Source organism: Proteus sp. G2618 (assembly GCF_009915995.1).
Taxonomy (GTDB): domain Bacteria; phylum Pseudomonadota; class Gammaproteobacteria; order Enterobacterales; family Enterobacteriaceae; genus Proteus; species Proteus terrae.
Map to the genome: position 1 here is coordinate 1 of NZ_JAABNI010000021.1, position 115,343 is coordinate 115,343.

93 protein-coding genes, 1 pseudogene and 1 other annotated feature (1 of these 95 running past the window's edge) are annotated in these 115,343 nt (G+C 38.3%); of the genes and pseudogenes, 46 read left to right on the forward strand and 48 right to left on the reverse strand.

The annotated features are described in order from the left end of the window. From cdd to metG, 4 genes are all read right to left on the reverse strand, one after another. On the reverse strand, positions 1 to 729 hold a 729-nt coding region (gene cdd / locus GWJ01_RS10910), incomplete at its 3' end, for a cytidine deaminase (protein WP_161711084.1). A gap of 543 nt (positions 730 to 1,272) precedes the next feature. Next, on the reverse strand, positions 1,273 to 1,974 hold the full coding sequence (locus tag GWJ01_RS10915; RefSeq protein WP_171455281.1) for a CidB/LrgB family autolysis modulator: 702 nt from the start codon (positions 1,972 to 1,974) through the stop codon (positions 1,273 to 1,275). Next, positions 1,968 to 2,441, reverse strand: a complete 474-nt coding sequence (locus GWJ01_RS10920; protein ID WP_075672539.1) for a CidA/LrgA family protein — start codon at positions 2,439 to 2,441, stop codon at positions 1,968 to 1,970. The genes GWJ01_RS10915 and GWJ01_RS10920 overlap by 7 nt, the downstream gene beginning before the upstream one ends. Positions 2,442 to 2,575: 134 nt before the next feature. Further along, positions 2,576 to 4,603: a methionine--tRNA ligase gene (metG, locus tag GWJ01_RS10925; protein WP_075672538.1), complete on the reverse strand. Its 2,028-nt coding sequence runs from the start codon at positions 4,601 to 4,603 to the stop codon at positions 2,576 to 2,578. 204 nt (positions 4,604 to 4,807) lie between these two features. Here metG and apbC point away from each other — a divergent pair, with 204 nt between their 5' ends. From apbC to dcuC, 5 genes are all read left to right on the forward strand, one after another. Further along, on the forward strand, positions 4,808 to 5,920 hold the full coding sequence (gene apbC, locus GWJ01_RS10930) for an iron-sulfur cluster carrier protein ApbC (RefSeq protein WP_075672537.1): 1,113 nt from the start codon (positions 4,808 to 4,810) through the stop codon (positions 5,918 to 5,920). 220 nt (positions 5,921 to 6,140) lie between these two features. Beyond that, entirely contained in the window at positions 6,141 to 6,782 is a 642-nt protein-coding gene (udk, locus tag GWJ01_RS10935; protein ID WP_109393506.1) for a uridine kinase, read from the forward strand. 67 nt (positions 6,783 to 6,849) lie between these two features. Next, positions 6,850 to 7,431: a dCTP deaminase gene (gene dcd / locus GWJ01_RS10940; protein WP_075672535.1), complete on the forward strand. Its 582-nt coding sequence runs from the start codon at positions 6,850 to 6,852 to the stop codon at positions 7,429 to 7,431. 47 nt (positions 7,432 to 7,478) lie between these two features. Further along, positions 7,479 to 9,413: an outer membrane assembly protein AsmA gene (asmA, locus tag GWJ01_RS10945; RefSeq protein WP_161711085.1), complete on the forward strand. Its 1,935-nt coding sequence runs from the start codon at positions 7,479 to 7,481 to the stop codon at positions 9,411 to 9,413. 275 nt (positions 9,414 to 9,688) lie between these two features. Then, a complete protein-coding gene (dcuC, locus tag GWJ01_RS10950; RefSeq protein WP_069367549.1) occupies positions 9,689 to 11,050 on the forward strand; it encodes an anaerobic C4-dicarboxylate transporter DcuC in 1,362 nt (453 codons plus the stop codon). A 111-nt stretch (positions 11,051 to 11,161) separates the two neighbouring features. On the opposite strand, the gene GWJ01_RS10955 is transcribed toward dcuC, so the two are convergent. Next, entirely contained in the window at positions 11,162 to 11,461 is a 300-nt protein-coding gene (locus GWJ01_RS10955; protein WP_161711086.1) for a hypothetical protein, read from the reverse strand. A gap of 76 nt (positions 11,462 to 11,537) precedes the next feature. Further along, positions 11,538 to 13,118: a TerC family protein gene (locus tag GWJ01_RS10960; RefSeq protein WP_109393510.1), complete on the reverse strand. Its 1,581-nt coding sequence runs from the start codon at positions 13,116 to 13,118 to the stop codon at positions 11,538 to 11,540. 244 nt (positions 13,119 to 13,362) lie between these two features. Here GWJ01_RS10960 and gndA point away from each other — a divergent pair, with 244 nt between their 5' ends. Next, on the forward strand, positions 13,363 to 14,769 hold the full coding sequence (gndA, locus tag GWJ01_RS10965) for an NADP-dependent phosphogluconate dehydrogenase (RefSeq protein ID WP_109393511.1): 1,407 nt from the start codon (positions 13,363 to 13,365) through the stop codon (positions 14,767 to 14,769). 93 nt (positions 14,770 to 14,862) lie between these two features. On the opposite strand, the pseudogene GWJ01_RS18855 reads toward gndA, so the two are convergent. Together GWJ01_RS18855 and GWJ01_RS10970 are read right to left on the reverse strand one after the other, a co-directional pair. Next, positions 14,863 to 14,958 (reverse strand): annotated as a pseudogene (locus GWJ01_RS18855) (fimbrial protein); the annotation flags it as partial. A 29-nt stretch (positions 14,959 to 14,987) separates the two neighbouring features. Next, on the reverse strand, positions 14,988 to 15,356 hold the full coding sequence (locus tag GWJ01_RS10970; RefSeq protein WP_075672530.1) for a winged helix-turn-helix transcriptional regulator: 369 nt from the start codon (positions 15,354 to 15,356) through the stop codon (positions 14,988 to 14,990). A gap of 99 nt (positions 15,357 to 15,455) precedes the next feature. Here GWJ01_RS10970 and nfsB point away from each other — a divergent pair, with 99 nt between their 5' ends. After that, positions 15,456 to 16,109, forward strand: a complete 654-nt coding sequence (gene nfsB, locus GWJ01_RS10975; RefSeq protein WP_109393512.1) for an oxygen-insensitive NAD(P)H nitroreductase — start codon at positions 15,456 to 15,458, stop codon at positions 16,107 to 16,109. 565 nt (positions 16,110 to 16,674) lie between these two features. Here nfsB and GWJ01_RS10980 read toward each other — a convergent pair. Continuing rightward, positions 16,675 to 18,027, reverse strand: coding sequence for a dicarboxylate/amino acid:cation symporter (locus GWJ01_RS10980; RefSeq protein WP_196714939.1), 1,353 nt, complete (start codon positions 18,025 to 18,027; stop codon positions 16,675 to 16,677). 902 nt (positions 18,028 to 18,929) lie between these two features. Continuing rightward, positions 18,930 to 19,427 (reverse strand): YbaK/prolyl-tRNA synthetase associated domain-containing protein, encoded by a 498-nt coding sequence (locus GWJ01_RS10985; protein ID WP_109393514.1) that lies wholly within the window; start codon positions 19,425 to 19,427, stop codon positions 18,930 to 18,932. Positions 19,428 to 19,740: 313 nt separating this feature from the next. On the opposite strand from GWJ01_RS10985, the gene yiaY reads away from it, so the two are divergent. Then, entirely contained in the window at positions 19,741 to 20,892 is a 1,152-nt protein-coding gene (yiaY, locus tag GWJ01_RS10990; protein ID WP_109393515.1) for an L-threonine dehydrogenase, read from the forward strand. Positions 20,893 to 21,037: 145 nt separating this feature from the next. On the opposite strand, the gene hisIE is transcribed toward yiaY, so the two are convergent. The 8 genes from hisIE to hisG are packed head-to-tail and all read right to left on the reverse strand — an operon-like array spanning position 21,038 to position 28,167. Continuing rightward, on the reverse strand, positions 21,038 to 21,655 hold the full coding sequence (gene hisIE / locus GWJ01_RS10995; RefSeq protein WP_098943783.1) for a bifunctional phosphoribosyl-AMP cyclohydrolase/phosphoribosyl-ATP diphosphatase HisIE: 618 nt from the start codon (positions 21,653 to 21,655) through the stop codon (positions 21,038 to 21,040). Continuing rightward, a complete protein-coding gene (hisF, locus tag GWJ01_RS11000) occupies positions 21,655 to 22,428 on the reverse strand; it encodes an imidazole glycerol phosphate synthase subunit HisF (RefSeq protein WP_075672521.1) in 774 nt (257 codons plus the stop codon). The genes hisIE and hisF overlap by 1 nt, the downstream gene beginning before the upstream one ends. Next, a complete protein-coding gene (gene hisA, locus GWJ01_RS11005) occupies positions 22,410 to 23,147 on the reverse strand; it encodes a 1-(5-phosphoribosyl)-5-[(5-phosphoribosylamino)methylideneamino]imidazole-4-carboxamide isomerase (protein WP_161711087.1) in 738 nt (245 codons plus the stop codon). Before hisA ends, hisF begins: the two co-directional genes overlap by 19 nt. A 6-nt stretch (positions 23,148 to 23,153) precedes the next feature. Further along, entirely contained in the window at positions 23,154 to 23,744 is a 591-nt protein-coding gene (gene hisH / locus GWJ01_RS11010) for an imidazole glycerol phosphate synthase subunit HisH (RefSeq protein WP_109402603.1), read from the reverse strand. Further along, positions 23,744 to 24,811: a bifunctional histidinol-phosphatase/imidazoleglycerol-phosphate dehydratase HisB gene (hisB, locus tag GWJ01_RS11015; RefSeq protein ID WP_161711088.1), complete on the reverse strand. Its 1,068-nt coding sequence runs from the start codon at positions 24,809 to 24,811 to the stop codon at positions 23,744 to 23,746. The genes hisH and hisB overlap by 1 nt, the downstream gene beginning before the upstream one ends. Positions 24,812 to 24,860: 49 nt before the next feature. Then, positions 24,861 to 25,943 (reverse strand): histidinol-phosphate transaminase, encoded by a 1,083-nt coding sequence (gene hisC, locus GWJ01_RS11020; protein ID WP_109393520.1) that lies wholly within the window; start codon positions 25,941 to 25,943, stop codon positions 24,861 to 24,863. Next, the gene (gene hisD, locus GWJ01_RS11025) at positions 25,933 to 27,261 is read right to left on the reverse strand and encodes a histidinol dehydrogenase (protein ID WP_109402605.1); all 1,329 of its coding nucleotides are present in this window, start codon (positions 27,259 to 27,261) and stop codon (positions 25,933 to 25,935) included. The genes hisC and hisD overlap by 11 nt, the downstream gene beginning before the upstream one ends. Positions 27,262 to 27,267: 6 nt before the next feature. Continuing rightward, entirely contained in the window at positions 27,268 to 28,167 is a 900-nt protein-coding gene (hisG, locus tag GWJ01_RS11030) for an ATP phosphoribosyltransferase (protein WP_161711089.1), read from the reverse strand. Positions 28,168 to 28,211: 44 nt separating this feature from the next. Continuing rightward, positions 28,212 to 28,341 (reverse strand) — a sequence feature (His leader region). A 357-nt stretch (positions 28,342 to 28,698) separates the two neighbouring features. Between hisG and GWJ01_RS11035 the strand changes: the two genes are divergently transcribed. Beyond that, the gene (locus GWJ01_RS11035; RefSeq protein WP_109393523.1) at positions 28,699 to 29,520 is read left to right on the forward strand and encodes an SDR family oxidoreductase; all 822 of its coding nucleotides are present in this window, start codon (positions 28,699 to 28,701) and stop codon (positions 29,518 to 29,520) included. 1 nt (position 29,521) lies between these two features. Here the strand turns inward: GWJ01_RS11035 and GWJ01_RS11040 are convergent, their stop codons facing one another. Further along, on the reverse strand, positions 29,522 to 30,142 hold the full coding sequence (locus GWJ01_RS11040; protein ID WP_109393524.1) for a glutathione S-transferase family protein: 621 nt from the start codon (positions 30,140 to 30,142) through the stop codon (positions 29,522 to 29,524). 157 nt (positions 30,143 to 30,299) lie between these two features. Here GWJ01_RS11040 and GWJ01_RS11045 point away from each other — a divergent pair, with 157 nt between their 5' ends. Continuing rightward, positions 30,300 to 31,502: a serine hydrolase gene (locus tag GWJ01_RS11045; RefSeq protein WP_109393525.1), complete on the forward strand. Its 1,203-nt coding sequence runs from the start codon at positions 30,300 to 30,302 to the stop codon at positions 31,500 to 31,502. A gap of 150 nt (positions 31,503 to 31,652) precedes the next feature. On the opposite strand, the gene GWJ01_RS11050 is transcribed toward GWJ01_RS11045, so the two are convergent. From GWJ01_RS11050 to ybjG, 4 genes are all read right to left on the reverse strand, one after another. After that, positions 31,653 to 33,323 carry a formate--tetrahydrofolate ligase gene (locus tag GWJ01_RS11050; protein ID WP_109393526.1) on the reverse strand — a complete coding sequence of 557 codons (1,671 nt, stop codon included), beginning with the start codon at positions 33,321 to 33,323 and terminating at the stop codon, positions 31,653 to 31,655. A gap of 364 nt (positions 33,324 to 33,687) precedes the next feature. After that, positions 33,688 to 35,052, reverse strand: a complete 1,365-nt coding sequence (locus tag GWJ01_RS11055; RefSeq protein WP_109393527.1) for an L-serine ammonia-lyase — start codon at positions 35,050 to 35,052, stop codon at positions 33,688 to 33,690. A 126-nt stretch (positions 35,053 to 35,178) separates the two neighbouring features. After that, positions 35,179 to 36,495 carry an HAAAP family serine/threonine permease gene (locus GWJ01_RS11060; protein WP_109393528.1) on the reverse strand — a complete coding sequence of 439 codons (1,317 nt, stop codon included), beginning with the start codon at positions 36,493 to 36,495 and terminating at the stop codon, positions 35,179 to 35,181. 910 nt (positions 36,496 to 37,405) lie between these two features. Next, entirely contained in the window at positions 37,406 to 38,017 is a 612-nt protein-coding gene (gene ybjG, locus GWJ01_RS11065; protein ID WP_109393529.1) for an undecaprenyl-diphosphate phosphatase, read from the reverse strand. A 239-nt stretch (positions 38,018 to 38,256) separates the two neighbouring features. On the opposite strand from ybjG, the gene GWJ01_RS11070 reads away from it, so the two are divergent. After that, on the forward strand, positions 38,257 to 38,682 hold the full coding sequence (locus tag GWJ01_RS11070; protein ID WP_109393530.1) for a secondary thiamine-phosphate synthase enzyme YjbQ: 426 nt from the start codon (positions 38,257 to 38,259) through the stop codon (positions 38,680 to 38,682). A gap of 240 nt (positions 38,683 to 38,922) precedes the next feature. Here GWJ01_RS11070 and GWJ01_RS11075 read toward each other — a convergent pair whose 3' ends face one another. Next, positions 38,923 to 39,186, reverse strand: a complete 264-nt coding sequence (locus tag GWJ01_RS11075) for a GrxA family glutaredoxin (RefSeq protein ID WP_109393531.1) — start codon at positions 39,184 to 39,186, stop codon at positions 38,923 to 38,925. Between the two features lie 171 nt (positions 39,187 to 39,357). On the opposite strand from GWJ01_RS11075, the gene GWJ01_RS11080 reads away from it, so the two are divergent. From GWJ01_RS11080 to GWJ01_RS11095, 4 genes are all read left to right on the forward strand, one after another. Further along, positions 39,358 to 39,657, forward strand: a complete 300-nt coding sequence (locus GWJ01_RS11080; RefSeq protein WP_075672489.1) for a YbjC family protein — start codon at positions 39,358 to 39,360, stop codon at positions 39,655 to 39,657. A gap of 167 nt (positions 39,658 to 39,824) precedes the next feature. Next, a complete protein-coding gene (locus tag GWJ01_RS11085) occupies positions 39,825 to 40,343 on the forward strand; it encodes a YbjN domain-containing protein (RefSeq protein WP_109393533.1) in 519 nt (172 codons plus the stop codon). A 29-nt stretch (positions 40,344 to 40,372) separates the two neighbouring features. Beyond that, the gene (gene rlmC / locus GWJ01_RS11090) at positions 40,373 to 41,506 is read left to right on the forward strand and encodes a 23S rRNA (uracil(747)-C(5))-methyltransferase RlmC (protein WP_161711090.1); all 1,134 of its coding nucleotides are present in this window, start codon (positions 40,373 to 40,375) and stop codon (positions 41,504 to 41,506) included. Between the two features lie 105 nt (positions 41,507 to 41,611). Continuing rightward, positions 41,612 to 42,811, forward strand: a complete 1,200-nt coding sequence (locus GWJ01_RS11095; protein WP_161711091.1) for a multidrug effflux MFS transporter — start codon at positions 41,612 to 41,614, stop codon at positions 42,809 to 42,811. A gap of 93 nt (positions 42,812 to 42,904) precedes the next feature. On the opposite strand, the gene artM is transcribed toward GWJ01_RS11095, so the two are convergent. From artM to GWJ01_RS11125, 6 genes are all read right to left on the reverse strand, one after another. Beyond that, positions 42,905 to 43,573 carry an arginine ABC transporter permease ArtM gene (artM, locus tag GWJ01_RS11100; protein ID WP_161711092.1) on the reverse strand — a complete coding sequence of 223 codons (669 nt, stop codon included), beginning with the start codon at positions 43,571 to 43,573 and terminating at the stop codon, positions 42,905 to 42,907. Further along, a complete protein-coding gene (gene artQ / locus GWJ01_RS11105) occupies positions 43,573 to 44,277 on the reverse strand; it encodes an arginine ABC transporter permease ArtQ (RefSeq protein WP_075672479.1) in 705 nt (234 codons plus the stop codon). Before artQ ends, artM begins: the two co-directional genes overlap by 1 nt. A 17-nt stretch (positions 44,278 to 44,294) precedes the next feature. Then, positions 44,295 to 45,029, reverse strand: a complete 735-nt coding sequence (gene artJ / locus GWJ01_RS11110; protein ID WP_023581291.1) for an arginine ABC transporter substrate-binding protein — start codon at positions 45,027 to 45,029, stop codon at positions 44,295 to 44,297. 14 nt (positions 45,030 to 45,043) lie between these two features. Then, positions 45,044 to 45,772: an arginine ABC transporter ATP-binding protein ArtP gene (gene artP / locus GWJ01_RS11115; RefSeq protein WP_088493315.1), complete on the reverse strand. Its 729-nt coding sequence runs from the start codon at positions 45,770 to 45,772 to the stop codon at positions 45,044 to 45,046. 112 nt (positions 45,773 to 45,884) lie between these two features. Next, a complete protein-coding gene (locus GWJ01_RS11120; RefSeq protein ID WP_161711093.1) occupies positions 45,885 to 47,342 on the reverse strand; it encodes a DUF2867 domain-containing protein in 1,458 nt (485 codons plus the stop codon). A gap of 52 nt (positions 47,343 to 47,394) precedes the next feature. After that, complete coding sequence (locus GWJ01_RS11125; RefSeq protein ID WP_161711094.1) at positions 47,395 to 48,297, reverse strand: lysine exporter LysO family protein; 903 nt, start codon at positions 48,295 to 48,297, stop codon at positions 47,395 to 47,397. Positions 48,298 to 48,639: 342 nt separating this feature from the next. Here GWJ01_RS11125 and GWJ01_RS11130 point away from each other — a divergent pair, with 342 nt between their 5' ends. The 3 genes from GWJ01_RS11130 (at position 48,640) to macB (ending at position 53,501) form a co-directional block, all read left to right on the forward strand. Beyond that, entirely contained in the window at positions 48,640 to 50,316 is a 1,677-nt protein-coding gene (locus GWJ01_RS11130; RefSeq protein ID WP_109402609.1) for an ATP-dependent nuclease, read from the forward strand. A 129-nt stretch (positions 50,317 to 50,445) separates the two neighbouring features. Continuing rightward, complete coding sequence (gene macA, locus GWJ01_RS11135; protein WP_109402610.1) at positions 50,446 to 51,555, forward strand: macrolide transporter subunit MacA; 1,110 nt, start codon at positions 50,446 to 50,448, stop codon at positions 51,553 to 51,555. Continuing rightward, positions 51,555 to 53,501 (forward strand): macrolide ABC transporter ATP-binding protein/permease MacB, encoded by a 1,947-nt coding sequence (macB, locus tag GWJ01_RS11140; RefSeq protein WP_109402611.1) that lies wholly within the window; start codon positions 51,555 to 51,557, stop codon positions 53,499 to 53,501. The genes macA and macB overlap by 1 nt, the downstream gene beginning before the upstream one ends. Positions 53,502 to 53,640: 139 nt before the next feature. Here macB and cspD read toward each other — a convergent pair whose 3' ends face one another. After that, positions 53,641 to 53,850, reverse strand: coding sequence for a cold shock domain-containing protein CspD (gene cspD, locus GWJ01_RS11145; protein ID WP_023581298.1), 210 nt, complete (start codon positions 53,848 to 53,850; stop codon positions 53,641 to 53,643). 288 nt (positions 53,851 to 54,138) lie between these two features. Between cspD and clpS the strand changes: the two genes are divergently transcribed. Next, complete coding sequence (gene clpS / locus GWJ01_RS11150; protein WP_075672467.1) at positions 54,139 to 54,453, forward strand: ATP-dependent Clp protease adapter ClpS; 315 nt, start codon at positions 54,139 to 54,141, stop codon at positions 54,451 to 54,453. A 30-nt stretch (positions 54,454 to 54,483) separates the two neighbouring features. After that, positions 54,484 to 56,775, forward strand: a complete 2,292-nt coding sequence (clpA, locus tag GWJ01_RS11155; RefSeq protein WP_109393539.1) for an ATP-dependent Clp protease ATP-binding subunit ClpA — start codon at positions 54,484 to 54,486, stop codon at positions 56,773 to 56,775. A gap of 123 nt (positions 56,776 to 56,898) precedes the next feature. On the opposite strand, the gene infA is transcribed toward clpA, so the two are convergent. The 5 genes from infA to trxB form a co-directional block, all read right to left on the reverse strand. Then, the gene (gene infA, locus GWJ01_RS11160) at positions 56,899 to 57,117 is read right to left on the reverse strand and encodes a translation initiation factor IF-1 (RefSeq protein WP_004244560.1); all 219 of its coding nucleotides are present in this window, start codon (positions 57,115 to 57,117) and stop codon (positions 56,899 to 56,901) included. 339 nt (positions 57,118 to 57,456) lie between these two features. Further along, positions 57,457 to 58,149: a leucyl/phenylalanyl-tRNA--protein transferase gene (gene aat / locus GWJ01_RS11165; protein WP_161711095.1), complete on the reverse strand. Its 693-nt coding sequence runs from the start codon at positions 58,147 to 58,149 to the stop codon at positions 57,457 to 57,459. Between the two features lies 1 nt (position 58,150). Then, positions 58,151 to 59,902: a heme ABC transporter ATP-binding protein/permease CydC gene (gene cydC, locus GWJ01_RS11170; RefSeq protein ID WP_109393541.1), complete on the reverse strand. Its 1,752-nt coding sequence runs from the start codon at positions 59,900 to 59,902 to the stop codon at positions 58,151 to 58,153. Positions 59,903 to 59,904: 2 nt separating this feature from the next. Next, on the reverse strand, positions 59,905 to 61,674 hold the full coding sequence (gene cydD / locus GWJ01_RS11175; protein ID WP_161711096.1) for a heme ABC transporter permease/ATP-binding protein CydD: 1,770 nt from the start codon (positions 61,672 to 61,674) through the stop codon (positions 59,905 to 59,907). Between the two features lie 141 nt (positions 61,675 to 61,815). Next, entirely contained in the window at positions 61,816 to 62,775 is a 960-nt protein-coding gene (gene trxB, locus GWJ01_RS11180; RefSeq protein ID WP_023581304.1) for a thioredoxin-disulfide reductase, read from the reverse strand. Between the two features lie 543 nt (positions 62,776 to 63,318). Here trxB and lrp point away from each other — a divergent pair. The 5 genes from lrp (at position 63,319) to serS (ending at position 71,084) form a co-directional block, all read left to right on the forward strand. Next, positions 63,319 to 63,795, forward strand: coding sequence for a leucine-responsive transcriptional regulator Lrp (gene lrp / locus GWJ01_RS11185; protein WP_161706992.1), 477 nt, complete (start codon positions 63,319 to 63,321; stop codon positions 63,793 to 63,795). 243 nt (positions 63,796 to 64,038) lie between these two features. Further along, positions 64,039 to 67,596: a DNA translocase FtsK 4TM domain-containing protein gene (locus GWJ01_RS11190; RefSeq protein WP_442956558.1), complete on the forward strand. Its 3,558-nt coding sequence runs from the start codon at positions 64,039 to 64,041 to the stop codon at positions 67,594 to 67,596. A gap of 113 nt (positions 67,597 to 67,709) precedes the next feature. Beyond that, positions 67,710 to 68,318: an outer membrane lipoprotein chaperone LolA gene (gene lolA / locus GWJ01_RS11195; RefSeq protein ID WP_075672453.1), complete on the forward strand. Its 609-nt coding sequence runs from the start codon at positions 67,710 to 67,712 to the stop codon at positions 68,316 to 68,318. Positions 68,319 to 68,325: 7 nt separating this feature from the next. Beyond that, the gene (locus GWJ01_RS11200) at positions 68,326 to 69,675 is read left to right on the forward strand and encodes a replication-associated recombination protein A (RefSeq protein ID WP_109393706.1); all 1,350 of its coding nucleotides are present in this window, start codon (positions 68,326 to 68,328) and stop codon (positions 69,673 to 69,675) included. A gap of 119 nt (positions 69,676 to 69,794) precedes the next feature. Next, positions 69,795 to 71,084, forward strand: a complete 1,290-nt coding sequence (serS, locus tag GWJ01_RS11205; protein WP_109393544.1) for a serine--tRNA ligase — start codon at positions 69,795 to 69,797, stop codon at positions 71,082 to 71,084. Between the two features lie 112 nt (positions 71,085 to 71,196). On the opposite strand, the gene GWJ01_RS11210 is transcribed toward serS, so the two are convergent. After that, positions 71,197 to 71,529, reverse strand: a complete 333-nt coding sequence (locus GWJ01_RS11210) for a hypothetical protein (protein ID WP_161711098.1) — start codon at positions 71,527 to 71,529, stop codon at positions 71,197 to 71,199. A gap of 406 nt (positions 71,530 to 71,935) precedes the next feature. Here GWJ01_RS11210 and allD point away from each other — a divergent pair, with 406 nt between their 5' ends. Continuing rightward, positions 71,936 to 72,985 (forward strand): ureidoglycolate dehydrogenase, encoded by a 1,050-nt coding sequence (gene allD, locus GWJ01_RS11215; protein ID WP_109402618.1) that lies wholly within the window; start codon positions 71,936 to 71,938, stop codon positions 72,983 to 72,985. Positions 72,986 to 73,071: 86 nt separating this feature from the next. On the opposite strand, the gene GWJ01_RS11220 is transcribed toward allD, so the two are convergent. From GWJ01_RS11220 to ycaO, 5 genes are all read right to left on the reverse strand, one after another. Beyond that, the gene (locus GWJ01_RS11220; RefSeq protein WP_109402619.1) at positions 73,072 to 73,959 is read right to left on the reverse strand and encodes a BPSS1780 family membrane protein; all 888 of its coding nucleotides are present in this window, start codon (positions 73,957 to 73,959) and stop codon (positions 73,072 to 73,074) included. 340 nt (positions 73,960 to 74,299) lie between these two features. Continuing rightward, complete coding sequence (gene pflA, locus GWJ01_RS11225; RefSeq protein ID WP_036938126.1) at positions 74,300 to 75,040, reverse strand: pyruvate formate lyase 1-activating protein; 741 nt, start codon at positions 75,038 to 75,040, stop codon at positions 74,300 to 74,302. Between the two features lie 108 nt (positions 75,041 to 75,148). Next, positions 75,149 to 77,431: a formate C-acetyltransferase gene (gene pflB / locus GWJ01_RS11230; protein ID WP_109393548.1), complete on the reverse strand. Its 2,283-nt coding sequence runs from the start codon at positions 77,429 to 77,431 to the stop codon at positions 75,149 to 75,151. A gap of 54 nt (positions 77,432 to 77,485) precedes the next feature. Then, entirely contained in the window at positions 77,486 to 78,340 is an 855-nt protein-coding gene (gene focA / locus GWJ01_RS11235) for a formate transporter FocA (RefSeq protein ID WP_109393549.1), read from the reverse strand. Between the two features lie 672 nt (positions 78,341 to 79,012). After that, positions 79,013 to 80,770: a 30S ribosomal protein S12 methylthiotransferase accessory factor YcaO gene (ycaO, locus tag GWJ01_RS11240; protein WP_161711099.1), complete on the reverse strand. Its 1,758-nt coding sequence runs from the start codon at positions 80,768 to 80,770 to the stop codon at positions 79,013 to 79,015. A gap of 228 nt (positions 80,771 to 80,998) precedes the next feature. Here ycaO and ansB point away from each other — a divergent pair, with 228 nt between their 5' ends. Next, entirely contained in the window at positions 80,999 to 82,036 is a 1,038-nt protein-coding gene (ansB, locus tag GWJ01_RS11245; RefSeq protein ID WP_109393551.1) for an L-asparaginase 2, read from the forward strand. Between the two features lie 68 nt (positions 82,037 to 82,104). Here the strand turns inward: ansB and GWJ01_RS11250 are convergent, their stop codons facing one another. After that, entirely contained in the window at positions 82,105 to 83,535 is a 1,431-nt protein-coding gene (locus tag GWJ01_RS11250; protein WP_109402621.1) for an MFS transporter, read from the reverse strand. 136 nt (positions 83,536 to 83,671) lie between these two features. On the opposite strand from GWJ01_RS11250, the gene serC reads away from it, so the two are divergent. The 11 genes from serC to kdsB all read left to right on the forward strand — a co-directional run bounded on the left by serC (position 83,672) and on the right by kdsB (position 97,113). After that, positions 83,672 to 84,760: a 3-phosphoserine/phosphohydroxythreonine transaminase gene (gene serC, locus GWJ01_RS11255; protein ID WP_161711100.1), complete on the forward strand. Its 1,089-nt coding sequence runs from the start codon at positions 83,672 to 83,674 to the stop codon at positions 84,758 to 84,760. A 200-nt stretch (positions 84,761 to 84,960) separates the two neighbouring features. After that, positions 84,961 to 86,247 (forward strand): 3-phosphoshikimate 1-carboxyvinyltransferase, encoded by a 1,287-nt coding sequence (aroA, locus tag GWJ01_RS11260; RefSeq protein WP_109402622.1) that lies wholly within the window; start codon positions 84,961 to 84,963, stop codon positions 86,245 to 86,247. Between the two features lie 311 nt (positions 86,248 to 86,558). Next, complete coding sequence (cmk, locus tag GWJ01_RS11265) at positions 86,559 to 87,245, forward strand: (d)CMP kinase (protein ID WP_098943727.1); 687 nt, start codon at positions 86,559 to 86,561, stop codon at positions 87,243 to 87,245. Between the two features lie 173 nt (positions 87,246 to 87,418). After that, a complete protein-coding gene (gene rpsA, locus GWJ01_RS11270; RefSeq protein WP_006537421.1) occupies positions 87,419 to 89,092 on the forward strand; it encodes a 30S ribosomal protein S1 in 1,674 nt (557 codons plus the stop codon). 64 nt (positions 89,093 to 89,156) lie between these two features. Continuing rightward, complete coding sequence (ihfB, locus tag GWJ01_RS11275; protein WP_006537420.1) at positions 89,157 to 89,444, forward strand: integration host factor subunit beta; 288 nt, start codon at positions 89,157 to 89,159, stop codon at positions 89,442 to 89,444. Positions 89,445 to 90,009: 565 nt separating this feature from the next. After that, positions 90,010 to 92,253 (forward strand): DNA internalization-related competence protein ComEC/Rec2, encoded by a 2,244-nt coding sequence (locus GWJ01_RS11280; protein ID WP_237585714.1) that lies wholly within the window; start codon positions 90,010 to 90,012, stop codon positions 92,251 to 92,253. Positions 92,254 to 92,289: 36 nt separating this feature from the next. Further along, positions 92,290 to 94,035 carry a lipid A ABC transporter ATP-binding protein/permease MsbA gene (gene msbA, locus GWJ01_RS11285; RefSeq protein ID WP_109402624.1) on the forward strand — a complete coding sequence of 582 codons (1,746 nt, stop codon included), beginning with the start codon at positions 92,290 to 92,292 and terminating at the stop codon, positions 94,033 to 94,035. Continuing rightward, the gene (gene lpxK / locus GWJ01_RS11290; RefSeq protein ID WP_109402625.1) at positions 94,032 to 95,021 is read left to right on the forward strand and encodes a tetraacyldisaccharide 4'-kinase; all 990 of its coding nucleotides are present in this window, start codon (positions 94,032 to 94,034) and stop codon (positions 95,019 to 95,021) included. The genes msbA and lpxK overlap by 4 nt, the downstream gene beginning before the upstream one ends. Before the next feature lie 515 nt (positions 95,022 to 95,536). After that, on the forward strand, positions 95,537 to 95,752 hold the full coding sequence (locus GWJ01_RS11295; RefSeq protein WP_023581324.1) for a cold-shock protein: 216 nt from the start codon (positions 95,537 to 95,539) through the stop codon (positions 95,750 to 95,752). A 415-nt stretch (positions 95,753 to 96,167) separates the two neighbouring features. Continuing rightward, a complete protein-coding gene (locus tag GWJ01_RS11300) occupies positions 96,168 to 96,347 on the forward strand; it encodes a Trm112 family protein (protein WP_004244593.1) in 180 nt (59 codons plus the stop codon). Between the two features lie 4 nt (positions 96,348 to 96,351). Further along, positions 96,352 to 97,113 carry a 3-deoxy-manno-octulosonate cytidylyltransferase gene (gene kdsB, locus GWJ01_RS11305; protein WP_161711102.1) on the forward strand — a complete coding sequence of 254 codons (762 nt, stop codon included), beginning with the start codon at positions 96,352 to 96,354 and terminating at the stop codon, positions 97,111 to 97,113. A gap of 80 nt (positions 97,114 to 97,193) precedes the next feature. Here the strand turns inward: kdsB and elyC are convergent, their stop codons facing one another. Next, the gene (elyC, locus tag GWJ01_RS11310; protein WP_109393557.1) at positions 97,194 to 98,024 is read right to left on the reverse strand and encodes an envelope biogenesis factor ElyC; all 831 of its coding nucleotides are present in this window, start codon (positions 98,022 to 98,024) and stop codon (positions 97,194 to 97,196) included. 375 nt (positions 98,025 to 98,399) lie between these two features. Between elyC and cmoM the strand changes: the two genes are divergently transcribed. From cmoM to GWJ01_RS11350, 8 genes are all read left to right on the forward strand, one after another. Next, entirely contained in the window at positions 98,400 to 99,173 is a 774-nt protein-coding gene (gene cmoM, locus GWJ01_RS11315) for a tRNA uridine 5-oxyacetic acid(34) methyltransferase CmoM (protein ID WP_161711103.1), read from the forward strand. A 9-nt stretch (positions 99,174 to 99,182) separates the two neighbouring features. Next, on the forward strand, positions 99,183 to 100,505 hold the full coding sequence (gene mukF, locus GWJ01_RS11320; protein WP_161711104.1) for a chromosome partition protein MukF: 1,323 nt from the start codon (positions 99,183 to 99,185) through the stop codon (positions 100,503 to 100,505). After that, positions 100,486 to 101,217 carry a chromosome partition protein MukE gene (gene mukE / locus GWJ01_RS11325; RefSeq protein WP_023581330.1) on the forward strand — a complete coding sequence of 244 codons (732 nt, stop codon included), beginning with the start codon at positions 100,486 to 100,488 and terminating at the stop codon, positions 101,215 to 101,217. The genes mukF and mukE overlap by 20 nt, the downstream gene beginning before the upstream one ends. Continuing rightward, entirely contained in the window at positions 101,214 to 105,674 is a 4,461-nt protein-coding gene (mukB, locus tag GWJ01_RS11330; RefSeq protein ID WP_161711105.1) for a chromosome partition protein MukB, read from the forward strand. The genes mukE and mukB overlap by 4 nt, the downstream gene beginning before the upstream one ends. A gap of 225 nt (positions 105,675 to 105,899) precedes the next feature. Continuing rightward, complete coding sequence (aphA, locus tag GWJ01_RS11335; protein ID WP_023581332.1) at positions 105,900 to 106,613, forward strand: acid phosphatase AphA; 714 nt, start codon at positions 105,900 to 105,902, stop codon at positions 106,611 to 106,613. Positions 106,614 to 106,965: 352 nt separating this feature from the next. After that, positions 106,966 to 108,693: a L,D-transpeptidase gene (gene ldtD / locus GWJ01_RS11340; protein ID WP_109402629.1), complete on the forward strand. Its 1,728-nt coding sequence runs from the start codon at positions 106,966 to 106,968 to the stop codon at positions 108,691 to 108,693. 329 nt (positions 108,694 to 109,022) lie between these two features. Then, positions 109,023 to 109,571, forward strand: coding sequence for a YcbK family protein (locus GWJ01_RS11345; protein ID WP_099659762.1), 549 nt, complete (start codon positions 109,023 to 109,025; stop codon positions 109,569 to 109,571). A gap of 37 nt (positions 109,572 to 109,608) precedes the next feature. After that, positions 109,609 to 110,259, forward strand: a complete 651-nt coding sequence (locus tag GWJ01_RS11350; RefSeq protein ID WP_109402630.1) for an MBL fold metallo-hydrolase — start codon at positions 109,609 to 109,611, stop codon at positions 110,257 to 110,259. Positions 110,260 to 110,413: 154 nt separating this feature from the next. Here the strand turns inward: GWJ01_RS11350 and GWJ01_RS11355 are convergent, their stop codons facing one another. The 4 genes from GWJ01_RS11355 to pncB form a co-directional block, all read right to left on the reverse strand. Continuing rightward, on the reverse strand, positions 110,414 to 111,604 hold the full coding sequence (locus GWJ01_RS11355) for an amino acid aminotransferase (RefSeq protein WP_075673126.1): 1,191 nt from the start codon (positions 111,602 to 111,604) through the stop codon (positions 110,414 to 110,416). A 430-nt stretch (positions 111,605 to 112,034) separates the two neighbouring features. After that, positions 112,035 to 113,132: a porin gene (locus tag GWJ01_RS11360; protein WP_109402631.1), complete on the reverse strand. Its 1,098-nt coding sequence runs from the start codon at positions 113,130 to 113,132 to the stop codon at positions 112,035 to 112,037. A 340-nt stretch (positions 113,133 to 113,472) separates the two neighbouring features. Next, a complete protein-coding gene (asnS, locus tag GWJ01_RS11365; protein WP_109402632.1) occupies positions 113,473 to 114,873 on the reverse strand; it encodes an asparagine--tRNA ligase in 1,401 nt (466 codons plus the stop codon). Positions 114,874 to 115,130: 257 nt separating this feature from the next. Continuing rightward, on the reverse strand, positions 115,131 to 115,343 hold the 3' end of the coding sequence (pncB, locus tag GWJ01_RS11370; protein ID WP_109402633.1) for a nicotinate phosphoribosyltransferase. It continues 1,002 nt past the right edge of the window; 213 of the gene's 1,215 nt are visible here — the last part of the coding sequence; its start codon lies beyond the right edge, outside the window; the stop codon is at positions 115,131 to 115,133.

Genomic DNA, 115,343 nt, shown 5'->3' on the forward strand with positions numbered 1-115,343 from the left:
GGCTTGTAGTGGCGGTAAACTTGGGTTGAATGCGGCATTTTCTGCGTAACTACCTTGGAATATTTTGCCATTTTTCATTTGAACAGCAATACCACTGTGCGACTCACTATAAGGAGCATGGCTACGATTCGTGGCTTGTAGCGCTTGCTGTGCTAATTCACTAGGGTTATCAATTTTGTAACCGTGATTAACTTTGTCCATTAATAAAGAGGTGATATTGAGATCTTTCGGGCCAAAGCTATCAGGTAAATAATCACCTAATGTTGCCATTTTTCTTCCCGGTAACTGAATTTGAATATGGGTGCCACTGTTCAATTCGTTCATAAACTGGCGACAGTGACCACAAGGTGTATAGTTAACGGTAACGGAGATCAAGCGAGATTCACCTTGTAACCACGCATGAGTCACAGCACTTTGTTCTGCGTGAACAGTTTGTTGTAGTGGGGCACCTGCAAATTCCATGTTGGCACCAAAGTAGAGATTACCACTTTCACCACGAGCAATAGCACCAACATTAAAATGAGATATCGGTGTCACTGCACAAGCAGCCGCGACTGGTAAAAGTGCGAGGGCTAAGGCATCATCATTACATTGTAACTGTGTTTTTATGGCATTGACCTGCTCTGCTGTAAACATTGCAGGGAATTCATCCTGCTCAAGATAAGGAGCAAGTGCTTGTTGTAACTGAGGGGATAAATCTGACCAAACTGCCTGAAAACGAGTATGCATACATGAGTCTCCCATTAATCTTTCTGTATTATAAGATTCTAGGCATCTTTACTCATTCTTATATGTGATGAAAATCATATTTTCAATGAAACAATTGCAACAAATTCATTAATTGAGAGATGTATCTCAAATTTATAGCATTTTTCTCAAAAATAGTGAGATGAAAAATCTCCAAAGGGAATGAAATTTTAATTGAACACTTCTGTGATAACTCGCTAATCCAAATCTATTAATGCCGTACTTATAAAATAAACGTTTATTTCTTGTAAATAGCGAATGAATTAATGGAAAATCTCCAACACTTTATTTGCGGGTTACAGGAACCCCCCTTATGATTGGAGTGAGATTGCAAGTTGGTTTGCTTCTAAAGTCTTAGTTGATACTGAAATAGTGAAAAATGCACATTTTACATCAATGATTAATATGGCATTGAAACTTAGAAAAGGTGAACTAACCGAAGTATCTTTATTAATTTCTGAATAGGCATAAAAAAACCTTCGTCTTAATTAGGCGAAGGTTTTTGTTTTACCACTGGAAATGAGGTTAACTATAAAGATGCAAAATAATAGGGAAGATAAACGGAGCAAGTAAAGAGGTAATAATCCCGCATGTCATTAATGCCAATGAACTATAAGCACCTTCGATATAATCCACTTCTGCCGCTCTTGCTGTTCCTACTGCATGCGAAACGGTTCCCATCGCTAATCCCCGAGAGGCGTGAGTTGGAATTCGCAAGATCTTGAATAGAGTGTGACCAAAAATGGCACCTAAAATACCTACTGCAATAACACATGCAGCACTGATTGCAGGAATACCACCTATGGAGTCTGCAACTGCCATTGCGATAGGTGTTGTGACTGATTTAGGTAAGACTGATGCGGCAATTTCGGGAGTTGCTCCTGCCCATAAGGCAATCGCAGTACCACTGACCATGGCTGCAACACTACCAATAAAGCAAATACTTATTAGTGATTTCCATTGTGCGCGAATTTGGTGTAATTGCTGATAAAGCGGAATAGCTAAAGCAACAACGGCAGGTTGTAATAAATCATTTAAAATACGGCTACCTGCAAAATAGTGTTCGTAAGGAGTATGTGTAATTAATAAGATAGGAATAATAACCGCAATACCAATAAGTAAAGGGTTCAATATAGGTAATTTATAACGAGCAGCAAGTTTACGTGATAAATAAAAGATAATTATGGTTAAAGGAAGTGACCACCATATATTCGTTAACACTAACATTTTTTCTTCTCACTTAATGCTTTATCATCATCTTTTTCTTTTGTTTCAATAATATCTTCAACTAGATCTGGTTTTGAACCTACGATAATACGCTCACGATGAACATAATGTGAACAGTAAGCAACCAGTGCCATAACCCCAAACGTACTGACTATACAGGCTAAAACGATAGGGAAAAGTTGCTGGCTAAGTAAATCATAATAATTCATTACGGCTACCCCGATAGGGATAAAGAGCAATGACATATTTTTCAGCAGGATATTGGCGCCAGGTTTAACCCAACGCAAAGGAATAAGCTGGAAAGCAAGTAAACCAAAAAGGATCAGTAACCCAATAATACTACCTGGAACCGCGAAGGGTAGAAGAGCTGAAATAAGATTACCAGCAAAAAGACAAAGATAAAGTACCAAAAAAGATCGTAGATAATGCCAAAGTGTAATCTGCAATCGTGCCCGTTTAGATTTCATAAGTAAGTGTCCCAAATCAACTAACAGAATTATCATACACCGATTTTGAAAGTGTGCTATGGATCACAATAAAAAAAGAGCGGGGCTCTAATAGAACCCCGCCATATATTTATTTGGCAAATGAATCTTGGTTGTTATTTCACTTGTTGACCCGGTTTTGCACCAGAATCTGGACTGAGTAAGAAAATATCTTTATCGCCAGGGCCTGCTGCCATTACCATGCCTTCTGAAATACCAAAACGCATTTTACGAGGTGCTAAGTTTGCTACCATTACCGTTAAGCGACCTTCTAACACTTTAGGATCTGGGTATGCAGTACGAATACCTGAGAATACTTGGCGAGTTTCGCCACCTAAGTCCAAAATTAATTTCAGTAGTTTGTCTGAGCCTTCAACAAAGTCTGCTTGTTTAATTTCAGCGATACGCATATCGATTTTCGCAAAATCATCAAATTTGATGGTTTCTTGAATAGGTGCATCAGCCAATGGCCCCGTTACTTCTTTTACTGGAGCAATGGTACTTTTTGATGCTTCAACCATTGCGTTAGCTTTATCCATTTCAATACGGTTAAACAACGCTTTGAATTTAGTGATTTCTTGGCCTAACAGTGGTTGATCAAGTGCATCCCATGTTAATTGGGTTTGTAAAAAGGCTTCTGAACGTTCTGTCAGTGAAGGTAATACAGGTTTCAGATACGTCATCAATACACGGAATAAGTTAATTCCCATAGTACAGATTGCTTGTAACTGAGTATCTTGACCTTCTTGTTTTGCCACTACCCAAGGGGCTTTTTCATCGATATAACGGTTAGCTTCGTCAGCTAATGCCATAATTTCACGAATGGCTTTACCAAACTCACGATTTTCAAATGATTGTGCGATAGTTTCTTTCATATCAACAAAGTGTTGATAAAGTTTAGCATCATCTAAAGAATCAGCTAATTTGCCATCAAAACGCTTGCTGATAAAACCTGCTGTACGCGATGCAAGGTTCACTACTTTATTAACGATGTCACTGTTTACACGTTGAACAAAGTCTTCTAAGTTTAGGTCAATATCGTCAATGCGTGATGAAAGTTTTGCAGCATAGTAATAACGTAGGCAATCCGCATCAAAATGATCAAGATAAGCGCGAGCAGTAATAAAGGTGCCACGAGATTTTGACATCTTCGCACCATTTACTGTGACATAACCATGAACAAACAAGTTTGTTGGTTTGCGATATTCGCTACCTTCTAACATTGCAGGCCAGAATAAGCTGTGGAAATAGACGATATCTTTACCAATAAAGTGATAAAGGTCAGCTTTGCTGTCTTTATTCCAAAATTCATCAAAACTTAAATCACCACGTTTTTCACATAAGTTTAAGAATGAACTCATGTAGCCAATCGGTGCATCTAGCCATACATAGAAATATTTACCCGGTGCATCTGGAATTTCGAAACCGAAATAAGGCGCGTCACGAGTGATATCCCACTGTTGTAAACCACTGTCGAACCATTCTTGCATCTTATTCGCAACTTGTTCTTGCAGTGCACCAGAGCGTATCCACGCTTGTAACATGTTGCTAAATGCAGGTAAGTCGAAGAAATAGTGTTCTGTTTCGCGCATTACAGGCGTTGAACCTGATACGACAGAGCGTGGATTAATTAATTCTGTTGGGCTGTAAGTTGAGCCACAAACTTCACAGTTATCACCATATTGGTCTTGCGCTTTACATTTAGGGCAAGTGCCTTTTACAAAACGGTCAGGCAAGAACATGCCTTTTTCTTCATCATAAAGCTGAGAAATTGTTTTGCTTTTGATGTGACCATTCTTTTTCAGTGCAAGATAAATTTTAGTCGATAATTGGCGACTCTCTTCACTGTGTGTAGAGTGATAATTGTCATAACTGATATTGAAGCCTGCAAAATCCTGCTGATGCTCTTTGCTCATTTCTTCAATCATGGCTTCTGGAGTTATGCCCAATTGTTGAGCTTTCAGCATAATTGGGGTGCCGTGGGCATCGTCAGCGCAGATGAAATGAACTTCTTTGCCGCGCATTCGTTGATAACGGACCCAGATATCTGCCTGAATGTGCTCAAGGATATGACCGAGATGAATTGAACCGTTAGCATAAGGTAACGCGCAGGTTACCAATAATTTATTCGCGACGTGAGACATAGTAAGGATCTTACTTCCATAAAATTAATAAAAGGGACTTTGATGGTAACCGATCCATCATGATGTCGCTAGGGCAATAATCGAGTTTTTGCAAGAGAAATTTCAGTTGGCAAATTGAGGTAAGGCATTATCGTAGTCATCTACTATCTGATATGATAGATACACTCATATATTTAATAAATAATGAAAACGAGAGGAGCCGGGATGAGTGATAAATCCCCCGAGCAGACCACCCCTGAGATTCTGAACGAAAAAGTTTCAGGTGTCTTGTCTACTTTTGAACACCCGACATTGAAACGTAATCTGCTTTCTCTAAAAGCACTACATCAATGTGCGATGATTGACGATGTTCTTCATATCGAATTAGTGATGCCGTTTGTTTGGAAAAAACCTTTCCAAGTCCTAATCGAAGAAAAAACAGCTGAACTTCGCAACATCACTGGCGCAAAAGCCATTGAATGGAAACTCAAGCACAATATTTCAACCTTACGTCGCGCAAATGATCTGCCTGGTGTTAATGGTGTTCGTAATATTCTTGCAGTGAGCTCTGGTAAAGGTGGCGTAGGTAAATCAAGTACAGCAGTGAACCTTGCATTAGCACTTGCACAAGAAGGCGCTAAAGTAGGTATTCTTGATGCTGATATTTACGGCCCGTCTATTCCTAATATGTTGGGTACCACAATGGAGCGTCCAACGTCTCCTGATGGACAACATATGGCGCCGATTATGGCTTATGGTTTAGCGTCTAACTCTATCGGTTATTTAGTCACTGATGATAATGCGATGGTATGGCGTGGTCCTATGGCGAGTAAAGCATTAATGCAAATGCTCCAAGATACGCTGTGGCCTGACTTGGATTATCTGGTTATCGATATGCCACCGGGAACAGGTGATATTCAATTAACCTTATCTCAAAATATCCCAGTAACTGCTGCTGTTGTAGTAACAACACCACAAGATATTGCGCTGGTGGATGCGATGAAAGGGATTGTCATGTTTAAGAAAGTCAATGTGCCTGTATTAGGTATTATTGAAAACATGAGCGCACATATTTGTAGCAACTGTGGTCACCTTGAACCTATCTTTGGTACTGGTGGTGCGGCGAAATTGGCTGAGAAGTATCATTGCGAATTATTAGGTCAAGTTCCTCTTCATATCTCTTTACGTGAAGACTTAGACCGCGGACAACCAACAGTGATGCGTGATCCTGAAGGCGAGTTTGCTGATATTTATCGCGAAATCGCATCAACAGTTTCTGCTCAAATGTATTGGGATGGAGATGCAATCCCAACGGAAATTTCTTTCCGCGCAGTGTAATTGCTGTTCAATAATACATTGAATTATTTGCTGATTTAAATGGAGAGTCATTTGGCTTTCCATTTTTTACATGTGATTTCCGACTGTTTTTGATAAAAAACAAATAGATTTCTGGTTTTACGCTGGAACCAGAGTGATTTCAAAACTATAATCTGCGCTAGCGTAATATTTACATATTATTACGTTATCCCTCTTTTTATTTCAAACCAGGTTTTTGATTATGGCTGACACAGCACATCAGTGCACAATTGTAGGTATCGCTGGAGCTTCTGCTTCGGGTAAGAGTCTTATTGCAAGTACACTTTACCGCGAATTAAGAGCACAAGTAGGTGATCATAATATCGGTGTGATACCAGAAGATTGTTATTATCGTGACCAAAGTGATTTAACGATGGAAGAACGATATAAGGTCAATTATGACCACCCAAATTCGATGGATCACGCACTTTTATATCAGCATTTGTGTGAACTCAAAGCAGGAAAAAACATCGAACTCCCTCAATATGACTACGTTGCTCACACTCGCAAAGCAGAATCCATTTCTTTTCAACCCAAAAAAGTTATTATCATTGAAGGCATCTTGTTATTAACAGATAAACGCCTGCGTGAAGAGATGGATTTCTCTATCTTTGTTGATACGCCATTAGATATTTGCTTAATGCGTAGAATTAAACGTGATGTGAATGAACGTGGACGTAGCTTAGACTCAGTCATTGAACAATATAATAAAACCGTTCGTCCTATGTTCTTCCAGTTTATTGAACCTTCTAAACAATATGCCGATATTATTGTCCCTAGAGGGGGTAAAAACCGTGTTGCGATTGATATTCTGAAAGCAAAAATTGGTCAGTTCTGCGAATAATAGATTCATTTGTGGGCAGCTTTCATGCATGATGAAACTGCCTGTTTAATTTGAAGAAGGAAATAAAATGCGATTATGCGACCGTGATATTATTCAGTGGCTGGATGAAGGTAAATTAGTCATTGAACCCCGCCCGCCCATCGAGCGAATTAACGGCGCAACAGCAGATGTTTGCTTAGGAAATCAATTTCGTGTTTTCCAAGGTCATACTGCAGCTTATATTGATTTAAGTGGTCCTAAGGCAGAAGTAAATGCAGCGCTAGAGCGTGTGATGAGTGATGAAATTGTTTTACCTGAAGGTGAGGCATTCTTCTTACATCCTGGTGAATTAGCGTTAGCTGTGACACTTGAATCAGTCACATTACCTGATAATGTGGTGGGGTGGTTAGATGGACGCTCATCATTAGCTCGTTTAGGTTTAATGGTGCATGTTACCGCTCATCGTATTGATCCAGGCTGGCATGGACAAATCGTATTAGAGTTTTTCAATTCAGGTAAACTCCCTCTCGCATTAAGACCGGGTATGGTTATTGGTGCATTAAGCTTTGAGCCTATGTCTGGTTCTGCTGATAGACCTTATAATCGTCGTCAAGATGCAAAATATAAAAATCAACAAGGTGCAGTTGGTAGTCGGATTAGTGAAGATTAACTATCTTTATAATCATTATTATCATATTTCACTAAGCGGGTAATTGTATGAAAAGGTTTCTGACAACACTGGCTATTTTGCTTGTGGTTATTTTGGCAGGCTTAACAGCGTTAGTTTTACTCATTAACCCCAATGATTTCCGCGGATACCTTGTTGAAAGGGTCGAAAAACAAAGCGGTTATAAACTCACATTACAAGATGATATGCGTTGGCATGTATGGCCAAAGTTAAGCATTATTAGTGGTAAAATGTCATTGACAGCACCTGGTGCTGAAATGCCTTTAGTTACAGCCGATAATATGCGTCTTGATGTTGAGTTATTACCGCTACTTTCTCATCAACTTGAAGTAAAAGAAGTCATGCTTAAAGGTGCCGTTGTTCGCCAAACACCGGAAAGCAAAGCTATTCCTAAAATATCACCGCCTTCTACTCCTCGAGATATTTCTCACCCAGTAATCGAACCTAGAGCCAATAATTGGCAATTGAATATCGCCAAAGTAAAAATTTCAGACAGCTTAATTATTTGGCAAATGAAAGACGGTGAACAGCTTAATTTACGCGATATTAATTTATCGTTGAAAACAGACGAGAAAAAACAAGTTAGTCTTGAGATGAGCACGAAAGTGAATCGTGACCGTCGTGAGATCACCCTAAATGTTGCCGCTAATGCGGATATGAACAGTTATCCTTACCAAATTGCAGGTAATATCACACAGTTAGATTATGCTTTATCAGGAATAGGGATCCCTGAAAATGGCATAACAGGAAGTTTAACTTCAGATTTTACGATCCAAAATGAAGGTGTGAGAAAAATTTCACTTGATAACTTAAATCTCACTGCTAATGACAGCCAACTGCAAGGTAATATCAGTGCGGAATTTGCAGGTAAAACACGTTATCAAGTTGATTTAAAAGGTGAACAATTAAATTTAAATACGTTGTTACCAGAGTTAGCTGCGACTAAAACAACGGAAACCGCATTATTGTCCCCTAAAGATAATCAGACGCCATCATCGTTTTCATTATTTAATATTGCACATGCAGCGCCAGCACCAAATGCCACAATTATGGCAAAGCCGGTTATTACTTCAGTTACTATTGAAAATAAAGAATATGATTTAACGCATTGGGGCGATATTGAGTTTACGCTGAAATTAGCACTGAATAAGCTTCTTTATAAAGATTTAGAGATTAATAATTTTAAACTTGATGCTTTAAATAATCCTAAGTCGCTGAATATTCAAACCTTAACAGGACATGTCCTTCAAGGTGACTTCTCACTTCCAGCAGTTATCTCTACAAGCATTGTGCCAGCACATATCAGCATGGATGTCACAATGAACAATATTCCATTACAACCGCTATTGCGTGTGTTTAATCAACCTGAAAATTTCAGTGGATTAATTTCGGCAAAAGGGAATTTAGAAGGTGCGGGATATAACCGAAAAGCCTTTTATAATTATTGGCAAGGTACGCTCAATACATCTGTTAGCCAATTTAAAATGCAAGGATTAAATGTTCCGCAGGTTATTCAGCAATCAGTCGCTCAAGCGACAGATAAAGTAATTTATCCTGAAGATATCGAGAGTTACACACAAGCAGATAATGTGATTGCCCAATTTAAATTAACCCCAAAAGGACAATTGACGGTTAATTCTCTTGATGCTCAAGCTGATGCTTATCAAATTAAAGGGCAGGGTAAAGTTAACCTTCAACGTCATGATCTTGATGTAACACTATTGGTTAATATTAAAAAAGGGTGGGGTAAAGAAAATGAATTTATTCGCCAACTGGCTAAAGTTGATATTCCATTAAGGCTTTATGGGGATTGGAATGAGGTGCAATATGAGCTCAATGTCGAAAAATTATTGCGCGATCAATTACAGCAAAAAGCGAAACAAGCCATCGATAATTGGCTAAATAAGCAAGATGCTGAAAGCCCAGAAGTAAAAGCACTTAATCAGTTATTGAAGAAAATTTAATTTCACGACTTTTAACTTCATCACACTCCTAATAAAAGCACACTATTTTGATAATTGTGTGCTTTTTGCTTTATATCTATCATTTAATTTATATTTTGAATGAAAAGTAAGCATTCGTGCTATGTATATGTAAAAAAATAGTCGTTTTTTTTGATATATGTCATACACTGCAACGTTGCCTTTGGGCAGAGTGTGTCAATCGCACTAAACGCAAAAATGATGATAAAAATAAAAAACTTCATTTGATAAATGACTACTTTAGACAGGATAAATAAATGATTGAAATTCTTATCGGCGCCTTCGTTGCTGTAGGTGTTGGACGTTATATTGTAAAAGGCTATTCACCAACTGGTGTTTTAATGACGGGTGGTCTGTTATTACTGATCATCAGCGTTATTATGGGAAGGGCTGTTTTACCTGCAAGTGCAACTGCAACAGGCTACGGCTTAATCGATATTGTTGAGTATGTGAAAAATCTACTAATGAGCCGTGGTGGCGATTTAGGCATGATGATCATGATACTTTGTGGTTTTGCTTCTTATATGACACACATCGGTGCTAATGATGTTGTTGTTAAATTAGCATCACGCCCACTAAAAATGATTAACTCACCATATCTTCTGATGGTTGCGGCTTACATTGTTGCATGTTTGATGTCACTGGCTGTTTCATCAGCAACAGGTTTAGGGGTGTTGTTAATGGCAACTCTATTCCCTGTTATGGTGAATATGGGAATTAGTCGCGGTGCAGCTGCTGCAATTTGTGCGTCTCCAGCCTCTATTATTTTAGCGCCAACATCAGGTGATGTTATTTTAGCCGCTGAAGCGTCTCAAATGCCGTTGATTGATTTCGCATTTAAAACCACATTGCCTATCTCTATTGCTGCAATTATTGGTATGTGCATTGCGCACTTCTTCTGGCAACGTTACCTTGACCGCAAAGAGCACATTGAAACTGAAATGTTAGACGTGAATGAAATCAAAACTCACGCACCAAGTTTCTATGCGATTTTACCTTTTACGCCAATCATTGGTGTTCTCGTTTTTGATGGTAAATGGCTACCAGAGCTTCATATCGTTGCCATTATTATCATCTGTATGATTTTAGCGGCTATTATCGAATTTATTCGCAGCTTTAGTGCAAAACAAGTTTTTGAAGGTTTAGAAGTTGCTTACCGCGGTATGGCAGATGCATTTGCTCAAGTTGTTATGTTATTAGTCGCAGCAGGGGTATTTGCTCAAGGTTTAACAACGGTTGGCTTTATTAATGCATTAATTGAAGGTGCTCAGTCATTAGGTTCAGGTGCGATTGTGATGATGATTGCATTGGTATTAATTACCATGCTAGCAGCAATGACCACAGGCTCTGGTAACGCACCATTCTATGCATTTGTTGAATTAATTCCTCGTCTAGCAAGCAACATGGGTGTTAACCCAGCTTATTTAACGATTCCAATGTTACAAGCTTCAAACTTAGGCCGTACATTATCACCTGTTTCTGGTGTTGTGGTTGCGGTATCGGGTATGGCAAAAATTTCACCTTTCGAAGTGATGAAACGTGTTTCTGTACCTGTTTTAGTAGGTCTTGTTATTGTTATTGTTGCTACTGAAATTCTTGTACCAAGTACATTGGGTTAATTATTAACTTATGAAATTAATCTAAATTTATTGTTTTAAATTTTATTGGCGGGCTTTGTAATTGAACAAAGCCCGTTTTTTATTAGCTTAAGAAAAGCCGTATAAAAATAATTATTTAAACTGAATAAAGGCATTTGCGACTTTTTTAGGACCTTCATATATTTCAAATTTTTCTAATTCTTTTAATAAATGATGAGGGGCATATTCAACTAAAAACTGCATAGTGCCCTCACTTATCCAATGCTCAGACTCTTGTTTTGTGTGAGTGAGTTTAATGTTAAGACTCCAGCTATTTGGTTCATAAGGCAGTTGAGTCGTTGGATAATAAAAACCAGCTAAAGGCGGTGGTGATTGTCTTCCCCCTTCAGCAGAGGTTAACCAGACGATTTTAATCCAGACATTGGTATGCATATTATTTTCCAGTAGACACTATCTCCAGATAAAAAATATCCGCCTTAAAGGCGGATATTTTGCTATTTGACAGGGATTATGCTTCGTCAACGTTTTCTTCGTCTTCAGGTGTTGGTTCTACAATTCGAACTTTATTAATTCGATGGTTGTTCACTTCTAACGGCTCAAATTCAATGCCATCAATAAGGATCTTTTCACCAACAGTTGGAACACGTTGTAAATGTTCCATTAATAAGCCGGCTAAGGTTTCATACTCACGTTTTTCATCCAATTTGATTGGAATATAAAGCACTAAGTCTTCAAGTGGTGTAAAGCCGTTAACTGTCCATGAACCATCTTCATTTTGAACCAAGTCGTGACGTGAATCGTTTTCTTCAGAACTGACTGGTAAGTTACCCGCGATGGTCTCCATAACGTCAGTTAGTGTCACGATCCCTTCTACTGAACCAAATTCATCTACGACAAAAGCAAAGTGAGTATGCGCACTTCGGAATTGCTCTAACGCTTGCAGCAAGGATAAACCTTCAGGGAAAATCAGCGGTTGTGTGACCAGTAAACGTAAGTCTAGTGGTTCATTACGTAACTGTTGGTTTAACAGTTGGATCACATTAACAACCCCAACAGGTTCATCACTGTGTTGTTCATCCGTAATCACTAGGCGAGAGTGAGGATCCTTTTCCAATAATTGGCGGATATCATCTTGTGTTGAATTTAAGTCTACATATTCAACATCATGACGAGAAGTCATTATACTGTTCACATTACGTTGACTTAAACCAAGCACACGCACAATCATTTGACGTTCTTGGGGATCAAACACCTCTTCAGCATCAGAGACTAAATCAGATGTGTGATGATCTAATTCGGATGATTCAGGCTTACCATTAATAATACGTAACACCGCTTCTGCTGTTCGTTCACGTAAAGAACGAGAAGCTGATAAGAAACGACGACGGTTAAATTGTGCTAACTGATTAAAGACTTCTATCATGATAGAGAAGCCAATCGCTGCATATAGGTAACCTTTTGGAATGGCGTAACCAAAGCCTTCGGCAACTAATGCAAAACCAATCATCAGTAAGAAACTTAAACACAAAATAACAATGGTTGGGTGGTTATTGACGAAGTTTGTTAAAGGTTTACTTGCCAGGATCATCAAGAGCATTGCGATAGTAACAGCTGCAATCATAACGCCTAAATGATCAACCATACCCACAGCAGTTATTACTGAGTCAAGCGAGAATACTGCATCCAGCACGATAATTTGGGCAACAACAGACCAAAAGCTAGTTGTTTTACGTTGTTTTCCCTCATTATGGTCTTTACCTTCTAGCCGTTCATTAAGCTCCATGGTGGCCTTGAACAACAAGAATATCCCTCCGAGAAGCATAATTAAGTCTCTTGCACTGAAAGGATGATCAAACAGTGTAACAAGAGGTTTTGTCAGAGTGATAAGCCAAGAGAGACTAAATAACAACACGACACGCATAATTAAGGCACATAATAGCCCGGTTATACGCGCTTTATCTCTTAGTTTTGCTGGAAGTTTATCTGCCAGAATAGCAATAAAAACAAGGTTATCAATACCAAGTACGATTTCGAGAACAATTAGGGTGGAGAGTCCTACCCAAATCGTCGGATCCAAGATCCATTCCATACAGTTTGTTTTACCTTCTATAAAGACGGCATATGCCGACAAGGGAATAATGAGCAATTTGCAGGAATTTTTCAATAATTTATTATTAATATAAAGGCAATAATTTCATTTTACGTGAAAGAGTGCGATATCGATTGCATCAATAACTACCACCAATGATGAGAGTGCGTTACTATGTGATCAGGTTAACACATTGTCAGTACAGTGATACTGGCAGGTTTATTTTCAGACGGGAGTTATTTTCATGTCAAAACAGCAAATCGGCGTGGTTGGTATGGCAGTTATGGGACGTAACCTTGCGCTAAATATTGAAAGCCGTGGTTATTCTGTATCCATTTACAACCGCTCAAGCGATAAAACCAACGAAGTTATCGCTGAAAATCCAGGTAAAAAACTGGTTCCGAATTATTCTATTGAAGAGTTTGTTGATTCGTTAGAAAAACCGCGCCGTATTTTATTAATGGTAAAAGCGGGTGAAGCAACGGATAAAACAATTGCTGCATTGACACCGCATTTAGATAAAGGCGATATCCTTATTGATGGCGGAAATACTTTCTTTAAAGATACCATTCGTCGTAATCGTGAATTATCAGCACAAGGTTTTAACTTCATTGGTACAGGTGTTTCTGGTGGTGAAGAAGGCGCATTAAAAGGCCCTTCAATTATGCCTGGTGGACAAAAAGAAGCTTATGAATTAGTAGCTCCAATCCTTGAAAAAATTGCGGCGGTTGCTGAAGGCGAACCTTGTGTGACTTATATCGGTGCTGATGGCGCGGGTCACTATGTGAAAATGGTTCACAACGGTATCGAATATGGCGATATGCAACTGATTGCAGAAGCGTATTCAGTATTAAAACACTCTTTAGGTCTAACTAATGAAGAATTAGCAGAAACCTTTACCGAGTGGAATAAAGGTGAATTAAGTAGCTACCTGATTGAAATCACTGCTGATATCTTCCGTAAAAAAGATGAAGAGGGTAAATACCTTGTTGATGTTATTCTTGATGAAGCAGCAAACAAAGGTACAGGTAAATGGACAAGCCAAAGTTCTTTAGATTTAGGTGTGCCAGTTACACTTATCACTGAATCTGTCTTTGCGCGTTATATCTCTTCATTAAAAGATCAACGTGTTGCGGCATCTAAAGTATTATCAGGGCCAACACCTAAAGCATTTTCTGGTGATAAAAAAGCCTTTATTGAAAATGTTCGTCGTGCACTGTATTTAGGTAAAATCGTTTCTTATGCTCAAGGTTTCCAACAACTGAAAGCAGCATCAGACGAATATAACTGGGATTTAAACTACGGTGAAATCGCGAAGATTTTCCGTGCGGGTTGTATCATTCGTGCTCAATTCCTGCAAAAAATTACAGATGCTTATAACGAAGATGCAAGCATTGCAAATCTGCTGTTAGCACCATACTTCAAACAAATCGCTGATGATTACCAACAAGCTTTACGTGATGTTGTTTGTTATGGTGTACAAGCAGGTATTCCTACTCCAACATTCTCTGCAGCTATTTCTTACTACGATAGCTATCGTGCAGAAGTGTTACCAGCAAACTTAATCCAAGCTCAACGTGACTATTTTGGTGCGCATACTTATAAACGTACTGATAAAGATGGCGTATTCCATACTGAGTGGATGGAATAAATATATTTAATATTAGGTTATATAATTAAAATATAACAAAGAAAAGGTGCTCAAATTGAGTACCTTTTTTATTTAATGAAAATAAATATCCAATTATTTATATTGCAGGGTATAAACAACACTACTATTAACTTTACCAGCAGTTGTTGTGCTTGTTGCATAATATTGAATGGTATAAGGTAAGGTAGCTAAAAAGTGTCGACCTCAATCTTCACATATCATTTTCTATTGGCAGATCTTTCTAATAGAGGTATTGCTCTTTCTTCTCCCCAGCTTTGTAGTGCCGCTAAAACGTGAGAGAGTGATTCTCCATCTTCACTGAGTTTATATTCAACTTTGGGCGGAATCTCAGCATACACTTTGCGCTCAATAAGCCCATCAGATTCAAGTTCACGTAACTGTTTAGTCAGCATTCGAGGTGTTATTGAAATAAGTTTTCTTTTTAGTTCATTAAATCGCAGTATTTTTCCCTGTAAATGGTAAAGGATCATACCTTTTCCTTTACCTCCCATTAGCTCTAAAGACGCTTCAACAGGGCATCCATCATAGGTGTAGTCGTTATATCTATTCTTTTTTACAGTATCCATTTGTATCCTATATACATAAATTGTACGTACTTGCCAGATAGTAAATTATAATTAAAATGTACCCGATACAAGTGTCTTACTTTGGAATAGGTGTAATAAATGAATTTATTAAAGATATTGAAAACACGTTATGCGACAAAACATTTTGATAAAAACAAAGTGATCCCTGAGCAAGAATTAGAACAAATTAAAGCATTATTACAACTAAGCCCATCAAGTGTGAACACTCAACCATGGCATTTTATCATCGCGAAAACTGATGATGCTAAGCAGAAAATTGCTGGCTCAACAGAAGGGGGGTATGAGTTCAATAAAGAGAAAATATTAAGTGCTTCACATGTTGTGGTTATGTGTGCAAGAAATACGTTATCTGAAGAATATCTCTCTCATTTGCTTGAATTAGAAGATCAAGCAGGACGATATCCTGAAGCCGAATTTAAAGAGCAAAATAATCTCGCAAGATCATTTTTTGTTAATCTACATGAAAAACAACTTGGTGATTTATCTCATTGGATAGAGAAACAGGTTTATTTAAATATGGGATCACTATTACTAGGTGCCGCAATGTTAGGAATAGATGCTCTTCCAATGGAAGGCTTTGATTTATCAAAAATAGATTCAACATTTTCTTTAAATAATAAAGGTCTTCATGCTGTGACAATAGTTGCATTAGGTTATAGAGAAGAAGATGATTTCAACTACAATTTGCCAAAATCAAGATTGCCACAAAGTGAAATTATCACAGATATTTAGATTTTAAGTTTTTGATTTAAACCTCACTTTATTAAGTGAGGTTTTTTCATTATAGCTTTTATTTTAGTTAATGATTATCGTTGTTTAATAAGCTCAGTAATATCTATTTAGAATTATATTAATGAATCATTCTCCTTATCCTGTCATATTAGATGCATGTGTTTTATATCCATCATTATTACGAGGTTTATTAATACGTTTAGGGATAGCAGAACTCTATCAACCACAATAGACTGAAACTATTCATAATGAATGGCAACGTAATCTTTTAATAATAGACCTGACTTAACATCAAAACAAATAGAACATATTGCTACGCTAATGGATAAAGCAATACCAAGTGCAATGATAAATGGTTATGAAGAGCTTATTGATGGATTAGTTTTACCCAAAGAAAAAATATGAAAAAGCCAACAATGAATATACAGTAATATTTTGAATCTCTATTACGACAAAGTTTACCTATGACAGTCAAATCATTGGAAAAGTATACGGCGATTATTTAATAAAAAGAGAGTGCTTAAATACTCTCTTTTTATTTGTTTTTTATTGCGAAATATAAAAACTATTGTTCAGATGCTTTTATATAATGTGTTTTTTCATTTATTTTATCTGATGTAAAATCACTATCTAAGTGAGCCTCTTTGGATATATTCCCACTAAAAACATCATTCATTCTCTCTTTATCTAAGGCATTTTCCCAACGAGCAACAACAATACAGGCGCAAGCATTACCGACAAGATTGGTTAATGCACGACATTCTGACATAAAACGGTCGATACCAAGGATTAGCGCCATACCTGCAACGGGAACGCTAGGCACAACCGATAAGGTCGCCGCTAAAGTAATAAAACCAGCACCAGTCACACCTGCCGCGCCTTTTGAGCTAATCATGGCAACAAAGAGTAATGTAATTTGTTCAGTTAATGACAAATCCACGCCCGTTGCTTGCGCAATAAACAGGGCTGCCATAGTCATATAAATATTAGTACCATCTAAATTAAAGGAATAACCAGTAGGAATAACTAAGCCGACGACTGATTTTTTACAGCCAAGTTGCTCCATTTTACTCATTAATGTGGGTAATGCTGCTTCAGATGAAGAAGTACCTAATACAAGCCAGAGCTCATCTTTTATGTACTTAATTAAAGAGAGGATAGAAAAGCCATTATATTTAGCAACCGCACCCAAAACCACTAACACAAAAAGTAATGCTGTTAAATAAAAAGTAATTACCAACAACATTAAATTGCCAATGGAAGAAATACCATATTTGCCTATTGTAAAAGCCATTGCGCCAAAGGCACCAATTGGTGCTAATTTCATTAGCATACCAACCATCTTAAAGACGGGTTCACAAAGGTGCTGTAAGAATTTTAATACAGGTTCGCCTCGTGAGCCTATTGACGCCAACGCCAAACCAAAAACCACAGAAACAAACAGCACTTGTAAGATATTACCGTTTACTAGTGGGCTAACGATGGTATCAGGGATGATATTCATGAAAAAATCAATAAGAGAAGAGTTATGTGCCTGTGTGACATACATTTCTACTCGGCTACTATCTAATGATTCAGGTGAGATATTTAAACCATCACCAGGACGAATAACATTGGCAGTGATTAATCCAATGATGAGCGCAATCGTAGAAAATGTGAGAAAGTAAATCATCGATTTACCCGCTACTTTTCCAACGGCTTTCATATTGCTCATACCAGCAATGCCTGTCACTACGGTTAGAAAGATAACAGGTGCGATGATCATTTTTACTATTTTGATAAATCCATCACCCAAAGGTTTGAATGACTCACCAATATCAGGGTAAAAATGTCCTAATAGAATACCGAAAATGATAGCAATAATAACTTGGATATATAACACACGATAAAAGGGGAGCTTGCGGGATGAAGTCTGCATAAAAATTCCCTGTAACTGAAAGATATTGACTAAATAAAAAAGAAATTATGATGTAAATTATTATTTACATTTATTTTGTTGTGATAGGTAACTTAAAGGTATGCGTAAATCAGGTCAATAAAATAAAGTTGATTTTATCAAATATTGTGCTCTTCATCTAAAAAATTAGATTTAATTTCAATTTATCGTTATTTGTGAAATTTATTTTTCTTAAATCAATAGGTTAATGAAATTATGATTTGTTTTAATTCATTATATTTCTTTAAAATTATGTGTTTTTAGCTTTGTTTTTTGGTGAATAAAATGATTTAAATGTAAAAAAATATGGATAAGAAGAGGTCGGGAGAGGGGGGGGTACAATTACTTGTTTTTATTACATTTGTTGTTACGGGAAAAATGAACCACTGATAAACTCCTCAATATAAACAAACTCTAGCCAACAAACAAATAAGCATTCAGAAAGAACAATAATAAAGGTGAGTATCGAGGGAAATTCTGAAGTATCTCTCACTAAGATAAAAACGAAGTACCATAATCGCAGAAAACAGAATTTTTATTGTTAAAGCAAATGCAACAAAATAAATAGCGATATATAAAGAAAGTACTTCGATTTGAATAAGTGGTACAACAACAAGATAAAAAAGAACAATACTACTAACAATTATTATGATAGAACTCACGAACTAATATTTAAAAAAAGAAAAGTTTTAGAGAATATTGGTTTGTTATTAGCTCTTTTAATTTATTCAAAACCTTATTTCTCATCTATGAATTCGATAAATTATAGGAGTAAGCAGAGGAGAATCAATAAGAAAAAAACATAATAATAACTGCCATGATAACAATTACCCTTAGTTAAATTTATGGTCAGGGTAATTGTGAATAATAAATGAGCTCTTTTATTACTCGTTTTCTTCATCTCGGATAAAAGAGATTAATTCAGGTTGTGCAATACGTTTGTAATCTTGCGTATTAAGAATAATTGAGCGCTCTAATGTACCCGCATTAAAAGCAAGTTCATCAAAACGTTCAAAAAGTAGAGGGTCAGCCACAAGTTTTAATGAAGGGTGGAAACTAAAAGGAGGGATGGCACCAAATACGCATTGAGTAAGATCATCCACTTCTTTAGGGCTTGCTAGAGATGCCCTTGTTCCACCAATTTGGTGAGCAAGTTTTGATAGATCGGCTTGTTTATCGGCGGGTAATATTGCAAGAACATGTTGTTTAATACCGTTACCTTTTATATGGCAAACAAGTCCTTTTGCTCCCTGTCCTAATTGTGTTCCTCTGATTTTTGCAACTTCCTCAGAACGACCTGCGGTAGGGTGTTCCATTACACGATAAGTAGCGTGGTTGTTATCTAATAAAGTAGTAAGTTGCTCAAAAATAGTCAAAGACATCAATGACTCCTGATTTAATAAGTTATTTATTTAGGGTCATTATACGACTTTAAAAAAAATATTCTGCTGTGATGTTCACGGCTGGTTTTGATTATTTTGATAAGCTTTTCAAATTATTTTGTTACAAATGATAATATGTTAATAGTATTATCCTATTGAATTAATAGGGTAATTGGACTTCTTTATTTAATTACCTGTACTAACATGATAAACAAATTGATATTTATTCATTATTTTGATGATGATCAATTTAAGAACAAAAAGAATAGAACATATTAAAACGTAGATTTAATTACTAAAAAGGAAGTCAATAATGGCAGTTTCAACATTCTATATCCCTTCTGTAAATAAAATTGGTGCTGGTTGCCTTGCTGATGCTGTAAGTTCAATGAAAGACTTCGGTTTTCATAAAGCGTTGATCGTCACTGATAGCATTTTAAATCAACTGGGTGTTGTTGATAAAGTCAGTAAGTTACTGACAGAAGCTGGTATTTCTAGCGTAACTTATGACGGAACTGCACCAAACCCTACTGTTGAAAACGTAGAAGCGGGTTTAGCTCTGCTGAAAGAAAATCAATGTGATTGTGTAATTTCTTTAGGTGGTGGTTCTCCACATGACTGCGCAAAGGGCATTGCGTTAGTCGCTTCTAACGGTGGAAAAATTGCGGATTATGAAGGTGTTGACCGCTCTGAAAAACCTCAATTACCACTTATTTCTATTAATACCACAGCAGGTACAGCATCAGAAATGACACGTTTTTGTATCATCACAGATACTGCGCGTCATATCAAAATGGCTATCGTTGATAAAAACGTTACACCACTCTTATCTGTAAATGATTCAGAATTAATGATTGGTATGCCAAAAGGTTTAACCGCTGCAACAGGTATGGATGCATTAACTCATGCGGTTGAAGCGTATGTTTCAATTGCTGCAAACCCAATTACTGATGCGTGTGCATTAAAAGCAGTCACTATGATCAGCGAATCTTTACGTAAAGTTGTTGATAATGGCGGTGATGCACAAGCTCGTGAAAACATGGCTTACGCTCAGTTCTTAGCAGGTATGGCATTTAATAATGCTTCTTTAGGTTATGTGCATGCTATGGCTCACCAATTAGGTGGTTTCTATAACTTACCTCATGGTGTGTGTAATGCGGTTTTATTACCTCATGTTCAAGCTTATAACATTCAAGCAGCCGCAGGTCGTTTAAAAGATATCGCACAAGCAATGGGTGTTGATGTTTCTGCAATGAGCGATGAGCAAGGTGCTAAAGCGTGTATCGAAGAAATTCGCAAAATGGCTAAAGATGTCGGTATTCCTGCAGGCCTGAAAGAATTAGGCGTGAAAGAAGATGACTTCAAAACATTAGCTGAAAATGCGTTGAAAGATGCTTGTGCAATCACTAACCCAGTTCAGGGTTCTGAAAGTGATGTTATAGAGTTATTCCGCCAAGCAATGTAATGCTTAAGAAATAAATAATAACAGATACTTGTTATTTTATGTCTTACTGCGTAATAAAAGCACCTCCGAATTTCTCATGAGGTGCTTTTTTTTTATGTATCGCTTTTTCGTCTGGTAGCTCTAGAGGATGTTGATTAACTGGAAATTATTCGGCTTTTTTATGGCGCTCTTGCAGGCAACCTATTACATCAGAGAGTGATAGTGATTGATCTTGTAATAGCACCATTAAGTGATAGAGCAAATCTGAGGCTTCATTCTTTAGCTCTTCTCGGTCATTAACAGTGGCAGCTAACGCGGTTTCTACACCTTCTTCTCCCACTTTTTGGGCTATACGTTTTGTACCACTGGCATAAAGGCGGGCAGTATAAGAGCTATCTGGTGAGGCATTTTTGCGGTCACGTAATAAATTCTCAAGTTCATAGAGAAATCCCCATTGGCTTTGTGCTGGGGCAAAACAACTTTCAGTGCCGTTATGGCAAGTAGGGCCGATAGGATTAGCTAAAATAAGTAAAGTATCGTTATCACAGTCAGGATAAATATTGACTAACTTTAGGAAGTTGCCTGAGGTTTCACCTTTTGTCCATAAACGCTGTTTAGTACGTGAATAGAAGGTAACATTTCCACTTTCTAGGGTGACATTTAATGCTTCTTTATTCATATAACCTAGCATTAATACATCGCCTGAAATGGCATTTTGGATAACCACAGGCATGAGGTTATCGACTTTTTCCCAATCTAATTGCGCTAATGTTTCATTATTCATTATATTCTTACCTTAACGTCATTCTTTGCAAGATACTGTTTTAATTCGTTGATATTAATTATTTGTTTATGAAAAACAGAGGCTGCAAGAGCGCCATCAACATTGGCTAGTTTAAATGCATCAAGAAAGTGTGACATTTCGCCAGCTCCCCCTGATGCGATAATAGGAACATCTGCAACTTGGCGTACTAGAGCAAGTTGTTTTAGGTCATAACCTTGTCTCACGCCGTCTTGGTTCATCATATTTAAAACAATTTCACCCGCGCCTAGCTTCTGAACTTCACGTACCCAATCGAGGGTTTTCCAGTGCGTTTGTTGTGTTCGTTTTTCATCGCCAGTGAATTGATAAACTAAATATTCACCGGTTTTTTCATCAAACCAAGTGTCAATACCCACAACAACACACTGCACACCGTAGCGATCTGCTAAACGAGATATCAGTGAAGGATCGGAAAGTGCAGGGGAGTTAATTGAAATTTTATCTGCACCAAATGAGAGAATTTTCCCTGCATCTTCAACAGAGCGAATACCACCAGCAACACAAAAAGGAATATCAATCACTTCAGCGACACGCGATACCCAGCTTTTATCAACAACACGACCATCAGAAGATGCTGTAATATCATAAAATACCAGTTCATCCGCACCTTCTTTAGCATAGCGTTCAGCGAGAGGAACAATATCACCAATGATTTCATGATTACGAAATTGAACACCTTTAACAACTTGTCCATCTCGGACATCAAGACAAGGAATTATGCGTTTTGCCAACATGATATCGCCTCTTTTAATGTAAATTTACCTTCTAATAATGCTCTACCAACAATAATACCAGCAACACCTGATGCTGGAAGAGCTGCGATATCTTGTAAATCACCAATACCGCCCGATGCTTGGAATAAAATATCGGGAAAACGTTGGCTAATTTCTTTATACAGTTCGACATTAGAACCGGCTAATGTGCCATCACGAGAGATATCGGTACACAACACATGTTTTAATCCGACACTTTGATAAAGTTCGATGATCTCTTCAAGAGTATAGGGGGAGTTCTCTTGCCAGCCACTCACGGCTACCCATTTTTTACCTTGTTTATCAATACGAACATCGAGGGCTAACACAATGGCATCTGCACCATAATGCTTAAACCATGTTTTTACCATTTCAGGTTGGCTGACTGCGGTTGAGCCAATAACAACTCGACTTGCCCCAGCATCGAGTAGTGATTTCACATCATCTTCTGTGCGAATGCCACCACCCACTTGTACTGGAACAGTGACACAAGCAACAAGCTCTTTTAACAACGGAATTTGGCGAGCTGAAGGATCTTTTGCACCTGTTAAATCCACTAAGTGAAGTAATTTTGCGCCATCTTTCTCATATTGTTGGTAGCGAGTCAGTGGATTATCATCATAATCACGCTGTTTTGCATAATCACCCTGATGTAAACGAACTACTTTTCCATCAATTAAATCTAATGCTGGAATAATCATAACGGGTTACATCTCCAAAAAGTTCTTGATAAGTTGAGCACCAGCTTTTCCTGAACGCTCTGGGTGAAATTGCACTCCATAAAAATTATCTTTTTGAATTGCACTACTAAAACGCGAGCCGTATTCAGTTTCAGCAATCGTTGATTCATTGAGTGCTAAAGCGTAGCTATGAACAAAATAGAACCAAGCATCATCACCCAGATCACGAAAAAGAGGATGTCCTGGTTTTGCTAACACTTGGTTCCAACCCATATGAGGTAATGGTAATCCTGCCGTATCAAGCTTATCTATGGTGCCATCAACTAAACCTAATAAAGGAATACCTTTTCCTTCTTCACTTAGTGAGGCTAAAATTTGCATACCCAAACAGATCCCTAAAACAGGTTGAGTTAACGCTTTAATTAAAGGAATTAGCTCGCGTGCTTTGAGTTGTTCCATCGCGGCTTTAGCTGTTCCTACACCGGGTAAAAAGAGTTTATCCGCAGATAACACAATATTTTTTTCATAGGAAATAATTGGATCATAGCCAAGTCGCTTAACGGCGTAAGCGACAGAGGCTAAATTGGCACAACCCGTATCAAGAATAACCACTTTCATCACAGAACACCTTTTGAACTTGGTAATGTATTGCCTTCGACACGAATGGCTTGGCGTAATGTACGGCCAAAGACTTTAAATAAGCTTTCAGCTTTATGGTGATCGTTTTTGCCTTTCGATTTCAGGTGTAATGTGCATCCCATGGTGTAAGAGAGTGAACGGAAAAAGTGTTCAATCATCTCTGTACTTAAATCACCGACACGTTGATATTTAAATTCGGCTTTGTATTCAAGATGTGGACGACCAGAAATATCTAACGCACAACTTGCAAGACATTCATCCATTGGTAATGTAAAACCGAAACGAGCAATACCTCGTTTATCACCTAATGCTTCACGTAATGCTTCACCCAAAGCAAGGCCAGTGTCTTCCACCGTATGGTGATCATCAATAACTAAGTCACCTTTAACGTTGATGTTCATACGAAAGCCACCGTGTGTGGCAATTTGATCAAGCATGTGATCAAAGAAACCGACACCAGTGCTGATCTGGCTATCACCTTCACGATCAAGCCAAACATCGATCGCAATTTGTGTTTCTTTAGTTTTTCGCTCAACTTTGGCATAGCGATCTTTTTTCGTTAGCTGCTCTGTGATAACAGCCCAATTGAGCTCATTGGCATTATAAAGCAGGCCTTTGATACCTATATTTTCAGCTAACTGAATATCAGTTTGTCTATCGCCAATGACATAGCTATTATTTTTATCTAGTGCGCCATCAACTAAATACTGGGTGACAAGCCCTGTTTCTGGTTTGCGACAAGGGCAGTTGTCTTCAGGTTTATGAGGACAAATTAAAACATCATCAAATGAGATCCCTTGAGATGAAAAAATTTGCATCATTAAATTATGAGGCGGATCGAAATCTGCTTGAGGAAAACTTTCTGTGCCTAATCCGTCCTGATTTGTGACCATAATGAGTTTATAACCCGCTTTTTGCAGAGCAGTAAGTGCGGGGATCACGCCATTTTCAAAGGCGAGTTTATCAAGTCTATCAACTTGGTAATCTGTTGGTGGCTCAGTGATTAAAGTACCATCACGGTCAATAAAAAGAATTTTTTGGCTCATGGTTGAGATCCCTCAGTTGCGATTTTTTGTTGTTATCGTTTTTAATGTTTTATACGTTTGCAGTTTGAATATCTTTTATGGCATTAATCACGCTATCACATTCTTCTGCGGTACCGATAGAAATACGCAAACAGCCATTAAGCCCATATTGACGCTGTTGATCGCGTAAAATAATCCCTCGTTCCCATAAAGTACGGAAAACTAGAGTCGCATCAGTGAATTTCACTAAAATATAGTTGGTTTCACTGTTATAAACCTGTTCAACATTAGGCAGTTTTTTTAACGAATCAGATAAAATAGCTCTGTTGCGTGAAATTTCTGCCACTCGTTTTTTCATTATCTCAATACCTGCATCTGTAAGCGCTTGCGCAGCAATATCTGCAACAGGTGTTGAAAGTGGGTATGGTGCGATCACTTTTAGTAATAATTCAATGACAGGTGGGTTGGCAAGCGTAAAACCACAACGAAGCCCTGCTAAAGCAAAAGCTTTCGATAAGGTTCGCAAAATAACTAAATTCGGATAATCTTCAAGCCATGAAACAATTGATGCTTGTGGGCAAAATTCAATATAGGCTTCATCTACTGCAACAATGGCTTTGTCTTTAGCCAACGCTAATACATCACGAATAAGCGAAGGATCAACAAGATTTCCTGTCGGGTTGTTAGGGCTGCACAGATAGATAAGTTTTACATTATCAAGCTGTGATGCGATGGCTTTGACATCTGGACTCCAATTAGCAAGTGTAGGGACAACACGCTGTTCTATACCGAAGGTTTCAGCACTAACGCTATACATTCCATATGTCGGTGGGCAATAAAGCACGGCGTCTTTACCCGGTTCACAAAACGCACGAATAAGGAGCTCAATCGCCTCATCTGCGCCACGGCTCACTAAGACTTGATTACTCTCTACACCTGCATATTTTGCGTAACGATTTATGACGTTAACAGGCTGACATTCAGGGTAACGGTTTAAGTTTTTTTCATTAAAAGTAAAGTCAGGTGCAAGAGGGTATTCATTTGCATTTAACCAAACAGAACCATTTCCTCCTAAGCGTCGAGCAGACTGATAAGGTGTTAATTCACGTACATTTTTTCTTGCAAGTGTATTGATATCAAATTCAGTTTTCATCACTCTTTTTCCCCTGAGCTAAAGCGTTAACACGAAGTGTGACAGCATTTTTGTGTGCGGTGAGTTGTTCTGCTTGCGCTAATATTTCAATTGTCTGTGCCAAATCAGATAATCCCTGTGCGGTTAGTTTCTGTACTGTCATGCGTTTCATAAAATCAGCTAAGCCCAAGCTTGAGTAGGTTGCTGTATAGCCATAAGTCGGCAGAACGTGATTAGTACCAGAAGCATAATCTCCTGCTGATTCAGGCGACCAAGCACCAAGGAAAACAGAGCCAGCACTGGTAATGCTATCAACACGAGCATCAGCATCATTGGTTTGAATAATTAAGTGTTCTGGGCCATAACTGTTACTGATTTCAATACACTGGTCGAGATCACAAGTAATAATGACACGGCTTTCTGCAAGTGCTTGTTTCGCTATTTCAGCACGGCTTAATAGTGCCAGTTGTGTTTCAGTTTCAGCTATAACGGCTTTGGCGAGTGTTTCATCCGGTGTTAATAATACAACCTGTGAATCAGGGCCATGTTCAGCTTGTGAAAGTAAGTCAGCAGCAATAAATGCAGGATTTGCGTCTGCATCAGCAATCACTAGCACTTCAGATGGCCCCGCTGGCATATCGATTGCTGCACCTTGTAGCGATTGACTTACTTGGCGCTTTGCTTCAGTTACATAAGCATTACCGGGGCCAAAAATTTTATCAACTTTAGGAATAGATTCCGTACCAAATGCCATGGCTGCAATCGCCTGCGCGCCACCGACTTGGAAGATTTCATCAATACCAATTTGTTGAGCAATATATAAAATTTCATCAGCAATAGGGGGCGGTGAGCAAAGAATAACTTTACGACAACCAGCAATACGGGCTGGAATACCTAACATCATTACCGTTGACAATAATGGCGCTGAACCTCCGGGAATATAAAGCCCTACTGCATCAATGGGCCTGCTGACTTGCTGACAAAATACACCGGGCTGCGTTTCCACGTTAATAGTGTTAGGAATTTGCGCCTCATGAAAGCGACGAATATTATTCATCGCTTGTGCTATTGCCTGTTTTATTTTGCTATCAAGTCTTGATGAGGCTTCATCGATTTGCGATTTTGACACCAAAACACTTTCCGGCGCTGCCTTATCGAATTTTTGGCTAAGTGTTTTAAGCGCTTTATCCCCATCATTGCGTACCTGTGAAATGATGCTAGCAACTTGTTCTGTAATTGAACCTGATGCAGAAATAGCAGGGCGAGTTAATAGCACTTGTTGCTGTTCTTTAGTGCATTTATTCCAGTAAGTTAATGTATTAAAACCCGTTTTCATCATTTCACCTTATTCCATCATTTTTTCAATTGGTAAAACAAGAATTGAACTTGCACCTAATGCTTTTAGCTTTTCCATTGTTTCCCAGAATAGGGTTTCGCTACTTACCATGTGCATTGCAACACGATTTTGGTCACCCGCCAGAGGTAAAATAGTCGGCCTTTCAGCTCCCGGAAGTAATGCAATCACATCATCAAGGCAATCACTTGGTGCGTGTAACATTATGTATTTTGATTCTCGAGCTTGAATAACACCTTGGATACGTGTCAGTAATCGGTCGATAAGTGCTTGTTTATCAGCTTCCATTTCACCATTGCGTTGGATTAAGCATGCTTTTGAGCGATAAATCACTTCAACTTCTTTTAATCCATTCGCTTCTAATGTTGCGCCAGTAGAAACTAAGTCGCAGATAGAGTCAGCAAGGCCTGCACGAGGCGCGACTTCAACAGAGCCATTTAATAAACACGATTTAAACTTGATGCCTTTTTGATCTAAATAACGTTTGAGCAGATTTGGATAGGAGGTTGCTATACGAGTATTATTTAAACATTCCGCACTTTGATAATCGAAATCGACAGGGGTTGCCAGAGATAAACGGCAGCCACCGAAATCAAGACGGCGTAGCGTCAGGTAACTTGGGTTTTCACCTTGAGAACGACGTTTTAATAATTCTTCTTCTAAAACGTTTTCACCGATGATCCCTAAATCAACAACACCATCCATTACCAATCCCGGAATATCGTCATCTCTAACACGTAAAATATCGATTGGCATATTTTCAGCGTAAGCAATCAGACGCTGTTGATTTAAGTTAATTTTGATGCCACAACGCGCTAAAAGAGCACGGGAATCATCGCTTAAACGTCCTGATTTTTGCATTGCGATTCTTAATCTTGCTTTATCTAACATAATATTACCCTATCATTGTCCGTATTTTTGTGATGAAAATTAGCTATAAAAAAACCCCGGAAGTTGCCTTCCGGGGTTTTAGTTGTTATCTGCATTCAGACCACCGGAAGCGTTTCTTAAACGTCTTCCAGCACTCATCGCCTGAAAGACTAGTCAGGGTGATGGTGATGATGGTGGCTTAGTTGAATGCTATACATAATTATTTTCCTAGCTAATAACACTATTTGTTATTTAATAATGCCCGTTACTGTTAATCTGTATTTAGTAACCTGCATTTAGAATTTGTCTGCCTTTCAACCTACATGATTTACAAAGCAGAAAGCAACCTATTTTTTAATAATAATTTAATTATTTTGTAACCTTTTGTTTTTAATGTAATTTTAATATTTCTCTTATTTACTTAATGGAACAAGTAGGCGAGTATATAGGGAGATGCTAAACGTTTACGAAATATAAGTAGTATTTATAAGTAATGGCGAAACGAAAATTTTATATCATACTTTGACTAAGCCATTTAAGTAGGGGAGCAAAATGAAACGAATAACCATCGTAGGATTAGGTTGGTTAGGTTTACCACTTGCCGTTGCGTTGCGTGATGCAGGCTATCAAGTTAAAGGGACTAAAACCACCGAAGATGGCGTAGAAGCAGCAAGAATGAGTGGCGTTGACTGCTGTTTAGTGAATTTAACACCCGCAATTGAATGTGATAGAGATGATTTTGATTACTTAATGGAAACGGACGTCCTGATTATCACGTTACCGCCAAGTGCAGCTGGTGGTGGTTATGATTATGTTGAAGCCATTCAAACGCTGGTGGATAGCGCAATGTCTCGCCATGTTACTAGAGTTATTTACATTAGCTCTACTTCTGTATATGGCAATCAAACAGGTAATATCACGGAAGAAATGGATATTCGACCAGAAACACAATCAGCCAAAATGTTAGCAGAAGTTGAGAATTGGCTACATCGTTTACCGTTGACCACAGTTGATATTCTTCGATTAGCTGGATTAGTCGGGCCGGGGCGTCATGCAGGACGTTTTTTATCAGGTAAAAAACAGGTCAAAGGCGCTCATCAATGCGTTAATTTAGTCCACTTGGATGATGTAATTTTTGCTGTTGAACAACTTCTTGCGCAGAATGAAGGTGGCCATTTATATAATTTATGCGCCCCAATTCACCCTAAAAAGAAAGATTTTTACTCAAGAGCATCAAATCAACTCGAACTTATTCCGCCAGAATTTGTTGAGGAAGAGAAACCTTTAATACGAGAGATTGATGGTCAGGAGATTTGTCGAGATCTTGGATTTCATTACCATTATCCAGATCCCGACAAAATGCCAATGAATTAACTTAATTTACTGGCAGTAGCACGATATCACGGAAAATAGGTCTTTCACTTAATTGTGCAAACCAACGCTCAATGTGAGGGAAGTGTGGTCTATCTTTGCAAACTTCTAACCATGGATAGACCAATGGTGCGATCGCCATATCAGCAAGAGAGAATGAATCTCCTGCAAAGTGAGTGGTTTTTGCAAGTTGGTCGTCAGCAATTTTAATTAATTTATTAAGCTTCTCTTTCAATGCGTTAACAATCTCAGGGTTTTGTTGCTCTTTAGGTGTACGAACAATCATGATCATCATTTGTTGAATGGGAGAAAATAGGCTGCCATTTGACCAATCCATCCATTTTTCTACATTTGCTCGTTGTTTAGGATCAATGGGATAGAGTGTGTTATTTTCATATTTTGCACATAAATAACGAATAATGGTGTTAGACTCCCATAAAGCAAAGTCATCATCTTGTAAGGTTGGAATTGAAGCGTTGGGATTCATAGCTAAATAATTTGCTTCATTGAGTCCACCAAAAGGGCCCCCAACATCGATTTGTTCGTAAGGAACATTTAGTTCCTTTAAACACCAAAGAACTTTTTTAACGTTAGATGAGTTTTTTCTACCCCAGACTTTTAACATAAAGGTCTCCTAAACCACGATAAGTAATAAAATTTCCCTCTATAGGGCGCTAAATATGAATATAAGATAAATCTCTGTATATCAATGTTGGCGTCTTATTCCAGAAAGCCATATAGTAGGAAAGCTTTAACAAATTGATATAAAAGGGTGATCGGTAATGAAAAAAAATATTCCATCTGTTCTGGGTAAGGTTACTGCGGGAATGGGTTTACTGCTAATTATTTCTAGTCCTTCATTTGCGGTAAATAATCCAGTGCCTCCTCAAATAGAGGCAAAATCTTATGTATTAATGGATTACAACAGCGGAAAAATTCTGGCATCAGAAAAACCTGATGAGCGTTTAGATCCTGCCAGTCTTACAAAAATTATGAGTAGCTATGTTGTTGGACAAGCTATCAAAGAAGGCCGTATGTCACCTGACGATACGGTGATTGTAGGGCGCAATGCATGGGCAACAGGAAATCCGGTATTAAAGGGATCGTCATTGATGTTCTTAAAACCGGGTGATCAGGTCAAAGTAATTGATTTAAACCGAGGCATGGTTATTCAATCAGGCAATGATGCCAGCATTGCTTTAGCAGAACATGTTGCAGGTAGTCAGGAAACCTTTGTTGATTTAATGAATTCCTACGCTAACAATCTCGGTTTAAAAAACACACACTTTAAAACCGTTCATGGGTTAGATTCTGAGGGACAATATACTACTGCGCAGGATATGGCATTACTCACGGTAGCCATGATCCGCGATGTACCTTCAGAGTATGAAATTCATAAAGAAAAAGAATTTACATTCAACAATATTCGTCAGCCAAATCGTAACCGTTTATTGTGGAATAAGAATATGAATGTCGATGGCGTGAAAACAGGTCACACCAATGGAGCAGGATACAATCTTGTTTCTTCGGCAACGGAAGGTGACATGCGCTTAATTGCTGTTGTTTTAGGAACACCATCAGATAAAGTGCGTTTTGCTGAAAGTGAAAAATTATTAGGTTGGGGCTTCCGTTTTTTTGAAACGGTAACACCAGTAAAGGCAGATACACCACTGACAACGCAAAAAGTATGGTACGGCAATAAAGGCGAAGTGGCGTTAGGGGTTGCTAATGATGCCTCAATTACTATTCCTAAAGGTGAATTGAAAAACCTGAAAGCCTCTTTTACTTTAACCAATCCTGTATTAGAAGCGCCGTTAACTCAAAATCAGGTTGTTGGTACAGTTAACTTTTTATTAAATGATGAAGTGATTGAACAGCGCCCATTGGTTGTAAAAGAAGCGGTTGAAGAAGGTGGGATCTTTAGTCGTATCTGGGATTTTGTAGTTAAAACAGTATCCGGTTGGTTTAATGCTATTTTTGGCTAATTCCCAATAATGGTTCTATCAAAGCGTTACTGAGTTTTTCACCCAAAAAGAAAGACTAGTTGTTATTTTTATAGAAAAAATCCGTAATTATTTAATGATTACGGATTTTTTTATATTCAATAAAGTCAGGGAATATCTCTAGTTTAGAACTTAAATAAGCCCATCGATTTTACCTTGATTATCAACATTCACAGTAATAGCTGCAGGAGTTTTCGGTAATCCTGGCATTGTTGTGATAGAACCTGTTAAAGCGACAACAAAACCAGCACCAGCAGAAACATATACTTCACGAACGTTGATTGTAAAATCAGTTGGGCGACCCAATAAGGTGGGGTTATCTGAAAGTGAATATTGAGTTTTTGCCATACAAACAGGAAAATGAGAAAAGCCCATACTTTCTATCTTTTCCAACATTTTGCTAGCATGTTGGCTATAGGTCACACTATTTGCCCCATAAATTTCTTTGGCAACGATATCGATTTTTTGGCTAAGTGAGATATCATTAGGATAAATTAATTGAAATTGGCTCTGTTCATTTTCAAGTGTATCAATCACTTGCTTAGCTAATTCAATACCACCTTCGCCTCCTTTTTCCCACACTTTGGTAATTGCAAATCGGCAACCTCTATCTTGGCAAAATTGTTCGATAAACTGGTGCTCTGCAATACTATCAGTGACATAAGCGTTAAGAGAGACAATCACCGGTAAGCCATATTTTTTAAGGTTTTCAATGTGCTTTTCAAGATTCACAATCCCTTTTTCAAGGGCAATTAGATCTTCATTATTCCATTCGCCTTTACCTAAACCACCGTTATATTTTAGCGCTTTAGTGGTTACAACAATGACGGCACAATCAGGGCGTAATCCACTGATCCTACATTTTATATCAAAGAATTTTTCAGCACCTAAGTCGGCACCAAAACCGGCTTCTGTTACGGTAATATCTGCAAGTTGAAGTGCCAATTTTGTTGCTCTTACGCTATTGCATCCATGAGCAATATTAGCGAAAGGGCCTCCATGAATAATGGCTGGCGTATTTTCAAGTGTTTGTACTAAATTAGGATTAATTGCATCTTTTAATAAACTTGCCATTGCTCCAACAGCTTGCAGATCGTTTGCTGTAACAGGATCACCATTATAAGAATAGGCAACAATGATGCGAGAAAGTCTCTGTTTTAAATCATCAATATCCATCGCCAAACATAGGATAGACATAATTTCAGAAGCAACAGTAATAACAAAATTATCTTCTCTTGTTATACCGTCTTTTTCGCCACCTAATCCCACAACAATATTACGTAAAGCGCGATCGTTCATATCCATACAACGTTTAAACACGATTTTTTTAGGATCGATATTTAAAGGGTTGCCTTGATAAATTGAATTATCAAGCATGGCTGCAAGTAAGTTATTGGCAGAGGTTATAGCATGAAAATCGCCAGTAAAATGAAGATTGAGATCTTCCATTGGAACAACTTGCGAATAACCACCTCCCGTTGCACCACCTTTAATACCAAAGCAAGGACCTAAAGAGGGTTCACGAAGTGCAATAATGGCATTCTTTCCAAGATGATTAAGTGCTTGCCCTAATCCAACAGTGACCGTTGTTTTACCTTCACCAGCAGGTGTTGGGTTAATGGCTGTAACTAAAACTAACTTTCCGGGCTTTTTTGTTGTAACTTTTGACCAAATACTGTGGCTAAATTTGGCTTTGTGTTTGCCATAAAACTCGATATCGTCTTGATCAATATTTAAATTTTTAGCAATGTCCTGAATAGGTAAGAGGTGTGCTTCTTGGGAGATTTGAATATCTGATTTCATTTTAGTTCTCTTTTTATCCCGCTTATTAATGTCTCTAGTGATCTTTACTTATCAACTTTAGACAATAATCTAAATATGGCCAATAGATTGATTAATCTGTAGTTATTTACTTTAGATAGCGCGTTCATCGTCATGCCATTTAAATAATTTTTGTTGTTAGCTCCTACTTTTTCTTTAAATTATCACTATTGAGTGATGCTTTGCTTTTTTGAAAAAACATAGTTTAACTAAGGATGACAATTTAATCTCATACAAAAAAGATGATATTAATAAAGAAGGGTATTGAGATTGATATTAATAAACAAAAAAGGCGCTGATATCAGCGCCTTATCTATCATAAATATCTGTATTGAGACTCTCAGGTTTAGTCACAAGAAATTTTAATAGCTAATCCGCCTTGAGAGGTTTCACGATATTTAGCGTTAATGTCTTTACCTGTTTCGTACATTGTTTCAATGACTTTATCTAAACAAATACGAGGATCACTGACACGACGTAAAGCCATACGAGATGAGTTTACGGCTTGTACGGCTGCGATAGCATTACGTTCAATACAAGGAACTTGTACTTGTCCTGCCACTGGGTCGCAGGTAAGTCCTAAGTTATGCTCCATCGCAATTTCTGCCGCAATACAAACTTGTTCTGGGCTACCGCCTAAAAGTTCAGTTAATGCGCCTGCAGCCATTGAGCAAGCAACACCGACTTCGCCTTGACAACCCACTTCCGCACCTGAGATAGATGCATTCATTTTGTAAAGTGAACCAATAACACCAGCAACTAAGAAAAAGCGGGTGTAAGAGTTTTCATTCACAGGGCGAATAAATTTATCATAGTAAGATAAGACTGCTGGAATAATGCCACAAGCACCGTTTGTTGGTGCTGTTACAACACGTCCACCAGCTGCATTTTCTTCATTCACAGCAAGGGCAAACATGTTAATCCAATCAACAACTGTCATTGGATCGGTTGTGGTTTTATCTTCGGTTACTAACATACGGCGTAATGCAGAAGCACGACGAGGTACGCGTAAAGGCCCCGGTAATAAGCCTTCAGTATTTACACCGCGCTCAATACCTGACTTCATTACTTCCCAAACAGCCGCGAAATGAGCCGAAATCTCTTCTTTACTACGTAATGCTAATTCGTTTTGCATCACTAATGCAGATAAAGAAAGCCCTGTTTCTTTGCAATGGCGACGTAAATCAGCCGCATATTGATAAGGATAAGGAACTTGAACCACATTTTCTTCAGGTTGACCAAAATGCTCTTCATCAACAATAAAACCGCCACCAATTGAATAGTAGGTTTTCTTCAATAAAACCTGTTCACCGTTATAAGCGGTAATGGTCATGCCATTTTCATGGAGGGGTAGATTGGTTTTATGAAAATTCATACCGCCTTCAACCGGAAAATCGACTTCTTTTATGCCATTTGCCAGCATTAAGCGACCGGTTGTTTCTACTTGTTTGATAAACGGGGCGATAGAATCAATATCGACAGTATCAGGTAAATTTCCTGCGAGTCCCATAATAATAGCAATATCAGTTGCGTGACCTTTACCTGTTAAAGATAAAGAGCCATAAACATCAACGATAACGCGGGAAACAGAAGTGAGGAGATTTTTTTCAGCAAGTAAATCAACGAATTCCTTACCTGCTTTCATTGGACCTACAGTGTGAGAGCTTGAAGGACCGATACCAATTTTAAAAATATCAAAGACGCTAACCATAATATTCGCCTCCCTAATTAATTTAAAGGCGCAACTGTGTGATTATTAGAGTGTTAAGTGTCAGTTTTGAAACCTAAAGCTGTAATGGCTACTTCCGATTAAGGAAGTAGCCATTAGATGTCTTATTTAGCTCATGAAAGAGTTAACTAAGCTATAGAAAACAGCTGAGATTGCGATAAGACCCATAATTACAACAAATACGTTGCTGATGTGGCCTTCATATTTCTTCATCGCTGGTACTTTACGGATTGCATACATTGGCATCAGGAACAGTAACATTGCGATAATTGGGCCACCTAAGGTTTCAATCATACCTAAAATGCTTGGGTTTAATGTTGCAACAATCCAAGTTGTAATCAGCATAAACAGTGCAGTGATTTTGTTTAAACGATCTTTCTCGATTGTTTTACCTTTTTCACGCAGTGATTTGATGATTAAACCGTTGAAGCCTTCACGAGCACCTAAGTAGTGACCTAAGAAAGATTTAGTAATCGCAACGAAAGCAATAAATGGAGCGATATATGCAATAACTGGCGCTTCAAAATGGTTAGCAAGGTAAGACAGGATACTGATATTTTGTGCTTTTGCTTCTGCTAAGTTTTCTGGTGTTAAGCTAAATACACAGCTAAACACGAAGAACATTACAGTGATAACCATCATGATGTGCGCATAAGCTAAAATGCGTGAACATTTTTTCTCAGCGTTTTCGCCGTATTCTTCACGTTTCGCCACAGCAAACGCAGAAATGATTGGAGAGTGGTTAAAAGAGAACACCATTACAGGGATAGCTAACCATAAGGTTACTAATAGACCTTGACCCATACCTGATGTTGTTGCGTGATCAAAAGAGAGAGTCTCAAGAATCGCACCATTCCACTCAGGGATCAGATACAGTGCTAAGACCATTAGAACTGCAACAAATGGGAATACTAATACGCTCATTGCTTTAACGATAGCTTGTTCACCAAAGCGAATAATCGACATGATACCAACAATAAGTACCAGTGATAAAATTGCGCGAGGTGGTGCAGCCATGTGCATTTGGTTCACAATAAAGCTTTCTACTGTATTGGTGATAGCAACACTATAAACCAATAGAATAGGATAAATTGCGAAGAAATAGAGCAGAGTGATTAATTTACCTGCTGTTTTACCAAAGTGTTCTTCAACAACTTCAGTGATATCTTCACCTGGGTTTTTACCTGATAATACAAAGCGGCACATACCACGGTGTGCAAAGAAGGTCATTGGGAATGCAAGTACTAACATAATCAACAGAGGAATTAAACCCCCAATCCCTGCGTTGATAGGTAAAAATAGAACGCCAGCACCGATAGCCGTACCGTATAAACCTAACATCCATACTGTATCTGACTTACGCCATGCTTTGTAATCACCTTGGGTGTTACCCGACGCGATAGAACCAACTTTGGTTGTATCCATAATACTCTCCGAAATAACGCGGTAAAAAAATAATGAATAAAAAATAAGGGCGCGATTGTATTTCTTTTTAGAAACAATCACGGCATAAATTTAATTATGAATAAATGAGTGCATTGAGTACCTGGTGTTATCTCAATATCTTCAATTACCACAGATAAAAATCTTTAAATTTCAAAAGAATTAAGCTCTTTCAAAATTTGAAAAAATATTCAATAAGTTTATATCCAGACTTAAGAGGTGCAGAATATAGTGTTTTTCAGGATAAACTACCGTGATCACCATCTCAAATGCTAAATATAACTGAAAAACCTGAAAATGTAACATTTTTTATATTTTGTGTTTTTAGAGGGGGTTTTAAAATATTTTGAAATAATTTTCCAATTTTAAAGTAAGTGTAAAATAAAGCTAAATAATTAAATATTCATATGTTAATGATTGTTTTTAGGTATTTTTATTATCTGGAAAATAAATGATTAAAATCAATTTGGTTATTTTTATTTACAATTAAAACATTATATTAACCTTGTATCCGATTGAAATAAAACAATAAATAATTTTCTTTAATTAATGTTTAAAAGTAGACAAAAGAATATAGAAACGATGTGATATGATTATTTATTAATGAATTTCTTTTATTTTATGAAATGAATATAGTTATATTTCGTTTATAAGTAGAATATTGTTTATAAATACGACAGTGAATTTGTTAATAAATGAGTTTGGTAGGTCGTTATATAACGAATATAAAAGTTTCATTTTGATTAAAATAACAACACATTTATTTTTTAGACAAATAATATAATAATAGAGAATATTTTTATTTATATATTAATATATTGAAGGGCAATGTTATTTAAGCTAAATATAAAAAAGACCACAATAAATGTGGTCTTTTTCGGTATTAGAAAGGTTAGGCCTTTGTCCAACCTTTACGAATAGGATAGGCAAAACAGAGTTGATAGAGCCTTTGTACCCATTTTTGGAGTATATCGCCACCTTTAGACCAGAAGATCTGGCAAAGGCCACAAGAAAGTAGAGCAACGATAAAAGCACCAATCATATCGATTGGCCAATGCACGCCAAGATAGATACGCGCCCAAGCAATCGCAAGTCCTAAGCCGAGCATAATATAGCCAATACGTTTGCTGTTATGCCAAAAGAGATAAGCTAAAGCAATGGTGAAAACAAACGTACCATGGTTACTTGGGAATGAAGGTGTTGCATCATGGTCGAGAAAGTTGTAACCAATATTAGCCGCAAAAGGGCGCTCATGAGGCGCAATTGCACCAATCATCCAAGAGATAGAAAGTGCAATACCTAAAGAGACGGCAGCTTTGCACACTAATGTTCTTTGCTGACTAAGATGTTTTTCATTACCCCATAACCAATAGAACACTAAAGATAACGGAAAAAGATAGACAAGGTACTTAGCAATAACTATCGCCGCACCGATTTCTAAAGGAGATGCCGTAGGTGTTGCATTCATCATTGAAAATACGGCTAAATTGAATTGTTCCAGCAAATTAGGCTCCATACATGTCGTACTGATAAGCGATGTTTATGATACATAATACGCAAGTTTTTAAGGGTAAATGAGGGAGTAATAGGGGTAAAGTGTTTTTTTCTTATTTAATTGTGCTTTTTTTAAAAGATTTGTCAGTTTTATATCAAACTGAGCTAAAGCATTCTTAAAAAGAGTATTGCGCTTATGTTATTGCTCTCACATCATTCTTTTTCTTATCTTCAACGAGGTATAACTTTATGTGGTTCCAGAAAAATATTGTCCTTAATTCAAGGCCAAGAGGATTTCACTTAATTACACAAGCATTGATTCAAGAATTACCAGAGCTAAGACAATACAAAATCGGAATTGCTCATTTTTTTATTCAACATACATCGGCTTCATTAACGATTAATGAAAATGCGGATCCAACAGTGCGAAGTGACTTTGAAAGCTTCTTTAATCAAAGCGTAAAAGAGGACGAAGATTACTATCTTCACACCTATGAAGGCAGTGATGATATGCCAGCGCATATTAAAAGTAGCTTACTTGGACAAAGTGTTACGGTTCCTATTAGTCAAGGTGAGTTGAATTTAGGAACTTGGCAGGGGATTTATCTTGGTGAACATCGAAATCACGGCGGTAGTCGTCGTATTATCGTAACCTTGCAAGGTGAGTGTTACTAAATTTCAGACAATAAAAAACCCGACAGTTATTTCACCAAAAGGGTTGAAACTATCGGGCTCCTCAATATTTGGGGACATCAAAGAAAAGCAGTGGCACTAATTCAGACTCCGGGTTAGAAAGAAAGTTCGCTAACTAATGAAAAAAAATAGAATTTTTTTTAGAAAGAGAGAAAAGATGAGAGATAAAAAAGAGAAAGCGCTAAAACATATTGATAAATAAACTGTTTTAGCGCTTTTGAATTAGTTGTGGATGCCTAAATTTTCTTTAACATAAGCTTCAAAATCTGTGCAACCACCAATGTGTTTTTCATCAATAAAAATTTGTGGCACAGTTTCAACTTCTTTTCCGACAGTTTTAGATAAATCAGCTTTTGTAATTCCTTCAGCATGAATATCTACATAGCGGAAATCGAAATCATCAAGTTGTTCAGATAGTTTTTCAGCCAGTTGTTTAGCACGTACACAATATGGGCAACCTGGACGACCAAAAATAACAACAAACATACGACACTCCTTATTGAAGAAATAAAATTCAGGCATAATAGTTTCTATTGGTTGTTACTATGCCCTTTTATTAGGCTAAACAAAAACAGTTATTGCCTTTTAGTGTGATAAATTATACCAATTTGCCGAATAATGAGATAGGACTGCGATACAGCATTTAGCGGAGAAACAATGGAAAAGCCTTCAAATCGAGATATGAAATCACTGTCAGATATGCCAAAACCCATTATCATCATTGAGATAATCGGTATTATTTTATTAGTGGTTGCTTATCTTTATATCAACCAATATATGACTTCTCCGCAGTGGTTAGGAACGTATACAGGACAATTAACGTTAGTTGTTTTGGGCGTTATCTGCATGATCCCGCCTGCTATCCATATTGTATGGCGTGCTATTTATCGATTAACTTTTTTAGGGATTGATCATAAATCCACAAAGAGTAAGAAAAAAGAGAATAACGAAGAATAGTTAACTGTTTTTTCTCAAAAATGCATTAGAAACTAAGAAAATCCAATATGTAAATTGGCTTAATTTTCTTAGTTTTTCTATTTATTAGTGCCTTCAAGATAGAAAAAGTGGCAAAATAGCATCAATGCCAACAGGCACTCTTTTTTTTGCGCGTAAAGGTTATTTGAATGAACGCTGTTGTGACTACCGATCTGGATCAGCTAAAGTCTTGGCTTGATGAACTACAGATTGCTTACTATGAATGTGACTCTTGTCAGGCGTTACATTTACCACATCTTCAATATATCAGTGGTATTTTTGATGCCAAAATTGATATTCTTGAAGATGTACTTGTATTTACCGCTATCGCTGAGCTAAAGCCGTCAGCAATAGTGCCATTAATGGCAAATCTAAGCCAAATTAATGCAAGCTCTTTATTTATTAAAACATTTCTAGAAATTAGTGATGAGAACTTACCAAAATTAGTTTTTTGCCAATCATTTCCGGTTGCTGCAGGTATCTCACTGAATCAATTCGATCTGTTCTTACAAAAAGCAGAAGAGCAATCTGCTGAAGTCGTTAGCGAAATTTTTAATAACGGTTTCTTGTATGGTGAAAAACAAGAAAGTGAAAATGAAGAAGATGATGAAGACGAAGATGTTGAGATAAATAGCGCATCAACTGACTCCTCCTATACTGTACATTAATATTAATCTCCATAACGGTCACAAATCTTATGCAATGCGCACGATTTAGTGCGGGTGAATGTCATTCTTGTGAATGGCTTTCTCTTGCTTATCCTGAACAAATCAAGAAAAAACAGCACAACCTATTAGCATTACTGCCAGAAGATTATGCTTTTGATAAATTAGCGCCTATTGAAAGCCAACAAGCGCAGTTTCGTAATAAAGCAAAGATGGTCGTCAGCGGGAGTGTTGAAAGACCCGTTTTGGGCTTAAAAACTAAAGAAGGTGTCGCTGTCGATTTATGCGAATGTCCACTGTATCCAGTTTCTTTTGCACCCGTGTTTTCTATTTTGAAAACATTTATTGCAAAAGCAGGGCTAGTACCTTACGACATTGAACGCCGCCGTGGTGAACTCAAGTTTATTTTATTAACTGAGAGTCGAAGTAATAACACCATGATGTTGCGCTTTGTTTTGCGTTCAGAAAAAAAACTAGAACAACTTCGTAAAACACTTCCTTGGTTACAAGAGCAATTGCCTCAATTAGCGGTTATCTCTGTTAATATTCAACCTGTGCATATGGCTATTTTGGAAGGTGAACAAGAAATTATTCTGACAGAAAAAACATTCATGGATGAATCATTTAACCAAATTCCATTGCATATTCGGCCTAGAGGTTTTTTTCAAACTAATCCAGCGGTGGCTTCATCACTGTATGCCACAGCAGGTCTTTGGGTAAGAGAATTAAATATCACACATTTGTGGGATATGTTTTGTGGATCAGGGGGCTTTGGGTTGCATTGTGCAGATAAATCAACCCAATTAACAGGTATTGAAATTAGCCCTGAAGCTATTGAATGTGCACGTTTATCAGCTCAGGAGTTAGGGTTAGAGCATGTCGAGTTTCAAGCATTAGATTCAACCGGTTATGCGTTAGCTAAAGAGTCTGTTCCTGAATTAGTGCTTGTTAATCCACCAAGGAGAGGTATTGGTGAGGCATTGTGCGGTTATCTCAATAAAATGAAACCTCGCTTTATCCTTTATTCAAGTTGTAATGCTCAAACGATGGCAAAAGATATTCAGCAACTTTCTCACTATCGAATAGATAGAGTGCAGTTGTTTGATATGTTTCCTCATACTTCTCACTATGAAGTCCTTACGTTATTGGTATTACAAGACAGCTAAGATATTTATTACAAAATAGAGATTGAGTGTTAGTATAAATCAGTATTTAACGCTCGATGTATAACATCGGGCGTTTTCTTTTTTATTAGATGGGCATTCTATTTTATGCAGAATTTAAAAGCGTTGTTATTAGTGATGGTGTTATTGGGGCCTTTGGGGATCGATCTCTATTTACCGACAATACCTGCGATTGCTCAAGATTTAGGGAGTAGCGTATCTCTTATTCAATCTACTATTGCTTTATTTATTTTAGTCTTAGGTGTAGGGCAACTTATATCGGGGCCTTTGGTGGATAAGTTCGGTCGTAAACCAATCGCTATCGCTGGGATCCTTATCTATATTGTGGGTTCTATCATTGCAACGATTTCGACAGATTCAACGCTTTTTATTATTTCACGATTATTACAAGCTTCAGCGGTGTGCTGTACTTCCGTTGTGGCCTTTACCTGCGTTCGTGACTGTTTTAATGGTAATGAAGCCGCTCGCGTTTTCGGTTTTTTAAATGGCACGTTAAATATTATCCCTGCATTGGCGCCGCTATTAGGTGGATTATTGGCTGAATATTGGGGATGGCGTGCACCTTTCGGGTTCTTAATTTTCTATTCAGTGCTTGTATTAATCTTGATCACTCGTTTTTTACCAGAAACAAAACCTGAAAATACAGCTCAATCAAAACAAAAATTAGGTAAAACATACCTTGAGATTTTATGCAGTAAACGCTTTTTAACTTTTGCTTTAGTGAATGCAGGTACTATGGGAATGGCATTAACTTATGTGTCATTTGCCCCAATTGTATTAATGAATGATGCAAAATTATCAGCACTGATTTTTTCTATTGTTTTCGGTGTAAATGGTTTTTGGATAATGTTTGTCAGTTTTTATGCAAACCGGGTTATTCACCGTGTTGGTAGACCTATTTGTTTGATCTTAGGGGGCGGGTTAATGGGATTGGGCTGTGTGAGCTTGTTAGGTAGCTTGATATTTATTCCTGCTGAATTACAAAATAATTGGTTGATTTATATGCTGCCTGTGGCAAGTGCTTGCGCTGGTCTTGCTTTTATTATGGGGCCTGCGACAAGTTATGCTCTTGAGCCTTATTCACAAACAGCAGGTATTGCCTCTGCATTAGTGGGCTTTATTCAAATGGCAGGAGGGGCTGCTTTTGGTTTAACAGCACTGGCTTCAGCAGTGCAACCTAAATTAGCGTTAGCAATTGTGATGTTATTGGGCAGTTTATTAGCATTGAATGCTTATCGAGTAAGCCACAAAGAAGCGCTAATAGAAAAACAGGCTACGCAAGAATAGAACATGTATTTGTTGTTTATTCAAACATAAAAAAACACCCCGGAGTAAAAACTGCTGGGGTGTTTTTACATTGACAGTTTGGCTTGCTCGTTTTTAATTACGATGCTCAAACTCTAAGGCTTTCTTCTCTATTAATCGCATTAAGAGTGTCAGTATTCCGTTGATACACAGATAAATAATACCTGTGGCAACAAAAACCATCACATCATAGCTTTGACCAAAGACTTGTCGGCTATAACCTGTTAATTCAAGTAAGGTGATAGTACTGGCAAGTGAGGTACTTTTGAATATCAAAACTACTTCGTTTGAATATGATGAAAGCGCACGCTTAAATGCGTAAGGTAATATCACTCTTGCTGTTTGTACTGGTGACATTCCTAACGCTTGGCAAGATTGCCATTGTCCAGAAGGAATAGCTCTTACAGCACCATAAAAAAGCAAGGTTGAATAAGCTGCACTATTTAATGCTAATGTGACCATCGCACAGAACCACGGCGTTGATAATAACTCCCACATCGTTGGAAAGTTTTTCAACACAGGAAATTGCCCTGGGCCATAATAGATTAAGAAGAACTGCACCAATAAAGGCGTACCCGTAAATAAGGTAATATAGGCTTTGACTATTTGGCTAATGACAGGTGTTTTGAGTGCCAAAACAAAAGTCATTAAAACTGAAAGTGTAAATGCAACCAATAGAGCCACGGCTGTTAAAGACAGGCTTGTTGGTAATCCAGGTAAAATATCAACAATATAATCCCACATTATGAGGCACTCCGTTCAAATCGAGTCGTTCTCATTTCTAGCCATTTCAGGATATATTGACTGACCAAAGTAATTGCCAAATAAATCAATGCAACAATGCTATACCAAGTAAAAGGCTCTTGAGTACGGTTAGCGATACTTTGTGTTTGTAACATTAAATCATTAACACTGATTAATGAGACTAAAGCGGTATCTTTTAATAAAACTAACCACTGATTACCTAAACCTGGTAAAGCGTGACGCCACATTTGAGGCATGATAAAGCGGAAGAAAATAGTAATACGGCCCATACCTAATGCTTGGCCGGCTTCCCATTGTCCTGTTGGTACTGCTTTTAATGCACCACGTAAAGTTTGCGATGCATAAGAAGCATAAAGAAGTGAAAGGGCGATAACACCGCAATAGAAAGGTAATGATTCAGTATCACCAAAATCAACTTGTAAGGTGAAAGCACCGAGATCAATTCCATCCATTAGCATCATGACACCTTGTAGGGTGCCATAATAGACAAAAAGAACCACCAGCATTTCTGGTAGTCCTCTAATTAGTGTTACCCAACATGTTCCTAAGAAAGCAAAGGCTTTCCATCTCGCGGATTCCCAAGCTGTAAAGAGCATGGCTAGAATTAATCCGAGGATAAGAGCAGAAATAGCAAGTGAGACCGTTGTGACGGCCGCACCTGCTAGAGTTGTTATTTCATTCATTTATTAAGCTATTATTGTTATTCAAACCATTTTTTATAAATGACATCATAGGTGCCATCAGCTTTTACTTCAGCTAATGCTTTGTTTAATTTATCTTGTAAATCAGCATTACCTTTTCTTACTGCGATCGCAAGGCCTGTACCAAAGTAGTTAGGATCTGCAACTTTGTCGCCTACAATACCTAATTCAGGATTTTTTTTCAGCCATTCATTAACAACCGCAGTGTCACCAAAGATAGCTTCGATACGACCATTTTTAAGATCTAATACCGCATTTTGATAACTGTCATAAGGAACAGTTTTCATCTCTTTGTGTTGTTCATTGATGAATTTCTGATGGGTTGTCCCATTTTGAACACCAATTTGTTTGCCTTTTAGGCTCGCTACATCAGAGATTTTACCGGTTACTGTGATAAATACTGCTGAGTTATCATAGTAAGAATCGGTGAAATCAACTTGTTTTTGACGCTCTGGCGTAATATCAATACCCGCCATTAACGCTTCAAAGCGACGGAATTTCAGACTAGGAATTAAACTATCAAATGACTGATTGGTAAAGGTACAATCAGCATTAATTTTTGCACACATTGCATTTGCTAAATCAACATCAAATCCCACAATTTGATTATTCGCATCAATCATTTCAAATGGAGGATATGTTGCTTCAGTTGCAAAACGAATTGTCTCTTTCTCAGCCGCAGTTGCAGAAAGTGTAATACTGGTCAGAAGTGCTGCAAATAATATTTTTTTCATTGTCTGATCCTGATTTAGTGTGACAAGTAATTAGCAAAAGCTTCCGTTTGTGGAGCAGTGAAATGATAGTTATCACCTTGCTCTATAATACGGCCGTTTTCCATATATACAACTTTGCTCGCGGCTTTGCGTGCAATTTCAACTTCATGGGTCACAATGACTTGTGTAATACCCGTTTCAGATAGCTCTTTAATAATATCAACAACTTGAGCTGTAATTTCAGGATCTAATGCTGCCGTAGGTTCATCAAATAAGAGAACTTGAGGCTCCATCATTAATGCTCTTGCAATAGCAACACGTTGTTGTTGTCCTCCAGATAAATGCAGAGGAAAACGTCCTGCGTAATCACTCAAACGTAAACGCTCAAGCAATTTCATCGCTTTTTCTTTGGCTTGCGGTTTTGATAAACCTAATACACGGCAAGGTGCTTCAATTAAATTATCAAGAACCGTTAAATGTGGCCATAAATTGTATTGTTGAAATACCATGCCCACATTTTGGCGTAATGAACGAATTGCCTTTGCGTTAGGCTGTTGGCTAAAGTCAAAATGTAGACCCGCAATTTCTAATTCGCCTGAACGTGGCATTTCTAATAAATTAAGAACTCTCATTAGTGAGCTCTTACCTGCACCACTTGGTCCTAATAGAACCATTGTTTCACCAGCAGAGCATTCCAGATTAATATCATAGAGTGCTTGGTGCGAACCGTAGAAACAATTTATGTTTTTTAATTGAATACTCATGCGTTTTTTCTGAATAGTCATTAACTGGTTCAAATAATAAAACGGTAAGAATAATTATGCAACTAAAACTGCATAATAAAGTGGTTTTTTTACGTAAAAATGGGTAATTCGGCTATTTTTTTTCACTGTCAGGTGAATTTTTATCCAGTTTGTAAGCGTTAGTACTTATTGTTTTAGCCATACCTTTGAAAATAAATAAGTGCGCAGGCATCATGGCAAACCAATAAAGCAATCCACTAAATCCTGCTGGGTGCCACCAAGCGCGAACATCTATTGAGCGAAGATTACCACTGTCGTGGATCGTGAAAGAGAGTCTACCTAAACCGGGAGCTTTCATTCCAAATAATAGTGTGAGCTGTTTTTCAGGCTCTAGTTTGATTACTCGCCAACCATCAATCATATCGCCAAGTTCTAACGTTTCTCTAGAAGGGCGTCCGTAAGTGACTTTATTTCCAGCCATATCGTCCATAATGGCGCGAGTTTTCCATAGCGCATTACCATAAAAATATCCTTGTTCTCCACCGATTTGTTGCACTGTATGCCAAAGAGATGCCGCGCTTGCGGGTGTAGATACTGTACAACCTGCATTTTTGGGGTAATAACCATAACCGGGTTTCCAGCGACTACGAACAGCCGGAGAGTAACCCCAGTCTTGGTTGTCTAAAGCGGCTTCTTCATCTGCGAGTGTTTCTTTTACTGCCTCATCAAATTTAATGAGAGTTTGAGGAATAAGTTTACGTAATGGCTCATCGTTGGCAGGGAGGTCGTATTTAAGCCCTTGAATAAGCTCTTTAGCAATAGAGGTTGGTACAGAGGTTATCATACTGATAAAGCCCGCAGAAATAAGACTACCCGGCATAGGTAACGGGATCAGCACTCGCTTTTTACCTGAGATTTTAATAAAGCGTTCAAAAAGAGTTTGATAGCTAATGTATTCAGGACCACCAGCATCAAAAATACGATGTTGATGAGTGGGATGATGAATAATTTCAGTTAAATAGTGAATTAAATTTTTGAGAGCAATAGGGGAGGATTTAGAACGAACCCAACGTGGTGGTGTAAGAATGGGAAGGTTATAAACCATATCACGCATAATCTCAAAGGCAGCAGAGCCGGGCCCTACAATCATTGAGGTACGGATCTCAGTCACAGGAACAGTGCTGGTTCTTAACACTTCACCCGTAAGTTTTCGGGCAATAAGATGAGGTGAATATTGTTGATCTTCATGCTGTAAGGCACTTAAAAAGATAATTTGTTTAACGTCAGTACCTTCTAACGCTTCTACAACGTTAATTGCCGCTTTACGCTCTTGTTCAACTAAATTACGTGCATCACCCATGCTATGAACAAGGTAATAAACGATATCAGTATCATGCATTACTTTGTTTAAGGTTTCTGGATCATGCAAATCGACAAAGATACAGCGTGTATTTTCCCAACCTTGAGACATCATCCAGTCAACTCTACGGGCACCTGCGGTGACCTGATGACCTTGTTTTATCAGAGCTGGAATAAGATTTTGACCAATATGTCCACTTGCACCAAGTACTAATACACGCTGTTGATTCATTGTTAATCCATAGTAAAAAGAGAACGTTATCGTTCTATTGTTACTGATTTTTCTATGAAGTAAAGAACGCCATCAAGATTGGTGTGATTAAACTTAAAACGAATCCATGCACAATAGCGGCAGGAACGATGGATACACCACCACTTCTTTGTAAAACAGGCAAGGTAAAGTCCATAGATGTTGAACCACAAATCCCTAATGCTGTATTTCTATAACGATTAACAATAATAGGAATAAGCATAATTGCTGCTAACTCACGCATTAAGTCATTGAAAAATGCAGTACTACCAATAACGGGGCCAAATGCATCGGTAAGCACAATACCTGATAATGAATACCAACCATAACCGGATGCAATGGCTAATCCCATTTTCATCGGTAATCCTAGTAAGTAAGCCGCTAAAGCTCCTCCAGCCAGTGCGCTAACCCCCATAACGACGGCAACAGTTGTTCCACGACGGTTGATAAGAATTTGCTTTGGGCTCATTCCGCTATTGCGTAATTGTAAACCGACCAACCAAAGTAAGAAGATAAGCGCGCCTTGGCTGGCATGAGAGGCATAATGAAAAATTGACCAGCCTGTTAAACCGACAAAGAAACCTACAACAACGACACCGCATAACTGTAGTGATTCAAGTACCATTTTTATGCGAGAAGGAGGCTTGGACTGTTTATGGGCAGGGACATGCCAAGGATCTTTTTTATCCAGTAGCCATAAAAATAGTAAATTGGCGCCAAAGGTACATAAAAAGAAAACACTGGCATAAGAAAGAATTGAGACTAAGTTTTCACCGATATTATCTAGCATGGCTAAACTTACGCCCATTAGAAATAGGATAACGTAAACCATCGTGCTAAGCAGGCGGTTTGCCAAATGAAGTAATGGGCGATTGTTTAACTTAATCAAATACCCTACAAAAAGCGGAAGTAGGATAATCAATAACCCTGATAGCATTTCTATTCCTTACTGAGTGTGCTCAAATTATAAAATAAACTAATAACGTGATTAAGATTATAACATTTACTTATGATGTTGTGGATACAGAAATTAAGATAAGTCTAAAATATTTATTAAAGGTAACGAGCCTACCACGTTTAGGTGTAAGAGGCTTTAATTGATTGAAAAGCGAACAAAATGGGTATATATCGAATAGTTGAGTAAATTTTATTACGGCTATCTTGAACTGTGATTTAATGAAAATAGCCATTAAGTGAAATTATTAGCTGATTAAGCAGAAAATGAAGATAGGAAGAATAAAATAAAACCATAGCTTAGTCGTAACTAACGAGGGAATTTATGTATTTAGAAAGAGTGGAAATAGTTGGATTCCGTGGACTTAATCGTCTTTCATTACCTCTTGATATGAATACAGTCTTAGTGGGTGAAAATGCGTGGGGTAAAAGCTCATTACTTGATGCGTTAACACTCAGTTTGGGTATTGAAACCTATCAATATGCATTTACACCTGATGATTTCCATCGTTTGCCGAATGAGCCGGAAGAAAATGGTAAAAAAAGCCTACAAATTATTTTAACGTTTACCGAATCTCGCCCCGGACGTCATCGATCTTACCGTTTCCATAAAATAGCGCCTGTGTGGGTCGAAAATGGAGATGATCTTAAACATATCTATTACCGGATAAGTGCTGAATTAGATGAGCAGAAGAATGTAAAAACATTTCGCTATTTCCTTGATAAAGAAGGAAAGCAAATTCGCTTACCTAATGGACAAACTCAAGAAATTATTGCAGAGATTGTTAGGCTTTATCCTGTGCTTCGCTTACAAGATGCGCGTTTTGTTCGTGATCTTACCTCTGATGTTATCGATTCTCATAATAATCCTCATCGAGAAGCGTTTAATAATAAAATGAGCGAGTTAACCAAAGCGTTAGTCAAAAATCCTGATGAGTTATCAGATGATGATTTACGTGAAGGTCTTGATGCAATGCAACAACTGTTAGGGCACTATTTTGCAGATCACGGTTCGTTACTGTTTAAATCTCGCTCTCGTCATCGAAAAGTCAATGAGCCTCATGTTCGTGGCTGGCATGCTTTAGAAAATATTAATAAAGTGTTGGCAAAACCCAATCAGAGAAGTATTCGATTAATTATCTTGGGAATGTTTTCTTCTATCTTGCAGTCTCGTGGTAGTGTCGCACTTGATCCTTATGCAAGACCTATCGTGATTGTTGAAAACCCAGAAACGCGTTTGCATCCTATTATGCTTTCGGTGGCTTGGGGATTACTCAATCTTTTCTCATTACAACGGATCACAACCACAAACTCAGGTGAGTTGCTGTCACTCGCTCCATTAGAGAGCGTTTGCCGTTTAGTACGTGATACCGATAAAGTCGCTGCTTACCGCGTAGGGGATCAGCAACTGCATTCTGATGAGGAGCGACGTATTTCTTTTCATATTCGTTATAACCGACCGTCTGCGTTATTTGCGCGTTGTTGGTTATTGGTTGAAGGTGAAACAGAGATTTGGTTAATGAACGAATTGGCAAGGCAATGTAATTATTTCTTTGAAGCGGAAGGAATAAAAGTCATTGAGTTTGCTCAATGTGGACTTAAGCCATTATTAAAGTACGCAACCTATATGGGCATAGAATGGCATACCTTAGTGGATGGTGATGAAGCAGGTAAGAAATATGCCGCTACCGTTAAGGATTTTGCGTTAAAAAGCAATGACACAGAACGTGATAGATTAACGAAGCTTCCTGCATTAGATATGGAACACTTTTTATATAAAGAAGGCTTTCGTAATGTATATCATGATGTTGCAGGTGTACCAGATAATGAAAAATGGCCAACTCGACGCGTGATCATTAAAGCTATTCAACGTTCATCCAAGCCTGATCTAGCACTAACGGTGGCTAACAATGCAGCTCAACGTGGAGTAGAGTCCATCCCTTCCATACTAAAAAGTATGTTTTCTCGTGTGGCATGGCTTGCAAGAGGTAAGGCGAATTAATTCGCAACACTTGTATAAGCAAGATAAATTCACGAGACCTACATTTATTTTATTTAGCTATGAGAATAAAGCCTCATAGCTAATGCTTTATATGATTTATTGCATCTTTATGTTTAAGAAGGAAATTTTATGGCTTTTTTATCTTTAAAAAAGCGAGGGAGAATGCTCACCCTTATTTTAGTTGTTGTCGTAATTGCTACGTATTTTGTTTGGCCAAAAGAGAAGGCTCCAATATATCAAACACAGCAGATCACAAGAGGTGATCTGTCGAAAGAAGTCACCGCAACGGGTAAGCTTGATGCTGTGCGTAAAGTTGATGTGGGTGCGCAGGTCAGTGGCCAGTTACAATCGTTACTTGTCAAAGAGGGGGATGTGGTTAAAAAAGGGGATTTGCTCGCCATTATCGATCCGAAAAAAGCACAAAATGACGTGACTGAATCTCAAGAAACAAATAATGAGCTTAAAGCCAATCTTCAACAAGCACAGGCAGAATTGCGTTTAGCTCAATTAACTTATCAACGCCAATTAAAGCTTATTGGTACTCATGCGATTGCACAAGATGAACTTGATCGTACTAAAACGGATGTTGAAGTAAAAAAAGCACGCATCATTACTTATCAAGCACAAATTAAAAAGAACCAAGCTACACTAGATACGGCGAGAACCAACCTGCAATATACACGGATAACCGCGCCTATGGATGGGGTTGTCACTTTTATTAAAACCCTTGAAGGCCAGACGGTAATTGCAGCGCAAGAAGCACCGACTATTTTAACATTAGCTGACTTAGACACGATGCTGGTAAAAGCAGAAGTATCAGAAGCTGATGTTATTTATTTAAAGCCTGAGCTTAGCGCTTCTTTTACGGTTTTAGGTGCGCCTGATAAAGCTTTCAGCGGTAAGTTGAAAGATATCCTACCTACACCCGAAAAAATTAATGACGCTATTTTTTACTATGCCCGTTTTGAAGTACCTAATGAACAGCATTTATTACGTTTACAAATGACAGCGCAAGTTAAAATTCTTATCGAAAATAAGAAAGATGTGCTTCTTGTTCCGCTTTCTGTATTAGGTGATGATGCAGGTATTAATGAATATTATGTTGATGTATTAGTTAATGGTCAGCCAGAAAAACGCACAGTGAAAATAGGCATGCGTACTGATGTTTATGCAGAAGTTCTCAGCGGATTAAAAGAAAATGATGAGGTTATTCTGGGTGAAACGTCAGGAGAAGCATGATGCCTGCATTATTAGAGCTCAATGAGGTTAGTCGTTTATATACCAATGGTGAAGAGGAAACCATTGTTCTCAATAAAGTCTCACTAACGATTAATGCAGGGGAAATGGTGGCGATTATTGGGGCTTCTGGCTCTGGTAAATCGACGTTGATGAATATTCTAGGCTGCTTAGATAAACCAAGTAGTGGTGAATATAAAGTTGCAGGTCAAAGTGTTGCGAAAATGGAAGGCGACCAACTTGCTGCATTACGCCGTGAGCATTTTGGTTTTATCTTCCAGCGCTACCATTTAATGACACATTTAACTGCAGAGCAGAATGTCGAAATTCCTGCGATTTACGCAGATAAAAATGCTACCCAAAGAAAAGAAAGGGCTCGCGAATTATTAACGCGCTTAGGATTAGGTGATCGCGTTGATTATCGTCCTAATCAACTTTCTGGTGGCCAGCAACAGCGTGTAAGTATTGCGAGAGCGTTGATGAATGGTGGCGAGGTCATTCTTGCTGATGAGCCAACAGGTGCATTGGATAGCCATTCTGGTAAAGAAGTTATGTCTATTCTTAAGCAACTCAATGAGCAAGGGCATACGGTGATTATCGTAACCCATGATCCTTTAATTGCGGCACAGGCTAAGCGCATTATAGAGATAAAAGATGGTAAAATTATTAATGATAATTGCCATCAAACAATGGCAAGTAAAGTTAAAAAAGAGACAACACCTGTTTTAACTTCTTCTTATTTGGAGCAAATATTTGGGCGTTTTACACAAGCATTAGATATGGCTTGGCGTGCAATGGTGGTGAACAAAGTACGCACTCTGCTAACGATGCTTGGCATTATTATTGGTATTGCTTCTGTCGTCACGATTATTGTGATCGGTGATGCAGCTAAAAGTATGGTGCTGGCAGATATAAAAGCGATTGGCTCTAATACTATTGATATCTATCCCGGGAAAGATTTTGGGAGTGATTCACCGGAAGATAGACAATCGTTAACACTGCAAGATGTCTTCGCTTTAAAGCAACAATCTTATGTACAAGCTGTTACACCACAAGTTCAATTTAGTACTCGGTTACGCCGTGGAAACCAAGATTCACCGGCATCTGTTGCGGGCGTTAGTGACGACTATTTCACTGTGTATGCCATGAAGTTTTCGCAAGGCCGCTCGTTTACACCTGATATGATCCAGCGACAAGCTCAAGTTGTTGTTATTGATGAAAATACGCGTCAGCGGTTCTTTCCTACCAAAAAAGAGGTTATTGGTGAACAAATCATTATTCGCAATATTCCCTCTACGATTGTTGGAGTCATTGCTGAGAAAAAATCGGCTTTTGGTAATGGTCAATCCCTCAAAGTATGGGTGCCTTACAGCACATTAAATAGCCGTATTTTAAATCGAAGCTATCTTGATAGTATTACAGTAAGAGCAACTGAAGGTTATGACGCCAGTGTTGCAGAACAACAAATTATTCGTTTATTAACGATTAGGCACGGTAAAAAAGATATTTTTACTTATAACCTTGATAGCTTTATTAAGGCAGCTGAAAGTACCACTCAAACAATGCAACTGTTTCTCACTTTAGTGGCCGTTATTTCATTAGTGGTAGGTGGGATTGGCGTAATGAATATTATGCTGGTTTCAGTAACAGAAAGAACGCGAGAAATTGGTATTAGAATGGCGGTTGGTGCTAGAGCGAGTGATGTGATGCAACAATTCCTTATAGAGTCTGTATTAGTTTGTTTAGTCGGCGGATTACTGGGAATTGGTCTTTCATTTGGTATCGCTATGGTGGCAAGTATTATGTTGCCTGATTGGCATTTTGTATTCCAGCCTATTGCATTAGTGAGTGCTTTTATCTGTTCAACGGCCATTGGGGTTATTTTTGGATTTTTACCGGCAAGAAGTGCGGCAAAAATGAATCCAATAGATGCCCTAGCGAGAGAATAATCCAAACTGTAAGATAAAAGCCCTTAAAATATAAAGGGCTTTTATTTGAATGAATTAGGCATTCTATTTAACTAAAAATACCCAACTATTGAGAGTAATTGGTATTTTTATCGGGTTTATCTATACTGTAAATTATCTTCTATTCAATAATAGGAATGATAAGGTCAGCGTGATCACCTTTAGGCCCTTTTATCGTACTATAATTGACTTTCTGCCCCGCCTTAAGTGTACGGTAACCTTCCATTCTGATTGTTGAATAGTGGGCAAAAATATCATCGCCACCTTTTGCTGGGGTAATAAAACCAAAGCCCTTAGCATTATTGAACCACTTTACTGTACCTGTCTCCATACTTAGCTTCTCTCATATACTTGTATTTATTTGTTTAACATCACTTTCAGTATATTTACTGAGCTGTTCATAAAACATACTCTATTTTATTGTTTCAATCGTCAAGAGGTGAAGGGGATAGAAAGTGTTTCGAGTAGGTGAAATTTTGATGTAGCTAACGCTTTGTAATTTTTTGAATGTAAAAAGAAGGAATAAAAAAGCGTTGATAGGCAGACTTTCCTGTGAGATGGTAAACTAAATGTCATAATTGAAAGTGACGTTTAACAAAACTATGAGTAATGCAAAACAATGGGTCAGTTTGATTTTTTAACAGAAACCACGTTAAGGGAAGATGTTCATCAGAAAAATGAGCCACCAGCAATGTATAAGGTGATCTTGAATAATGATGATTACACCCCCATGGATTTTGTTGTAGAAGTGCTTACGATGTATTTTTTCCTTAGCGAGGAAAAAGCAACGCAAATTATGTTGGACGTTCATCATAAAGGAAAAGGAGTTTGTGGGGTTTATAGTGCGGATATTGCCGAAACAAAAGTGGCTCAAGTTAATCTGTATGCGAGAGAAAACGAATACCCACTTTTGTGTACTCTTGAACAGGCATAATCCGGTTAGTCTTTTAAGGAGGAGGTGCTTATGCTTAATCACGAATTAGAGCTGAGTCTTAATGTTGCATTCGCGAAAGCCCGTGATAACAGACACGAATTTATGACTGTAGAGCACCTGTTGTTGGCGCTATTAAGTAATAAATCGGCACGCGAAGCATTGGAAGCTTGTAAAGTCGATCTGGCAGTCTTACGCGAAGAACTTGAAGTCTTTATTCGTAAAACAACCCCAATTTTGCCTGAAAATGTGGACAGAGAAACACAGCCAACGCTGAGTTTTCAGCGTGTATTACAGCGCGCTGTTTTTCACGTTCAATCATCAGGCAAAAATGAAGTCTCTGGCGCTAATGTGCTGGTGGCTATTTTTAGTGAACAAGAATCTCACGCAGCTTACTTATTACGTAAACATGACGTTAGCCGCCTTGATGTCGTTAACTTTATTTCTCATGGCATTTCGAAAGAAGATCAAAAAAACGAAGATCTTTCTGACATGAATGATATGAATGCGCAATCTCAACAAGAGATGCCACAAGGCGACGATCATATGGATAATTTTACCACTAACCTTAATCAGTTAGCGCGCCAAGGTAAAATTGATCCCCTAATTGGGCGTCAAGCTGAATTAGAAAGAACAATCCAAGTGTTATGCCGTCGTCGCAAAAATAATCCATTATTAGTGGGCGAATCAGGTGTCGGTAAAACAGCTATCGCAGAAGGGCTTGCATGGCGTATTGAGCAAGACGACGTTCCTGATGTGATGAAAGGCTACACTATTTATTCACTCGATATTGGTTCGCTCTTAGCGGGAACTAAATACCGCGGTGATTTCGAAAAACGTTTTAAAGCGTTACTGAAAACCCTAGAAAAAGATGAAAAAAGCATCTTATTTATTGATGAGATCCACACCATTATCGGCGCAGGAGCTGCATCAGGTGGGCAAGTTGATGCGGCAAACTTAATTAAACCATTGTTATCTGGTGGTCGAATTCGCGTTATAGGCTCTACGACTTATCAAGAATTTAGCAATATCTTTGAAAAAGACAGAGCGCTTGCGCGTCGCTTCCAAAAAATTGATGTAACTGAACCATCCCCAGATGAGACAGTCTTGATCATCAAAGGATTGCGCCAAAAATACGAAGCACACCATGATGTACGTTATACGAATAAAGCCATCCAGGCAGCGGTGGACTTATCGGTTAAATACATCACAGATAGACACCTACCTGATAAAGCTATTGATGTTATTGATGAAGCAGGTGCAAAAACACGTTTAGTTGCACCAAGTAAACGTAAAAAAACCATTAATGTCTCAGATATTGAATCAGTCGTAGCTAAAATTGCACGTATTCCTGAAAAAACAGTTTCTAGCAGTGATAAATCAATGCTAAAAAATCTCGATAACCAATTAAAAATGTTGGTATTCGGTCAGGATCAAGCGATCCACGCCTTGTCTGAATCGATTAAGATGAGTCGAGCAGGATTAAGCCAAGATAATAAACCAGTGGGTTCATTCTTATTTGCGGGCCCTACTGGGGTAGGTAAAACGGAAGTTACAGTACAGCTAGCGAAAGCGTTGAATGTGAAGTTGCTACGCTTTGATATGTCTGAATATATGGAAAGACATACGGTCAGCCGTCTAATTGGTGCTCCTCCTGGTTATGTTGGTTTTGATCAAGGTGGATTATTAACAGATGCTGTCATTAAAAATCCATATTCCGTAGTGTTACTTGATGAAATTGAGAAAGCACATCCGGATGTGTTCAATATCCTGTTACAGGTAATGGATAACGGTACATTAACGGATAACAACGGTCGTAAAGCAGATTTTCGTAATGTCATTTTAGTGATGACAACCAATGCGGGTGTGCGTGAAACGCAACGTAAATCAATTGGGTTTACAGAGCAAGATAACAGCACTGATGCGATGGTTGAAATCAAAAAAGCCTTCTCACCTGAATTCCGTAACCGTTTAGATAGTATTATTTGGTTTAATGCATTATCGCCAGAAATTATCTCTATGGTCGTGGATAAATTTATTGTCGAACTACAAGTGCAGTTAGATGATAAAGGGGTATCGCTAGAAGTAAGCCAAGAAGCACGCCAATGGTTGTGTGATAAAGGCTATGATAAAGCGATGGGCGCAAGACCAATGGCGCGTGTTATTCAAGAAAACTTGAAAAAACCATTAGCTAACGAGATTTTATTCGGTTCTCTTGTTAATGGTGGCTCGGTTTCTGTGACACTAGATAAACAGGCAGGCAAATTGAATTATGAGTTTGTTAGCCAAGAAAAACTGGCCAAGAATGAAGATGCCGTTATCTAAGGATAGCGGTTAATTTCACTAAGCTATAAAAGCATACACCACAGGTGAGCATCAATACATGCCTTGCCTGTGGTGTTTTTTTTCACCTGTTATATGACAATAACGGGAGAGAACAGATTGGGATCAACGGCTACGGAAGATGATACGGCCTTTGCTCAGGTCATATGGGGTCAGCTCAACGGTAACCTTGTCGCCTGTCAGGATACGAATATAGTTTTTACGCATTTTTCCTGAGATATGAGCGGTAACGACGTGTCCGTTTTCTAATTCTACGCGGAACATCGTGTTTGGCAGAGTATCCAGTACTGTGCCTTGCATTTCAATGTTGTCTTCTTTGGCCATCTAATCCTCTAAGTTTTAATAACCATATTTTTTAAACGGCAAGATAATGCCGAAAATATTGTCCTATGTAAAGGAATGTTATTGGATAGCAATGGTGTTCACCTTGCTACTGCACTTAACATCCTTACCGCAACTTGCGTTTTACTTTGCTAAAGTAAAAGTAATAACAGAAGTCGTAATTCTTTATTTTGTGGTATTTGTAGCAATAAAATAACAGCACCCTAACCACATAATGGGTGTGTAAGATAAAATTTTTGTATAAACCTTTTTGCATAAATAACAGAATGACACTCTTAATTCTGTCTTAAATAAGAAGGGCTTTACAAAAACAAGCAGTGATTATAATTCCAACGATTGCTGATACCAACACTTTTTATCAATAATCACTTTTTTCCAACGAGATAACTCAACTAAATAATGTTCACGTGAAATCTCAGAGGCGCCTAACGAGGCAGTATGAGAGTTTAGCACCTGACAATCAAATAGTTGACCCCCATAACGAAGAAAATGGTTATAAAAAGCAATAAAGGCACATTTAGAGGCGTTATCTCTACGGCTAAACATAGATTCGCCACAGAAAACAGCACCTATATTTACTCCATATAACCCTCCAACGAGTTCATCACCTTCCCAAACCTCAACAGAGTGAGCCTCACCTTGTTGATGGAGGGATTCATAACCTGCTTTTATATCAGGGCCTATCCATGTTCCTTCTTCACGTACAGAACACGCTTCAATCACCGAAGCAAAGGCATAATTAAGTGTAATTTTATAAGGCTGATGACGAATAAATTTACGTAAACTACGCCCAATATGCAAATCACCAGCGGGTAAAACGGCTCTTGGATCGGGAGACCACCATAATGGTTCTTCATTAGGGAAGTACCAAGGAAAAATACCCGATTGATACGCAACACGTAATCGCGAAAGGGAGATTTCTCCCCCTATCGCTAATAAGCCGTTGGGCTCTTTTAAAGCTAAATGAGGCTCTGGAAAATCCAAATCACAATCATCTAATTGAAACAACGGCATATTATGCCTCGTGAGCTGGTGTTAATAGAGCCTGTCTTTGATGAAATTTAGCATAATGCCCCTGTTGTTGTAACAACGAAGCATGAGTGCCTGTTTCAACGATTTTTCCGCCATCCATAACGCAGATTTTATCCATTTTATCTAAACCGTGAAGTCTGTGAGTGATCATTAATACAGCTTTACCTTGGCAATGCTGATGCAAGAGTGCGAGGATCTGCTGTTCTGTATCAGCATCAAGGCCTTCTGTTGGCTCATCAAGCAATACAAGAGGCGCATTGTGGAGTAGGGCTCTTGCAAGTCCTAAACGTCGCTGTTCGCCACCAGAGAGCTGTCTACCACCATCGCCCATCCATGCATTTAAGCCTTCATCATTTTCAAGTAATTGCCCAAGACCGACTTGCTGAAGAACATGTTTAAGCTCTTCATCTGTTGCCTGTTCTTTTGCCATCAATAAATTTTCTCTTAATGTATGGCTAAAGACATGAACGCGTTGAGGAACAACGGACATCATCGAGCGTAATGTTGCTTCATCATAATCAGCAATAGGTAAATTATTTAAGCTGATAGTGCCGTGAGTCGGATCAAAAGCGCGATTGATCAACTGCAATAGTGTCGATTTACCACAACCTGTTTTCCCTAATAGGGCAATGTGTTGACCTGCTTCAATCGTTAAATCTACGTGATTGATGACTTGCATTGGTTGCTTTGGATAAGTAAAGCAAATATTGTGCATTGTAAGTGTGGCGCTATTATTTTTTTCTCCCCCATTTTCAGGAAAAGTGACATCAGGTTTTTGCTCAATTAAATGAGAAATACGTGTTGCTGATGTCATCACTTGTCCTAAATGCTGGAAAGCAACAGTAACAGGGGCTAATGACTCAAATGCTGCCAATGCACAAAATGTAAATAAGGCAATTAACGCTTCAGGCATAAAGCTATTGTCTATACCGCCAGCTGCTAGCCACAAAATTAATGTCGCTGTTAGCCCTGATGCGAGGATCATCAATGATTGCGATAAACCGGTTAAGTTTGCCTGTTGTGCTTGTCTGCGTAGCCATTTAGCTTCAAGTTGCGCTAAATTTTGTCTAAAACGAGGTAATGCGCCAAAAACAGTTAGCTCAGCTTGTCCTTGCAACATGCTGGTTAACACTGTGCGATATTGACCACGTAAATCAGTAAGATCACGGCCAATAGGTTTACCTGCATAATAGAATACGAAAGGTAAAACAATCAGCAAGGTAAGCATAATGCCACCTAGCGTATTGGCTAAACGTGCATCAATTAAACCAAGGCCAAACATAATTGCCATAATGACAACAAAAGCGGCAATGATAGGGGAGATAACGCGAATATAGAGGTGATCTAGTGTTTCAACATCAGCAACTAAGCGGTTAAGTAACTCACCTTGACGAAAACGAGCTATTCCCCCCGGTGAAAGAGGGAGGATCTTTTTAAAGGTGAATACGCGCAAGTGTGATAATACGCGAAACGTGGCGTCATGACTGACAAGCCTTTCAAAATAACGACCCGCAGTACGAAAAATTGCCGCACCTCGAACACCCGCTGCAGGTAGCATATAGTTAAAGCTATAAATACCAGCAAAACCAGCAAGAGATGTACCCGCTAAAAACCAGCCTGATAGTGTTAAAAGACCAATACTCGCCAGTAAAGTCAGAATAGCAAGAATAATCCCCAGCAATAACATAAACCAGTGACGACGATAGAGTGCAAGAAAAGGAAGCAATACTCTCATGATTAAAGTTCCTCTTTACGATGAGCAAGAAGGCGAGCAAAAGTGCCATTCTGTTGGCTTAACGATGCATAAGTACCAGTTTCAATAATTTGGCCTTTTTCCATCACCCAAATTTGGTCATAACCTAAAGTTTCTTCAAGTAGATGAGTAATAAGCAAGGTCGTTTGATTTAATGAGGCATTATTAAGCGCATGCATCACACGTTGTTCACTATGAGAATCAAGGCTTGCTGCAGGTTCATCTAATAACAAAAATTGACAAGGTGACAATAAAGCACGAGCAACAGCAATACGCTGAGCTTGACCAACAGAAAGGCGTGCAGCACTATCGCCAATAATCGTATTTAAGCCGTCAGGTAATTCATTGATAAAATCGCTGACATAGGCTTTTTCCATGGCAAGATTGATTTGTTCATTGCTGGCATTAGGATTGCTTAAGCGAATATTATCCAACAAGGTTTGTTCTGGTAAATTAGGATTTTGACCAACCCAACTTAAACATTGACGCCAAGCTTCAGGAGAGAGCTGTGTTAATTCAATACCATTAACTTTTAATGAGCCACGATAAGGTAAAAAACCGAGTAGCGCATTTAACAACGAGCTTTTGCCTGCACCACTAAGACCCACAATCGCAATTCGCTGATTAGGATTAATGGTAAAGTTTAATGGGCCCGCCAGTTTGACACCTTGATGAGATAGAATTTCTAGCTCATGAGCTATTATCTCAATACTGTCTGTTGTATTGATACGCTCATTGCCTGTGAATTGTGGTTTTTCACCTTCAGCTTCTAAAAATTCAACCAAAGATTCAGCCGCACCAATCGCTTGTGCTTTTGCATGATAGTATGTTCCTAAATCACGCAATGGTTGGAAAAATTCAGGGGCTAAGATCAACGCCAAAAATCCTGAGAAAAGGGTAACACCAAAACCATAACTACCGAAATTAAGTTCACCTAAGTAAGAAAAACCAAAGTAAACCGCCACAACTGCGATAGAAACAGCGGTAAAGAATTCCAATACGCCTGATGAAAGGAATGCCATTCTTAGCACTTCCATTGTCCGTTTACGGAAATCTTCTGTTGCTTCAGTTATCTGTTTAACTTCTGCATTACCACGGTTAAATAACCGTAATGTATCTAATCCTCTTAATCTATCGAGGAAGTTACCACTTAAACGACTTAATGCGAGGAAGTTTCTACGGTTAGCATCTGCTGCTCCTAATCCAACTAATGCCATAAACAACGGGATCAGTGGGGCGGTGAAAAATAGGATCAAGCCAGCAGCCCAGTTAACAGGGAAGATGGTGATAAGGATAAGAATAGGCACAATAGTAGAAAGATACATTTGCGGAATATAACGCGCATAGTAATCTTGCATATCTTCTATTTGTTCTAGAATAATTGTTGCCCAACTTCCCGCAGGTTTACCTTTAACCCAAACAGGGCCTAGCTCTTCAAGTCTATCAAGAACAATTTTACGAATTTGTTGCCTGACCGCCATACCACAGCGATAACCTACACGCTCTCGTATTGCCATCACCACAGCTCGTAAGATAAAAATACCAATAAGGGTGAGAAAGGTAGGTATATGCGTATCACGACTTAGACTGTCCATGATAAATGCTTGAAGTAAAACAGCTAATAACCATGCTTGCGCAATAATTAATAAACCGCTTACAACACCTAGGATCATTGATAGCCGTAGCCATCTACGGGCTGGAGCACTTTGCTGTTTCAGCCATCGAACCAATTCACTTTGTTTAGTTTTATCCATAAGAAAAGATTCAAATCTGCAGGTGAGATACAAAGTATCAGAAAGGCCAAGGGTAAGTAGTTATACGCTTTGGCAACCAGGCTAGTATGTTACATGGTAAAGGGCGCTACTGAAATAGCGCCTTGAAAGGAAGTGATGATTTTAGTTGGATTTTAGTGCGTCTAAGTAACGTTCTGCATCTAAAGCAGCCATACAGCCTGTGCCAGCAGAGGTAATTGCTTGACGATAAATGTGATCCATTACGTCACCAGCTGCAAAAACACCCTCGATAGAGGTTTGTGTTGCATTACCTTGAGTACCTGATTGTACTTTGATGTAACCGTTGTCTAATTCTAATTGACCGTCAAAAATAGCGGTGTTAGGGCTATGTCCAATTGCAATAAAGACACCCATAACATCTAATTCTTCGGTTTTATCACTCTTAGTGTCTTTTAAGCGAACCTTCGTTACACCCATATCGTCGCCAAGAACTTCGTCTAAGGTACGATCAGTATGCAAAATAATATTGCCACTGTTTACTTTATCCATTAAACGGTTAATTAAGATCTTTTCAGAACGGAAAGAATCACGACGGTGGATCAGATGAACTTCTGATGCAATATTAGCTAAATAAAGAGCTTCTTCTACCGCTGTATTTCCGCCACCGACAACAGCGACTTTTTGGTTACGATAGAAAAATCCATCACAGGTTGCACAAGCAGAAACGCCTCGGCCTTTAAAAGATTCTTCTGAAGGTAAACCGATATAGCGTGCAGAAGCACCTGTTGCAATAATTAATGCGTCACAAGTGTATTCTTGTTCATCACCAAATAGGCGGAATGGACGGTTTTTCAGATCGACTTTATTAATATGGTCAGAGATAATCTCTGTATTAAATTTCTCAGCGTGCTGAAACATGCGGTCCATTAAGCCAGGACCTGTTAGCCCCTCAGGGTCTCCGGGCCAGTTTTCGACTTCTGTTGTTGTTGTCAGCTGACCGCCTTTTTCAACACCCGTAATCAGTACTGGTTCTAAGTTTGCTCTTGCAGCATAAACGGCGGCGGTATAACCCGCAGGGCCTGAACCTAAAATAATAAGTTTGCTATGTTTGATGGTGCTCATGTATACCTCATCTCTGATTAGGCGTGATGCGAATTGAGGGATTGTAGGAGAAATAAGACGTTAAAAAAAGCCAATGACGAGAAATAGACATAATATTTTAGCTATTTTAGCAATAGTTAATACTAATATAGTTTAATAATTATAGAGTTATATTGGGCTAACATCATCGAATTAACCTGAAACATTTTGCTTTACAATTGATGTTTATCTTGCGTATATAGAGAATAACATAGCGCCTTGTTCTGATTTTTACTCATTTGCTTTGACAATCCGCTGTACATTTGCGAAAACATAATTGTTAAAGATAATTATCCTCGGATGTTATACGCAATATTTTTAGACAGACAGGGTATAGGATAGTTACTTTACGATATTTGCTAATGAGTATTTGGATAAAATAGAACTTTTATCCGGCATTAAAAGAAAATAGATTGGTAGTTTGCTCTGACCGTTTGATACCGAAGTTTCGACAGTGATGCTGATGGTGTACAGGTATGGGTATAGGAAAATAAAGTAAGAGAAAAAGAGAAAGAGAGTATAGAGATGATTGATAATAAAAAACGTCCGGGTAAAGATCTTGATAGAATAGACCGGAATATTCTAAATGAGCTTCAAAAAGATGGTCGTATTTCAAACGTTGAGCTATCTAAACGTGTAGGTTTATCACCAACACCTTGTTTAGAGCGCCAAGGATTTATTTCTGGTTATACAGCACTGTTAAACCCACATTACTTAGATGCATCATTATTAGTATTTGTGGAAATCACACTAAACCGTGGGGCACCAGATGTTTTTGAACAATTCAATATGGCTGTTCAGAAACTTGAAGAAATCCAAGAATGTCATTTAGTTTCTGGTGATTTTGACTATCTGTTGAAAACTCGTGTACCTGATATGTCCGCTTACCGTAAATTACTAGGTGAAACACTGTTACGTCTTCCGGGTGTTAATGACACACGTACATACGTGGTTATGGAAGAAGTTAAACAAAGCAACCGCCTTGTAATTAAAACTCGCTAAGCCAACTTAATAGGTTGGTGCAAAGCAGGAAAAAGTTAGGTACACTCCTGTTTATGCATACAGTTTCAACGCTGGGACATCTCAGCGTTGTTCCGTTTTAATTCACCCTAAGTTAAACCTGGAGAGCCCTCTTTGAGCCAGGAATATACAGAAGATAAAAATATTCGTTTAACAAAGATAAGCAACCGTCGCCGTATTTGGGAGGCTATTCTCATCCTTATCGGTATTGGCGCTGTCTTTTTAATGGTTTCTTTATTTAGCTTTCATCCCTCTGATCCTAGCTGGTCACAAACCACTTGGAATGAGCCTATCCAGAATTTAGGCGGTAGTATCGGAGCATGGTTAGCTGATATTCTATTTTCTGCATTTGGTTTACTTGCCTATGCAATTCCTGTTGTCGTGGTTTTTGGGTGCTGGAATTCTCTGCGTTACCAACAAAACCGTGAATACACCGACTTCTTCTCTCTTGCACTTCGCACGATTGGTGCCTTAGCTCTGATCTTTACCTCTTGTGCATTAGCTGATCTTAATTTTGATGATATCTATAATTTCAGCTCTGGTGGTGTAATTGGAAGCTTGTTTAGCAAAGCTCTATTACCATGGTTTAATGTTTTAGGCGCTACTCTTGCCCTGTTATCTGTTTGGGCTATTGGTTTTACTCTGTTTACCGGTTGGTCTTGGTTAACAATCACAGAAAAAATTGGTGCCGTTATTTTGGGAAGTGTTGGTTTTATTACCAATAGAGGCCAAAATGAAGCTGATTACGCAGAAGAAGAGGAAGATGACACTCAAGACGTTGTTACAGAACTAGCTGAAAATTCAAATCAAAAAGAAAATCAGCAATCTGAATTAGCAACAGAAGAGAGTGATGATATTTTATTTTCTGCACCTTCAGCACTTGAACTAGCTCGTCAGCAAGAGATAGACACGTTGCAATCTAAAGCAGAACAAGAAGATGATTTGCCATCTTTCTCTGCAACAAATGATATAGCGGATGAACATGCACAAACATTGACACAACCAGCTCCTCTTGTGTCAGCCCCAGCTTCGCAACCAACTGATACGAAAGAACCAGAACATTATCGTTTTGATATTCCAGAAGCATTCTTGAAAAAAGAAGCTCAATCGGAAATCAATGCTCCTCAACGTCCTGCTTATTCCTCAATACCAGAAGAAAGTACACCTTCTGTAATGCCGTTTGTTGAAAATGAACCTATGGCACAGCCATCATCTGTATCAACAGATAGTTTTATGCCTGCTGGCAGAGGAGCTGAACCTACATTCTCGCTAGCGCCTGATACAGATTCTTTAACGCAAGCAGCTACGGTGGGAGCTGGTGTAGCGACTAGTGCTCTTGTTAGCCATGGTTCTCAAGTTAAACAAGGGTTAGGCCCTGAATTACCTCGCCCAAATCCAGTGCGGTTGCCTACACGTCGTGAGCTTTATGGCATTCATATTCCTTCACAACGCGAAGCTGAATTACGTCGTCGTGAAGAGGCTATTCAGTCTGAACCTGAAGATGACTTAGCTGATATTCAAGAACAAGCTAATTTCGAACAAGAGTTGCGCCAGCAATTCCTCGAACAGCAACGTGAACGTTATGGTGAAAACGATAGTACTGATCCTGAAGATATTATTGAGCCTCATCAGCCAAGTATTACAACACCAATATCTTCATTTAGTCATCAACAAGATGATTATCGTGATGAGCCAACAGTTACCGCGAATACATTCTCTTCTACAGAAGAAAATAACAACGATATTGATGAAGATGAGCAATATCAGCAACAGTTGGCAGCACAATTTAAGCAACAATTGCAGGATCGTTATGGCGATAATATTTCGTTAGATGATGACGAAGATGAGGTTTTACCTCAAATATCAACACCAGTGCCTTCATTACAAGCAACAACGGGTTATCAACCTCATATTCAACATTCGTTTGCCTCACAATCAGCGCAACCGACACAAACTATTGAGAAAAAAGTTGAATACCCAGCCAGCAATGCATTTTTACAAATTTCACCTCGAGATGAAGAAGAGGAAGAGTACAGCCCTAAAATTGAGCTAGAAAGAGAGCTCACTGCATTAGAGGCATTCTCACCAATTGATGATCTATTGGATGAAGATCCGATAGAGCCAGTATTTACACCAATTGTTTCTGAACCTGTTACACCACAAGCTGCACCTCAATCACGTATTGAACCACAGTCTAATATGGCGCAGCATTTTGCACAGCAACAGCAACAGCAACAGCAACAATCTTTAATTCATCCATTGTTGATGCGTAATGATAGGCCGTTGCAAAAGCCAACAACACCAATGCCTTCTCTGGATTTACTAACAACACCGCCAGTAGAAGATGAGCCTGTTGATATGTTTGAGCTTGAGCGTATTGGTAAACTTATTGAAGCGCGTCTTAATGATTATCGTGTTAAAGCCAAGGTTGTTGGTATTTCACCGGGGCCTGTTATCACTCGTTTTGAACTTGAACTTGCTCCGGGTGTAAAAGCTGCACGTATATCAAATTTATCGCGCGACTTAGCGCGTTCATTGTCTGCTATTGCGGTACGTATTGTTGAAGTTATTCCGGGGAAACCTTATGTAGGACTGGAATTACCTAACAAAAAACGTCAAACCGTATATATGCGTGAATTGTTAGATAGCGAGGCATTCAGAGATAGCCGTTCTCCATTAACCGTTGTTTTAGGTAAAGATATTGGCGGTCAGCCAGTTGTTGCCAATCTAGCTAAAATGCCTCACTTACTTGTTGCTGGTACAACGGGTTCAGGTAAATCTGTCGGTGTCAATGCGATGATCATCAGCATTCTCTATAAAGCGAAACCAGAAGATGTTCGCTTTATTATGATTGACCCTAAAATGCTTGAGCTTTCGGTTTATGAAGGTATTCCACATCTTTTAACTGAAGTTGTTACTGATATGAAAGATGCCGCAAGTGCTCTGCGTTGGAGTGTGGCTGAAATGGAACGTCGTTATAAACTAATGTCAGCATTAGGTGTGCGTAATCTTGCAGGTTATAACGAAAAAATTAAAGAAGCTGAAGCAATGGCACGTCCTATTCCTGATCCATTCTGGAAACCAAGCGACAGTATGGCAACAGAAATACCAACGTTAGAAAAAGAACCTTATATTGTTGTTGTCGTTGATGAATTTGCTGATTTGATGATGACAGCAGGTAAAAAAGTTGAAGAGTTGATTGCTCGCTTAGCGCAAAAAGCACGTGCTGCGGGTATTCACCTTGTGCTTGCGACACAAAGGCCTTCTGTTGATATTATTACAGGCTTAATTAAAGCTAATATTCCGAGCCGTATCGCATTTACTGTATCGAGTAAAATCGACTCTCGAACTATTTTAGACCAAGGTGGTGCAGAGTCATTACTAGGCATGGGTGATATGCTTTATGCACCGAATGGCTTTGTGCCTGAACGTGTTCATGGCGCTTTTGTTAGTGATGATGAAGTCCATGCCGTAGCAACTGACTGGAAAGCTCGAGGTCGTCCTCAATATATTGAAGCCATCACAAAATGTAGCGAAGAAGGTGAAGGCAATAGTGGTGGTGGATATGATGATGGTGAAGAGCTTGATCCGTTGTTTGACCAAGCCGTAGAATTTGTAGTTGAAAAACAACGTGTTTCTATTTCTGGTGTACAACGCCAATTTAGAATTGGTTATAACCGCGCGGCAAGAATTGTGGAACAGATGGAAATGCAAGGTATTGTAAGTGCGCCAAACCACAACAATACTCGTGATGTACTTTCGCCACCACCTTCAGATATGTAATATCTTGAAAACACAGTTATCAGCTAATGAGATAGCATGGTAATCTGCACAATATCATCAATAATTTATACGCCGACATTATGTCGGCGTTATCTCATGCCGAGGCTTGTAGAATGAAAAAAGTATTATTTGCAGTGTGTGCGATGACATTAATAAGTAGCCAAGCCGCTTGGGCTGATGCACGTCAGGATTTGCAACAACGATTAAATAAAGTAAATAGTTTTCAAGCAAACTTTAGTCAAACTGTGACCAGCAATGAAGGCTCGCTTATCCAAAAAGGGGAAGGTAGTTTAAAAGTACAACGCCCTGATTTGTTTAATTGGCAAATGACTGCACCTGATGAGAGTACGTTAATCTCCGATGGTAAAACATTGTGGTTTTATAACCCTTTTGTCGAGCAAGTCACTGCAACTTGGCTTGAAAGTGCTACAACCAATACGCCTTTTATGCTGATCGCCCGTAATGACAGCAAAGAATGGCAAAACTATGATGTAAAACAGTCTGGTGATCGTTTTGAGCTAACACCTAAAGTAGAAAATAACTTAAAACATTTTACGATAACTGTATTACCTAATGGACAAATTCAGCAATTCGCTGCCACAGAACAAGACGGTCAAGTCAGTAATTATCAATTGACTGCACAGACTGCTGCGCCAATCGATGCTTCCGCGTTTCGCTTTACACCTCCTGCGGGTGTGACTGTGGATGACCAACGTCAGTGAGGATATTTTGAGTAATTTATCACTCGATTTTTCACGCAATGAGTTTCAACCTTTAGCTGCAAGAATGCGACCTGAAACGTTGGAACAATATATCGGACAAACTCATTTACTTGCTGAAGGTAAACCATTACCTCGAGCGATTAAAGCGGGTCAATTGCATTCCATGATCTTATGGGGGCCTCCTGGCACGGGTAAAACAACCCTTGCTGAGATCATTGGTCGCTATGCGCAAGCCGATATAGAACGTTTATCTGCGGTGACATCGGGTATTAAAGAAATCAGAGAATCTATTGAAATCGCGCGTCAAAATCGCAATGCTGGGCGCAGAACGATCTTGTTTGTTGATGAGGTCCACCGTTTCAATAAGAGTCAACAAGATGCTTTTTTGCCTCATATTGAAGACGGTACGATCACTTTTATTGGTGCAACAACAGAAAATCCCTCTTTTGAATTAAATTCCGCGTTGCTATCCAGAGCAAGAGTTTATCTATTACGTTCATTAACCGAAGCTGATATTGAGCAAGTGCTACAACAAGCGCTAGACGATCCAGAACGAGGTTTAGGCGGGCGTAATATTATCTTACCAGATGATACGCGTAAAATGATTGCACAACTGGTTAATGGTGATGCACGTCGTTCATTAAATTTACTTGAAATGATGGCGGATATTGCTGAGGTTGATAATCAAGGAATACGAGTATTAACGTCGGCATTACTGACAGAAATCAGTGGTGAGCGTAGTGCTCGTTTTGATAATAAAGGTGATCGCTTTTACGATCTTATTTCTGCATTACATAAGTCAGTAAGGGGGTCTGCGCCTGATGCTGCTCTTTATTGGTATGCAAGGATCATAACAGCAGGTGGCGATCCGCTTTATGTGGCTCGTCGCTTATTGGCGATTGCGTCAGAAGATGTGGGGAATGCCGATCCTCGCGCCATGCAAGTGGCAATTGCTGCCTGGGATTGCTTTACTCGAGTGGGTCCCGCAGAAGGTGAGCGCGCTATTGCTCAAGCAATTGTATATTTGGCTTGTGCACCCAAAAGTAATGCCGTTTATACCGCATTTAAAGCAGCTATTGCCGATGCAAAAAGTAAGCCAGATTATGATGTACCTGAGCATTTACGTAATGCACCAACAAAATTAATGAAAGAAATGGGGCTTGGTGCTGAATATCGTTATGCTCATGATGAGCCTAATGGTTATGCTGCTGGAGAGGTCTATTTCCCTAAAGAAATGGCAAATACGCAGTACTATTACCCAGTAAAAAGAGGGTTAGAGATCAAGGTTGCAGAGAAATTAGACTGGCTATCTCAACAAGATCAAAATAGTGTTACAAAACGCTATCGCAAAATGTAAAGATGCGGTAAGGTTATTAAATTATCATTAATTTCTTAACTATGCCTTGTCTCAGATATCTTTTTTATAAGATAGGAGAGAAGGTTTTTTATTAATCTATCAATAAGCACAGGATAAGCATGCTCGATCCAAATCTACTGCGTAATGAGCTAGACGCGGTCGCCGAAAAACTGGCTCGCAGGGGGTTCACCCTCGATGTGGAAAAAATCCGTCAACAAGAAGAACGCCGTAAGGTGTTACAGGTTGAAACTGAATCCCTGCAAGCAGAACGTAATTCTCGATCGAAGTCCATTGGTGCGGCAAAAGCGCGTGGTGAAGATATTGAGCCACTTCGTCAAGAAGTTAACCTGTTAGGTGAAAAACTTGAAGCTGCAAAAGCCGAACTTGAAGTGCTTCAAGCGGAAATTCGTGATTACGTTTTAACTATTCCAAACATGCCAGACGATGCTGTTCCAAATGGCAAAGATGACAGCGAAAACGTTGAAGTTTCTCGTTGGGGCACACCAAAGACTTATGATTTTGAATTAAAAGATCATGTGACTTTAGGTGAACTAACAGATGGTTTAGATTTTGCTTCTGCGGTTAAAATCACCGGCTCACGTTTTGTTGTAATGAAAGGTCAAATTGCACGTCTACACCGTGCTATCGCACAATTTATGCTGAATCTGCATACAGAAGAGCATGGCTACCAAGAAATGTATGTTCCTTACTTGGTTAACCACGCAACTCTGTACGGTACAGGCCAGTTACCTAAATTTAGTGAAGACTTATTCCACACTAAACCGTTAGAAGAAGAAGCAGAAAGCCAATACGCGCTTATTCCAACAGCGGAAGTACCTGTGACAAATATGGTAAGAGATGTCATTCTCGAAGAAGACGATCTACCATTGCGAATGACTGCGCATACGCCTTGCTTCCGTTCAGAAGCGGGTTCTTATGGACGTGATACTCGCGGCCTTATTCGTATGCACCAATTTGATAAAGTTGAACTGGTTCAAATCGTTCATCCTGAAAAATCAATGGAAGCATTAGAAGAGCTAACGGGTCACGCTGAGAAAGTGCTGCAACTACTGAATCTACCATATCGTAAAGTTGTGCTTTGCACTGGTGATATCGGTTTTGGCGCTCGTAAAACATATGACTTAGAAGTATGGGTTCCTGCTCAAAATACTTACCGTGAAATTTCTTCATGCTCTAACTGCTGGGATTTCCAAGCACGTCGTATGCAAGCACGCTTCCGTTCTAAAGGTGACAAGAAAACTCAACTTGTTCATACCTTAAATGGCTCAGGCTTAGCAGTAGGTCGTACTTTAGTTGCAATTATGGAAAACTATCAAATGGCTGATGGCCGTATTGAAATTCCAGAAGTATTACGTCCATACATGAACGGTTTAGAATATATCGGTTAATTATTCTTTAATTAATTGAGTATTAATAATTTAACCCTCTGCTTAGGCAGGGGGTTTTTTTTATGATATAGAAAGAAATCAAAAATTATATTTTTATTTAATACACAACATTTCAATGAGGTTTAGATAAATAAGGTAGTAGAGAAAAAAATATTTCTATTTTTCTTTCATTTTCCATATTAACAAAATTGTCCATAGCAATTTCTATATAATCAATGGTTTTATTATGAATAGTAAATTTATACATTAAATGTCCACTCCAACTACGGTGAACATAGACACAGTTTTCTATACTATAAGAAAGCCATTTATCTTCCATGCATGAAGGCAACCAACCATTTAATATATTTTTTTCTGCTTCTTCTGTTAGAGAATAATTAATATAATGAATTAATGGTTTTTTTTCAAAATATTTTAAGTTTTTTAATATTTCTTTATTTATCATTTTATTTATTCCACAAATTTTAATTGTTTCACAGACTACTGAAATAGATTTAAATGATCAAAAGGAATGTATAAGAACTTAGACCTTTTAACATAAAAAGGGGAGGATAATATTGTAATTAAATAAAAAATGATAGCTGAGTTCTCGCCATTTACTCTTAATAAGAGACTTTCTAATCTTCTTAATGTTATCTAAATATAGTTATAAAATGTAGAAAGCAGATGATTATTAAAATATTCTTACTAAATAAAGTGGGATTAAATAAAAATATAATGCAATCCGTCATTGGTTAAACCGATCACGGCAGATCTTATTTATGCTGTTAAATTAGACCTATCGCCCGAATTTACCTCAGTTACTTTATGACGTTTCTATTTCATTAGAACCCTACAAAAGAGCTTATTCTATGATAGTTTCTAAACAGCAGTTACATCAATTAATAAAAAACAAATTACATCATGCAGGATTGAGTGAGTCTCATGCTGATACGGTGGCTGATGTCTTAGTCCATGCTGATGCCAAAGGCATTCATTCTCATGGTGCTGTACGTGTAGAGTATTATGCAGAACGGATCAGTAAAGGCGGTACAAATATAGCTCCTGATTTTACTTATACTGAAACAGGACCCTGTAGCGCCGTATTTGATGGTGATAATGGAGCTGGACATGTTGCAGCGAAAGACGCAATGGAACGTGCAATTAAAATGGCCCAGGAGAAGGGAGTTGCTGTTGTTGGTGTAAGGCGAATTGGTCATAGCGGCGCATTGTCTTACTTTGTTGAACAAGCATCACAAGCGGGTATGGTAGGTATTTCGTTGTGCCAATCTGATCCAATGGTTGTTCCTTTTGGTGGCTCAGAGGTGTATTACGGCACAAATCCTATCGCATTTTCTGCTCCAAGCGTAGGTGATAAACATATTACATTTGATATGGCGACAACAGTACAGGCGTGGGGCAAAGTGCTTGATGCTCGTTCACGTCATGTCGATATTCCTGATACTTGGGCGGTAGATGAAAGCGGAAAATCTACAACCGATCCCTTTGCAGTAAAAGGGCTATTGCCTATTGCAGGCCCTAAAGGCTATGGCTTAATGATGATGGTTGATGTGTTGTCTGGTATTTTACTTGGGCTTCCTTTTGGTAAACATGTCAGTTCGATGTATCACGATTTAACGCAAGGGCGAGAATTGGGCCAATTACATATTGTGATTAATCCCGCTTTCTTTACTGATGCCACTCTATTTAGAGAACATATCTCACAGGTTATGGGTGAATTAAATGCAATTAAACCTGCACCGAATGTAGATAAAGTTCTCTATCCTGGTGAGAATAGTCAAATAGAAGAGCAAAGAAGCGAGAAGGAAGGTATTGAAATTGTTAATGAAATTTATGATTATTTAATATCTGATGTACTGTATAACAAATCCTATAACAATAAAGACCCATTTGCGGGTTAATGATAATAGCTATTTATTCTAGACAATAAAAAGCAGTAGAATTTACACTCTACTGCTGTTTTATTTAAGTAAGTTAATGCTAAGAATTAACTTACTAATTTACCAATATTAGATTCAGCGGTTTTATTAAGAGAAATTGTTCCATTTCCACCAATTCCACCATTATTTCCTTGGCTACCTACATTATGGTGATAAAAAATATCACGATAAGAGCCATACATAGCTGTGTAAGAAAGAGGAATAGTGATTAATAATCCTAAACCAAATGGAATAACACTAATAGCGATAATAAAGAACAGTAAAATAAAGAAGAAGAACCCACCCGCTAAATTTATTTTTACTGCTGAAAGGCTTGCTTTAACCGCAGGGAGTGCCTTGTAACCATTAACCAATACAAGAGCAGGGACAAACCAATAAGCTGCGGTACTCAATGCGCCAAAAATAGCAATAATAACAAAAAATAATATAAATCCAGATGAGTTATCCATCAACATTTCAACAATAATCTCTTCAGGATAATCGCTATTGATAGCATAAAAAACATCCATCATGGCGGCACTGCTGACTATAAAAGCAAGAATAAAGCCCACAAGTAAAATGAGAAAACTAATACCGTAAGCCCCCATCAAACTAAGATAACGTTTGTTATAGAAACCAACAAATAAGGAATCAACATCAATACGTTGAGTTTCATACTGCTGATGAGCAATTGCCACGACACCTGCAGCCAATACAGTAGTAACAAAAGGTGAGATGATTGGGCCAATTAGCGGAATAAATCCAAGAATGGTTGATATAATAAGGCTAACAATAAAGTAGATAATAATAACACCTATCCACATCCAAAAACGTTCTTTTATTAAATCCCACCCTAGTCCTAACCAGCGAACACCACCTGAAGCACCTCGAGCTTGAGGAATAGGCGTGAATACCTCTTGTGGCTCTGTTTGCGATGAATTGTTGTCTTGTTCCATTTCCTGTACCTTAATCCCAATGTCTTTGTTTATAAATATAAGCCTTCTATAATATCTTTTAGTTTTGTTATTAATCAACTGTATTAAAGCTAATATAGGTTAAGGATAATCTTATAAAGACAATTTAAGTTTATTGATAATTGTATTTAATAATAAAAAATAGCGTAAAAATATTAGTTTCATAAAAAATATTATTTCTGAGATCGTCTTTTAAAGGTAAGGGAGTATAAGATGAGAAGAATGAAAAACGTACTTTTTAGTATCAATATAATGTTACTTTATAAACAAAAAAGCAGCGCTTAAAATCGCTGCTTCTTAAATTAATTTCAAATAGAAAAACTTAATACATGACCTTATGGCCGTAAGATTCAAGAATTGATTTTACATTTTCCATCGTCTCTTTTGACGGTGGATGAATACCATCTAGTTTGTATTCTTCTCCTAAAGCTACCCATTTATGTTTGCCGAGTTCGTGGTAAGGAAGAAGTTCTACTTTCTCGATATTTTTCATATCTTTAATAAACTCGCCTAAACGATGAGCAGAATCGTCGTCATCAGACCAACCGGGTACAACAACATAACGAACCCATGTTTTTTGGCCTCGTTTTGCTAAATAACGTGCGAATTCAAGTGTACGCTGGTTTGATACACCAACCAGTTTCTGATGGATCTCATCATTGACTTGTTTTAGATCGAGCATCACTAAGTCAGTGGCATCCATTAATTCATCAATCACAGGATCATAACGACGAACAAAGCCGTTAGTATCTAAACAAGTATGGATATTTTCTTTCTGGCAAGCACGGAACCAATCACGCACAAATTCTGCTTGTAAAATTGCTTCGCCACCAGAAGCAGTCACACCGCCACCAGAAGCATTCATAAAATGACGATAGGTAACCGCTTCTTTCATTAGTTCATCAACTGTGACGATCTGCCCACCATGAGTATCCCATGTATCACGGTTGTGACAATAGAGGCATCTCATTAGGCATCCTTGAAAGAAAACAATGAAACGTATTCCGGGACCGTCAACAGTACCGCAGGATTCAAATGAGTGGATACGACCAAGTACGGACATAACAGGGTTACTCCAAAACTGTCTAATAAAAAGGCCCCAAAGTAGGGGCCTTTATTCTAAGCGATTTTATCTACTTTCTCAGTAAATAAATGCATATAGTTATCTTTATTACATTGTTTGTGTAAATGTACGAGTGATAACGTCTTGCTGTTGCTCTTTAGTCAGTGAGTTAAAGCGAACGGCATAGCCAGAAACACGGATAGTTAACTGAGGGTATTTCTCAGGATCTTCCATTGCTTCTAACAGCATTTCACGGTTCATCACGTTGACGTTCAAGTGTTGACCACCTTCGATGCCTGCTTCGTGATGGAAGTAACCATCCATCAGACCAGCAAGGTTCGCTTTACGAACATCATCATCTTTACCTAATGCATTAGGTACGATTGAGAAGGTGTAAGAAATACCATCTTTTGCATAAGCAAATGGCAGTTTCGCAACAGAAGTCAGAGAAGCTACCGCACCTTTTTGGTCACGGCCGTGCATTGGGTTAGCACCTGGTCCGAATGGTGCGCCTGCACGACGACCGTCTGGAGTGTTACCTGTTTTCTTACCGTAAACAACGTTTGAAGTAATAGTTAGGATTGACTGTGTAGGTACCGCATTACGGTATGTACGCAGTTTCTGAATTTTCTTCATGAAACGTTCAACTAAGTCACAAGCGATGTCATCTACACGAGAATCGTTGTTACCGAATTGTGGGTATTCGCCGTCAATTTTGAAGTCAACCGCTAAGCCGTTTTCATCACGGATTGGAGAAACTTTTGCATATTTGATTGCAGACAGTGAGTCAGCAGCAACAGACAGACCTGCGATACCACATGCCATTGTACGATATACATCACGGTCATGAAGTGCCATCAGAGCTGCTTCATAGCTGTATTTATCGTGCATGTAGTGGATAACGTTCAGCGCAGTGACGTACTGAGTTGCTAACCAATCCATAAAGTGATCCATTTGGTTCATCACGGTATCGAAGTTTAATACTTCGTCCATGATTGGAGCATGTTTTGGACCTACTTGGATTTTCAGTTTTTCGTCAACACCACCATTGATGGTATACAGTAAGGTTTTCGCTAAGTTTGCACGAGCACCGAAGAACTGCATTTGTTTACCAACAACCATTGGGCTAACACAACATGCGATTGCATAGTCATCGCTGTCGAAGTCAGGACGCATTAAGTCATCATTTTCGTACTGGATTGAAGAAGTATCGATTGAGACTTTCGCGGCGTATTTTTTAAAGTTGATAGGCAGTTGTTCTGACCACAGGATGGTCATATTTGGTTCTGGTGATGGACCCATTGTGTACAGGGTATTTAAGAAACGGAAAGTATTCTTAGTTACCAGAGTACGGCCATCTAAACCCATACCTGCTAAAGATTCTGTTGCCCAGATTGGGTCACCAGAGAACAGCTCATCATATTCAGGAGTACGTAGGAAACGAACCATACGTAATTTCATGACTAAGTGGTCAATTAATTCCTGAGCTTGTTCTTCTGTCAGTAAACCTGCATCAATATCACGTTGGATGTAGATATCTAAGAAAGTAGATACACGACCAAATGACATTGCAGCACCGTTTTGAGATTTAACAGCGGCTAAGTAACCGAAGTAAGTCCATTGTACTGCTTCTTTAGCGTTTTGAGCTGGACGAGAAATATCGTAACCGTATTTCGCAGCCATTTCTTGGATTTGACCTAAAGCAGCGTGCTGCTCTGCGATTTCTTCACGCAGTTGGATAGTCATTTCCAGATCTTCGCCTTTTTCCATTCTTTCTTGTAAAGAGGTGAATTGGGCAAATTTATCTTTACGCAGGAACTCAATACCGTACAGTGCAACACGACGGTAGTCACCGATGATACGGCCACGACCATATGCATCTGGTAAACCTGTTAAAATACCAGATTTACGGCATTTTAAGATGTCTGGAGTATAAACATCGAAAACGCCTTGGTTGTGAGTTTTACGGTAATCAGTAAAGATTTTTTTCAGTTCTGGATCCAGCTCACGGTTGTAAGCATGGCAAGAACTTTCAACCATACGGATACCACCGAACGGGATGATCGCACGTTTCAGAGGTGCATCAGTCTGTAAACCTACGATTTGTTCTAAATCTTTAGTGATGTAACCCGCATCGTGAGATGTGATAGTTGAAGCAACAGAAGTATCAAAATCAACCGGCGCATGCGTGCGGTTTTCGATTTTGATGCCTTCCATAACTTGTTCCCAAAGTGTATCAGTTGCTTTAGTGGAACCTGCTAGGAAAGATTCGTCGCCTTCATATGGAGTGTAGTTTTTTTGAATAAAGTCACGAACGTTAACACCGTTCTGCCATTCACCTTCAGAAAAACCTTTCCATGCTTCAGCAAATTTTTCATTTAAATCAGACATGATACTTCTACCTTTTTACAATGGAACTTAAGAAATCAGTCATACCTGCACGGATTAATGTTTGTCACCGCGCAGATGCATTAACCAGTATACCAGACCGACTAGGACTGCTCCGCCAATAATGTTACCGATAGTGACAGGTAATAAATTATTAGAGAGAAAATTTGATACAGTTAAATTTGAAAATTGTTCGGATGATGCACCTACTTTAGTCCAGAATTCTGCTGGTGCAAAATTCTTAATAACAATACCTAAAGGAATAAGGAACATGTTAGCGATACTGTGCTCAAAACCACTAGCAACGAACATACCGATAGGTAAAATTAGTGCAAAAAGCTTATCAATCAGCGTACGTCCTGCATAGCTCATCCATACTGCAAGACAAACCATTAAATTAGCTAGAATACCTAAACAAACCGCTTCAATAAACGTGTGCTCTAATTTATGTTGCGCAGTTTGTAAAACATTTAGCCCCCAAAGCCCATTTGCTGCCATATGTTGACCAGCAAACCACATTAAGGCGACAAAAAAGAGTGCGCCAACAAAGTTACCAAGATAGACATTTATCCAGTTAGCAAACATTTTGCCCCAAGATATACGTCTGGTTGCTTTAGGTATAATAGTAAGAACAGTTGAGGTGAATAAGTCCGCGCCACAAACGACAACGAGCATTAACCCCAGAGAGAAGCAGATCCCACCGACTAATTTAGCCAGCCCAAAAGGAACAGATGCGGTACCTGTAGTAGCAGTAATATAAAAAACAAAAGCAATTGATATAAACATTCCCGCAGTAAATGCAGATAAGTAAGTCATTGGGATCTGTTTATTTGCTTTATAACAACATGCGTCATCGGCAACTTTTGCCATATCAGCAGGTGATAATAAATTAAAAGGGCTGTCAGCTTTCATACTAACACTCTCTTATATGTTGGAATAATTATAGCACGCAATAATAGTAGCAAAGGGGCTTACTTCTAAAATTGATATGGATCATGGTCGCTCATTAGAATCCCGTTTTTAGTGCGTAAAAACCCGCTATTTTAGCTATAACTATTTGATTAATAAAATAAAAAAATTTTTTAAAAATTATCAAAAAATTTTAGACTAGCTGGATAAATAAAGTAAAAAGTAAATATAAAGTATTATTTAAACCCCGTATGTTAAGAATTAAAAATCAAATTTAACGCCTTATTTACTTTTGTCATAAATATAAACATTACTTTATTTGTGGTTAATCTTTATTGATTACTCCAGACATATATCCATTATAAAAATAAGGTTTTTTAATTTTTGAGACCTGGTTAAACAAATAGCAATTTAAACTATAATTAAGTAATATTCTTAGTTTAAAAATTCAATATGTATTTATAGTGTCATATTAAATTCCTTGAATCGTCACTTTTGCCATATTTTGACAATTTTGTCAGATGGCAAATTTGTCATATTGACAAATCTGTCAATATTTTATTTTCAACAAAATAAAACACTCTACTTTTCAATAGAGTGTTTCAATTTAAATACACACTTATTATTCAGTTAAAATTAGTTATTATTTAATAAATAACCTTAAACAAAATAGGCTTATTTAGCCGATTGACGTTTTGCTTTCTGTAATTTCTCATAGGCTGCAAGTAACGACTGATGAACAGGTAAATTAGATAAATCAGGATCAATAGTTTGTAATCCGTAAAATGCTTGTTTACCTTGTAATGCGTTTAAGGCTGCTTGTAATGTTTTTTCGCCATACATACGAGAAAATGCGTGCATATATTGTGCTGGTTCACGTTCAGTCTCTTGTTGTAATAATAAGAGATTGTGTAAACAGCGATAATAGTTTTGACGCTCTGGCGTAAATAAAGAAGCATTAAAATCTTGAGTCCATTCAACCCAAACAAGCGCTTGATCCAGATCGCCACCTGCAAGCGCTAGCATTGATTTTAATTCGCCTACACGTAAATGGCTCCAACCATTATCTTTACCCGGAGCAATACCAATCATCTCTCTGATTCGTGTAAAGTCGTCTAAGCCATCTTCATCAAATTGACCAATAAGTGAAAGGTACTCTTCTTGAGTGCCTTGGCTTGTTGGTAGAGAAAGGATCGTGTCACGCCAATGTACACCCATAATATTATTGGCTAACTGTAAATCTTCAGCAGGATAAATATCTGATAAACCAGGTACTAAAATACGACAAGCGTAAACACCTAAGTGTGAGTAGTCCATGATATAGACTTCTGCATCACATTGTTGGCAAAGTGACATTAAGGTGTGGAACTCTTCTTCTGTCGTACCACTGAAGTTCCAATCAACAAATGTATAATCGGCATCTTTCTTAAAGAGATCCCAACTAATTAAACCACTTGAATCAATAAAGTGTGTTTCAAGATTAGTGTGATCACCGACTTCTTCATCATCAAAGCTTGGCGGATTAAAGACATCGAGATCTTTAAGACTACGGCCTTGTAATAGTTCAGTGACAGTACGCTCTAAAGCTACACCAAAATCAGGGTGAGCGCCAAAAGAGGCAAAGCATGTGCCATTTTGTGGATTGAATAACACGACACAAATAACAGGGAATTGTCCCCCTAAAGATGCGTCAAAGCTAAAGATTGGGAAACCTTCTTGCTCTAATGTTTCAATCGCTTCAATAACAGCAGGGTAGCGAGCTAAAACTTCTTTAGGAATTTCAGGTAAGCTAATTCTTTCAGTGATAATGCGATTTTTTACATAACGTTCAAAAACTTCAGATAATCCTTGAACACGCGCTTCATTCTTTGTATTTCCTGCTGACATACCATTAGATGCATATAAGTTAGCAATAATGTTTACAGGAATATAAACAGGTTTTTTATCAGACTGACGTATAAATGGTAGTGCGCAAATTCCGCGATCATGATTACTTGATTGTAAATCAACTAACTCACTACCGCATAACTCACCTTCAGGATCATAAAATTCACGTAAACGTGCATCTAATAGGCCCACAGGAACAGAATCATCTTCTGTTAGAGGGAACCACTTTTCACTTGGATAGTGAACAAATTCACCTTCTGCAATATCAGCACCTAGCCAGAAATCAGAGAAGAAATAATTGGTTGAGAGACGTTCAAAGTATTCGCCTAATGCGGAAGCTAATGCTGCTTTTTTACTGGCACCTTTACCGTTGGTGAAACATAAAGGGCAATCTTTATCGCGAATATGAACAGACCAAACGTTAGGAACAGGGTTTAACCAAGAAGCTTCTTCAATATTAAATCCTAAGTCGGTCAATTTTTGCTGAAAGCTAGCGATAGAATCTTCCAGTGCGGCATCTTTGCCAGGAATAAATGTTTGTGACATGGCAGGTTTCATCAATATTTTGCTGGTGATAGTTAGGGGCACATGATACTGAAATCCCCTGTAATGCACTAATAATTTCTCTCATTTACCCAAGGCTAACTATATTCATCACTCATAATTTATTTGATATATGAGGTTTTTTAATAAATTCGTTCGATTTATCACGGAATTAATAATTTTAAATCATCATAATTGGATTTATTTATAAACTCATAAGGGATCAGTTCGATGATGAAAAAAACATTGCTCGCCAGCCTGTTAGCTATAATCAGTGGTTCTGCTTTTGCCTTACCTAATGTCACCATTTTAGCAACAGGTGGCACAATTGCTGGTGGTGGCGATTCAGCAACAACATCAAGCTATACAGCAGGTAAATTAGGCATTGATACATTGATTAATGCAGTACCTGAGGCTAAAAAAGTCGCTAATTTAAAAGGCGAGCAAGTCGTGAATATCGGCTCTCAAGATATGAATGACCAAGTATGGCTTAAGCTGGCTAATAAAATTAATGCAGACTGCGATAAAACAGACGGCTTTGTGATCACTCATGGTACAGATACCATGGAAGAAACAGCCTATTTTCTTGATTTAACCACTGCATGTAAAAAACCTGTCGTTATGGTGGGTGCAATGCGTCCTGCAACCGCATTAGGTGCTGAAGGCCCTTTAAATCTATTTAATGCGGTTGTGATTGCGAGTGATAAAGCTTCTGAAAATCGTGGTGTGTTAGTAACCATGAATAATGCGGTTATCAGTGGTAAAGATGTTGTAAAAATGAATACGACTGAAGTTCAAGCATTCCAACCTGTTAACGCTGGTGCCCAAGGTTATGTGCATAATGGTAAGGTTCATTATTACACTGCCGCATTACCTCGTGCAGATAAACCCGCATTTGATGTCAGTAAACTGACTGAATTACCAAAAGTTGGTATTGTTTATAACTACTCAAATGCCTCTAATTTACCAGCAAAAGCCTTTATTGATAACGGCTATAAAGGTATTGTCAGCGCTGGTGTTGGTAATGGCAACTTATATACTGATATTTTTGATACTTTAGCTGATGGCGCTAAAAAAGGTGTAGTTGTTGTGCGTTCAAGCCGTGTACCAGTAGGCTTTACTACACAAAATGGTGAAGTTGATGATGCAAAATATAACTTTGTTGCATCAGAGCGCTTAAACCCACAAAAAGCGAGAGTATTGTTACAATTATCTTTAACACAAACGCAAGAGCCTGCGAAGATCCAAGAGAATTTCGAAAAGTATTAATTTAAAAGAGTTTGAATAATAACAAGGCCTCATTTATGAGGCCTTGTTATTTTTAAAGAGTGAAATGGCTAATTGGTTTTGGCTCGAGAGACAACAACTCTTGCGGTAAAAAAAGCAATTAATGGCGTTATTGCAAAAATAAGAAAGAGCCAATGTGCCGCATTTTGAGCGCCTATTATGCCACCTGGATCTGTTAACCCTGCCATATTAACCACCGTCCCTGAAATAGAGGCACCAACAGCCGTTGAAAACAATTGAATTGTGGTAATAGATGTTGCTGCTTTTTGAGCTTCTTGCCCTTGAGAGACATGCAATACACGAGTTAAATAATGAGGCCACGCCATACCAATACCAGCACCTGTAAAAAAGAGGGCTATACAAATAATGATAATTTGCCCATAAGGTATGGTTAGAACATTAGAGATAAATAAGCCAAGGATCACAATGGCTGAAAAGTTAATCATTGGACCAAAATGCATTAATCTCTGAGCAGTAGATTGTTTACTTGATGAAGACACAATGGCAGAGAAAGACCAACCTGCACCCACCAATGCTGCTAAATAACCCGAAAGCAAAGGGGTAATATGATGGATAATTTGCAAGAAGTAGGGCACGAAAACTTCTGTTTGTACACTTATCCCTAATAAAGCCATAGTGAGATATATTGGTGCTAATGGTGCAGAAAAAGAAAATGTCCCTTTAGGAAATAAACCATCATTTGATTTTTTATCAATATTGACTAACAGTAAAATAAAGATCACCGCAAATATAATAGATAAGATGTTATATAAAATAACGTTATAAAGACTACCAATAGAAATAGATAATACAGCGAGCATTAATAAAATAAGCTGTTGATAAGGTAGCGGCGCTTTGGCGACAATATTATCAGCATTATTCTCGGTAGGAAGAATAGTAAATAATAAAATAGCGTAAGGGATGCCTACAAATAAAATAGACCAAAATGCACCTCGCCAAACATTATATTCAGCAAATATTCCGCCTAGTGCGGGGCCTAATAGTGTCGATATTCCCCACATACTAGACATTAACGCCATAGCTCTGGACCAAAGTGGTTGAGGGAACATGACTCTGACTAAAGAGTAAGCAAGTGCCAGCAACATTCCTCCGCCAGCCCCTTGAATAAATCGCCCTAAAAGTAATATCTGCATTGAAGGTGCTGTTGCACAAATAACAGAGCCTGCTAAAAAGCAAATAGTGGCAAAAAGATAACTATTGCGAGGGGCTAATGCACTCAGTAATCGTGAAGTTAATGCAGAAGAGAGAATTGACGCCAGAATAAAAACGGTGGTGTTCCATGCATATAAATTAAGCCCACCGATATCACGTACAATTGAAGGTAGCGTTGTGATCGTAATATAGACATTAATTGCGTGTAATGCGACACCTCCTGCTAAAGCGAGCGATTTTAGACTATTTTTTCCATGAAGAAGCATTCCCCAGCTTGCTTCTTCTTTTTTATTTACACTCCCCGACATAAAACACTCCTAGCCATTATTTTTATGCTCTGCATATTATGCGTTAGTTCACAATAATCATTGCGCCAATTTAACGGGAATGATACAACCGATAAAGGTCATTTTGTAAAAACATATTCAGATAGGGTGAATTTGAATGAGTCAGGTATATAACTTTAGTGCAGGTCCGGCTATGTTACCGGCAGAAGTCCTTCGTCGTGCAGAACTAGAATTATGCAACTGGCATGAACTTGGGCGTTCGGTTATGGAAATTAGCCACCGCAGTAAAGAGTTTCTTGAAGTTGCTCATCAGGCAGAACAAGATCTTCGTGATCTTCTCAATGTGCCAGAAAACTACAAAATTCTTTTTTGCCACGGTGGTGCTCGAGGTCATTTTGCTGCTTTACCTCTCAATTTATTAGGCGATAAAGCAAGCGCTGATTATATTGATGGTGGTTATTGGGCTAAAAGTGCAGCCGAAGAAGCTGAAAAATATTGTTCGCCAAATATAATTAAAATTAAAACAGAAGTTGATGGCAAAATTGGTGTTAAGCCAATGAAAGAGTGGCAATTAAGCGCTGATGCAGCTTATGTGCATTATTGCCCAAATGAAACCATTGATGGTATTGCCATTCATGAAGAGCCAGATTTTGATGATAGCAAAATTGTTATTGCTGACTACTCATCTTCGATTTTATCTCAACCGATAGATGTTAGCCGTTTTGGTGTTATCTATGCGGGTGCACAAAAGAATATTGGTCCTGCGGGTTTAACGATTGTCATTATTCGTGAAGATCTATTAGGTAAAGCGCGCAAAGAAACACCTTCTGTGTTTGATTACACAGTGCTTGCTGAGAATGACTCCATGTTTAATACACCACCTACCTTTGCTTGGTATTTATCAGGCATGGTCTTTAAATGGCTGAAAGAGCAAGGTGGTTTGCAAGAGATGGCAAAACGCAACTATGAAAAAGCAACGCTTCTTTATAGTGCAATTGATAATAGTGATTTTTATATCAATCGTATTACCACAGAAAATCGTTCACTAATGAATGTGCCTTTCCAAATGTCTTCTCCTGAACTGGATTCCGTATTCTTAAAAGAGGCAGAAGCTCAAGGTTTGGTCGCATTAAAAGGTCACCGTGTATCAGGTGGTATGCGTGCTTCAATTTATAACGCAATGCCATTGGAAGGTGTTCAAGCATTAGTCGACTTTATGGCTGATTTTGAACGTCGTCATGCGTAATAAATAAAATCTAGAACTAGAATAAGAAAGCCTGCTTAAAATACAGGTTTTCTTATTATTCAATTTTTAAGATGTTAATAATTAAAATTGAGTTACTAAGTACAAAATAAATAAAAAGATAAGTACCTAAATAATTTTATATTTAATTAAATAGCATCCCCCCGCTTAATTTACTTGTTTATTGGAGTTTTTACCTGTTTATGGAATCGTTAACATTACAACCTATCGCTCATATCGAAGGTGTTATTAATTTACCAGGGTCAAAAAGTGTCTCTAACCGTGCGTTGTTATTAGCGGCTTTAGCTAAAGGTAAAACTCGTCTAACCAACTTATTAGATAGTGATGATATTCGCCATATGCTTAATGCATTAAAAGCCTTAGGGGTGCAATATCAATTATCAAATAACAATACGGTATGTGATATTGAAGGACTAGGCGGTGAATTTAAAACAAATTCGCCATTAGAGCTCTTCTTAGGTAATGCAGGTACAGCAATGCGCCCATTAGCGGCTGCATTAAATCTCGGTCAGCATGATATTATTCTTACTGGTGAACCTCGTATGAAAGAGCGTCCAATTGGGCATTTAGTTGACGCTTTACGCCAAGGTGGTGCAAAAATTGACTATCTTGAACAGACTGATTACCCACCAATTCGCTTACATGGTGGTTTTTTAGGTGGTAATGTTGAGGTTGATGGTAGTGTTTCTAGCCAGTTTTTGACTGCTTTATTAATGATGGCACCTTTGGCAGAGCAAGATACGATTATCACCATTAAAGGCGAATTAGTATCAAAACCTTACATTGATATTACCTTAGCATTAATTAATACCTTTGGTGGGAAAATCGAAAACCAAGACTACCAGCGCTTTGTTATAAAAGGTGGCCAACAATATCAATCACCAGAAAAGTACCTTGTAGAAGGTGATGCTTCATCTGCATCTTACTTTTTAGCAGCGGCTGCCATTAAAGGCGGTACTGTACGAGTTACAGGTATCGGTAAAAATAGCTTACAAGGGGATATTCATTTTGCTTCTGTGCTTGAAAAGATGGGCGCAAAAGTACGCTGGGGTGAGGACTATATTGAGTGTGAGCGTGGAACGTTAAAAGGCATTGATATGGATATGAATACTATCCCTGATGCTGCAATGACCATTGCTACCACGGCACTTTTTGCTGAAGGCGAAACGGCTATCCGCAATATTTATAACTGGCGTGTAAAAGAAACTGACCGATTAGCGGCAATGGCAACAGAGTTACAAAAAGTGGGTGCGATTGTTGAAGAAGGTCACGACTACCTAAAAGTAACACCACCAAAACAGTTAACCACTGCGGATATTGAAACTTATAACGATCATCGTATTGCGATGTGTTTTTCGCTGGTGGCACTTTCTGATACACCAATTACTATTCTTGACCCGGGATGTACCGCAAAAACCTTCCCTGATTATTTTGAGAAATTAGAAACACTTTCTCAACGTAATAATTAATGTAAAAATCATTAATTAAAATGAGTCAAAACTAAATCAGTTAAATCGGCAGTATTGAACCTTTTGGAGAACAATACTGCCGATTTTTTATTATAATTAGATTAATTTTTCTAAAAAAACACCACTTAGAAAAAATAATATTAAATAAGACTTTTTAGTGCTTATCTACTTGTTTCTTCCTATACATTGTATGCGTATAATGTCGCGCATATATTAATACTGTTTTTCTCTGTTTGAACACTATGCCTATTATATCAATGTAATAAGAGCAACAAACACAGAAATGCAGTGCCCACGAAAAGGAGAAACTCATGGCGGTTATCGTCCCTGTTATAACTGTTGATGGGCCTAGCGGAGCAGGTAAAGGAACATTATGCCAAGCATTAGCGAAAGCATTTGGCTGGCATTTACTCGATTCTGGCGCTATTTATCGTGTATTGGCATTAGCAGCTTTACATCATCATGTTGATATTACTTCCGAAGACGCTTTAGTACCTTTGGCGGCAAATTTGGATGTACGCTTTATTCCTAATGAGAATGGCTTAAGTGTCATTCTAGAAGGTGAAGATGTTTCAACTGAAATTCGAACAGAAACAGTTGGGAATACGGCATCACAAGCTGCAACTTTTCCTCGAGTAAGAGAAGCATTATTGCGTCGTCAGCGTGCATTTCGTACAGCGCCGGGCTTAATTGCCGATGGTCGAGATATGGGCACAATCGTTTTTCCTGATGCTCAAGTGAAAATATTTTTAGAAGCGAGTGCAGAAGAGCGCGCGCGTCGTCGCATGTTACAGTTGCAGGAAAAGGGCTTTAATGTTAACTTTGAGCGCCTTTTATCCGAGATAAAAGAACGCGATTACCGTGACCGGAATCGCGCTGTTGCGCCACTTGTTGCGGCGAAAGATGCATTAATTCTCGATTCTACAAGCTTGTCTATTGACGAAGTCATTGAAAAATCGTTGACTTATGCTAAAAAAAATCTGCAATTATCAGCGTAATTAATTTTTATTTCGTTTATACTAGGTAATTATCAAAATCGGGTTGACGTGTTAATGAAAACACAACAATGCCCGATGACCTTGTCACAAAGGATGTAACGAGGTATGTGAAACAACCCCATTCGGCCGGATGCTAAATGGACGTTAATTAAATTTACTTGAAGATCATTAACATGACAGAATCTTTTGCTCAACTCTTTGAAGAATCCCTAAAAACAATCGAAACTCGTCCTGGCGCTATCGTTCGCGGCGTTGTAGTTGCTATCGATAAAGACGTTGTTCTGGTTGATGCAGGTCTGAAATCAGAATCTGCTATTCCTGTAGAACAATTCAAAAACGCTCAAGGCGAATTAGAAATCCAAGTGGGCGACGAAATTGATGTTGCTCTGGACGCGGTTGAAGATGGCTTCGGTGAAACCGTTCTGTCTCGTGAGAAAGCTAAACGTCACGAAGCGTGGCTGATGCTGGAAAAAGCTTACGAAGAAAACGAAACTGTTGTTGGTATCATCAACGGTAAAGTTAAAGGTGGTTTCACTGTTGAACTGAACGGCATTCGTGCGTTCTTACCAGGTTCACTGGTAGACGTTCGCCCAGTTCGCGATACAACTCATCTGGAAAACAAAGAGCTTGAGTTCAAAGTCATCAAATTAGACCAAAAACGTAACAACGTTGTTGTGTCTCGTCGTGCGGTTATCGAATCTGAAAACAGCGCAGAACGCGATCAGTTATTAGAAAACCTGCAAGAAGGCATGGAAGTTAAAGGTATCGTTAAGAACCTTACTGACTACGGTGCATTCGTTGATCTGGGCGGTGTTGACGGCTTACTGCACATCACTGACATGGCTTGGAAACGTGTTAAACACCCAAGCGAAATTGTCAATGTTGGCGACGAAATCACTGTTAAAGTCCTGAAATTCGACCGTGAACGTACTCGCGTATCATTAGGTCTGAAACAACTGGGCGAAGATCCATGGGTAGCTATCGCTAAACGTTATCCAGAAGGTACTAAACTGACTGGTCGTGTAACTAACCTGACTGATTACGGTTGCTTCGTAGAAATCGAAGAAGGCGTTGAAGGTCTGGTACACGTTTCTGAAATGGATTGGACTAACAAAAACATTCACCCATCTAAAGTTGTTAACGTTGGTGATGTTGTTGAAGTTATGGTTCTTGACATCGATGAAGAACGTCGTCGTATTTCACTGGGTCTGAAACAGTGCAAATCTAACCCATGGCAGCAGTTTGCAGAAACTCACAACAAGAACGACCGTGTTGAAGGTAAAATCAAGTCTATCACTGACTTCGGTATCTTCATCGGTTTAGACGGCGGTATCGACGGTCTGGTTCATTTATCTGACATTTCTTGGAATGTTGCAGGTGAAGAAGCAGTTCGTGAATACAAAAAAGGCGACGAAATCGCTGCTGTAGTTCTGCAAGTTGATGCTGAACGTGAACGTATCTCACTGGGCGTTAAACAATTATCAGAAGATCCATTCAATAATTACCTGTCTGCTCACAAAAAAGGTGCTATTGTTTCTGGTAAAGTAACTGCTGTTGACGCTAAAGGCGCAACTGTAGAATTAGCTGACGGTGTTGAAGGTTACCTGCGTGCTTCAGAAGCTTCACGTGACCGCGTTGAAGATGCAACTCTGGTTCTGAATGTTGGCGAAGCTGTAGAAGCTAAATACACCGGCGTTGATCGTAAAAACCGCGTTATCAACTTATCTGTTCGTGCTAAGGACGAAGCAGATGAGAAAGACGCTATCGCTTCTGTAAACAACAAAGAAGAAGTTGGTTTTTCAAACAACGCTATGGCTGAAGCTTTCAAAGCAGCTAAAGGCGAATAATTTAAGTTATTAACGGAAGGCAACGTTAATCGTTGCCTATTTATCGGTAGTTTAGGGAGGTAATATGACCAAGTCTGAGTTAATCGAGAGACTTGCAGGCCTACAATCTCATCTTTCGGCTAAGACGGTTGAAGAAGCTGTAAAAGAAATGCTTGATCATATGGCTGATACTTTAGCTGATGGTGAGCGTATCGAAGTCCGCGGATTCGGCAGTTTTTCTCTACACTACCGTGCGCCGCGTACGGGTCGTAACCCGAAGACAGGTGATAAAGTAGATCTGGAAGGTAAATACGTTCCACACTTTAAGCCAGGTAAAGAGTTACGTGACCGTGTAAATATTTATACGGAATAATAACTCCTGTCGAAATGGCACGATGTTAGTTAACTTTCTCAAAAACGGTACTTAGGTGCCGTTTTTTATTAACTATTATTATCACTTTTAGTTTATTTTTCTGCTCCCTAATTTTTTTCTGCTCCCTAATTTTTTTCTATCTCCCATCTTGCACCTTCAATCCCAATCTTGGATTGAACGATTCGTTTTCTTGATTTTATCTCGCTAGCACCTTTCTTTTTTATTACTTTATTCTGCTTTCATTTTAATTTCTCTATTTAATTACCTGTATCACTTAGTTGTTTTATTTTTTACGAGCTTCTTCTCAAAATTTATTGTATGTAACAAGAGATCTTTTCCTTTTTATAAAGCATCACTAAAAAACGACCTAAAAGCCTATCTCTAATGAAATGGTAACATTATGATATTTAAAAAATAATTGCAGGCAAGGATGCTAGAAATGATTTTACTGAATCGAATGATAAAGTTTTTTGAGTTAAAGATGGTATCAATAAAACGAAGGTGCATTCATTCAGCCTATTTTCAAAGACTCTATTTCACGAAGTTAACTTTAGACAATATTGCTTTGGCAATAATATTAGGTTGCTTACCTTTATTAGTTCAACATACGCTTTTTAGTCAAACAATTTATTCTATTATTATTATTGTTGCACTATTTCTATTATTTATTCCTTTTTTCTTATTCCGTTTTTCAGCGATATTTCTAATTTTCTGGGTTTATTCAAATATGGTTGCGTCATCATTAATGACGAGAACAGAACAGTTTGCTGATAATATGGCAACATTTGAAACCAAGGTTATGGAGTATCGCCAATTAACAGATGGCAATATTATTATCAAAATACCCATTACGAAGAAGACGCTCTTTTCATCTTCTGTTTATGCAAACGTATATTGGCGAAGTCCGCCTAAAAACATAGCTGTAGGACAATATTGGAAGTTTAAAATTCAATTTAGAGCTGTACATAGTTATTTAAATGAAGGTGGGTTTGATAGCCAAAAATATGCCGTTTCTGTGAAGGAAACATTAACGGGTAAAGTGATGACAGCCAAGTTTATCCGAAATGATATATCACTACGTACTCAACTTATTCAGACAATCACAGCTCATTGGCAAACAGCAAAAAATAAAGGTGAAATTATTGCTTTAGTCTTAGGTGATAAGCGATATATTGAACCTGAGAAAAAAGATCTCTATATGAAAACAGGGGTTGCTCATTTAATTGTGATATCGGGTTTACATATAGGTTTAGCTGCCTTTTTTGGTTGGGGTATTGCAAGAGGTATTCAATTTTTTTTCCCTATCAGATGGATTAATCCAAGATTTCCATTAGTTATAGCTTGGTTATGTGGTGTTTTCTATGCTGCGTTATCAGGTTGGGGAATACCAGCAACAAGAGCTGTTATTGGATTAACTGTTTGGGTAATTTTACATTGGGGGAGCCGATTATTTTTGCCTTGGCAATGGGCACTTTGGAGTGCAGCACTTATTCTTATTGTTGAGCCTCTTTCTATACTTTCAGCTAGTTTTTGGCTTTCATTTTCTGCTGTGTTTGCCATTATCTTTTGGTATTGGATGTACCCATTAAAAGCTAAATATAACTATCAAAAACGGTGGTTTATTTTAAGGTTGGTACATTTACAATCTGGTTTATTAATTATTTTATTACCATTCCAATTATATTTATTTAATGGCGCTAATTTTTTTAGCTTTATTGTTAACTTATGGGCGGTTCCTATTGTTTCTTTTATTACCGTGCCATTAATAATGCTCGGGTTATTGACATTCTTTCTCTCATTTTTGCAACCAATAATTTGGCACTGGGTTGATCTTTCTATTAGCCTTGCTTTTTGGTGTGCTCCTTTATTTTTACCATATTGGCAAAATAGTGGTGCCATTCCTTTATTATTAGGATTTTTGGGAATTGGTACTATTTTAATCATAAAAATGTCATGGTGGCGTTATCATTTTATTTGCATTGTGGCTATTGGTACTATTTTATACTGTGAATTCATCGCCTCTTCACGTTATCAATGGCGAATATCTATGTTAGATGTTGGGCATGGCTTAGCAGTTATTCTTGAAAAAGAAGGGGAAGCGATTATTTATGACACGGGAATGCGCTGGAAAAATGGAGGTTCGATTGCAAAGAATGTCATCATTCCTTATTTAAGACATCATCGACTTACGCCAGTTGCATTGATCATTAGCCATGATCATCTTGATCATACAGGGGGAATGGAAGATTTAGTAAAAACTTATCCTAATTTAAGCATTCGTAGTAGTTTTGACGATCCTTCGCATTTACCTTGCTTAAGTGATAAATCATGGCAGTGGAAAGGGCTTCAATTTGATGCATTGTGGCCGCTGAATAAATTACTCTCCCCGAAAAATAATCAATCCTGTGTGATCAATATTAGTGATGGGAAATACAATATTCTGCTAACTGGAGATATAGAAAAAGAAGTTGAAGCTCAATTGGTAAGAGTAAAAAAAGATCAGCTAAAAGCAGATGTCTTACAAGTTCCTCATCATGGTAGTCAAACATCATCCACATTGATGTTTATTCAAGCAGTATCACCAAAAATTGCACTTGTTTCTGCTGCTCGTTATAGCCCTTGGCGTTTGCCTTCTGATAAAGTACATCATCGTTATAAAAAAGAAGCTATTAATTGGCTAACAACCTCTATTAGTGGGCAAGTTTCTATCGAGTTTAATCAAGATAATATTGATGTATTTACCTATAGGCGAGATATTTTGCCTCGTTGGTATCATCAGTGGTTTGGTGTTTTGACGTTTCCCGAGTAGAATGGCCGGCTAATTATTAAAAGTTTGGTAATATATATGAATGATATAGATCTATCAACGTGGCAAACATTCCGCCGCTTATGGCCAATGATTCGGCTTTTCAAAGCGGGTTTAATCACTGCTGCAATTGCATTAATCATCAATGCGGGTGTGGATGCATTTATGATTTCTTTATTAAAACCACTTCTTGATGAAGGTTTTGGTAAAGCCAGTAATGACGTATTAAAATGGATGCCTTTTGCCGTTATTGGTCTGATAGCTCTGCGTGGTATATCTAACTTTATTTCAAGTTACTGTCTTTCTTGGGTCTCTGGGAAAGTTGTAATGAATATGCGTCGTCGACTGTTTTCTCATATTATGGGAATGCCGGTGAGCTTTTTTGATCAGCAATCAACAGGGACTTTACTCTCTCGTATCACATATGATTCAGAACAGGTTGCCTCTTCATCATCAGGTGCATTAATTACCGTTGTACGTGAAGGTGCCTATATCATCGGACTATTTTGTTTGATGTTTTATTATAGCTGGCAATTATCCCTGATCCTTATCGTTATCGCACCTATTGTTGCTGTTGTTATTCGTATAGTATCGACTCGTTTTAGAACAATCAGTAAGCGTATCCAAAATAGCATGGGGCTAGTGACAACTAGCGCAGAACAAATGCTAAAAGGGCATAAAGAAGTTCTGATTTTTAATGGCCAAGAAGTTGAAAATAAACGCTTTAACCATGTAAGCAATCATATTCGCCGTCAAGGTATGCGTATGGTTGTCGCATCATCAATTTCAGATCCTATTATTCAGATAATCGCTTCTCTTGCATTAGCATTTGTCCTGTATGCAGCAAGTTTCCCTGAGATAATGGATACATTAACAGCAGGTACAATTACTGTTGTATTCTCCTCAATGGTTGCATTAATGCGTCCATTGAAATCACTGACTAATGTGAATGCTCAATTCCAGCGTGGTATGGCTGCTTGTCAGACGCTATTTACCATACTCGATATGGAGCAAGAAAAAGACACCGGTAAGCTTGAACTAAAAAAACCAACTGGTGATATTGAATTCCGTAATGTGACTTTCCAATATGTCACGAAAGATACGCCAGCACTGAAAAATATGTCATTTACTATCCCAGCAGGTAAAACTGTTGCATTAGTTGGACGCTCAGGCTCTGGTAAGTCTACGATCGCAAATCTGATCACGCGTTTTTATGACATTAATGAAGGCGAAATATTAATTAATGGTCATGATATTCGTGAATACACATTGAAATCTTTGCGTAATCAAGTCGCGTTGGTTTCTCAAAATGTGCATCTTTTTAATGAAACCGTAGCAAACAATATTGTCTATGCATGTGAAGATCAGTATACCCGTGAAGATATTGAAAAAGCGGCGAAGATGGCACATGCAATGGATTTTATCCAAAAAATGGATAAGGGCTTAGATACTGAAATTGGTGAAAATGGTGTATTGCTTTCAGGTGGACAACGTCAGCGTATTGCAATTGCAAGAGCGTTATTAAGAGATTCGCCAATCCTTATTCTTGATGAGGCTACATCAGCGCTAGATACAGAATCAGAGCGCGCTATCCAGTCAGCACTTGATGAATTACAGAAAAACAGAACCTCTTTAGTGATTGCTCACCGTTTATCAACTATTGAAAAAGCGGATGAAATATTAGTTATTGAAGATGGTGAAATTGTTGAACGTGGCGCACACCTTGATTTGATTGAGAAACAAGGCATTTATGCACAACTTCACAGGATGCAATTTGGCAAATGATTGAACGGATTTGGTCTGGTAAATCTTGGTTATATATCCTACTGCTTCCATTTTCATGGTTGTATGGCGCACTTACATTATTAAGGCGTTTTGCATATCAGAAAGGATGGCTAGCGTCATGGAAAGCCCCAATTCCTGTTGTGATTGTTGGCAATTTAACTGCAGGCGGGAATGGCAAAACACCTGTTGTGATATGGCTTGTTGAGCAATTAATACAGCAGGGGTTTAAACCTGGTGTTGTCTCTCGTGGTTACGGCGGAAAATCAGATCATTATCCATTGCTTTTGACATCCGATACGACACCTGCCATGGCAGGTGATGAACCTGTATTGATTTATCATCGAACTGGTGCTCCCGTTGCGGTTGCACCTAATCGACGAGATGCAGTAAAAGCGTTATTAGCTCAACATGAGCTTGATGTGATCATCACTGATGATGGTTTGCAGCATTACGCATTACAACGTGATTATGAAATTGTTGTCATTGATGGTCAGCGTCGATTCGGCAATGGTTGGTGGTTACCAGCAGGCCCTATGCGAGAGCGTTCAGGGCGCTTAGATTCTGTGGATGCAATTATCGTTAATGGTGGGATAAGTCAGAATAATGAGATTGGCATGACACTGGAAGGTGATACTGCAGTTAATCTTAAAACAGGAGAAAAAAAACCAGTTCAGCAAATTAAAAAGGCTGTTGCTATCGCTGGAATTGGTCATCCTCCTAGGTTTTTTAACTCGTTACATGAAAAAGGGATAGAGTTAATTACAACAAAAGCATTTAGTGATCATAGTGATTATAGTGTTCAAGAATTACAGGATTTAACACCTGACTTAGAACCCCTTATTATGACAGAAAAGGATGCTGTTAAATGTCAGCATTTTGCACAAGATAATTGGTGGTATTTACCCGTTAGCGCTGAATTAAATAGTCAATTTGTGCTAAAACAAGTCAGCAATTTAATTTACGGTTCGAAAAAAACTTGTATCTGATCTGAAACAATGATATTTATAGTGAAAATCAGGATAGCGTTACATAAAAGATTACCTACCTACAGTCGCATATCGCTTTTGTCGTAGTTCAATTTAATTCGCCACTACCCTATCTACTCAAAAGCCTTGTGTGGAGAGTTTGTGGATCTTGAATGTAGGGTTAATATTTTGTGCAGTGAATAGCATCAGCTTTTGTGCACAATGGATGATAAAAACCATTTTTGATGGTGACTAATTATCTCTATATTCGGTTATCTTTTTTATCAGTGCGCAATAAATGTCAGTATGCCATCTTTTTGTCATATTGATACTGTAAATATTTATTGAGCTTTATAATATTTATTAAGCTTAGCTATCACGGTTTTGAACATTTATATTGAATAATAAAATGCACTACTTAAATTAATGTGTTCAGAATTTAATTGGGGTTTTTATATAAGAAGACTTAATAAAAAGTAGGATGCATTTGTATAGGAAAATAAAACTATACAAAGAACAAAAGGAGTTTATCTATCATGACATTACAATTAAGAATGGGTCGCGTAAAATGGTTCGACAATAACAAAGGTTATGGTCTTATTGTTGCAAGAGATATTGAACAAGAAGTTTATGTCAATAAAAAAGCGATTGCCAATACAAAAAATAAAGCATTAACAGAAGGTCAAGACGTTGAGTTCTCTGTTATCAGAACAGCAGCAGGTTTAGAAGCCGCTGATGTTATCGGGTTTTAAATAAGGCTTAGCCTTGTTAAAGATGTAGATAAAACGATAGTTTAGCATTAAGATTAAATTATCGTTTATGCCTAATTTGAGGTAGGTAAGCCACAATAGTTTACCACCAAGCTGAATAAGTAATATAAAAGAGTCGTTTCGTTAATTAGAATGCAATAAAGATAATAAAAAGGTTAAATTATTATCAATAAAAGCTGAATGTAATTCTTTATTAATGATGTTGCAGACTCAACGATAAAAAGCCACATTAATGTGGCTTTTTTGTTGCTTATAGTAAAAGAGAAAATAATAAATTTATTAATTACTAAAATAATTTTCGAATTATCACTAAACGAGAGGTTTTGAGTATTAACGCTGATCATTCCTTATGATATCCTTTTGCCATATAAAATGATTAACCCTTGAGAGGGACAAAATGGATCACCGCTTACTCGAAATTATTGCTTGCCCAGTTTGCCACGGTAAACTTATCTTTGATAAAGAAAATTCAGAGCTTATCTGCAAAATTGATCATTTAGCTTATCCTGTTCGTGACAATATCCCCGTTCTTCTGGAGAATGAAGCAAGAGAATTATCACTAGAAGAGGAAAAGTAACTTCATGTTCACGGTCATTATCCCTGGTCGATATGCATCGACCCGTTTACCGGGTAAACCCCTCGCGGATATTCATGGCAAACCTATGATTGTTCGTGTCATGGAACAAGCTATGCGCTCTGGTGCAAACCGTGTCATTGTTGCAACTGATAATTTTGATGTTGTTGCAGCAGTTGAAAAAGCGGGTGGAGAAGCCTGTATGACTCGCGAAGATCATCATTCGGGTACAGAACGTTTAGCGGAAGTCATTGAAAAATACAAATTTGCGGATGATGAGATAATCGTTAACGTACAAGGTGATGAGCCTCTTATTCCCCCTGTGATTATTACTCAAGTAGCCGAAAATTTGGCGAGTTGTGGTGCAGGAATGGCAACATTAGCAGTGCCTATTGTTGACTCAAAAGAAGCTTTTAACCCTAATGCGGTGAAAGTTGTGATGGATGCAAAAGGTTTCGCACTTTATTTTTCTCGTGCAACCATTCCTTGGGAAAGAGATCGTTTTAATTTATCACATGATGAAATTGGTGAGCATTATCTTCGTCATATTGGGATTTATGCTTATCGTGCAGGCTTTATACGTCGATATATTACTTGGGAGCCAAGCCCATTAGAATCTATTGAAATGTTAGAGCAACTGCGTGTGCTATGGTATGGTGAAAAAATCCATGTTGCCAAAGCACTAGAAGTTCCTGGTGTGGGAGTAGATACTCAAGATGATCTTATTGCAGCCAGAGCTGCATATCGAGCACTTAACCAAGAGTTCTGATTTTTTAACAGTAACAAATAAATTTTAACGGCACTTAAATTAAGTGCCGTTTTTGCATCAGTTAGCAAAAATATTTCTAATTATTGGTTTTCTTCTTTATCAGATTGGTGACTTTCATTTTCAGGAATAGTTGCGGGTTGTCCGACAGGTTTTACTGATTGCCATACCGACCCTAAAAACTCATACCATGCACGTTCACTGTGTTGAAAATAAGTCGCAGAAGGAAAATATTTTTCCCAAGGATGTAATGGTGAAGAAATAGCCAGTTGGTTAGCTGGTGCAACGATAGGTTTCATGCCTCGGGCTAAAAAGAAACGCTCCGCACGTGCTAAATGATTGGCAGACGTTACAAGTAAAAATGGTTTTTTACCAATTAATTTATCAACTTCATAGGCTTCTTCTTCCGTATCTTTCGGTGTTGATAATGCGATAGTTCTCTCAGCAGGTACACCTAAAGATTGTGCTACCTGAGCCGCTACTTCTGCACTACTTATTTGATTAACACCAGCACCACCTGTAAAAATCATTATCGCATTAGGATTGCGATAATAAAGTCTTACACCTTCAGCAACACGAAATAAACTATTATTAAGAAGATTAGAACTGGGGGCCCAATCTGGGTTATAAGTAAATCCACCACCTAAAACAACAATGTAGTTCACATCTTGTTGCGAATTTTCTCGTAATTCATAACGAGCTTGATACTCTTTTTCACTCGGCATTAATAGTGTATCGGCAACAGGTTGTATGCCTAAAATAGTTAACAGAACAAGCACAACAGTGAGTAGGCTTTTTCCAGTTTTTTGCCAACGAGTAAACCAAAGTAGAGCTAATGCAAAAAAGGCGATTAATAAGAGCAAAGGCAAGGGCATCAGAAAGCCTGCAACATATTTTTTGAGCAAAAACAGCATAAATCATCCTAGATTGAGTGAAATACATGCAATTGATAGCGAAAGCTTAGTGAAAACTAGGGGAATTCCAAGACGTTGTGTCAAAATAGCTAACACAACAACGTTTCACTAAGTTTTCATCAATAGAAATAAAAAACCGTTTAATTATTTATAAAACGATAAACGTTTGAACGTTAATTTTTTCATTAATAAGCGTTATATTTATACTGCGCTTTGCGAATAATCTGATTCATGACTTATTTCTTGAGAGAAAACAGTCAGTATCATAGAACACTGGTAAAATTGCCGTCTTTATTTATGTACAGTGTCTCATATTTTTGAATTTATCAGAACGCAAAGAGTGCAAGTAGTAAGTTGTTATCATGAGGCGTTTTAATGTCAGATCGTAATTTTGACGATATTGCAGATAAATTCTCCCGCAATATCTATGGCACAACAAAGGGTAAAATACGTCAAGCGGTGATTTGGGAAGATTTACAACAATTATTGACTCTCTTACCTAGCCGAAGTTTGCGTATTTTAGATGCTGGTGGCGGTGAAGGTTATTTCTCTCGCCAGCTTGCTAAATTAGGACACCAAATTATCTTATGTGATTTATCACAAGAGATGCTTAATCGCGCACAAGAGGCTGCGATTGAAGAGGGTGTTGTCGAGAACATGACGTTTATTTGTTGTGCAGCTCAAGAGATTAAAGAGCATATAGATGAAGGGGTTGATTTAATTCTATTTCATGCAGTATTGGAATGGATCACGGATCAGAAAAACGCCGTAAATGTTCTTACCGATATGTTGTTACCTAATGGTATCTTATCGCTGATGTTTTACAATGCGAATGGCATTGTCATGAGAAATGCGATTTTAGGGAATTTTCATCTGGCAAATCCTGAGATCCCACGTAGAAGAAAAAAATCGCTATCACCTCAAAATCCATTGCAACCCGAAGATGTTTATCAATGGCTAGATGAGTTTTCAATGACAATATTAGGAAAAACGGGTGTCCGTGTTTTCCATGATTATTTGCAAAGTCGTCAGTTACAAAATAAAGATTTTCCATCGTTGCTTGCATTAGAGCAACGATATTGTCGGCAAGAGCCCTATATCAGTCTGGGGCGTTACATTCATGTCATGGCACAAAAGCGTGTAAATTAAGGATGTACTATGAGTGATTTTACCCAGACAGTTCCTGAGTTAGTGTCTTGGGCGAGAAAAAATGATTTCTCAATCTCACTGCCACCAGAAAGATTAGCTTTTTTGATGGCTGTCGCTGTATTAAACAGCGAGCGCCTTGATGGCGAAATCAGTGAAGGGGAGTTAATTGATGCCTTTCGAGAAGTATGTAAAGGCTTCGAACAACCCGCAGAATCAATACAAGTTCGCGCAAATAATGCCATTAATGACATGGTAAAGCAGCGACTTTTTAACCGTTTTACCAGTGAATTGGTAGAAGGTAATGCAATATACCGTTTAACCCCGTTGGGTATTGGAATTAGTGATTACTATATTCGCCAACGTGAATTTTCATCATTGCGCTTATCTATGCAACTTTCCATTGTGGCGGGTGAGTTGGATTCAGCTGCCAGTTCCGCTGAAGATGGTGGTGATGAATATCATTGGCATCGTAACGTTTTTGCGCCTTTAAAATATTCAGTGGCAGAAATTTTCGATAGCATTGATTTGTCTCAGCGGATCATGGATGAGCAGCAAAATACAGTAAAAGAAGATATTGCTGCGCTATTAAACCAAGACTGGCAAGCAGCCATTTCAAGCTGTGAACAATTGTTATCTGAAACCTCGGGTACATTAAGAGAGCTACAAGATACACTTGAAGCCGCTGGTGACAAACTTCAAGCCAATCTCTTACGTATTCAAGAAGCAAACATGAATTCTGGTCATGTTGAGCAAATTGATACATTAGTATTTGAACTTCAAAGTAAGTTAGACCGCATTATTAGTTGGGGTCAGCAATCTATTGATTTATGGATTGGATACGATAGGCATGTCCATAAATTTATTCGTACAGCGATTGATATGGATAAAAACCGTATTTTCTCTCGCCGTTTACGTCAATCCGTACAAAACTATTTCGACAGCCCATGGGCATTAACTTACGCTAATGCTGATCGGTTGTTTGATATGCGTGATGAAGAACTGGTTCTACGTGATGAAGAAGTCACGGGTGAGTTACCTGAAGAGCTTGAATATCAAATGTTCAGTGAAGTGAACGAACAAATAGCACTATGGGTAGAGCAAGAGCTGGCTTCTTACAAATTGGAACAACGAGCATTAGATCTCAGTTCAGTGTTAGTTGAATACCTTAATCGTTATCCGCAACAGAAACATTTCGATGTTGCACGTATTGTTATTGATCAAGCAGTACGATTAGGTGTGGCGAAAGCTGAGCTCGCAGGATTACCTGCAAAATGGTCAGAAATTAACGAATATGGAGCTAAGGTACAAGCGCATGTCATCGATACATACTGAACAATTTATGCCAGCAAAACTGGCGCAGGCATTAGCGAACTCACTTTTTCCTGAACTGGATAGCCAGTTACGTGCAGGTCGACATATCGGTATAGACTCTCTGGATAATCATGCTTTCTTGATGGATTTTCAAGATGAGTTATCAGACTTTTATGCGCGTTATAACGTCGAATTAATTCGAGCACCAGAAGGTTTCTTCTATTTGCGACCTCGTTCAACCACACTTATTCCACGCTCTGTTCTCTCTGAAATGGATATGTTGGTGGGGAAAATTCTTTGCTATCTCTATCTTAGCCCTGAACGATTAGCGAATCAGGGAATATTCACCGTTCAAGAGCTGTTCGATGAATTAAGAACATTAGCAGATGAAACCAAGCTTTTACGTTTAGTGAATCAGCGCTCAACAGGTTCTGATCTTGATTTGCAAAAATTACAAGAAAAAATGAGAACCTCACTAAATCGTTTACGTCGTTTAGGTATGATCTCATTCTTATTAAATGATATGCAGCGTTTTTCTATTACCGAATCTGTTTTCCGCTTTGGTGCCGATGTGCGTAGTGGCGATTCTCCACTTGAAGCTCAAATGCGAATGATCCGTGATGGTGAAGCAATGGCGCTTGAAGATAGCTCAGAAACTCTCAACGATGATGAAGAAAATGAAGATGAGCAATTACAATCCAGTGAAGATGATGCGGAGGGAGAAAATAAATGATTGAACGGGGAAAATTTCGCTCATTAACACTTATCAACTGGAATGGGTTTTTTGCTCGTACTTTTGATTTAGATGAGTTGGTGACTACGTTATCAGGTGGTAATGGTGCGGGTAAATCAACCACGATGGCTGCATTTATCACAGCCATGATCCCTGATCTTACTTTACTTCATTTCCGTAATACCACAGAAGCAGGATCGACAAGCGGATCACGTGATAAAGGGTTATACGGGAAACTGCGTCCTGGTGTGTGTTATGCCGTATTGGATGTGATTAACTCGCGTCACTTACGTGCTGTGGTCGGTGTTCGTTTACAACAAATTGCAGGGCGTGATAAGAAAGTTGATATCAAACCCTTTATGATCCAAGGGCTGCCAATGGCAGAAAATCCAACAGAAATTTTGACTCAAGCTGTTGCGGATCGCCAAGCCCGTGTTTTACCGCTGAATGAATTAAAAGAAAAAGTTGAAGCCATTGATGGGGTTGTTTTCAGACAATTTAACTCTATCACTGATTTCCATGCTGTGATGTTTGATTTAGGGGTTATTCCTAAACGTTTACGTTCAGCGAGTGATCGCGCCAAATTTTATCGTTTAATTGAAGCCTCATTGTATGGCGGTATTTCAAGTGCGATTACACGCTCTTTACGTGATTATTTACTACCTGAAAATAGCGGTGTAAGAAAAGCTTTCCAAGATATGGAAGGTGCATTGCGTGAAAACCGAATGACGCTTGAAGCTATTCGTGTCACTCAATCTGATCGAGACTTATTTAAGCACTTAATTACAGAAGCGACATCTTATGTTGCTGCTGACTATATGCGTCATGCTAATGAACGACGAATTCATTTAGATGAAGCTTTAACCGTGCGCCGTGAGTTATGGAGCCAGCGTAAATCCATTAATAGCGAAGCGTATCGTTTTGTTGAAATGGGTAAAGAGTTAGAAGAGCAACAAGCGTTATCTTCTGATCTTGAAGCGGATTATCAAGCGGCAAGTGACCGATTAAATTTAGTACAAAATGCAGTTCGCCAACAAGAGAAAATTGACCGCTATGTTGCTGATGTTGAAGAGATAACTTTCCGCTTAGAAGAACAAAGCGAAGTGGTTGAAGAAGCTACATCTAAGAAAGAAGAACTTGAAGCACGCGTAGAATCGGCAGAAGAAGAAGTCGATGAACTGAAAAATCAGTTAGCAGACTATCAGCAAGCATTAGACGTACAACAAACACGCGCTATTCAATATCGCCAAGCTGTGCAGGCTTTAGAGCGTGCTAAAGCACAATGTGATATTACGGATTTAGATGAAACTAATGCAGAGCAATGGGCTGAACGGATCCAATCAAAAATTCAAACCATTACGAATTCATTGCTTTCTATGGAGCAGAAACTCAATGTTTCTGAAGCAGCGAAAACACAATTCGATCAAGCCTATAAACTGGTAAGTTCAATTGTTGGTGAAGTTGAACGCCAAAATGCATGGGATGCTGCAAAAACGGCATTACGTGAGTGGTCTTCTCATCGACATCAAGCGGATAGGGTTCATCCTATTCGTATGCAATTAGCTGAATTAGAACAGCGTTTACATCAGCGAAACAATGCAGAACGCCAACTTGAAGAGTTTAACAAACATCATGGTAAATCGATGGAGCCTGATGATCTGTTAATTCTTCAAGATGAATTAGAAGCAAAAATTGAAGAGCTTAGTGATTACGTTAATGAATCAGGCGAACAGCGTATGCAAATGCGCCAAGAGTTAGATCAACTTAAACAACAAATTGAAAAGCTGAAAAAACGAGCACCTGCATGGCTTGCGGCACAAGATGCGTTAACACAATTATGTGAGCAGACTCGTCAATCTTTTGAAACGGGTCATCAAGTAACAGAATATATGCAACAGTTACTTGAAAAAGAGCGCGAAGCAACGGTATTACGTGATGAAACAGCAACCCGTAAACAACAAATTGAAGCGCAAATTGAACGTTTAAGTCAGCCAAGTGGCGCTGAAGATGGGCGATTAATTACGTTAGCTGAACGCTTTAATGGTGTTTTATTATCAGAAATTTATGATGATATTACGTTAGACGATGCGCCTTATTTCTCTGCATTATATGGGCCAGCACGCCATGCGATTGTTGTACAAGATCTATCTCAAGTTCAGGCACAATTAGAAACGTTAGATGATTGCCCAGAAGATCTCTATTTTATCGAAGGTGATCCACAATCTTTCGATGACAGTGTATTTAATGCGCAAGAGATGGATAAAGCCGTTCTTATTAAAAGTTCTGATAGACAATGGCGTTATTCTCGCTATCCTGAAATCCCGCTGTTTGGTCGAGCTGCGCGTGAAAATCAGTTAGAAATTTTATCTCGCCAGCGCGATGAGCTTTCTGAACTTTACGCGACACAAGCTTTTGATGTACAGAAGATCCAACGTGCTCACCATGCTTTTAGTCAGTTTGTGGGACAACATATTTCTGTGGCATTTGAGGCGGATCCTGAAGAGGATATTCGTCAACTCAACCAAAGACGTAACGAGCTAGAAAGAGCGCTAACACAATACGAAGAGAGTACTCAGCAACAGCGTCAAAATTATGCGCGTGCTAAAGAATCTCTAAATCTTCTTAATAAACTTATTCCTAAAGTTAATATCTTGATGGATGAAACACTGATTGATCGTGTTGAAGAGTTACGTGAAGAGCTGTATACCGCTGAAGAGTCAATGCGTCACTTGCAGCGTCATGAAAAAGCATTAGCAACGTTAGAGCCTATCGCTTCAATCTTACAAAGTGATCCACAAGCGCATGAACAATTAGCTCAAGATTACGAACAAGCAAAAGCAGAACAGCAACGTTATCAGCAACAAGCTTTCTTGCTGGTGGAAGTGGTACAGCGTCGTCCTCACTTTAGTTATAGCGATGCCGTTGAGATTGTCAGTGAAAATAGTGATCTTAACGAGAAGCTACGTCACCGCTTAGAAATGGCTGAAACAGAACGCGCTACAGCAAGAGAACTTTATCGTCAGCAACAAGCACAATGTGCTCAATTTAATCAAGTACTCGCATCATTAAAAAGCTCCTTTGATACTAAATCTGAATTACTTAGAGAGCTTGAGCAAGAGATGCGTGATACAGGGATCCATATTGATATTGGTGCAGAAGCCAGAGCCAAAGAGCTGCGTGATCAACGCTATTCTGCGGTAAGTGCAAACCGCACGCGTATTAGCCAACTTGAGCGAGATATCGCACTAAGTGAAGCTGAGCGAGATAATCTAACCAAGAAAATCCGTAAACTTGAACGTGACTACATTCAAATTCGTGAGCATGTTGTGAGTGCAAAAGCGGGTTGGTGCGCGGTTATGCGATTAGTAAAAGAAAATGGAATGGAGCGTCGTTTACATCGTCGAGACTTTGCTTATCTTTCTGCTGATGAATTACGTTCAATGTCGGATAAAGCGTTAGGTGCATTACGCCAAGCGGTTGCTGATAATGAATATTTACGTGATGCACTACGTCGCTCAGAAGATGCAAAATATCCCGATCGTAAAGTTCAGTTCTTTATTGCGGTATATCAGCATTTAAGAGAACGTATTCGCCAAGACATCATTAAAACGGATGATCCAGTTGATGCAATTGAACAGATGGAAATTGAGCTTGCTCGCTTAACTGAAGAGTTAACTAGCCGTGAGCAAAAATTAGCGATTAGCTCACGAAGCGTCGCGAATATTATTCGTAAAACTATTCAGCGTGAGCAAAACCGTATTCGTATGCTAAACCAAGGTTTGCAAGCGGTTTCATTTGGTCAGGTGCGTGGTGTCCGACTCAACGTCAATATCCGTGAAAGTCATCAAGTATTATTGGATGTGTTATCTGAAGAAGAGAACCAGTATCAAGATCTATTTAAAAACCAAAATCTGACTTTCTCTGAAGCAATGGCGAAACTTTATCAGCGTTTAAACCCTCAAGTAGATATTGGTCAACGTATGCCACAAACTGTGGGTGAAGAGCTGTTAGATTACCGTAATTACCTTGAAATGGATGTTGAGGTTAATCGTGGACCAGAAGGTTGGTTAAAAGCAGAAAGTGGCGCTTTATCAACTGGTGAAGCAATTGGTACAGGGATGTCAATTCTGGTGATGGTTGTACAGAGCTGGGAAGAAGAATCACGACGCTTAAGAGGAAAAGATATCTCTCCTTGTCGTTTGCTCTTCCTCGATGAAGCGGCACGTTTAGATGCGAAATCTATCGCGACGTTATTTGAACTTTGTGATCGCCTTGATATGCAATTAATTATTGCGGCACCAGAAAATATCAGCCCAGAAAAAGGAACAACCTATAAATTAGTACGAAAAGTGTTCAATGGTACTGAACATGTACACGTTGTTGGGTTAAAAGGTTTTGGTCAACAGGCTGAAAAAGATAAAATTGCATCATCAAATGTTGCTGAAATAACACAATAATTTTATTCCATTATTAGCCTCAAGAGGGCAAGAATAAAGGCGCTACGGGCTCATGCTTATAGCGCCTTCTTTTTTAAAGTGTTACATAGATCAAAAAATGAAAGTAAATTAACAAAAAAATGAAATTTTAAATGGAATAACGTGCGCCATATCTCATTTAAATGTAATCATGATGTTTATGATTGCTCCCGTATGTGATTAATATAAAAATTTAAAGGAAAGAGAATGCGTAAAGTCACGTTAGCTTTTAGTGCAATTGCTTTAGCGTTAAGCTTAAATGGCGCAGCAATGGCAAAAGTTCATATGCCAGAAGTTGTTAGCCCAGGTGTTACCGTTGCACAACTTGCACAACAACAACCAATTCATTGGGTTTCTGTTGCTGATATTGAAAAAAGCCTTGCAGGTCAAGCACCGATGGCAGTTGGTTTTGATATTGATGACACTGTTCTGTTCTCAAGCCCAGGTTTCTACCGTGGTAAACTGGAATACTCTCCAAACGATTTCAGCTACCTGAAAAACCCAGAATTCTGGGAAAAAATGAATAACGAGTGGGATAAATTCAGTATGCCTAAACAAGTCGGTATCGATCTTGTTCAAATGCACTTAAAACGTGGTGATACTGTTTATTTCATTACTGGTCGTACTCAGACTAAAACTGAGACTGTGACCAAGTATGTACAAGAAGGCTTAAACATTCCTGCTGATAAAATGCAGCCTGTTATTTTTGCTGGTGATCAACCTGGCGCAAATAACAAAGTAAGCTGGATGCGTGATCATAAACTGAAAATTTACTACGGTGATGCTGATGCAGATATCGCAGCAGCAGATGAGCTGAACATCCGTGGTATTCGTATTCTGCGTGCAGCTAACTCTTCTTACCAACCACTGCCAAAAGCAGGTCAATTTGGTGAAGAAGTAGTTATCAATTCAGAGTACTAATCTTTACCCTTTGTTTACCTTTATTTGTAAGGCGTAGGAAACTGCGCCTTTTTCTATTTTAAAATACCTTCCATTTAAATAATCTTATTATCCATTCACAATTCTTTATTATTCATTAATAGTCTATTTTTAATTTGTCTGTTTTTTGTTTTGTTATTGTGTCTTTAATTAAATTATATATTTTGAATATAAAAATGACTAAATGGTCTTTTTTTGATTAAATAAAATAAAATTTCTATCAGGGGCTTACAAAACTTTAAAAATATTAGTTTATTCCTATAAAACTCTTCTCCAAGCTCATCTAATATTCTAGGATACCAAAATAATAATAAGGAATGAGGGTAGAGGATTTATGGCGTATCAACCAATTAAAAGAGCAATCGCATATTCAGTTGTTATAGGTACACTCCTTTCTGGACATTATGTAATGGCCACAGAAACAGAGTCAGTGACTTTATCTGCACCCGAAACAGAAAACGCGACATTAGTTCCTGTAGCTAATGAAGCTATGCCAGCACCTGCAATTGTAGCAATGAATATTCCACAAGTGACCGAGTTAGAAGCAAGAACAAAATTGCAATCGTGGATCCCAACAGGATATGAACCGTTATATTTAGCCCAGCTAGTGAAAGTTTACCAAGCGAATAACTTAGCATTAATCTGGCAAGATGAAAAAATAGTACAGCAATTACAGCAACAAATTGCTGAAGTCGCTATTTCAGGTATTCAGCCCCAATTTGGGCAATGGTTAACACAATTAGGAACGCCTGAATTAACAAAAGAAGCACGTGATCTTATTTTATCAGATGCTTTTTTAGGCTATATCAGTTTTGTTGAGCAAGTGAATAAATCAGGCATATCTTTACTGTATCGTAATGTGATGCAAACATTGCCATCACCCACTGATAAATCAGTCGTGGAATTACAGCAAAATATCCAAAATAACACCTTAGGTAGTTTTGTTATTTCTTATGCACCATCTCATCCTTATTACAACTTAATGAAAGAAGAAGTGCGTAAGCAGTTACATAGCTCAGTTGTTTGGCCAGAAATGCAAGGAACAACATCATTAAAGCCAAATCAATCATCACAAGAAGTTATACCTCTGAGACAGATTTTACGTAATTTAAAATTAATTCCTGAACTAGAAGCTAATGAGCAGGAAATAGCAACAACTGTTTATGATGCGCCTTTAGTTGCGGCTGTTAAATTATTTCAAACTGCGCATGGGTTAGAGCCAGATGGGATTATTGGGCGACAAACGCGAGTGTGGTTAAATATGACACCGGCACAACGTGCGAGTATTATGGCATTAAATATTCAACGTCTTCGCCTGACACCTGCCATTGGAGATACAGGAATTTGGGTTAACATTCCTGATTTCTCACTCTATTTTTATGCCAATAACGAGCTTATTCTTGATTCAAAAGTCATTGTAGGTCGTCCTGATAGAAAAACACCGATTATGAGTAGCGCACTAAATAATGTTGTGGTTAATCCACCTTGGAATGTGCCAACAAGTATGACTCGTAAAGATATTGTACCTAGAGGTAAAGCAGATCCTAGTTACTTTAGTCGTAAGGGATATACTATTTATTCAGGGTGGGGGAATGATGCTTATCCTATTAACCCTTATGACATTGATTGGCAAAATATGAGCGCAAATAACTTCCCTTACCGAATTTGGCAGGCTCCGGGGCCAACAAACTCATTAGGGCGTTATAAATTTAATATGCCAAATTCAGATGCGATATATCTGCATGACACACCAAACCATTCACTGTTCTCAAAAAATATGAGAGCAATAAGTTCAGGCTGTATTCGTGTTAATAAAGCGTCTGAACTTGCTTCAATTTTATTGGGTGATGCAGGATGGAAACAAGATAGAATTGATGCAGCATTAAAACGTGGTTCAACACAATATGCGCCAATTCCTGAACGTATTCCGGTTTATTTATATTATCAAACAGCATGGGTGGCTCAGGAAAATGCACCTCAATATCGTGCAGATATTTATGGTTATGACAAAGTCATTACTAATGCACAACCTTATTTAGAGAATATTAAGAAATACTTTTAATATAAATAAATATAAATTGAATAAAGGATAGCTAATTCAGCTGTCCTTTATTTTTATATAAATCAATAAGATAAAAATGTTTTTTTATGGTCTTCAATAAGATAACTAGAAATATAATAAATTATAAAATATTTTTAAAATTTCTATTAAAAATAGAATGATAAAAATAGAGATTAGTATAAATAACTAAATTTATAAAATTACTAATGGCGTTAAATTGAAATGAAGTGTTATTTACAATACTATACAAACGATAAGAAACAATTCGAGAAAAATATTGTCATAATAAAGGTTCTTCCTCCTGAAATAATTTGTTGAGTGCATATACTATGGATATTATTGATTCGCATCGCCGTAAGTGGCTGGGGCTTGGTATGGCCGCTGTGGGGTTAGGGTTATTGCCTTCTCATGCATTTGCTTCATTAGCAACACCTCGTCCAAAAATTCTTCGCTTTAATAATTTAAATACCGGTGAAACTATTAAAGCCGAGTTTTTTGATGGAAAACGCTATAATAAACATGAGCTTGCTAAATTAAATCACCTTTTTAGAGATTATCGTCAAAACAAAATCAAAACCATCGATCCCGCATTGTTTGACCAAATCTATTTACTGCAAGTCATGCTTAATAACAATAAGCCTGTTGAACTTATTTCTGGTTATCGTTCATTAGTCACTAATAATAATTTGCGCCAAAACAGTAGTGGTGTAGCAAAGAAAAGTTATCATACACGTGGACAAGCAATGGATTTTCGTTTAGTGGGCACAGATCTTTCTAAAGTTCGTCAAGTCGCATTAAGAATGAAAGCGGGTGGTGTAGGCTATTATCCAAGAAGTAATTTTGTGCATATTGATACAGGACCTGTTCGCTCATGGTAATCTATTGAGAATTAGTTAATAGAGAGTGGAGTGATTCATGATGTATCACATTGTACCTGTGACAAATTATATGCAAAATTGCACCCTTATTTGGTGCGATGAAACGAAGGAAGCGGCAATTGTTGATCCCGGTGGAGATGTCGAAACGCTAATTGCGGAAATCGAGGCACGCCAATTAACATTAACCAAAGTATTATTAACACACGGACACTTTGATCATATTGCAGGCACCTCTCAAATTGTCGAGCACTTCAATGTTCCTGTTTATGGTCCTCATAAAGATGATAATTTCTTATTAGAGGAATTAGAACAGCAGTGTCGTATGTTTAATTTTCCTTGTGGAAAATCATTTACACCAGATAGTTGGTTAAATGAGGGTGATACCGTAACAATCGGTAAAACAATTTCGTTATCTGTTTTACATTGCCCAGGGCATACACCGGGACATATTATTTTTGTAAATCATCAGAATAAGATTATCTCTATGGGAGATGTGCTATTCAAAGAAAGTATTGGTCGTACCGATTTCCCACGTGGAAACCATGCTGATCTTATTGCTTCAATCAAAAATAAAGTCTTACCTTTAGGCGATGATTATCTGTTTATTCCGGGACATGGCCCTATGTCTAATTTAGGGCATGAGCGCCAATACAATCCGTTTTTACAAGATGAAATTCCAATCTGGTAATAGTGCGCTGATATAAGTGAATAAATATGAAAGCTCTTTATTATAAAGAGCTTTTTTATCAGTAAAAAATATAATTTGTATTTCTCTTACTTTAAATAAAAATGCCACGTTGTTAATAACGTGGCATTTATCTTAATTACACTTTAGAAGGTAATTAGAGTACTGCAACAATGGCTTCACATAGTGGAACCATATTCTCAAGAGTTAAACCAGCAACGTTAATACGACCAGATCCCACGATATAAATACCGTATTCAGCACGTAAACGCTCAACTTGCTCTTTATTTAAACCACTAAATGAGAACATACCATTTTGGTCGATAATAAAGCTAAAGTCTTGCTTAGCACCTTTTTCTTGTAGCGTGGTTACTAACAGTTGACGCATACGCTGAATACGTTCACGCATGGTTGTTAGCTCTTCAACCCATTCTTCTTTTAACTCTGGGTTAGAAAGAATAGTTGTTACTACAGAAGCACCGTGTGCTGGTGGATTTGAGTAGTTTGCACGAATAATTGCTTTTGCTTGGCTAAAGGCTTTTTCAGCAGTGTCACTGTCTTTGGTGACAATGGTACATGCACCTACACGCTCATTGTAAAGACCGAAGTTTTTAGAATATGAACTTGCAACAATAAGCTCAGGATTTTTTTCTGCAAAGAGGCGTAAGCCTTGTGCATCTTCTTCTAGACCACGAGCAAAACCTTGATATGCAAAGTCAAAAACAGGTAACCAGCCTTTTTCTGCTGATAGTTCAGCTAATTGGCGCCATTGTTCTTCAGTTGGATCAATACCGCTTGGGTTATGACAGCAACCGTGGAACAGAACAACATCACCTGCTTGAGCTTTAGCAAGGCTTGCTAACATGCCTTCAAAATCTAACCCATGATTTTCTGCATCGTAATAATCATAATTGCAGATCTCAAGACCCGCAGTTTGGAAAATATTATTATGGTTAGGCCAAGTTGGATTACTTATCCAAACACGTTTTGCAGTGGTTTGTTGAGCAATAAAATCAGCAGCAATACGTAAAGCACCTGTACCACCTGGGGCTTGAGCTGTGCGTGCGCGTTTTTCAGAGATAATAGGATGTTGTTCACCAAACAAAAGTGCTTGGGTCACATTGCCAAATTCAGGGATACCGCTAATAGGAAGGTAATTTTTGGTGGTTTCGTTTTCTAACAGGTATTTTTCTGCTTTCTTAACTGTGGTTAAAACAGGCGTTTTACCTGTCTCATCCTTGTAAACACCAATCCCTAAGTTAATTTTGTTTTCACGAGGATCAGAACGGAAACTATCAGCTAAACCCAGAATAGGATCGGCTGGTGCAGCAATGATTTTCTCAAACATAGTGTAATTGTTCCCTAAGCTCAAAACGAAGCCGAAATATGAGTATCAAGAGTAACGCTATGAGGCCTTTTTGCCAACTGTTTGTAGAGAAATTAACAAGAAGTTGTGAACTAAGTGAGAATAAATAGCAAATCAAGATGTAAATAAGTGAATATCCTGTGATTACATTAACATGTAAAAATAATCACTAAAAAATAATAATTGTTTAGTATGATAAACTTTTTGAAGTTGTTAAAAATAAAGAAGTTACAATGTTTTTCAGTGAATAAATAAACAGATCTACTGCAAATGCAAAAATAAAGAGAAAGAAAACATTGAGAATAAGAAGAAAAAAGCGAACTAAATAACAAGAGATTGAGAATAAAAAAGCAACACCGAAGTGTTGCTTTTCAAATCAATTAACTTGACTGTTTAATTACCTAAGCAGTAATTAGAACTGATAAGTCAGACCTAAACCAACTACGTTGTCGTCGTTGATGCCCAGTTTGTTATCAGATTTCAGCAGGTTGATTTTGTAATCAACAACTGCAGTCATATTTTTGTTAAATTTGTAGAAAGAACCTACAGAGATATATTTAACTAAATCTTCATCACCAACATAAGCAATACCAGTGTTTGTTGTTTGGTTCAGACTTTTACCTTTAGATTGAACATAACCTAAAGATGGTTTCAGACCTAAATCAGCAAAGTCATACTGCGCAGTTAACTCAATGTTTTGAGTTTTGTTAGCAATGCCTTTATTGAAGCTAGTCATGTTACGAGTTTCACCGTACATAGCCGCTAAGTAAACATTGTTAGCTGCGAATTTAGCACCAACGTTCCATGCTTCTGCACGAGAACCTTTAGCAGTGCTGTTATCTTGCTGCCAAGAAGTACGAGCAGAGTTTGAATAACCACCACCCAGAGTTACGCCCCAGCCTAAGTTATAAGCTGTAGAGAAACCGAAGCCGTCACCATTAGCTTTTTTACCATCACGCTTGTTGATAGTATTTTCGTTGTTTTTGCCTTGGTATTGCAGAGCAAAGTTCAGACCATCAACATAACCGAACATATCAGTGTTACGGTAAGTTAAAACACCAGTAGTACGGCTAGTCATGTAAACGTCAGTTTGTGCCATGGAGTCGCCACCAAATAAAGGTAGAACGTCTGTCCATGCGTTGGTGTCGTAAATTACACCGTAGTTACGACCATAGTCCATAGAACCGTAGTCAGCAAATTTAAAACCTGCGTAAGCAAAACGAGCACGTGAATCAGTATCACCTTCAGCATTGCTAGTACGAATTTCGTATTCAAAACGACCAAAACCAACTAAATCTTTATTGATTTGAGTTTCGCCTTTGAAGCCGATACGTGCACGAGAACCGTCACCGTCTTCACCTGAGTCTTTATCAGCGAAGTAATGACGAACGTCAACTTTACCGTAGATGTCTACTTTGTTGCCGTCTTTGTTGTACATTTCAGCTGCGTTTGCTGCACCAGCAAACATTAAAGCTGGGATTACCACTGCAAGAAGATTGCGCTTCATCATTATTATTACCCTCATTGGTGTTATTCAGACACCTTTGCCACTGCCAGAAATAGTTTCTTAATTTTTATGGAACTATTTATGAGAGTTAAGTGTCGTCTGTGTCGGGTGACAGTGTTCCATTGGTAAAAAATTTTATCTACCCCCAATTTGCTACAAAAACGAAAAAAGTGTAACAAATTGTAACTATGTATTTCAAAGTGTGTATTTTGGGGAACTTTTGAATCAAATAACAGCCATGCATAAAAAAAGCCAACCTTGAGGTTGGCTTCTTCACTTAAGTAAAACTAGTACAATAAAACAGCAATGCAAATTTCCAGTTGAATACTAATTAATCACTAAATTAAAAATCTGCATTTCTTGGTGTACGTGGGAATGGAATAACTTCACGAACGTTTGCGACACCGGTCACATAAGCAACTAAACGTTCAAAACCTAAACCAAATCCTGAATGAGGTACGGTGCCATAACGACGCAGGTCACGATACCACCAGTAGTCTTCTTTGCTCATTCCCATTTCGTCTAAACGTTTATCAAACATATCTAAACGCTCTTCACGTTGAGAACCACCAATGATTTCACCAATTCCCGGCGCTAACACGTCCATTGCTGCAACTGTTTTACCGTCTTCATTCATACGCATATAGAATGCTTTGATATCTTTCGGGTAGTTTTTCACAACAACAGGCGCTTTAAAGTGTTTCTCTGCAAGATAACGCTCATGCTCAGAAGAGAGGTCAACCCCCCAATAAACTGGGTTTTCAAATTTCTCACCACAGTTTTCAAGCACAGTGACCGCATCGGTATAATCGATTTGAGCAAAATCAGAAGTGATAAAGTTCTCTAAGCGTGTGATAGCGTCTTTATCGACACGTTGTGCAAAGAATTCCATATCATCTTTACGCTCTGCTAACACTGCCGCAAAGGTGTATTTCAGCATTTTTTCGGCAAGTGCAGCGATATCGTTAAGATCAGCAAATGCCACTTCAGGCTCAACCATCCAGAATTCAGCAAGGTGACGACTGGTGTTTGAGTTTTCAGCACGGAATGTTGGACCGAAAGTATACACTTTGCTTAATGCAGAAGCGTAAGTTTCACCATTTAGCTGACCAGAAACAGTTAAAAACGCTTCACGGCCAAAAAAGTCTTCACTGAAATCGACTTCGCCTTTATCTGTGCGTGGCAGATTGTTCATATCTAATGTAGAGACACGAAACATCTCACCGGCACCTTCTGTATCAGCTGCTGTGATCAGTGGAGTAGAAACCCAGAAGAAGCCTTGTTCATCGAAGAAACGATGTAGTGCTTGTGCTAATGTGTGGCGAACACGAGCAACTGCACCAATTAAGTTAGTACGAGGACGTAGGTGAGCAACTTCACGTAGGTACTCAATACTATGACGTTTGGCGGCCATCGGATAAGTTTCCGGATCATCGACCATTCCTACCACAACAACATTGGTGGCATGAATTTCAAAGTTCTGTCCCTGGCCCGGAGATTCAACAATTTTACCGGTGACTTCCACAGAACAGCCTGTGGTTAAGTGCAGCACTTCATCTTGATAATTCGGTAAATTATTATTAATGATGGCCTGTACTGGATTAAAGCAGGAACCGTCATAGACGGTAAGAAATGAGATACCAGCTTTTGAATCTCTTCTTGTACGTACCCAACCGCGAACGGTGACGTCTTCGCCAACCGCGATACGGCCTTGCAGTACGTCGACTACAGGCGCAACGATCATAAATAAATCTCTCTTCGTTTAATTAAAATAATTGTTTGGTTAGTTCACTCTGCCCCTGTCGGACAGTTTTTCTATGTTACTTGCAATAGCGCAGGAAACAAGTAGGAAATTTTAGTTTAAAGAGTCAATAAAGAAGAGAAAAGCTTTTGTATAAAATAAATTGATAAAAATAGATGAAATATTGATGAAAGTAGCGGTTATGACAAAAGAAAGGATAATAATTACCCTTTCTTTTATTAATGAAGATTTTTAGCTAATTAACAGGCTTGTTTGACAAGTGGAACATCAAAGGCTTTGCGTAGCTTGTCAACAAAATCATCGTCTTCGCAAATGGTTTTGCCTGGGCTATCTGATAATTTAGCAACGGGCTTGCCATTACACTCCACCAGCTTAATCACAATATTAAGCGGTGTGATTTCAGGAATGTTGCAAGTAAGCCGAGTACCAATACCAAAGATCAAACGAATGCG

What these genes read in the sequence shown, in the direction of transcription:
- GWJ01_RS10915 (WP_171455281.1), bottom strand. Translation starts at nt 1,974, where the DNA reads ATGTTAGTGTTAACGAATATATGGTGGTCACTTCCTTTAACCATAATT.
- GWJ01_RS10920 (WP_075672539.1), bottom strand. Translation starts at nt 2,441, where the DNA reads ATGAAATCTAAACGGGCACGATTGCAGATTACACTTTGGCATTATCTA.
- metG (WP_075672538.1), bottom strand. Translation starts at nt 4,603, where the DNA reads ATGTCTCACGTCGCGAATAAATTATTGGTAACCTGCGCGTTACCTTAT.
- apbC (WP_075672537.1), top strand. Translation starts at nt 4,808, where the DNA reads ATGAGTGATAAATCCCCCGAGCAGACCACCCCTGAGATTCTGAACGAA.
- udk (WP_109393506.1), top strand. Translation starts at nt 6,141, where the DNA reads ATGGCTGACACAGCACATCAGTGCACAATTGTAGGTATCGCTGGAGCT.
- dcd (WP_075672535.1), top strand. Translation starts at nt 6,850, where the DNA reads ATGCGATTATGCGACCGTGATATTATTCAGTGGCTGGATGAAGGTAAA.
- asmA (WP_161711085.1), top strand. Translation starts at nt 7,479, where the DNA reads ATGAAAAGGTTTCTGACAACACTGGCTATTTTGCTTGTGGTTATTTTG.
- dcuC (WP_069367549.1), top strand. Translation starts at nt 9,689, where the DNA reads ATGATTGAAATTCTTATCGGCGCCTTCGTTGCTGTAGGTGTTGGACGT.
- GWJ01_RS10955 (WP_161711086.1), bottom strand. Translation starts at nt 11,461, where the DNA reads ATGCATACCAATGTCTGGATTAAAATCGTCTGGTTAACCTCTGCTGAA.
- GWJ01_RS10960 (WP_109393510.1), bottom strand. Translation starts at nt 13,118, where the DNA reads ATGGAATGGATCTTGGATCCGACGATTTGGGTAGGACTCTCCACCCTA.
- gndA (WP_109393511.1), top strand. Translation starts at nt 13,363, where the DNA reads ATGTCAAAACAGCAAATCGGCGTGGTTGGTATGGCAGTTATGGGACGT.
- GWJ01_RS10970 (WP_075672530.1), bottom strand. Translation starts at nt 15,356, where the DNA reads ATGGATACTGTAAAAAAGAATAGATATAACGACTACACCTATGATGGA.
- nfsB (WP_109393512.1), top strand. Translation starts at nt 15,456, where the DNA reads ATGAATTTATTAAAGATATTGAAAACACGTTATGCGACAAAACATTTT.
- GWJ01_RS10980 (WP_196714939.1), bottom strand. Translation starts at nt 18,027, where the DNA reads ATGCAGACTTCATCCCGCAAGCTCCCCTTTTATCGTGTGTTATATATC.
- GWJ01_RS10985 (WP_109393514.1), bottom strand. Translation starts at nt 19,427, where the DNA reads ATGTCTTTGACTATTTTTGAGCAACTTACTACTTTATTAGATAACAAC.
- yiaY (WP_109393515.1), top strand. Translation starts at nt 19,741, where the DNA reads ATGGCAGTTTCAACATTCTATATCCCTTCTGTAAATAAAATTGGTGCT.
- hisIE (WP_098943783.1), bottom strand. Translation starts at nt 21,655, where the DNA reads ATGAATAATGAAACATTAGCGCAATTAGATTGGGAAAAAGTCGATAAC.
- hisF (WP_075672521.1), bottom strand. Translation starts at nt 22,428, where the DNA reads ATGTTGGCAAAACGCATAATTCCTTGTCTTGATGTCCGAGATGGACAA.
- hisA (WP_161711087.1), bottom strand. Translation starts at nt 23,147, where the DNA reads ATGATTATTCCAGCATTAGATTTAATTGATGGAAAAGTAGTTCGTTTA.
- hisH (WP_109402603.1), bottom strand. Translation starts at nt 23,744, where the DNA reads ATGAAAGTGGTTATTCTTGATACGGGTTGTGCCAATTTAGCCTCTGTC.
- hisB (WP_161711088.1), bottom strand. Translation starts at nt 24,811, where the DNA reads ATGAGCCAAAAAATTCTTTTTATTGACCGTGATGGTACTTTAATCACT.
- hisC (WP_109393520.1), bottom strand. Translation starts at nt 25,943, where the DNA reads ATGAAAACTGAATTTGATATCAATACACTTGCAAGAAAAAATGTACGT.
- hisD (WP_109402605.1), bottom strand. Translation starts at nt 27,261, where the DNA reads ATGATGAAAACGGGTTTTAATACATTAACTTACTGGAATAAATGCACT.
- hisG (WP_161711089.1), bottom strand. Translation starts at nt 28,167, where the DNA reads ATGTTAGATAAAGCAAGATTAAGAATCGCAATGCAAAAATCAGGACGT.
- GWJ01_RS11035 (WP_109393523.1), top strand. Translation starts at nt 28,699, where the DNA reads ATGAAACGAATAACCATCGTAGGATTAGGTTGGTTAGGTTTACCACTT.
- GWJ01_RS11040 (WP_109393524.1), bottom strand. Translation starts at nt 30,142, where the DNA reads ATGTTAAAAGTCTGGGGTAGAAAAAACTCATCTAACGTTAAAAAAGTT.
- GWJ01_RS11045 (WP_109393525.1), top strand. Translation starts at nt 30,300, where the DNA reads ATGAAAAAAAATATTCCATCTGTTCTGGGTAAGGTTACTGCGGGAATG.
- GWJ01_RS11050 (WP_109393526.1), bottom strand. Translation starts at nt 33,323, where the DNA reads ATGAAATCAGATATTCAAATCTCCCAAGAAGCACACCTCTTACCTATT.
- GWJ01_RS11055 (WP_109393527.1), bottom strand. Translation starts at nt 35,052, where the DNA reads ATGGTTAGCGTCTTTGATATTTTTAAAATTGGTATCGGTCCTTCAAGC.
- GWJ01_RS11060 (WP_109393528.1), bottom strand. Translation starts at nt 36,495, where the DNA reads ATGGATACAACCAAAGTTGGTTCTATCGCGTCGGGTAACACCCAAGGT.
- GWJ01_RS11070 (WP_109393530.1), top strand. Translation starts at nt 38,257, where the DNA reads ATGTGGTTCCAGAAAAATATTGTCCTTAATTCAAGGCCAAGAGGATTT.
- GWJ01_RS11075 (WP_109393531.1), bottom strand. Translation starts at nt 39,186, where the DNA reads ATGTTTGTTGTTATTTTTGGTCGTCCAGGTTGCCCATATTGTGTACGT.
- GWJ01_RS11080 (WP_075672489.1), top strand. Translation starts at nt 39,358, where the DNA reads ATGGAAAAGCCTTCAAATCGAGATATGAAATCACTGTCAGATATGCCA.
- GWJ01_RS11085 (WP_109393533.1), top strand. Translation starts at nt 39,825, where the DNA reads ATGAACGCTGTTGTGACTACCGATCTGGATCAGCTAAAGTCTTGGCTT.
- rlmC (WP_161711090.1), top strand. Translation starts at nt 40,373, where the DNA reads ATGCAATGCGCACGATTTAGTGCGGGTGAATGTCATTCTTGTGAATGG.
- GWJ01_RS11095 (WP_161711091.1), top strand. Translation starts at nt 41,612, where the DNA reads ATGCAGAATTTAAAAGCGTTGTTATTAGTGATGGTGTTATTGGGGCCT.
- artM (WP_161711092.1), bottom strand. Translation starts at nt 43,573, where the DNA reads ATGTGGGATTATATTGTTGATATTTTACCTGGATTACCAACAAGCCTG.
- artQ (WP_075672479.1), bottom strand. Translation starts at nt 44,277, where the DNA reads ATGAATGAAATAACAACTCTAGCAGGTGCGGCCGTCACAACGGTCTCA.
- artJ (WP_023581291.1), bottom strand. Translation starts at nt 45,029, where the DNA reads ATGAAAAAAATATTATTTGCAGCACTTCTGACCAGTATTACACTTTCT.
- artP (WP_088493315.1), bottom strand. Translation starts at nt 45,772, where the DNA reads ATGAGTATTCAATTAAAAAACATAAATTGTTTCTACGGTTCGCACCAA.
- GWJ01_RS11120 (WP_161711093.1), bottom strand. Translation starts at nt 47,342, where the DNA reads ATGAATCAACAGCGTGTATTAGTACTTGGTGCAAGTGGACATATTGGT.
- GWJ01_RS11125 (WP_161711094.1), bottom strand. Translation starts at nt 48,297, where the DNA reads ATGCTATCAGGGTTATTGATTATCCTACTTCCGCTTTTTGTAGGGTAT.
- GWJ01_RS11130 (WP_109402609.1), top strand. Translation starts at nt 48,640, where the DNA reads ATGTATTTAGAAAGAGTGGAAATAGTTGGATTCCGTGGACTTAATCGT.
- macA (WP_109402610.1), top strand. Translation starts at nt 50,446, where the DNA reads ATGGCTTTTTTATCTTTAAAAAAGCGAGGGAGAATGCTCACCCTTATT.
- macB (WP_109402611.1), top strand. Translation starts at nt 51,555, where the DNA reads ATGCCTGCATTATTAGAGCTCAATGAGGTTAGTCGTTTATATACCAAT.
- cspD (WP_023581298.1), bottom strand. Translation starts at nt 53,850, where the DNA reads ATGGAGACAGGTACAGTAAAGTGGTTCAATAATGCTAAGGGCTTTGGT.
- clpS (WP_075672467.1), top strand. Translation starts at nt 54,139, where the DNA reads ATGGGTCAGTTTGATTTTTTAACAGAAACCACGTTAAGGGAAGATGTT.
- clpA (WP_109393539.1), top strand. Translation starts at nt 54,484, where the DNA reads ATGCTTAATCACGAATTAGAGCTGAGTCTTAATGTTGCATTCGCGAAA.
- infA (WP_004244560.1), bottom strand. Translation starts at nt 57,117, where the DNA reads ATGGCCAAAGAAGACAACATTGAAATGCAAGGCACAGTACTGGATACT.
- aat (WP_161711095.1), bottom strand. Translation starts at nt 58,149, where the DNA reads ATGCCGTTGTTTCAATTAGATGATTGTGATTTGGATTTTCCAGAGCCT.
- cydC (WP_109393541.1), bottom strand. Translation starts at nt 59,902, where the DNA reads ATGAGAGTATTGCTTCCTTTTCTTGCACTCTATCGTCGTCACTGGTTT.
- cydD (WP_161711096.1), bottom strand. Translation starts at nt 61,674, where the DNA reads ATGGATAAAACTAAACAAAGTGAATTGGTTCGATGGCTGAAACAGCAA.
- trxB (WP_023581304.1), bottom strand. Translation starts at nt 62,775, where the DNA reads ATGAGCACCATCAAACATAGCAAACTTATTATTTTAGGTTCAGGCCCT.
- lrp (WP_161706992.1), top strand. Translation starts at nt 63,319, where the DNA reads ATGATTGATAATAAAAAACGTCCGGGTAAAGATCTTGATAGAATAGAC.
- GWJ01_RS11190 (WP_442956558.1), top strand. Translation starts at nt 64,039, where the DNA reads ATGGTTTCTTTATTTAGCTTTCATCCCTCTGATCCTAGCTGGTCACAA.
- lolA (WP_075672453.1), top strand. Translation starts at nt 67,710, where the DNA reads ATGAAAAAAGTATTATTTGCAGTGTGTGCGATGACATTAATAAGTAGC.
- serS (WP_109393544.1), top strand. Translation starts at nt 69,795, where the DNA reads ATGCTCGATCCAAATCTACTGCGTAATGAGCTAGACGCGGTCGCCGAA.
- GWJ01_RS11210 (WP_161711098.1), bottom strand. Translation starts at nt 71,529, where the DNA reads ATGATAAATAAAGAAATATTAAAAAACTTAAAATATTTTGAAAAAAAA.
- allD (WP_109402618.1), top strand. Translation starts at nt 71,936, where the DNA reads ATGATAGTTTCTAAACAGCAGTTACATCAATTAATAAAAAACAAATTA.
- GWJ01_RS11220 (WP_109402619.1), bottom strand. Translation starts at nt 73,959, where the DNA reads ATGGAACAAGACAACAATTCATCGCAAACAGAGCCACAAGAGGTATTC.
- pflA (WP_036938126.1), bottom strand. Translation starts at nt 75,040, where the DNA reads ATGTCCGTACTTGGTCGTATCCACTCATTTGAATCCTGCGGTACTGTT.
- pflB (WP_109393548.1), bottom strand. Translation starts at nt 77,431, where the DNA reads ATGTCTGATTTAAATGAAAAATTTGCTGAAGCATGGAAAGGTTTTTCT.
- focA (WP_109393549.1), bottom strand. Translation starts at nt 78,340, where the DNA reads ATGAAAGCTGACAGCCCTTTTAATTTATTATCACCTGCTGATATGGCA.
- ycaO (WP_161711099.1), bottom strand. Translation starts at nt 80,770, where the DNA reads ATGTCACAAACATTTATTCCTGGCAAAGATGCCGCACTGGAAGATTCT.
- ansB (WP_109393551.1), top strand. Translation starts at nt 80,999, where the DNA reads ATGATGAAAAAAACATTGCTCGCCAGCCTGTTAGCTATAATCAGTGGT.
- GWJ01_RS11250 (WP_109402621.1), bottom strand. Translation starts at nt 83,535, where the DNA reads ATGTCGGGGAGTGTAAATAAAAAAGAAGAAGCAAGCTGGGGAATGCTT.
- serC (WP_161711100.1), top strand. Translation starts at nt 83,672, where the DNA reads ATGAGTCAGGTATATAACTTTAGTGCAGGTCCGGCTATGTTACCGGCA.
- aroA (WP_109402622.1), top strand. Translation starts at nt 84,961, where the DNA reads ATGGAATCGTTAACATTACAACCTATCGCTCATATCGAAGGTGTTATT.
- cmk (WP_098943727.1), top strand. Translation starts at nt 86,559, where the DNA reads ATGGCGGTTATCGTCCCTGTTATAACTGTTGATGGGCCTAGCGGAGCA.
- rpsA (WP_006537421.1), top strand. Translation starts at nt 87,419, where the DNA reads ATGACAGAATCTTTTGCTCAACTCTTTGAAGAATCCCTAAAAACAATC.
- ihfB (WP_006537420.1), top strand. Translation starts at nt 89,157, where the DNA reads ATGACCAAGTCTGAGTTAATCGAGAGACTTGCAGGCCTACAATCTCAT.
- msbA (WP_109402624.1), top strand. Translation starts at nt 92,290, where the DNA reads ATGAATGATATAGATCTATCAACGTGGCAAACATTCCGCCGCTTATGG.
- lpxK (WP_109402625.1), top strand. Translation starts at nt 94,032, where the DNA reads ATGATTGAACGGATTTGGTCTGGTAAATCTTGGTTATATATCCTACTG.
- GWJ01_RS11295 (WP_023581324.1), top strand. Translation starts at nt 95,537, where the DNA reads ATGACATTACAATTAAGAATGGGTCGCGTAAAATGGTTCGACAATAAC.
- GWJ01_RS11300 (WP_004244593.1), top strand. Translation starts at nt 96,168, where the DNA reads ATGGATCACCGCTTACTCGAAATTATTGCTTGCCCAGTTTGCCACGGT.
- kdsB (WP_161711102.1), top strand. Translation starts at nt 96,352, where the DNA reads ATGTTCACGGTCATTATCCCTGGTCGATATGCATCGACCCGTTTACCG.
- elyC (WP_109393557.1), bottom strand. Translation starts at nt 98,024, where the DNA reads ATGCTGTTTTTGCTCAAAAAATATGTTGCAGGCTTTCTGATGCCCTTG.
- cmoM (WP_161711103.1), top strand. Translation starts at nt 98,400, where the DNA reads ATGTCAGATCGTAATTTTGACGATATTGCAGATAAATTCTCCCGCAAT.
- mukF (WP_161711104.1), top strand. Translation starts at nt 99,183, where the DNA reads ATGAGTGATTTTACCCAGACAGTTCCTGAGTTAGTGTCTTGGGCGAGA.
- mukE (WP_023581330.1), top strand. Translation starts at nt 100,486, where the DNA reads ATGTCATCGATACATACTGAACAATTTATGCCAGCAAAACTGGCGCAG.
- mukB (WP_161711105.1), top strand. Translation starts at nt 101,214, where the DNA reads ATGATTGAACGGGGAAAATTTCGCTCATTAACACTTATCAACTGGAAT.
- aphA (WP_023581332.1), top strand. Translation starts at nt 105,900, where the DNA reads ATGCGTAAAGTCACGTTAGCTTTTAGTGCAATTGCTTTAGCGTTAAGC.
- ldtD (WP_109402629.1), top strand. Translation starts at nt 106,966, where the DNA reads ATGGCGTATCAACCAATTAAAAGAGCAATCGCATATTCAGTTGTTATA.
- GWJ01_RS11345 (WP_099659762.1), top strand. Translation starts at nt 109,023, where the DNA reads ATGGATATTATTGATTCGCATCGCCGTAAGTGGCTGGGGCTTGGTATG.
- GWJ01_RS11350 (WP_109402630.1), top strand. Translation starts at nt 109,609, where the DNA reads ATGATGTATCACATTGTACCTGTGACAAATTATATGCAAAATTGCACC.
- GWJ01_RS11355 (WP_075673126.1), bottom strand. Translation starts at nt 111,604, where the DNA reads ATGTTTGAGAAAATCATTGCTGCACCAGCCGATCCTATTCTGGGTTTA.
- GWJ01_RS11360 (WP_109402631.1), bottom strand. Translation starts at nt 113,132, where the DNA reads ATGATGAAGCGCAATCTTCTTGCAGTGGTAATCCCAGCTTTAATGTTT.
- asnS (WP_109402632.1), bottom strand. Translation starts at nt 114,873, where the DNA reads ATGATCGTTGCGCCTGTAGTCGACGTACTGCAAGGCCGTATCGCGGTT.